General features: G+C 31.0%; 116 protein-coding genes (1 of these 116 running past the window's edge). 61 read left to right on the top strand and 55 right to left on the bottom strand.

Translation table 11 applies throughout. The annotated features are described in order from the left end of the window. The 8 genes from ACKTST_RS08560 to rsfS all read right to left on the bottom strand — a co-directional run. A protein-coding gene (locus ACKTST_RS08560) for a peptidase domain-containing ABC transporter (protein WP_408047346.1) crosses the window boundary here: on the bottom strand, window positions 1-500 show its beginning. The gene continues 1171 nt to the left of window position 1, outside the view; only the first 500 of its 1671 coding nucleotides appear in the window; it begins with the start codon at window positions 498-500; its stop codon lies beyond the left edge, outside the window. After that, window positions 490-1170 (bottom strand): TetR/AcrR family transcriptional regulator, encoded by a 681-nt coding sequence (locus tag ACKTST_RS08555; protein ID WP_408047345.1) that lies wholly within the window; start codon window positions 1168-1170, stop codon window positions 490-492. Before ACKTST_RS08555 ends, ACKTST_RS08560 begins: the two co-directional genes overlap by 11 nt. A 151-nt stretch (window positions 1171-1321) precedes the next feature. After that, window positions 1322-1951, bottom strand: coding sequence for a YceI family protein (locus ACKTST_RS08550; protein WP_408047344.1), 630 nt, complete (start codon window positions 1949-1951; stop codon window positions 1322-1324). A 5-nt stretch (window positions 1952-1956) separates the two neighbouring features. After that, window positions 1957-2214, bottom strand: coding sequence for an acyl-CoA-binding protein (locus ACKTST_RS08545; RefSeq protein ID WP_408047343.1), 258 nt, complete (start codon window positions 2212-2214; stop codon window positions 1957-1959). A 29-nt stretch (window positions 2215-2243) separates the two neighbouring features. Beyond that, entirely contained in the window at window positions 2244-3038 is a 795-nt protein-coding gene (locus ACKTST_RS08540; protein WP_408047342.1) for a phosphatidate cytidylyltransferase, read from the bottom strand. A 3-nt stretch (window positions 3039-3041) separates the two neighbouring features. Continuing rightward, entirely contained in the window at window positions 3042-3629 is a 588-nt protein-coding gene (locus ACKTST_RS08535; protein ID WP_408047341.1) for a hypothetical protein, read from the bottom strand. 12 nt (window positions 3630-3641) lie between these two features. Next, window positions 3642-5567, bottom strand: a complete 1926-nt coding sequence (ftsH, locus tag ACKTST_RS08530; RefSeq protein WP_408047340.1) for an ATP-dependent zinc metalloprotease FtsH — start codon at window positions 5565-5567, stop codon at window positions 3642-3644. A gap of 24 nt (window positions 5568-5591) precedes the next feature. Beyond that, window positions 5592-5960: a ribosome silencing factor gene (gene rsfS / locus ACKTST_RS08525; RefSeq protein ID WP_408047339.1), complete on the bottom strand. Its 369-nt coding sequence runs from the start codon at window positions 5958-5960 to the stop codon at window positions 5592-5594. 86 nt (window positions 5961-6046) lie between these two features. On the opposite strand from rsfS, the gene ACKTST_RS08520 reads away from it, so the two are divergent. Beyond that, window positions 6047-6784 (top strand): biotin--[acetyl-CoA-carboxylase] ligase, encoded by a 738-nt coding sequence (locus ACKTST_RS08520; RefSeq protein ID WP_408047338.1) that lies wholly within the window; start codon window positions 6047-6049, stop codon window positions 6782-6784. Here the strand turns inward: ACKTST_RS08520 and ACKTST_RS08515 are convergent. Together ACKTST_RS08515 and pyrE are read right to left on the bottom strand one after the other, a co-directional pair. Beyond that, window positions 6779-7168 carry an SRPBCC family protein gene (locus ACKTST_RS08515; RefSeq protein ID WP_408047337.1) on the bottom strand — a complete coding sequence of 130 codons (390 nt, stop codon included), beginning with the start codon at window positions 7166-7168 and terminating at the stop codon, window positions 6779-6781. The genes ACKTST_RS08520 and ACKTST_RS08515 overlap by 6 nt on opposite strands. Before the next feature lie 9 nt (window positions 7169-7177). Further along, the gene (gene pyrE, locus ACKTST_RS08510) at window positions 7178-7828 is read right to left on the bottom strand and encodes an orotate phosphoribosyltransferase (protein ID WP_408047336.1); all 651 of its coding nucleotides are present in this window, start codon (window positions 7826-7828) and stop codon (window positions 7178-7180) included. Between the two features lie 7 nt (window positions 7829-7835). On the opposite strand from pyrE, the gene ACKTST_RS08505 reads away from it, so the two are divergent. The 5 genes from ACKTST_RS08505 to ACKTST_RS08485 all read left to right on the top strand — a co-directional run bounded on the left by ACKTST_RS08505 (window position 7836) and on the right by ACKTST_RS08485 (window position 15516). After that, window positions 7836-8444 carry an NUDIX hydrolase gene (locus tag ACKTST_RS08505; protein WP_408047335.1) on the top strand — a complete coding sequence of 203 codons (609 nt, stop codon included), beginning with the start codon at window positions 7836-7838 and terminating at the stop codon, window positions 8442-8444. A 134-nt stretch (window positions 8445-8578) separates the two neighbouring features. Further along, window positions 8579-10483 (top strand): molecular chaperone DnaK, encoded by a 1905-nt coding sequence (gene dnaK, locus ACKTST_RS08500; protein ID WP_408047334.1) that lies wholly within the window; start codon window positions 8579-8581, stop codon window positions 10481-10483. Between the two features lie 84 nt (window positions 10484-10567). Next, window positions 10568-13453 carry a sensor histidine kinase gene (locus ACKTST_RS08495; RefSeq protein ID WP_408047333.1) on the top strand — a complete coding sequence of 962 codons (2886 nt, stop codon included), beginning with the start codon at window positions 10568-10570 and terminating at the stop codon, window positions 13451-13453. Between the two features lie 103 nt (window positions 13454-13556). After that, window positions 13557-14297 carry a LytR/AlgR family response regulator transcription factor gene (locus tag ACKTST_RS08490; protein ID WP_408047332.1) on the top strand — a complete coding sequence of 247 codons (741 nt, stop codon included), beginning with the start codon at window positions 13557-13559 and terminating at the stop codon, window positions 14295-14297. Between the two features lie 106 nt (window positions 14298-14403). Beyond that, window positions 14404-15516, top strand: coding sequence for an NHL repeat-containing protein (locus tag ACKTST_RS08485; protein ID WP_408047331.1), 1113 nt, complete (start codon window positions 14404-14406; stop codon window positions 15514-15516). 242 nt (window positions 15517-15758) lie between these two features. On the opposite strand, the gene ACKTST_RS08480 is transcribed toward ACKTST_RS08485, so the two are convergent. Beyond that, window positions 15759-16103, bottom strand: a complete 345-nt coding sequence (locus ACKTST_RS08480) for a hypothetical protein (RefSeq protein WP_408047330.1) — start codon at window positions 16101-16103, stop codon at window positions 15759-15761. An 85-nt stretch (window positions 16104-16188) separates the two neighbouring features. Here ACKTST_RS08480 and ACKTST_RS08475 point away from each other — a divergent pair, with 85 nt between their 5' ends. After that, window positions 16189-16719, top strand: coding sequence for a hypothetical protein (locus tag ACKTST_RS08475; protein ID WP_408047329.1), 531 nt, complete (start codon window positions 16189-16191; stop codon window positions 16717-16719). On the opposite strand, the gene ACKTST_RS08470 is transcribed toward ACKTST_RS08475, so the two are convergent. Next, complete coding sequence (locus ACKTST_RS08470) at window positions 16714-17148, bottom strand: DUF7738 domain-containing protein (protein WP_408047328.1); 435 nt, start codon at window positions 17146-17148, stop codon at window positions 16714-16716. The genes ACKTST_RS08475 and ACKTST_RS08470 overlap by 6 nt on opposite strands. Window positions 17149-17268: 120 nt before the next feature. On the opposite strand from ACKTST_RS08470, the gene ACKTST_RS08465 reads away from it, so the two are divergent. The 4 genes from ACKTST_RS08465 to ACKTST_RS08450 are packed head-to-tail and all read left to right on the top strand — an operon-like array spanning window position 17269 to window position 20158. Further along, window positions 17269-18582, top strand: coding sequence for an NAD(P)/FAD-dependent oxidoreductase (locus ACKTST_RS08465; RefSeq protein ID WP_408047327.1), 1314 nt, complete (start codon window positions 17269-17271; stop codon window positions 18580-18582). Then, window positions 18569-18877, top strand: a complete 309-nt coding sequence (locus tag ACKTST_RS08460; protein ID WP_408047326.1) for a hypothetical protein — start codon at window positions 18569-18571, stop codon at window positions 18875-18877. Before ACKTST_RS08465 ends, ACKTST_RS08460 begins: the two co-directional genes overlap by 14 nt. A gap of 4 nt (window positions 18878-18881) precedes the next feature. After that, window positions 18882-19238, top strand: coding sequence for a hypothetical protein (locus ACKTST_RS08455; protein ID WP_408047325.1), 357 nt, complete (start codon window positions 18882-18884; stop codon window positions 19236-19238). Beyond that, window positions 19235-20158 (top strand): AraC family transcriptional regulator, encoded by a 924-nt coding sequence (locus ACKTST_RS08450; protein WP_408047324.1) that lies wholly within the window; start codon window positions 19235-19237, stop codon window positions 20156-20158. Before ACKTST_RS08455 ends, ACKTST_RS08450 begins: the two co-directional genes overlap by 4 nt. 17 nt (window positions 20159-20175) lie before the next feature. On the opposite strand, the gene ACKTST_RS08445 is transcribed toward ACKTST_RS08450, so the two are convergent. From ACKTST_RS08445 to tpx, 7 genes are all read right to left on the bottom strand, one after another. Continuing rightward, window positions 20176-20859 (bottom strand): hypothetical protein, encoded by a 684-nt coding sequence (locus ACKTST_RS08445; RefSeq protein WP_408047323.1) that lies wholly within the window; start codon window positions 20857-20859, stop codon window positions 20176-20178. Window positions 20860-21057: 198 nt separating this feature from the next. Then, entirely contained in the window at window positions 21058-22200 is a 1143-nt protein-coding gene (gene ribB / locus ACKTST_RS08440) for a 3,4-dihydroxy-2-butanone-4-phosphate synthase (RefSeq protein ID WP_408047322.1), read from the bottom strand. Beyond that, the gene (locus ACKTST_RS08435; protein WP_408047321.1) at window positions 22178-23650 is read right to left on the bottom strand and encodes an LptF/LptG family permease; all 1473 of its coding nucleotides are present in this window, start codon (window positions 23648-23650) and stop codon (window positions 22178-22180) included. Before ACKTST_RS08435 ends, ribB begins: the two co-directional genes overlap by 23 nt. Window positions 23651-23741: 91 nt before the next feature. Further along, window positions 23742-24395 carry a LolA family protein gene (locus ACKTST_RS08430; protein ID WP_408047320.1) on the bottom strand — a complete coding sequence of 218 codons (654 nt, stop codon included), beginning with the start codon at window positions 24393-24395 and terminating at the stop codon, window positions 23742-23744. 39 nt (window positions 24396-24434) lie between these two features. Next, entirely contained in the window at window positions 24435-26879 is a 2445-nt protein-coding gene (locus ACKTST_RS08425) for an FtsK/SpoIIIE family DNA translocase (RefSeq protein ID WP_408047319.1), read from the bottom strand. Between the two features lie 27 nt (window positions 26880-26906). Further along, window positions 26907-27287, bottom strand: coding sequence for a diacylglycerol kinase family protein (locus tag ACKTST_RS08420; RefSeq protein ID WP_408047318.1), 381 nt, complete (start codon window positions 27285-27287; stop codon window positions 26907-26909). 3 nt (window positions 27288-27290) lie between these two features. Next, window positions 27291-27791: a thiol peroxidase gene (tpx, locus tag ACKTST_RS08415; RefSeq protein WP_408047317.1), complete on the bottom strand. Its 501-nt coding sequence runs from the start codon at window positions 27789-27791 to the stop codon at window positions 27291-27293. 93 nt (window positions 27792-27884) lie between these two features. Between tpx and ACKTST_RS08410 the strand changes: the two genes are divergently transcribed. Both ACKTST_RS08410 and ACKTST_RS08405 read left to right on the top strand, forming a co-directional pair. Beyond that, window positions 27885-29279 carry an MATE family efflux transporter gene (locus ACKTST_RS08410; RefSeq protein ID WP_408047316.1) on the top strand — a complete coding sequence of 465 codons (1395 nt, stop codon included), beginning with the start codon at window positions 27885-27887 and terminating at the stop codon, window positions 29277-29279. Then, window positions 29279-29503 (top strand): hypothetical protein, encoded by a 225-nt coding sequence (locus tag ACKTST_RS08405; RefSeq protein WP_408047315.1) that lies wholly within the window; start codon window positions 29279-29281, stop codon window positions 29501-29503. Before ACKTST_RS08410 ends, ACKTST_RS08405 begins: the two co-directional genes overlap by 1 nt. A gap of 144 nt (window positions 29504-29647) precedes the next feature. On the opposite strand, the gene ACKTST_RS08400 is transcribed toward ACKTST_RS08405, so the two are convergent. Together ACKTST_RS08400 and ACKTST_RS08395 are read right to left on the bottom strand one after the other, a co-directional pair. Next, the gene (locus ACKTST_RS08400) at window positions 29648-31477 is read right to left on the bottom strand and encodes a hypothetical protein (RefSeq protein WP_408047314.1); all 1830 of its coding nucleotides are present in this window, start codon (window positions 31475-31477) and stop codon (window positions 29648-29650) included. 160 nt (window positions 31478-31637) lie between these two features. Next, a complete protein-coding gene (locus ACKTST_RS08395) occupies window positions 31638-33845 on the bottom strand; it encodes an endonuclease MutS2 (protein WP_408047313.1) in 2208 nt (735 codons plus the stop codon). Window positions 33846-33882: 37 nt separating this feature from the next. Here ACKTST_RS08395 and ACKTST_RS08390 point away from each other — a divergent pair, with 37 nt between their 5' ends. Both ACKTST_RS08390 and ACKTST_RS08385 read left to right on the top strand, forming a co-directional pair. Further along, complete coding sequence (locus ACKTST_RS08390; RefSeq protein WP_408047312.1) at window positions 33883-34548, top strand: uracil-DNA glycosylase; 666 nt, start codon at window positions 33883-33885, stop codon at window positions 34546-34548. Between the two features lie 170 nt (window positions 34549-34718). Next, a complete protein-coding gene (locus ACKTST_RS08385) occupies window positions 34719-35771 on the top strand; it encodes a DUF2911 domain-containing protein (RefSeq protein WP_408047311.1) in 1053 nt (350 codons plus the stop codon). Between the two features lie 75 nt (window positions 35772-35846). Here the strand turns inward: ACKTST_RS08385 and secA are convergent, their stop codons facing one another. From secA to ACKTST_RS08365, 4 genes are all read right to left on the bottom strand, one after another. Continuing rightward, entirely contained in the window at window positions 35847-39197 is a 3351-nt protein-coding gene (gene secA / locus ACKTST_RS08380; protein ID WP_408047310.1) for a preprotein translocase subunit SecA, read from the bottom strand. A 127-nt stretch (window positions 39198-39324) separates the two neighbouring features. Next, window positions 39325-39546 (bottom strand): DUF2795 domain-containing protein, encoded by a 222-nt coding sequence (locus ACKTST_RS08375; protein ID WP_047789198.1) that lies wholly within the window; start codon window positions 39544-39546, stop codon window positions 39325-39327. Window positions 39547-39645: 99 nt separating this feature from the next. Further along, complete coding sequence (locus tag ACKTST_RS08370) at window positions 39646-40218, bottom strand: cob(I)yrinic acid a,c-diamide adenosyltransferase (protein WP_408047309.1); 573 nt, start codon at window positions 40216-40218, stop codon at window positions 39646-39648. An 11-nt stretch (window positions 40219-40229) separates the two neighbouring features. Continuing rightward, a complete protein-coding gene (locus tag ACKTST_RS08365; protein ID WP_408047308.1) occupies window positions 40230-40637 on the bottom strand; it encodes an acyl-CoA thioesterase in 408 nt (135 codons plus the stop codon). Window positions 40638-40808: 171 nt separating this feature from the next. On the opposite strand from ACKTST_RS08365, the gene dnaA reads away from it, so the two are divergent. The 3 genes from dnaA to ACKTST_RS08350 are packed head-to-tail and all read left to right on the top strand — an operon-like array spanning window position 40809 to window position 43431. After that, on the top strand, window positions 40809-42233 hold the full coding sequence (gene dnaA / locus ACKTST_RS08360) for a chromosomal replication initiator protein DnaA (RefSeq protein WP_408047307.1): 1425 nt from the start codon (window positions 40809-40811) through the stop codon (window positions 42231-42233). Between the two features lie 35 nt (window positions 42234-42268). Next, a complete protein-coding gene (locus tag ACKTST_RS08355) occupies window positions 42269-42727 on the top strand; it encodes a low molecular weight protein-tyrosine-phosphatase (RefSeq protein ID WP_408047306.1) in 459 nt (152 codons plus the stop codon). Then, on the top strand, window positions 42727-43431 hold the full coding sequence (locus ACKTST_RS08350) for an SAM-dependent methyltransferase (protein ID WP_408047305.1): 705 nt from the start codon (window positions 42727-42729) through the stop codon (window positions 43429-43431). Before ACKTST_RS08355 ends, ACKTST_RS08350 begins: the two co-directional genes overlap by 1 nt. 51 nt (window positions 43432-43482) lie before the next feature. Here the strand turns inward: ACKTST_RS08350 and ACKTST_RS08345 are convergent, their stop codons facing one another. The 4 genes from ACKTST_RS08345 to dapF all read right to left on the bottom strand — a co-directional run bounded on the left by ACKTST_RS08345 (window position 43483) and on the right by dapF (window position 46592). After that, a complete protein-coding gene (locus tag ACKTST_RS08345; RefSeq protein WP_408047647.1) occupies window positions 43483-44067 on the bottom strand; it encodes a peptidoglycan-binding protein LysM in 585 nt (194 codons plus the stop codon). Between the two features lie 203 nt (window positions 44068-44270). After that, on the bottom strand, window positions 44271-45299 hold the full coding sequence (mltG, locus tag ACKTST_RS08340; RefSeq protein ID WP_408047304.1) for an endolytic transglycosylase MltG: 1029 nt from the start codon (window positions 45297-45299) through the stop codon (window positions 44271-44273). Continuing rightward, window positions 45292-45816 carry a GNAT family N-acetyltransferase gene (locus tag ACKTST_RS08335; RefSeq protein WP_408047303.1) on the bottom strand — a complete coding sequence of 175 codons (525 nt, stop codon included), beginning with the start codon at window positions 45814-45816 and terminating at the stop codon, window positions 45292-45294. The genes mltG and ACKTST_RS08335 overlap by 8 nt, the downstream gene beginning before the upstream one ends. After that, window positions 45816-46592, bottom strand: a complete 777-nt coding sequence (dapF, locus tag ACKTST_RS08330; protein ID WP_408047302.1) for a diaminopimelate epimerase — start codon at window positions 46590-46592, stop codon at window positions 45816-45818. The genes ACKTST_RS08335 and dapF overlap by 1 nt, the downstream gene beginning before the upstream one ends. Before the next feature lie 135 nt (window positions 46593-46727). Between dapF and ACKTST_RS08325 the strand changes: the two genes are divergently transcribed. The 7 genes from ACKTST_RS08325 to ACKTST_RS08295 all read left to right on the top strand — a co-directional run bounded on the left by ACKTST_RS08325 (window position 46728) and on the right by ACKTST_RS08295 (window position 54106). Then, window positions 46728-48116 carry a trypsin-like peptidase domain-containing protein gene (locus ACKTST_RS08325; RefSeq protein ID WP_408047301.1) on the top strand — a complete coding sequence of 463 codons (1389 nt, stop codon included), beginning with the start codon at window positions 46728-46730 and terminating at the stop codon, window positions 48114-48116. 140 nt (window positions 48117-48256) lie between these two features. Continuing rightward, window positions 48257-49699: a glyceraldehyde-3-phosphate dehydrogenase gene (locus ACKTST_RS08320; protein WP_408047300.1), complete on the top strand. Its 1443-nt coding sequence runs from the start codon at window positions 48257-48259 to the stop codon at window positions 49697-49699. Between the two features lie 98 nt (window positions 49700-49797). Then, a complete protein-coding gene (locus ACKTST_RS08315) occupies window positions 49798-50187 on the top strand; it encodes a lipocalin-like domain-containing protein (RefSeq protein ID WP_408047299.1) in 390 nt (129 codons plus the stop codon). A 132-nt stretch (window positions 50188-50319) separates the two neighbouring features. Continuing rightward, a complete protein-coding gene (locus ACKTST_RS08310; protein WP_408047298.1) occupies window positions 50320-50901 on the top strand; it encodes a hypothetical protein in 582 nt (193 codons plus the stop codon). Window positions 50902-50904: 3 nt separating this feature from the next. After that, window positions 50905-51369, top strand: coding sequence for a hypothetical protein (locus ACKTST_RS08305; protein ID WP_408047297.1), 465 nt, complete (start codon window positions 50905-50907; stop codon window positions 51367-51369). A 12-nt stretch (window positions 51370-51381) separates the two neighbouring features. Continuing rightward, a complete protein-coding gene (gene ligA, locus ACKTST_RS08300) occupies window positions 51382-53379 on the top strand; it encodes an NAD-dependent DNA ligase LigA (protein ID WP_408047296.1) in 1998 nt (665 codons plus the stop codon). A 67-nt stretch (window positions 53380-53446) separates the two neighbouring features. Then, window positions 53447-54106 carry a lysoplasmalogenase gene (locus ACKTST_RS08295; protein ID WP_408047295.1) on the top strand — a complete coding sequence of 220 codons (660 nt, stop codon included), beginning with the start codon at window positions 53447-53449 and terminating at the stop codon, window positions 54104-54106. Window positions 54107-54172: 66 nt separating this feature from the next. Here the strand turns inward: ACKTST_RS08295 and ACKTST_RS08290 are convergent, their stop codons facing one another. After that, entirely contained in the window at window positions 54173-54562 is a 390-nt protein-coding gene (locus tag ACKTST_RS08290) for a DoxX family membrane protein (protein WP_408047294.1), read from the bottom strand. Window positions 54563-54636: 74 nt separating this feature from the next. On the opposite strand from ACKTST_RS08290, the gene ACKTST_RS08285 reads away from it, so the two are divergent. The 12 genes from ACKTST_RS08285 to ACKTST_RS08230 all read left to right on the top strand — a co-directional run bounded on the left by ACKTST_RS08285 (window position 54637) and on the right by ACKTST_RS08230 (window position 65529). Then, window positions 54637-55710 carry an esterase-like activity of phytase family protein gene (locus ACKTST_RS08285; protein WP_408047293.1) on the top strand — a complete coding sequence of 358 codons (1074 nt, stop codon included), beginning with the start codon at window positions 54637-54639 and terminating at the stop codon, window positions 55708-55710. 28 nt (window positions 55711-55738) lie between these two features. Further along, window positions 55739-56251 carry a DUF6913 domain-containing protein gene (locus ACKTST_RS08280; protein WP_408047292.1) on the top strand — a complete coding sequence of 171 codons (513 nt, stop codon included), beginning with the start codon at window positions 55739-55741 and terminating at the stop codon, window positions 56249-56251. Continuing rightward, entirely contained in the window at window positions 56251-57126 is an 876-nt protein-coding gene (dapA, locus tag ACKTST_RS08275) for a 4-hydroxy-tetrahydrodipicolinate synthase (protein WP_408047291.1), read from the top strand. Before ACKTST_RS08280 ends, dapA begins: the two co-directional genes overlap by 1 nt. Window positions 57127-57228: 102 nt before the next feature. Then, window positions 57229-57744, top strand: coding sequence for a ferritin (locus tag ACKTST_RS08270; protein ID WP_408047290.1), 516 nt, complete (start codon window positions 57229-57231; stop codon window positions 57742-57744). Window positions 57745-57875: 131 nt separating this feature from the next. Continuing rightward, window positions 57876-58688 carry an outer membrane protein assembly factor BamD gene (locus tag ACKTST_RS08265; RefSeq protein ID WP_408047289.1) on the top strand — a complete coding sequence of 271 codons (813 nt, stop codon included), beginning with the start codon at window positions 57876-57878 and terminating at the stop codon, window positions 58686-58688. Between the two features lie 3 nt (window positions 58689-58691). Then, window positions 58692-59012: a DNA-directed RNA polymerase subunit omega gene (locus ACKTST_RS08260; RefSeq protein ID WP_408047288.1), complete on the top strand. Its 321-nt coding sequence runs from the start codon at window positions 58692-58694 to the stop codon at window positions 59010-59012. A 1-nt stretch (window position 59013) separates the two neighbouring features. Further along, window positions 59014-60225 (top strand): bifunctional phosphopantothenoylcysteine decarboxylase/phosphopantothenate--cysteine ligase CoaBC, encoded by a 1212-nt coding sequence (coaBC, locus tag ACKTST_RS08255; protein WP_408047287.1) that lies wholly within the window; start codon window positions 59014-59016, stop codon window positions 60223-60225. Continuing rightward, window positions 60218-61108, top strand: a complete 891-nt coding sequence (gene porD, locus ACKTST_RS08250) for a type IX secretion system protein PorD (RefSeq protein ID WP_408047286.1) — start codon at window positions 60218-60220, stop codon at window positions 61106-61108. Before coaBC ends, porD begins: the two co-directional genes overlap by 8 nt. A 106-nt stretch (window positions 61109-61214) precedes the next feature. Then, window positions 61215-62867 carry a DNA repair protein RecN gene (recN, locus tag ACKTST_RS08245; RefSeq protein ID WP_408047285.1) on the top strand — a complete coding sequence of 551 codons (1653 nt, stop codon included), beginning with the start codon at window positions 61215-61217 and terminating at the stop codon, window positions 62865-62867. 50 nt (window positions 62868-62917) lie between these two features. Continuing rightward, the gene (locus tag ACKTST_RS08240) at window positions 62918-63730 is read left to right on the top strand and encodes an enoyl-ACP reductase FabI (RefSeq protein ID WP_408047284.1); all 813 of its coding nucleotides are present in this window, start codon (window positions 62918-62920) and stop codon (window positions 63728-63730) included. A 66-nt stretch (window positions 63731-63796) separates the two neighbouring features. Continuing rightward, window positions 63797-64576 (top strand): DUF3050 domain-containing protein, encoded by a 780-nt coding sequence (locus ACKTST_RS08235; protein ID WP_408047283.1) that lies wholly within the window; start codon window positions 63797-63799, stop codon window positions 64574-64576. Next, a complete protein-coding gene (locus ACKTST_RS08230; RefSeq protein WP_408047282.1) occupies window positions 64576-65529 on the top strand; it encodes a glycosyltransferase in 954 nt (317 codons plus the stop codon). Before ACKTST_RS08235 ends, ACKTST_RS08230 begins: the two co-directional genes overlap by 1 nt. A gap of 50 nt (window positions 65530-65579) precedes the next feature. Here ACKTST_RS08230 and ACKTST_RS08225 read toward each other — a convergent pair whose 3' ends face one another. The 3 genes from ACKTST_RS08225 to prfB all read right to left on the bottom strand — a co-directional run bounded on the left by ACKTST_RS08225 (window position 65580) and on the right by prfB (window position 69982). Next, entirely contained in the window at window positions 65580-68408 is a 2829-nt protein-coding gene (locus ACKTST_RS08225; protein ID WP_408047281.1) for a M16 family metallopeptidase, read from the bottom strand. Window positions 68409-68523: 115 nt separating this feature from the next. Beyond that, on the bottom strand, window positions 68524-68865 hold the full coding sequence (gene arsC, locus ACKTST_RS08220; RefSeq protein WP_408047280.1) for an arsenate reductase (glutaredoxin): 342 nt from the start codon (window positions 68863-68865) through the stop codon (window positions 68524-68526). Window positions 68866-68887: 22 nt separating this feature from the next. Continuing rightward, window positions 68888-69982 (bottom strand): peptide chain release factor 2, encoded by a 1095-nt coding sequence (gene prfB / locus ACKTST_RS08215; RefSeq protein WP_408047279.1) that lies wholly within the window; start codon window positions 69980-69982, stop codon window positions 68888-68890. 36 nt (window positions 69983-70018) lie between these two features. Here prfB and ACKTST_RS08210 point away from each other — a divergent pair, with 36 nt between their 5' ends. Beyond that, complete coding sequence (locus tag ACKTST_RS08210) at window positions 70019-71041, top strand: threonine aldolase family protein (protein WP_408047278.1); 1023 nt, start codon at window positions 70019-70021, stop codon at window positions 71039-71041. A 31-nt stretch (window positions 71042-71072) separates the two neighbouring features. Here ACKTST_RS08210 and ACKTST_RS08205 read toward each other — a convergent pair whose 3' ends face one another. Together ACKTST_RS08205 and ACKTST_RS08200 are read right to left on the bottom strand one after the other, a co-directional pair. Next, window positions 71073-71681: a hypothetical protein gene (locus ACKTST_RS08205; RefSeq protein WP_408047277.1), complete on the bottom strand. Its 609-nt coding sequence runs from the start codon at window positions 71679-71681 to the stop codon at window positions 71073-71075. Between the two features lie 7 nt (window positions 71682-71688). After that, entirely contained in the window at window positions 71689-72183 is a 495-nt protein-coding gene (locus ACKTST_RS08200) for an RNA polymerase sigma factor (RefSeq protein WP_408047276.1), read from the bottom strand. A gap of 164 nt (window positions 72184-72347) precedes the next feature. On the opposite strand from ACKTST_RS08200, the gene ACKTST_RS08195 reads away from it, so the two are divergent. The 7 genes from ACKTST_RS08195 to ACKTST_RS08165 are packed head-to-tail and all read left to right on the top strand — an operon-like array spanning window position 72348 to window position 76113. Further along, on the top strand, window positions 72348-72761 hold the full coding sequence (locus ACKTST_RS08195; RefSeq protein WP_408047275.1) for a DUF2141 domain-containing protein: 414 nt from the start codon (window positions 72348-72350) through the stop codon (window positions 72759-72761). An 8-nt stretch (window positions 72762-72769) separates the two neighbouring features. Next, entirely contained in the window at window positions 72770-74125 is a 1356-nt protein-coding gene (locus ACKTST_RS08190; RefSeq protein ID WP_408047274.1) for a 2TM domain-containing protein, read from the top strand. Window position 74126: 1 nt separating this feature from the next. Next, complete coding sequence (locus ACKTST_RS08185; protein ID WP_408047273.1) at window positions 74127-74414, top strand: 2TM domain-containing protein; 288 nt, start codon at window positions 74127-74129, stop codon at window positions 74412-74414. A gap of 3 nt (window positions 74415-74417) precedes the next feature. Then, window positions 74418-74702 carry a 2TM domain-containing protein gene (locus ACKTST_RS08180; protein WP_408047272.1) on the top strand — a complete coding sequence of 95 codons (285 nt, stop codon included), beginning with the start codon at window positions 74418-74420 and terminating at the stop codon, window positions 74700-74702. Window position 74703: 1 nt separating this feature from the next. After that, entirely contained in the window at window positions 74704-75024 is a 321-nt protein-coding gene (locus ACKTST_RS08175) for a 2TM domain-containing protein (protein ID WP_408047271.1), read from the top strand. Window positions 75025-75028: 4 nt separating this feature from the next. Continuing rightward, entirely contained in the window at window positions 75029-75340 is a 312-nt protein-coding gene (locus ACKTST_RS08170; protein WP_408047270.1) for a 2TM domain-containing protein, read from the top strand. Window positions 75341-75357: 17 nt separating this feature from the next. After that, a complete protein-coding gene (locus ACKTST_RS08165) occupies window positions 75358-76113 on the top strand; it encodes a LytR/AlgR family response regulator transcription factor (RefSeq protein ID WP_408047269.1) in 756 nt (251 codons plus the stop codon). Here ACKTST_RS08165 and ACKTST_RS08160 read toward each other — a convergent pair. Further along, window positions 76094-76618, bottom strand: coding sequence for a flavodoxin family protein (locus tag ACKTST_RS08160; RefSeq protein ID WP_408047268.1), 525 nt, complete (start codon window positions 76616-76618; stop codon window positions 76094-76096). The two genes, ACKTST_RS08165 and ACKTST_RS08160, sit on opposite strands and share 20 nt — an antisense overlap. Window positions 76619-76765: 147 nt before the next feature. On the opposite strand from ACKTST_RS08160, the gene ACKTST_RS08155 reads away from it, so the two are divergent. From ACKTST_RS08155 to ACKTST_RS08140, 4 genes are all read left to right on the top strand, one after another. Next, window positions 76766-77620, top strand: coding sequence for a PPK2 family polyphosphate kinase (locus ACKTST_RS08155; RefSeq protein ID WP_408047267.1), 855 nt, complete (start codon window positions 76766-76768; stop codon window positions 77618-77620). A gap of 62 nt (window positions 77621-77682) precedes the next feature. Beyond that, window positions 77683-78513 (top strand): exonuclease domain-containing protein, encoded by an 831-nt coding sequence (locus ACKTST_RS08150; RefSeq protein ID WP_408047266.1) that lies wholly within the window; start codon window positions 77683-77685, stop codon window positions 78511-78513. A gap of 169 nt (window positions 78514-78682) precedes the next feature. Next, window positions 78683-79168 (top strand): ABC transporter ATPase, encoded by a 486-nt coding sequence (locus ACKTST_RS08145; protein ID WP_408047265.1) that lies wholly within the window; start codon window positions 78683-78685, stop codon window positions 79166-79168. 65 nt (window positions 79169-79233) lie between these two features. Continuing rightward, window positions 79234-82158 (top strand): glycoside hydrolase family 3 N-terminal domain-containing protein, encoded by a 2925-nt coding sequence (locus tag ACKTST_RS08140; RefSeq protein ID WP_408047264.1) that lies wholly within the window; start codon window positions 79234-79236, stop codon window positions 82156-82158. Here ACKTST_RS08140 and ACKTST_RS08135 read toward each other — a convergent pair. The 7 genes from ACKTST_RS08135 to ACKTST_RS08105 form a co-directional block, all read right to left on the bottom strand. Then, a complete protein-coding gene (locus ACKTST_RS08135; RefSeq protein ID WP_408047263.1) occupies window positions 82139-83185 on the bottom strand; it encodes a lysophospholipid acyltransferase family protein in 1047 nt (348 codons plus the stop codon). The two genes, ACKTST_RS08140 and ACKTST_RS08135, sit on opposite strands and share 20 nt — an antisense overlap. A gap of 3 nt (window positions 83186-83188) precedes the next feature. Beyond that, window positions 83189-84100: a bile acid:sodium symporter family protein gene (locus ACKTST_RS08130; RefSeq protein WP_408047262.1), complete on the bottom strand. Its 912-nt coding sequence runs from the start codon at window positions 84098-84100 to the stop codon at window positions 83189-83191. Beyond that, complete coding sequence (locus tag ACKTST_RS08125) at window positions 84084-84725, bottom strand: DUF4159 domain-containing protein (RefSeq protein WP_408047261.1); 642 nt, start codon at window positions 84723-84725, stop codon at window positions 84084-84086. The genes ACKTST_RS08130 and ACKTST_RS08125 overlap by 17 nt, the downstream gene beginning before the upstream one ends. A gap of 533 nt (window positions 84726-85258) precedes the next feature. Beyond that, complete coding sequence (locus tag ACKTST_RS08120; protein WP_408047260.1) at window positions 85259-86335, bottom strand: helix-turn-helix domain-containing protein; 1077 nt, start codon at window positions 86333-86335, stop codon at window positions 85259-85261. 146 nt (window positions 86336-86481) lie between these two features. Then, entirely contained in the window at window positions 86482-87192 is a 711-nt protein-coding gene (locus ACKTST_RS08115; protein WP_408047259.1) for a 16S rRNA (uracil(1498)-N(3))-methyltransferase, read from the bottom strand. After that, complete coding sequence (locus ACKTST_RS08110; protein WP_408047258.1) at window positions 87192-88310, bottom strand: GTP cyclohydrolase; 1119 nt, start codon at window positions 88308-88310, stop codon at window positions 87192-87194. The genes ACKTST_RS08115 and ACKTST_RS08110 overlap by 1 nt, the downstream gene beginning before the upstream one ends. Before the next feature lie 17 nt (window positions 88311-88327). Continuing rightward, entirely contained in the window at window positions 88328-89668 is a 1341-nt protein-coding gene (locus ACKTST_RS08105; RefSeq protein WP_408047257.1) for a transporter, read from the bottom strand. 140 nt (window positions 89669-89808) lie between these two features. On the opposite strand from ACKTST_RS08105, the gene ACKTST_RS08100 reads away from it, so the two are divergent. After that, on the top strand, window positions 89809-90090 hold the full coding sequence (locus ACKTST_RS08100; protein WP_408047256.1) for a DUF4834 family protein: 282 nt from the start codon (window positions 89809-89811) through the stop codon (window positions 90088-90090). A gap of 2 nt (window positions 90091-90092) precedes the next feature. Further along, the gene (locus ACKTST_RS08095; protein WP_408047255.1) at window positions 90093-92492 is read left to right on the top strand and encodes a YfhO family protein; all 2400 of its coding nucleotides are present in this window, start codon (window positions 90093-90095) and stop codon (window positions 92490-92492) included. Here the strand turns inward: ACKTST_RS08095 and ACKTST_RS08090 are convergent. After that, window positions 92489-94027, bottom strand: coding sequence for a helix-turn-helix domain-containing protein (locus ACKTST_RS08090; protein ID WP_408047254.1), 1539 nt, complete (start codon window positions 94025-94027; stop codon window positions 92489-92491). The two genes, ACKTST_RS08095 and ACKTST_RS08090, sit on opposite strands and share 4 nt — an antisense overlap. Window positions 94028-94489: 462 nt before the next feature. Here ACKTST_RS08090 and ACKTST_RS08085 point away from each other — a divergent pair, with 462 nt between their 5' ends. The 5 genes from ACKTST_RS08085 to ACKTST_RS08065 are packed head-to-tail and all read left to right on the top strand — an operon-like array spanning window position 94490 to window position 100060. Then, complete coding sequence (locus ACKTST_RS08085; protein WP_408047253.1) at window positions 94490-95017, top strand: methyltransferase domain-containing protein; 528 nt, start codon at window positions 94490-94492, stop codon at window positions 95015-95017. Beyond that, window positions 95014-96189, top strand: coding sequence for a glycosyltransferase family 4 protein (locus tag ACKTST_RS08080; protein WP_408047252.1), 1176 nt, complete (start codon window positions 95014-95016; stop codon window positions 96187-96189). The genes ACKTST_RS08085 and ACKTST_RS08080 overlap by 4 nt, the downstream gene beginning before the upstream one ends. Before the next feature lies 1 nt (window position 96190). Continuing rightward, entirely contained in the window at window positions 96191-97471 is a 1281-nt protein-coding gene (locus tag ACKTST_RS08075) for a glycosyltransferase family 4 protein (RefSeq protein WP_408047251.1), read from the top strand. Continuing rightward, window positions 97468-98550: a non-hydrolyzing UDP-N-acetylglucosamine 2-epimerase gene (gene wecB / locus ACKTST_RS08070; protein WP_408047250.1), complete on the top strand. Its 1083-nt coding sequence runs from the start codon at window positions 97468-97470 to the stop codon at window positions 98548-98550. Before ACKTST_RS08075 ends, wecB begins: the two co-directional genes overlap by 4 nt. 4 nt (window positions 98551-98554) lie before the next feature. Beyond that, on the top strand, window positions 98555-100060 hold the full coding sequence (locus ACKTST_RS08065) for a lipopolysaccharide biosynthesis protein (RefSeq protein ID WP_408047249.1): 1506 nt from the start codon (window positions 98555-98557) through the stop codon (window positions 100058-100060). A gap of 124 nt (window positions 100061-100184) precedes the next feature. Here the strand turns inward: ACKTST_RS08065 and ACKTST_RS08060 are convergent, their stop codons facing one another. The 10 genes from ACKTST_RS08060 to ACKTST_RS08015 form a co-directional block, all read right to left on the bottom strand. Continuing rightward, the gene (locus ACKTST_RS08060) at window positions 100185-100763 is read right to left on the bottom strand and encodes a Crp/Fnr family transcriptional regulator (protein ID WP_408047248.1); all 579 of its coding nucleotides are present in this window, start codon (window positions 100761-100763) and stop codon (window positions 100185-100187) included. 174 nt (window positions 100764-100937) lie between these two features. Then, a complete protein-coding gene (locus tag ACKTST_RS08055) occupies window positions 100938-101510 on the bottom strand; it encodes a Crp/Fnr family transcriptional regulator (protein ID WP_408047247.1) in 573 nt (190 codons plus the stop codon). Window positions 101511-101532: 22 nt separating this feature from the next. Then, on the bottom strand, window positions 101533-102153 hold the full coding sequence (locus ACKTST_RS08050) for a WbqC family protein (RefSeq protein WP_408047246.1): 621 nt from the start codon (window positions 102151-102153) through the stop codon (window positions 101533-101535). Beyond that, window positions 102153-103736 (bottom strand): signal peptidase I, encoded by a 1584-nt coding sequence (lepB, locus tag ACKTST_RS08045; protein ID WP_408047245.1) that lies wholly within the window; start codon window positions 103734-103736, stop codon window positions 102153-102155. The genes ACKTST_RS08050 and lepB overlap by 1 nt, the downstream gene beginning before the upstream one ends. 81 nt (window positions 103737-103817) lie before the next feature. Next, window positions 103818-104519: a 4-hydroxy-tetrahydrodipicolinate reductase gene (gene dapB, locus ACKTST_RS08040; protein ID WP_408047244.1), complete on the bottom strand. Its 702-nt coding sequence runs from the start codon at window positions 104517-104519 to the stop codon at window positions 103818-103820. A gap of 1 nt (window position 104520) precedes the next feature. Next, a complete protein-coding gene (locus ACKTST_RS08035; protein WP_408047243.1) occupies window positions 104521-105057 on the bottom strand; it encodes a DUF5683 domain-containing protein in 537 nt (178 codons plus the stop codon). 42 nt (window positions 105058-105099) lie between these two features. Further along, window positions 105100-105987 (bottom strand): ParB/RepB/Spo0J family partition protein, encoded by an 888-nt coding sequence (locus ACKTST_RS08030; RefSeq protein WP_408047242.1) that lies wholly within the window; start codon window positions 105985-105987, stop codon window positions 105100-105102. 9 nt (window positions 105988-105996) lie between these two features. Further along, complete coding sequence (locus tag ACKTST_RS08025; RefSeq protein ID WP_408047241.1) at window positions 105997-106761, bottom strand: ParA family protein; 765 nt, start codon at window positions 106759-106761, stop codon at window positions 105997-105999. Between the two features lie 133 nt (window positions 106762-106894). After that, window positions 106895-108013 carry a DNA polymerase III subunit beta gene (gene dnaN, locus ACKTST_RS08020; RefSeq protein WP_408047240.1) on the bottom strand — a complete coding sequence of 373 codons (1119 nt, stop codon included), beginning with the start codon at window positions 108011-108013 and terminating at the stop codon, window positions 106895-106897. A gap of 85 nt (window positions 108014-108098) precedes the next feature. Next, complete coding sequence (locus ACKTST_RS08015) at window positions 108099-109043, bottom strand: lipid A deacylase LpxR family protein (RefSeq protein WP_408047239.1); 945 nt, start codon at window positions 109041-109043, stop codon at window positions 108099-108101. A 70-nt stretch (window positions 109044-109113) separates the two neighbouring features. Between ACKTST_RS08015 and ppk2 (ACKTST_RS08010) the strand changes: the two genes are divergently transcribed. Further along, a complete protein-coding gene (ppk2, locus tag ACKTST_RS08010) occupies window positions 109114-109986 on the top strand; it encodes a polyphosphate kinase 2 (protein ID WP_408047238.1) in 873 nt (290 codons plus the stop codon). Beyond that, entirely contained in the window at window positions 109974-110753 is a 780-nt protein-coding gene (ppk2, locus tag ACKTST_RS08005) for a polyphosphate kinase 2 (RefSeq protein ID WP_408047237.1), read from the top strand. The genes ppk2 (ACKTST_RS08010) and ppk2 (ACKTST_RS08005) overlap by 13 nt, the downstream gene beginning before the upstream one ends. Here the strand turns inward: ppk2 (ACKTST_RS08005) and ACKTST_RS08000 are convergent. Beyond that, complete coding sequence (locus ACKTST_RS08000) at window positions 110750-111385, bottom strand: low molecular weight phosphatase family protein (protein ID WP_408047236.1); 636 nt, start codon at window positions 111383-111385, stop codon at window positions 110750-110752. The two genes, ppk2 (ACKTST_RS08005) and ACKTST_RS08000, sit on opposite strands and share 4 nt — an antisense overlap. Window positions 111386-111468: 83 nt before the next feature. On the opposite strand from ACKTST_RS08000, the gene ACKTST_RS07995 reads away from it, so the two are divergent. From ACKTST_RS07995 to ACKTST_RS07985, 3 genes are all read left to right on the top strand, one after another. Next, window positions 111469-112017, top strand: coding sequence for a Smr/MutS family protein (locus tag ACKTST_RS07995; protein WP_408047235.1), 549 nt, complete (start codon window positions 111469-111471; stop codon window positions 112015-112017). A 15-nt stretch (window positions 112018-112032) separates the two neighbouring features. Next, on the top strand, window positions 112033-113166 hold the full coding sequence (locus tag ACKTST_RS07990) for a cysteine desulfurase family protein (RefSeq protein WP_408047234.1): 1134 nt from the start codon (window positions 112033-112035) through the stop codon (window positions 113164-113166). A gap of 376 nt (window positions 113167-113542) precedes the next feature. Next, on the top strand, window positions 113543-115343 hold a 1801-nt coding region (locus tag ACKTST_RS07985; protein ID WP_408047233.1), incomplete at its 3' end, for a hypothetical protein.

Genomic DNA, 115343 nt, shown 5'->3' with positions numbered 1-115343 from the left:
CCGAAGATGATAAAAAATGGATGATAAAACGATAGTAATAATAAAGCAAAGATAATTTGCAATAATGCCGAAGGTATATCAATTAAAATTTTTGATATTCCTTTTTGAATAGTTAGTGTATCGAAAAATCTATTAGCCAATTCTGGCGGATAGTAATTTCGTAATTCACTCATTTTGATTTTTGGAAAACGATAACTAAGTTCAAAAGAAGCTCTAGTGAAGATTCTTTGTAAAATAGTTTCAATAATTCTAAACTGCATTAGTTTTAAAATACCTGCAAAAGCTACACCACCTGTAACTAAAAGTATAAGTACAATCCAAGAAGCCGATACTTGTGCAGCTTGTAATAAGTTTATAATAGCTTGTACTCCTAGAGGAAGAGATAAAGCTACAATACCTTCAAAAATGGCATAATAAGCAATCTGTAATGTGTCTTTTTTTTCGAGAGTTATTAACCCTAAAAAACGTTGCCAAGGAGTTAGTTGATTGTTATCTGTCATTCGTTACTGTTTTTAAAGTTATATCAATAAAAAAAGAAGTAGGAGAGGTTTTGCTATCGCAATTGGTTAAAGATTTAAAATGCTGTTTGTTAAACTCTTGCTGTAGTGCTCCTTCAATAATTGTACTTGCCAGTGTTAATGAATGTTTATAAGAATTGTTATAATTAACTATTATTTCAGCTAAACGTTTTACAACATTTTTATACAATTTAAAAACCCCTTCTTTATTTTCTGTGTCTACTTCTTTGGTTAAATATGATTTAGAGTTTTCGTTGATAATAATCAGGTTTAGTAAAACTTCGTTGATATGAGAGAAATTACTGTCTTGCTCAGTTGTTTTTGTAACAACTTCAATAGCTTTAATTAATTTTTCTTTAGGATTACTAATACTATATGTTTCGATTACTAGTTGATATTGAATCCAACCCCAATACCATGAGGTTAAATAAATTAATAGTTTATGTTTACTTTCAAAATATCGATATATAGAGCTTTCGTTTGACCCGATTAGCTGACCAAGCTTTTTAAAAGTAAAGCTATCAAACCCAATTTCTTCGATAAGAATAATACTGTGTTCAATAATTCTTTTTCCTAAATCTGATGTTTCAGGATCCTTAATATATATTCCTGTAGGAATTTCAATCTTTAAATTTGATAGTAAATTTTTCATTTCTAAAAATTAATATTGCAAATATAATAGTATTACTATTAAACAAGAATGTAAATGTGTTAATTTAATCTTAACATTTTTAGTACACTGTATAAAAACAAAAATTCCAGAGCTATTAACTCTGGAATTTTAAATTATATAGAAAATGTGTTTATTTGAATACAGAAGTAATATTTAACGCTACTTCATCCCAAGTTTTAGAAACTCCGTCTGCGCCTTTGTGTAAATCTTTACAAGCTTCGTTTAATGAGTTTAATGCAGTTTCACCTTGCCAATCAGAGATTTTCATCGTAGCGTTTAAGGCAAATTCTTTTCCGTTTAAACTGTATGAAAAAGGAAGTTTTTTGGTAACTCCATTCATGGTTAAATTTGTGTAACCAATAGAGTCGTTTTCTAAAACTAATTTACCAGATAGTAATTCAGTTTTATCCATTACTCCGAAGAAAAACTTTTTAATTTTAAAATCTCTACTGGTGTCTTTTGTGAAAATACTACTCACAGGAATCGAAAATTCAGCATTATTAATAGCTTCTTTAACTGAATCTCCTTCACCACCAGAAGTAATGTTTACTTTTTGAAACTGACCTTTTACAGGAACTTTTTCTGTAGTTTTATAAGCTATCCATTCTATGGTATTGGTTGCGTCTTGTAAAACAAATGCCTTTTTAGCTTCTTTTACTTCTTCTGTAGTTGTTTCTGTTCCTTTTTTAGCTTCTGATTTACAAGAAATTGCTTGAGATATTGTAAAACAGATAACTAATGAATAGATAATTTTTTTCATGAGGATTATTTTATGATTGAGTTTACTAAGTTAATATATTCTTTTTTGGCTTCCTTTTCTTCCATACCTCTAAGCTGCATCCATGCATTGAACTTAAAAGCATTTCGTAAATCGCTATTATCGTTAAATGTAAATCGATCACCTTTTACAGCTTGTTTATAGTAAGCGTATAAGCGTAGCATAACATCTGGAGGTAATTTTTCCTCCATTTCAGATGCTTTTAGGTAAGCTTCTTTAAATCTTAAATCTAAATCATCTTCCATGGTGTGATCGTAATTATATGTTGTAGCCTTTATAAGATATAATGTATATACAAATATACGAAGGGAGCAAGGAAAAACAAGCTGTCTAAACGATCTAATAAACCGCCATGACCAGGCATAATTGTACCACTATCTTTTATGTTTGCTTGTCTTTTAAATTTTGACTCGACTAAGTCTCCTAAAGAACCAAATATGGCTACTATGATAGCTATGATTACCCAATCTAAAATTGAAAATATACCTGAATACAAACCAATAAAATACCCAGTAATCATTGAAAATACTAATCCGCCAATAAAACCTTCAACAGTTTTTTTAGGTGAAACTTTTTCAAACAATTTTCGCTTTCCGAAGTTTTTACCAACTAAAAAAGCAAAGCTATCATTCGTCCAAATAATTAGAATGATATAAATAATAATATGAGGTTGGTAACTATTATTGATGAAAGGTAAATTCATTAAAAAATAAAAAGGCAAGACTAAATAAATTACCTGTAAGAATACCTTTTGACTGAATTTTTCTGTTTTTATAGGTTTTGTACTTATTAAAAAATATAGTAAAATAACCAATCCAACTAGTGTACATCCTAATAGAAAATCGTTTTGATAGTTATTTTCTCTGTGTAAAGACATGTATACTGTATAAGCTAAGATTATATAGGGAATAAAATTTTTATACTTAAAAATTTTAGAAAGCTCCCAAATACAAAACGTAGCAAAAATAGCTAGTAATCCTATATAAGTTTCTGCTGAAAAAAGAATCGCAGAAATAAATAGTACAGCGTAAACAAGTGCAGAAAGTGTTCTTGTTAAAAGGTTAGACATATCTTAAAGGTCTTCAAAAAGCAGCAAATATAAATCTTTTGTGTTACTGTTACCATAACTTAAAAAATCATCATCTACATCAAACTTGTAATTTCTTACAGAACTGATATTGGTTGGTATATTACCGCTAAAATGTGTTTTAATTCCAGTTAATCCTTCTCCTGTGTTTTTTACCAATTGACTAGTAGTAGCATATACAATAAAATGTTTAGAATGTGCAGCTAGTTTTTGGCTTCCTAATTGATTTGATGAAAATAATATTTCACCTTTATCAGCAATTAAGTGTTCACAAGAAGTGAAAAAAGGGATTGAATCTGAAGGATAATTTTGATTTGTTACATCGACTTTATCTATGATTTTTAATAAATCATAATCGGTACAAGTAACTTTTTTCCAGTTATTCTCTGTTAGAATATTTTTAAGGTTGTTAGTTACTTCTTTGATTGATGTACAGTACAAAAACTTCCCTCCTTTATTAATAAAGTGGTGAACAAAAGAATCATCTAAAGATAAGTAAACCTCTTGTTGTTTGATTACCTTCTCTTTAGATGACTCTTGATATGATTTAAATAATTTCTTGAAAAAATTCATTCAAATAAAAAACTATTCTTCTGTTATTGTTTTAGTTTCTTCTTCTTTTCCAAATGGTCTTTCTCCGAAAATTTTTACTAAATCGTCTTTAAAGATAACTTCTTTTTCAAGTAATAATTCAGCTAACTCAGTTAATTTATCTCTATTACTATCTAAAATATCAATCGCTCTTTTGTATTGATTTTCTATGATTTCAGAAATTTCTTCATCAATTTTCTGAGCAGTAGCATCACTATATGGCTTTACAAAAGCATCATTTCCAGAAGAATCGTAATAAGTAATATTACCAACTTTATCGTTTAATCCGTAAACCGTAACCATAGCACGAGCTTGTTTGGTAACTTTTTCAAGATCACTTAATGCTCCTGTAGAAATCTTATCAAAAATTAATTTTTCAGCAGCTCTACCACCCATGGTAGCACACATTTCATCTAACATTTGCTCTGTTTGAACAATTTTTCTTTCTTCTGGAAGATACCAAGCAGCTCCTAACGATTGCCCACGAGGAACAATAGTTACTTTTACTAATGGAGCAGCGTGTTCTAACATCCAGCTAACCGTTGCGTGTCCCGCTTCATGAAAAGCGATTACTTTCTTTTCTTTTGGTGTGATTACCTTGTTTTTCTTTTCTAAACCTCCAACAATTCTATCAACAGCGTCTAAGAAATCTTGATGTTCAATAGCATCTTTACCTTTTCTTGCAGCGATTAAAGCAGCTTCGTTACAAAGATTTGCTATATCAGCACCCGAGAAACCTGGAGTTTGTTGTGCTAAGAATTCTAAATTAGCATTGTCAGCTAATTTTAAAGGTTTAATATGTACGTCAAAAATTTCTCTACGTTCGTGTAAATCTGGTAAGTCAACATAAATTTGACGATCAAAACGACCTGCACGCATTAAAGCTTTGTCCAATACATCAGCACGGTTAGTAGCAGCTAATACAATAACATTAGTATCGGTACCAAAACCATCCATTTCCGTTAGTAATTGGTTTAAGGTATTTTCACGCTCATCGTTTCCACCAGTCATACTGTTTTTTCCACGAGCGCGTCCAATAGCATCAATTTCATCAATAAAAATGATAGAAGGTGATTTTTGCTGTGCTTGTTTAAATAAGTCACGAACACGTGATGCACCCACACCTACAAACATTTCAACAAAATCTGAACCAGATAGTGAGAAGAACGGCACGCCAGCTTCACCAGCAACAGCTTTTGCTAATAAAGTTTTACCTGTACCTGGAGGACCTACTAATAAAGCTCCTTTAGGAATTTTACCTCCTAATTTGGTGTACTTTTCTGGGCTTTTTAAGAAGTCTACAATTTCTTGAACTTCTTCTTTAGCCCCTTCTAAACCAGCAACATTCTTAAAAGTGGTTTTAACTTTAGTGTTTTCATCAAAAAGTTTTGCTTTCGATTTACCGATGTTAAAAATTTGTCCACCAGCGCCTCCGCCACCACTTGCTCCTGACATCCTTCTCATAAAGAAAAGCCAAATAGCAATTAATAAAATGAACGGAAGAAAGCTGATGATAGTGTCAAACATGCTTGTTCTTTCAACGTTTATCTTATCAAAATCAAGGTTTTTTTCGCTTTTTTCTTTACTAATTTCGTTTTCGAAATTTTGTAAATCTCCGAAATTATAAGTGTAAAGAGGAGTTCCTTTTCTATAAAAAGGATTATCGGTTATTTTTTTGTGCTCTTCCTTTTTCTCAGCTTCAGGTTTTATAAATACCTGAGCAACATTGTTGTTTTCTACAACAATTTTTTGAATATCGTTAGCTTGTAAAATTTTTGTAAACTCATTTTTAGAGATATTACGCGCCCCTAAATTACCAGAATTAAAAAAGCTTAATCCTAGTAAAATAACTAGTATTGGTATGTATATCCAAAATGAATTAAACGTAAATTTTGGCGTATTTTTTTTGTTATCACTCATAAATTAGTGTGTAAAATTTAGCAATTATGCTGGATTAATTTCTGTGATTTTAGCATCGCCCCATAAACTTTCGATGTCATAAAACTCACGTACTTGTTTTTGAAAAATGTGTACAACAACGTTAACATAATCCATTAAAACCCATTCGGCATTACCTACCCCTTCAATATGCCAAGGTTTATCTTTAAGTTCTTTACTCACTATTTTTTGTACCGAACCAGAAATGGCGTTAACTTGTGTGTTAGAATTAGCAGAGCAAACTACAAAATAATCACAAACAGTATTTTCTATTTCTCTTAAATCTAGTAGTTGGATGTTCTCACCTTTTACATCATCAATCCCTTTAATAATCACAGCTAATAGGTCGTCTGTGCTTGCTTGTTTTTTAGTCATTAAAAAATATTAAGTTTTAGCAAAGTTATTATTTTTTTGTGAGTAATTTATGTAATATTGATACTTGTTTTACTCACTAAATTTACATGAAAATAATCAAACTTAATGCCATCGACTCTACCAATACTTTTTTGAAAGATATGCTGTCAAAAATGCCAGTAGAAGATTTTACTGTGGCGGTTGCTAACACGCAAACAGAAGGGAGAGGACAAATGGATTCTGAGTGGGTGGTTGAAAGTGGTAAAAACTTGACTTTTAGTGTGTTTTGTGAAATTTTTGATTTAGATATTTCTAATCATAAATACTTAAATTATTGCGTTTCGATTAGTGTTTTTAAAGCTTTACAAGAATTAAAACTACCTAATTTGTCTGTTAAATGGCCTAACGACATTCTGTCAGGGAATAAGAAGTTAGCAGGTATTTTAATAGAAAACTCTTTGAAAGGGAGTAAAATAAACTCTTCTGTAATTGGAATAGGTATTAATGTAAATCAAGATATTTTTCTTGAAAATTTACCAAATGCTTCTTCAATTAAAAGAATACTTAAGAAAGAGGTTGATTTAGATGTTTTGTTAGAGAGTGTTCTTATTAAGTTACAATTAAATTTAGTGGTTTTAAAAAGAAAAGAATATCATCTATTAGAAGAGGTGTATTTAAAAGTGTTGTATAAAAAAAATGTTCCGACTATGTTTAAAAACAATCAGAACATTTTATTTATGGGTAAAATTATTGGAGTTTCAAAAAATGGAAATCTCCAAATAGAATTAGAAAACGAAACGATTCAAGAATTTGGTTTGAAAGAAGTTTCGTTTGCGAATTTATAATTTTGCTAAATTCTCAGTTAAAGTACCAATAAACTTTGTTAAAGGTGCTTTTACCATCATTGCCATCATTGCGTTAAACTCACCATTAAACTTTAAAGTTACGTTACTTTCATTTTCTGAAACCTCAGTAATATCAGCAGCTAAGGTAAAAGGTAACTTACTACTTGCTGCACCTAAAGTTACATTAGTGTATTCTGTTTTTTCTTTCATTACTAACCTAATTTCTGGCATTCCTTTCAATCCAAAAATAAAGCTATCGCCATCTACTTCAAATTTTTGAGTGTTTTCTGGCATTAATTGCTCGAAGTTTTCTAGTTTAGTTAAAAACTCAAATAAGTCTTTAGATGATTTTTGTACAGTAACTGTATTTCCTTCTATATTCATTTTAATATTTTAATTTTCGTTTTGTTTCCATTTACTAGGTTCTATTCTCCAATCTTCTAAAGTTCGAAGTTCTTCACTAGTAATATATTTACTATCTAAAGCTTGCTCTAATAAGTATTCGTAATTACTTAAAGTAGTAAGCTCTACATGTTCGTTTTTAAAATTTTCGGTAGCAATGTCAAATCCATAAGAAAAAATAGCTACCATACCTTTAACATTAACATGTACTTCTTTTAAAGCTTTAACAGCGTTTAAACTACTTTTTCCTGTACTGATTAAATCTTCTATTACGACAACATTTTGACCACTTTCTATATGACCTTCAATTTGATTTTGTCTACCGTGTTTTTTAGGTTCAGGTCGAACATATACGAAAGGAACCCCTAATTCTTGAGCAACTAGTATGCCAATAGCAATAGCACCAGTAGCTACCCCAGCAATAACATCTGGTTTACCATGTTTTTCTTCAACCAGTTTAGCAATTTCTTGTTTAAGGAAGTTTCTAACAGGAGGATATGATAATGTAATTCTATTATCACAATAAATTGGTGATTTCCAGCCAGAAGCCCAAGTAAATGGTTCTTGAGGGCTTAATTTTATTGCTTTAACTTGCAAAAGAAGTTCGGCAGTTTTTTTTGCTGTATCTTTGTTAAAATCCATGTCGCAAATGTATAAAGTTTTTGTTAATGATAAACCAATAATCTTAACAACTTCAATTAAAAATGAAGAGGATTTTCCTGTTTATATCTACAAAAATACAACTATTGAAGAACTTATCTACAAGTTAAAAGTAGGTAAAATATCAGGTGTTTACTTGTATTCTACGAATCTTTCTGAAAATTGGGAAGAGTTTAGGCAAAAATTCAAAGTAATTGTAGCAGGTGGGGGATTGGTTTTAAACGATAAGAAAGAAGTCTTATTTATTTATAGAGGTAATAAATGGGATTTGCCTAAAGGAAGAATAGAAAAAGATGAACTAATTGAAGAAACTGCTGTAAGAGAAGTAGAAGAAGAATGTGGAATTGAGAATTTAAGTATAGAAAGAAAACTTACGCAAACATACCACCTTTTTATATTTGATAATGAATATCGTTTAAAAGAAACACATTGGTATTTGATGAACTCGAGTTATAAAGGTAAATTAACTCCGCAATTAGAAGAAGGAATTACTGATGTTGCTTTTAAAAATGAAGAATCAACTAAAGAAGCTTTACAAAACACCTATGCAAACATTCAATATGTCTATGATTGCTATCTTGAAACCTTAGATTTGTGACACTCTGTCATAAAAAACAATCAAACTCTTTACTTTTTCTGTCAAAATATAGGTTAAAACCTGTTGGCATACACTTTGACTATTTCTACTCGTAAAATTGAATTTAAAAATTTTAAAAAAGATAAATTAAGATTATGAGTAAAATTATAGGAATAGATTTAGGAACAACTAACTCATGTGTTTCTGTAATGGAAGGAAATGAGCCAGTAGTAATTCCTAATGCAGAAGGAAAAAGAACTACACCATCTATCGTTGCTTTCGTTGAAGGAGGAGAGCGTAAAGTTGGTGATCCAGCTAAGCGTCAAGCAGTAACAAACCCAACAAAAACTGTTTATTCTATTAAGCGTTTTATGGGGAATAAATATTCTGAGTCTGAAAAAGAAGCAGGAAGAGTACCTTACGAAGTAGTTAAAGGAGATAACGATACACCAAGAGTAAAAATTGATGATCGTTTATATACACCGCAAGAAATTTCTGCAATGGTGTTACAAAAAATGAAAAAAACTGCTGAAGATTATTTAGGACAAGGAGTTTCTGAAGCAGTAATTACTGTACCAGCATATTTTAACGATGCACAACGTCAAGCGACTAAAGAAGCTGGTGAAATTGCAGGATTAAAAGTTCGTCGTATTATCAACGAACCAACTGCGGCAGCGTTAGCTTACGGATTAGACAAAGCAAATGATGATAAGAAAATTGTTGTATTTGACTTTGGTGGAGGTACACACGACGTTTCTATCTTAGAATTAGGAGACGGAGTATTTGAAGTATTAGCTACAGATGGAGATACGCACTTAGGTGGAGATGATGTAGATGAGAAAATCATCAATTGGTTAGCTGAAGAATTTAATGCTGAAGAAAATATGGATTTACGTAAAGATCCTATGGCATTACAACGTTTAAAAGAAGCTGCTGAAAAAGCGAAGATTGAATTATCAAGTACAACTTCTACTGAAATTAACTTACCATATATCACTGCTACAGCTAGTGGACCAAAACACTTGGTAAGAACATTAAGTAGAGCGAAGTTTGAGCAATTAATCGATGATTTAGTAAAAAGAACGATTGAGCCATGTCAAACGGCGTTAAAAAATGCTGATTTATCAACTTCTGATATCGATGAGATCATCTTAGTAGGAGGTTCAACTCGTATCCCTGCAATTCAAGAAGCAGTAGAGAAGTTCTTCGGTAAAGCACCAAGTAAAGGTGTAAACCCAGACGAGGTTGTATCGTTAGGAGCAGCAATTCAAGGAGGAGTGTTAACAGGTGATGTAAAAGACGTATTATTATTAGACGTAACACCGTTATCATTAGGAATTGAAACAATGGGTAACGTATTTACAAAGTTAATCGATGCAAATACAACCATTCCAACTAAAAAATCGCAGGTATTCTCTACAGCGGTAGATAACCAACCATCGGTAGATATTCACGTATTACAAGGTGAAAGAGCGATGGCAGCAGATAACAAAACAATTGGTCGTTTCCAATTAACAGATATTCCACCAGCACCAAGAGGAGTTCCTCAAATTGAAGTAACTTTTGATATCGATGCAAACGGAATTATCAACGTATCTGCAGCTGATAAAGCAACAGGGAAAACTCAAAACATCCGTATCGAAGCTTCTTCTGGATTAACAGATGAAGAAATCGAAAAGATGAAAGCTGATGCTGAAGCAAATGCTGATGCCGATGCAAAAGCAAAAGAAACTGCAGAGAAAATTAACGGAGCAGATTCTATGATTTTCCAAACAGAAAAGCAATTAAAAGAGTTTGGTGATAAATTATCAGCAGATAAAAAAGAGCCAATCGAAGCTGCTTTAGAAGAACTAAAGAAAGCTCACGAGTCTAAAGATTTAGACGCTATAGATGCTGCAATGGAAAAAATAAATGAAGCTTGGAAAGTAGCTTCTGAAGAAATGTATGCAGCTCAACAACAAGCTGGTGCAAACGGAGCAGGAGCTGAGCAACAAGCGCAAGGAAATGCTTCTTCTGAAGGAGATAATGTAGAAGATGTTGACTTTGAGGAAGTGAAGTAATCTTCAAAATGAAATAGATAAAAAATCCCGATACTAATTTAGTATCGGGATTTTTATTTTAAAAATATGTAGCTTTGAAACTCAATGAAAAAGATAGCTTATATATTTTGTTTCTTCTGTTTTGCATTCGGATTCACATCCTACGCGCAGCATCCTCTTTATACTCATTTAACTGAAAAAGACGGTCTTCCAGATATTGAATTTTATGATATCGTTGAAGATAAAGAAGGCTTTATATGGTTGGCTGCTGATAAAGGATTGATTCGTTATGACGGAAAAGAATTCAAAAATTATTCACATCCTGAAAAAAGAGGTTTATCGGTTTTTGGGTTAGAATTGGATATTAATAATAGACTTTGGTGTAATAATATATCAGGGCAATTTTTTTATGTAGAAAATGATTCGTTACGATTATTTAAAGATTTAAAAAAAGAAGTTAAAGGGCAGTTAGCTTCTTTCTTGTTTTATAAAGAAAACCTTGTAGTATCTGCAGAAACGGGGGTGTATAGCTTTGACTTAAAAACAAATGATAGAGAAAAGTTATTTGAAAAAAGAGAACTTGGTTACCCATTATTAGTGAAGAATGACACACTATTTAATTTACATGATGATATAATAAAAGCCTCTAAAAAAGATACAGTAGGTATCTTAAAATATGATTTAAAGAAGTACAAGAAATATAGGTTTAACAGAAAAATGATAAGCTCATTCAACGAAAAGTTATTGGTTTATTCGTTCGATACTGATAATAAAAAGAAAAAACCGGTACTGTTGTATGAAATAGGAGGTAAACTAAAGGAAGTTCAGTTACCCAAAGAATTATTAGAAACTGATATAGTGCGCTTTTATGAAAATGAAGATGATTTGTGGATATGTACTCATAACGGAATTTACGTTTACGGATTAAACGGAACAACCTTATTATATAAAAATGTCTATTTTAAGAATAAGGTAATTAGTGGTTTTTTAAAAGATAGAAATAATAATTATTGGATTTCTACCCTTAGAAATGGAGTATACATCATACCAAATTTGCATATAGAGAATTATGAGATAGATGAAGATAAAATGAATATAAGTGCTATGAAAAGTATTGGTAAAGATTCATTAATTCTGGGCTCTACAAAAGGAGATGTTGGTATCGTTAATACTAGTTCAAAAAAAATAAATTTCTTTAAAACGAATTATAAAGACAAAGTATATTCAATATGTAATTATAAGGATAGAGTGTATTTAAGTTTAGGAAGACAATCATTAGTCTACAACAAACAAACTAAAAGAATACATAAAGAAGAATTTTGTAATAATGCTAAGGATTTATCGGTTTTAAATGATGACAATATACTTTATGCAGCACATAGTTCAGCATCAATTATTAATCTTAAAACTAAAGAGAAACATAGTTTAAGAAGAGCCAGATCATATACTACCCATTTCGATAAAGAAAATATGTATGTAGGGTATGTTGATGGGTTAATGAAGTATAATAAGAAGAGAGAAGAATCAAAAATTTTATTCAAAAATAAACCCATTTTCGCTATTGATATTGACGAAACAAATAACGGAATTATATGGGTAGCTACTTTTAAAGATGGTGTAGTTGGTATAAAAGACGGAGTAGCAATTACAAATTATACTACAAAAAACGGACTACTATCTAATCAAATAAATAAAATTAAAGGAGATGGTGAATCTTTATGGATAGCTACCGATAAAGGGCTTCAGGCGTTGAACGTAAATACTCAAAAATTTAAAAACCTTAGTAGAAAAGACGGACTTAGTTCTTTTAATATTTCTGAAATTGTACCGTTGGAAGACAATGTTTTTTTTAGCTCAAATAAAGGTCTTTTTAAAATAGATAAAAACAAAGCATTTAAAAGTAGTAATATTTTTGATTTTTACTTTACATCAATTTTAGTTGATGATAAAGAAGTTCAAGAAAACAAGAGTTATAGTTTAAATCCTCAAAACAAGAAGATACAGTTTAACTTTCATACAAACGGGTATTTGTCTGAAGATAATATCACCTACTATTATAAATTAGAAGAGGCTAATAAAAAAGAAAAATGGAGTATTGTTAGTAAAGGAGTTAATCAAGTTACTTTTAATAATTTGGCAGCTGGAAAATATGTATTTAAACTTAAAGGTGTTCAACATAACGGTAAAAAAGAAACGACTGTAAAAACTATTGAATTAACTGTAAAACCTCCCTTTTATAAAGAATGGTGGTTTATAATGTTGGCGATAGTATCACTCTTTTCTTTTTTATGGGTTTATTTTTCAAATAGAATAAAAAAGTTAAAGATAAAGCAAAGAGAAGCTGTTGAAAAAGAAAGAATGCAAAAACAGTTGGTTGCTTCAAAATTAGAAAGTTTACAGTCGCAAATGAATCCTCATTTTACATTCAATGCGTTAAATTCTATTCAAAATTTAATTTTAAAAGGAGATAAGTTTGAAGCTTATGACTATTTAACAAAATTCTCATTATTAATTAGAGAAAATTTAAATATGAGTAAGAAAAGTTTTGTAACATTTGATGAAGAATTAAAAATGTTAATTAAATATCTCGATTTAGAAAAGCTAAGATTTAGAGATCGTTTCGAGTATGAAGTGGTAATTGTAAATGACATTTCAGATATTAAAATCCCGACAATGATAATACAGCCTTATGTAGAAAATGCTGTTAAACACGGTTTATTGAATAAAGAAGTAGGAGAGAGAAAATTAAAACTAAGTTTTGAAAAAACTGATGTGCTTAGATGTACAGTCGAAGATAATGGTGTGGGAGTTGAAAAAGCGCAAAAAATAAAGGAATCTAAAAATAAAAGTAGAAAATCTTTTTCAACCAGTGCAATTCAAGACCGAATGAAATTTTTAAAAGATTATTATAAAACAGATATTGGGGTAACTTATGAAAAGGTTGAAGTAGGTACTAAAGTAATTATTAAAATACCCTACACTAAACTTTAGGAAGTTATTTATATTAGTTTGGAAGCTTATTGTAAAAAAGAACAAGTGTAAAACTTAGATTTCAAAACTATTAAAAAGCAATGTAATCGTTTATTGAGATATAATGAATAAAGTAAAAGCACTGATAGTAGATGATGAATTAAATGCACGTGAAAACTTACGTTTTTTACTCGAAGCATTTTGTAAAGAAGTTGAAGTTGTTTCAGAAGCAACTAATGTAGATGAAGCCATTATTGAAATAAACAAGCACCAACCAAATTTAGTTTTTTTAGATATTGAAATGCCAAAAAGAAACGGATTTCAATTATTAGATGAATTTTCGACTATTGATTTTCAAATCATTTTTATAACAGCTTACGATAAATATGCAATTCAAGCTTTTGAAGTAGCAGCAATAGATTATTTATTAAAACCAATTGAGATAAATCGATTAAAACAAGCGGTAATAAAAGCAACAAAAATTATTGGAGCTACTTTTAATTCTGAGCAATTAGAACTTTTAAAATCAAATAAAAAAGAAATAAAGAGAATTGCTATACCCTATAAAAATGATTATGCAATTATAAATGTAAATGATATTCTTTGTATTGAAGCAGATAGGATGTATTCAATAATTCACTCTGCTGATAATAAAAAATTTATAGTCGCTAAAAAATTAAGTTATTATGAAGAATTATTTTCTACAGAAGGAGATTTTATAAGAGTACATAGATCTTGGATAGCAAACGCTAACAAAGTAGAAATCTATTCAAAAAAAGAAAAAAAGATAACTATACATACCAATTTTACAATACCAGTTAGTAAAAGTTACAAAGAAAGCTTTGAAGCCCTTTTTTATTCATAATTTTCAAATAATTCATTCGGAAAGTTAAAAATATCACTAGGAAACTTATGGTAAATAAGTTTCTAAAGAAGGCTCATATTTGACGGTAAATAAAATTATATCAAATATGAAAAAATGTTTACTTATAGCTTTTGCAGCTATTCAATTAGTTTCTTGTAGTAAAGATGATGCTATTAAAGAACCTATCAAAGACGAAATTTTAAAAGGAAATGTAACAAGTATTGGTAATCAACCTTCAAATAAACCAGTAAGTAATAAAAATACACCAACAGTAATAGATGTCTTTTCTAGAGTTACTGATATTGCTATTGATCAAAATGGAGACTTATATGTAGCTGATGGTAACGATAAAAGAATAAAAAAAATAAGAACATCAAACGGAAGCAACCTTGTAACTAATTTTGCAGGGAGCGGAAGTTCAGGACATGCTGATGGAACAACAACTACTGCAGGGTTCACCTTCCCTAAAAGTTTAGTTTTTAGTAAAGATTATAAAACCTTATATGTTTCTACTTGGTATTATGTAAGAGCTATTAATATGGAAACGAATGAGGTAACTACAATAGCTGGTGGAGGTAATAGTGTTGATGGTATTGGTACGCAAGCGAGTTTTACAAGTAACCCATTTAGTCTTATTATTAATAATGCAGGAACAGCATTATATCTTACCGAAAATATTATTCAGATAGGGAGCGCTCATATAAAGAGGGTGCGTAGAATAGATTTAGCTACAAAAGAAGTAAAATCGATTGGTTTTAATAACTTAACAAGCACTTTTAATCCAGGGTATATGGTAGTAGACTCAAAAGATAAATATCTTTATATGGCGAATCGTACAATGGTTTTAAAAATTGAGTTAAGTACAGGTAAAGCAACAACAATTGCAGGAAACGATTCATCTGGTTTTGTTGATGGAGTTGGTACAGCAGCACGTTTTCAGGCAATTGGAGGTTTAGCGTTAAGTCCAAATGAAACTTACTTATATATAGCTAATGGAAGTGGAGAAGGGGTAAGATGTATTAGAGCTTTAAATCTTGACACAAAAGAGGTAACTACAGTAACAGGTTATGATGAGAATAATAATAATATAGGTTTATTTGCTGATGGGGATTCAAAAACAGCAAGATTCAATGATGTATATGGTATGGAGTATGACAAAACTACAAATACGTTATATGCTGCAGATCCGTTTAATAAAGCTGTTAGAGTGATTAAATAAGTTAAAATCAAACATAATTTTAAAAAACCGAATAGATTCGTCTATTCGGTTTTTGGTATTAATATTTCTAATACTATTTGTTGTTGCGTATTTTTGCACTATGAAATTTTACCAAAAAGAAATTCAATTACCTGAGTTTAAAAGAGGTTATCACTTAATAACTGATATCTTGTTAAGTGCTTTCCCTTTCTTGTGAAAACAAAATGCTACTTAAAAATAGCAACAATAATAATGTAGACTTTCTATTCATTACATTTTACTCTTTGATCTAGATTTACTTTAACTACGTTTGGGTTTTTGTTAGAAACTTTTATATTGTAACAATCTCCAATTTTAACTTCAAGAAAATAAATGTCAATAACTTTTTCATAATGTGTATTATCAAAAGTATAAACACAAGTAGCAAGATTTTGTTTACTAATAAAGCCTTTGTCTGCATTCATTTTTAATTTTATAATTTTAGCTTGGGTGATTGTAAAATCACGTTCCAATAAATCATTTCTGCCTTTAACTATAAAATAGAGTACAACAATTATAATTCCCAATATTGAAAAGAGGGCGATTGTTCCATTATCAATTTTTTTCATATTATGATAAATTAAATTTCCTGCAAGTATACAAGAGTCTTATGATGAAATGATGTTAAATAAAAAAAATAAAAATAGATTATAAATGAAACAATATAATAAATTCAATTTTTACAGAAGTACCTATTGTGAGTTTGAAATGCATAATATCAACTTTTTTGAAGATATGAAAGCGCATTTTCAAAGTAAATCAGGTAGTTACTATTATTATACTGAAGAGGGAGTTTTTCGCTATTCAAACCATTGGGGACGAGTTGCCAATTGCCGATGGAAAATTGATGGGATTGAAAACTATAAAAATCAGCAATATTATGTAGGATATGCGAGTTGGTCAAATTTTTATCCGTTAAATAGTACCGATAAAGTATTCTATTTAGAGGTTGATTATGTTGAAGGGAAAGCAAAAATCAAAAGAATTCAAAAAAATAATGAGTCTTCTAAATTTTTAATGACTTCTGAGTTTGCACATCAACGATTAAAACAAATTCAAACCTTATTTAAAGAGCATAAATGGGCGAATTATTATGAAGAAGATATCACTGTTTTAAGAAAACAATTAATAGATAAGTTGATAAGTTCTACCAAAAGTTTACAACAACTAAAATTAGAGTTATGAGTCTTTATAATCTCTATTTACTCCAAGACTAAAACCAAAACGAATTTCATTTTCACTACCTAATCTGTGAATAGCAATTTTACCTAGCGGAATTTTACCAAACTCATTGTTGGTTATTTCTTCATTGTTTAAAAACAATTTACCATTAAATTGCTTTTTGGTGTTGTACTCACTCTTGTCTTTTTTGTTTTGATAAATATTAATCGATAAGATATTATCACCATCAGTATATCCACAAAAAACACCGTGTGCATCCCAAATCATATAGTTATTACTTCGGGTAATTTCTCTACTAGGTTTTCCTAAAATAGTAATGAGCGTGTCATAATCTGTAGGAAAAGTAAGCGACTTTTTATTTATAGAAACCATATCGGTGTCGCACTCAATCACCAAATTCTTTACTTTTTTCTTTTTTAAAAAATTAAACATAATAAATGTGTTTTTCGTTAAAGTAACAATTTGTTAAGGAGTAACGTAAAACTAAAAAATAAATTTCAAGTTTCCCATTTCTGTTTTAATTAAATTTGTAATTCAAAAAAGTTACACTACATGAACATACCTCAAACGAGTTTTCCTAGAGTTATTATTATAGGAGGAGGATTTGCAGGATTAGCAGCTGCAAGAGCATTAGAAAATCAAGAATTACAGGTTGTTTTAATAGATAAACATAATTACCACACGTTTCAACCCTTATTATATCAAGTTGCTACAGGAGGTTTAGAACCCGATAGTATTGCCTTTCCGTTAAGAAAAAGATTTAACGATGTTGAAAATTTTTATTTCCGTTTAGCGAAGGTTACCAATATTAATACAGATAAAAATATAGTTGAAACTACGATTGGTAATTTAGAATACGATGAGCTAATTATTGCTACGGGTTCAACTACCAATTTCTTCGGAAACACAAACATTCAAAAATATGCGATGGAAATGAAATCCGTTCCGCAAGCATTGAATATTCGTAGTTTGGTTTTAGAAAATTTTGAAGAAGCACTGTTAGTCACCGATTTAGAAAAACGAAGAGCTTTAATGAACTTTGTTATTGTAGGTGGAGGACCAACAGGAGTAGAGCTTGCAGGTGCGTTAGCAGAAATGAAAAAAGGAATCCTTCCTAAAGATTACCCCGATTTAGACATCCGTTTAATGAAAATTAACCTGATTCAAAGTTCGGGGGAATTATTAAAAGGAATGAGTAATTCAGCTTCAAAAAAGTCCGAAGATTTTTTAATAAAACTAGGTGTTGATGTATGGAAAAACTTACGAGTGTTAGATTATGATGGAGAAACAGTAAAAACAGATGGTGAAGATCATTTTAAAGCACAAACTGTTATTTGGGCAGCTGGTGTGAAGGGAGAAACAGTTAGCGGATTGCAGCAAGAATGTTTGGTAGAAAGAGCTGATAGATTTAAAGTAGACGAGTACAGTAAGGTAATAGGCTACGATAATGTGTATGCAATTGGTGATGTAGCTTGTATGCAAACGAAAGACTATGAAAGAGGGCATCCTATGATGGCACAACCTGCCATTCAACAAGGTAGTTTAGTTGGGAAAAACATTTTAGCCAAGTTAAAAGGTAAAAAGCAAAAACCATTTAAGTATAATGATAAAGGTTCTATGGCAACCATTGGTAGAAACAAAGCAGTGGTAGATTTACCTAAATGGAAATTTCAAGGTGTTTTTGCTTGGTTTGTATGGATGTTTGTTCATCTATTTTCGCTTATCGGATTTAGAAATAAAGTAATTGTTTTTATGAATTGGGTATATAATTACATCCGTTTTGATAGAGAAACAAGGTTGATTATTCGTCCGTATAAAAATAAAAACAAGTACAGTTTTAAAGCACAAGAAGATGGCAATTACTAAGAATATTAAATGCCCAAATTGCGGAGTTTTTAATACCAATAGAGATTATTGCAAAAACTGTAATACCTTAATTTCTTTTGAAAAAAAGCAAGAACAAAAAGTAGCAGCTTTTAAACAAGAAGAAATTAAAAAGGCGCAACACAAAATTGAAAATCCAAATTTAGCTGAGCGATTAAAAAAGCACAAATTTTGGTTGTTTAGGATTTTTGGGTGGATTTTATATTCAGCATATTTATTAATTAGCGCAATAGGTGCTTTAGTAGCTTGGTTTGTAGCCATGGTAGCTGCAGGATAGTTGTATGAATAAAAAAATACTTCCATATTATTTTATAGCTTCTGTAGTTATTGGAAGTAGTATTTATGCGATGCAAAAGTTAGGAGTTCAACTTCCTAAGTTGATTAACAATTATGTAAATGATTTTTTAATTGTTCCTATAGTGCTCATACCATGTTTGTATGTTTTAAGGTGGAGTAGGGCTAACAAAAGTTATACAATTCCTTTGGGTGCAGTACTATATTTTTGCGCGTTGTATAGTGTACTTTTTGAATATTTATTACCCAAATTTCATGTAAGATACACTGTTGATTTTATTGATGTCGGTTTGTATTTTATAGGCGGATTAATTTTTTACTATCTTCAACAAAAAGAGGAATGAGTTTAAACGAAAAACTACCAAATAAAACGATTGTAAGAATAAGCAAAGCAATTTCTTTTATTGAAGAGAATTTGAGCGATAAACTTGTTTTAGAAGAAATCGCCAAAGAAGCCTATTTTTCTAGCTTTCACTTTCACAGGCTTTTTAAAATTGTAACAAAAGAAACGGTAAACGATTTTATTACCCGAAAAAGAATTGAAAAAGCAGCTTCGTTTTTAATTCATAAAAAAGAAAAATCTGTTACAGAAATTGCTGAAGCTATAGGTTTTACGAATTTATCGTCATTTTCTAGAGCTTTTAAAAAGTTTTACGGGTTAAGTCCTGCTGAATTTAGAAAAGAAACTCCCAGTAAATTTAGCAAGATTTGTAAAGAAGAAAGCAAGAATGGTCAAGTTGAAGTTCGATTTGAAGAATATATTTGTAACATACAAAATGCTTTAAATTGGATTAAAATGAACGCAAAAACTGAGGTAAAAATAGTTCCTGAAATAAAGGTTGCTTATATAAGTCACCAAGGGAGAATGGATGTAATTGGTGATGTTTATAACAGATTAATGCGTTGGGCAATACCTAAAGGATTGATGAATCAGCCAGATTTAAAAATGATTACTATTTATCATGATAGTCCTAAAATTACAGACCCGAATAACCTTAGAATGAGTGCTTGTATGACGTTGAGTTCTGAAGTAAATAGTGAGGACGAAGTAAATTTAAAAACCTTACCTGCAACCAAATGTATTGTTTCTAGGTTTGAGTTAGGATTTCATGAATTTCAACAAGCTTGGGAATCAAGCTTTGTATGGATGAGTGAACATGGATATAAAAAAGCAGATAAAGATCCGTTTGAAATATATCATAACAACCCAAATGAACACCCTGAAGGGAAAAGTATCGTAGATCTTTGTATTCCTGTGGAGTAGGGTGAGTAATGTAGGTTTTATTTGTTTCTTTTTTTTAGAATGATACTAATATCTGAATATAAATATACGATTCCTATTACACCCCCAAATATACTTTTTAAATAAACACCATTATTAATAGCATAAATTGACATAAAAATGATAAAAATTGAAAAAGGATATGAAAATAATCTAAACAAAATCATTTTTACACTCCATTCATTTTTTTTATGTTCAATTTTTTCAAAATTCTCTTTAGTTTCTATTCCTAGAGCTATTTTCAAATCATTTAACAAGTATCTTGTCTCGTTTAAATATATTTTTCTAAATATTGTATAAAAACCAAAAGTTAATAACCCAAATATTCCTAAAACTATTAGAGCGGTATAATCAAGATATTTAAAATCTTGAATCATTGGGATAATCAAAGCAAATAAAAAAAAAGAAATAATCAATCCACATAATATTATAGTCCACAATTTTCCGTTTAAGCTTAATTCAGTTTTGATGCTCTTTATTTCATTTTTTTCATTAAAGTTTATTTTAAATATTGGGTAAAAAGTTCCAACCCAATTATTTCGTATCCAAATAATGTATTCATTTAATTTTTTATCAGCAATTGTTTCTCCTCTATTGAATAGACTTGTTGAAATATGATTTAGCAAATTATTTTCTCTTTCAAGTGTAATTAATTCATCAATCTTTTCTTTGTGAGATTTCATAAAATCTTTTTCTTTATTGATACCAACTTAACTTATAATCAAAAATTGCTGTTAATTTTTTCTTTCAATAAAGAGGTGAGTTAATAACAATTTTATCCAAATATAGAAAAATAAAAAGGCGAATAGAAGTTTAAATTGTATCAAACAAAAAACCCTGAGTTATTAAACTCAGGACTTTTTGTTTTTATAGTGTTTTGATTAGTAGTTAACGTAATCAACAATTTCTAATCCGTAGCCAATCATACCAACACGCTTGGTTTGTTTGGTGTTAGAAACCAAACGTAATTTATGAATGTGTAAATCGTGTAAAATTTGAGCTCCGATACCAAAATCTTTATTGTCCATCACTACATTCGGTGCTTTCATTTCTCCTTTTGCTTGGTTTTCTTTTAACGCACGCAATCTATTCAATAAGTTTAAAGATTGCATTTGTTGGTTGATAAACAAAATAGCACCTCTACCTTCATCATTAATCACCTTAAACATCTGATCTAGTTTTTGATCAGCATTATTGGTCAACGTACCTAAAATATCGTTGTTTACTAAAGTAGAATTTACACGAGTTAAAATAGGTTCGTTTTTTGTCCAAGTTCCTTTAGTTAAAGCAATATGAACTTGGTTGTTTGTGGTTTGTTGATAGGCACGTAAGCGGAAATCTCCAAAACGAGTTTGAATATTAAAATCTTCTTTCTTTTCAATTAAAGAATCGTGCTCCATTCTGTAAGCAACTAAATCTTCAATAGAAACGATTTTTAAATCGAACTTTTTAGCGACTTTCATAAGTTGAGGTAAACGAGCCATAGTACCGTCTTCGTTCATAATTTCAACGATTACCCCAGCTGGTTCTAATCCAGCTAAACGAGCAAAGTCGATAGCAGCTTCGGTATGTCCTGTTCTACGTAAAACACCTCCGTTTTTTGCTTTTAAAGGAAAAATATGTCCTGGTCTTGCTAAATCAAAAGGTTTGGTATTAGGGTTGATAAGCGCTTCGATAGTTTTTGCTCTGTCGGAAGCAGAAATACCAGTAGTTACTCCGTTACCACGTAAATCTACCGAAATGGTAAAGGCAGTTTCCATGGGGTCGGTATTATTGCTAACCATCATTCCTAATTCTAATTCTTTACAGCGAGTTTCGGTAAGTGGTGTACAAATTAATCCGCGACCATGAGTTGCCATAAAATTGACCATATCTGGAGTGATTTTTTCAGCAGCTGCTACAAAATCACCTTCATTTTCACGGTCTTCATCATCAACAACGATAATTACTTTACCGTTTTTAATGTCTTCTATGGCTTCTTCAATTGTATTTAATTGAATGTTAGTTGGTGTTTGTGTTGTCATTGTTATGTTGTTTTCTCTTTTTAGAGAATAAGTTTTTTATAGAGTTTTTTACAGGTGCAAAAAAGCTATTAATATCGAAAAGACCTTTGTCTTGTGTTGCTCTTACGGTTAATGTAATAGCCAAAGGTAGCATTATAAAAACACTTAACCATGATCCTGTAATAGCAGTAAGAGAACTTTCTTCGGCTAAATTTCGCCCAAAAGTATTGGAGAAAAAATATAACACGTATATACCAATTGCAAGAATCATAGGTAATCCCATACCGCCTTTTCTAATGATTGATCCTAATGGAGCTCCAATAAAGAAAAGCAATAAACAAGAAAGAGAAAATGCTACACGATTGTAAAACTCAATATCGTATAAATTTAAAATTTTACGCTTGTCTTTCAAAGAGTTTTTATTTTGTACGTTGTTGTTTATGGTACGTTCTAATTTTGAAATAGCAGTAGAAACTATATTTCTTTTTTCGCTTAAATCGAAATTATCTAGTATGTTAGGTGATAGTTTTTTGTTAATTAACGAATCTGGGTATTGGTGTAGGTCTTCAATATCAATACTTAAAAAAAGGTTTTTAGCTCTACTTGAAATAAATGCATCATAGTTTTGTTTCATCGTAGGTAAAGTGTCTCTAAGCTGCGCTAAGCTTAACATGTTATATTGAGTCTTGTATTTTTCTTCTGTTAAATCTCCACTATCAAGAGATGAAATGTCAATATTAATAGTATATTCTTCAAAATCCACATAAGAAGCAGGCATTTTTTGACGCTCTTTAAAGGTAGAGCCATTTTTAAAATGATGCTCAAAATAATGTCCGTTTTTTAACACTAAGGTCATATATCTACTCCCTTCTTCAGACAAGATTTCACCTTCTTTAGCAGTGATAATTACATTGTTTCCTTTTTTTGAAGACAAATCGTATATCATTACTTCTTTTAAAAGGTTGTCATTTTCACCGTATTTTTCTTTAAATTTTATTTGAAAATTAGGTATTTCAGTGTTAAATCCACCCGCAACTAAAGCAATAGCTGGTTGTTTCTTTTTAATGTTAACCTTCATGTTTAGCTGTTTTAGCATCGCATAAGGGTATACATAATTTAAAAATAAAAAGTTAATACCACTTAAAAAGATTGCTAAGAAAACAATAGGTCTTACCATTCGTTGAAGTGAAACTCCTGCTGATTTTGCTGCAGCAAATTCGTAGTTTTCAGACAAACTACCTAAAGTCATAATAGAAGATAAAAGTACACCAATGGGTAAGGCTTGTGGAGCTACAATAAGGGTTGTATACCACAAGAATTTTAAGACAATTTCTACACTAATACCTTTCCCTGCAAGATTATCAAAAACTAGCCATAACGCTTGCATTACCAGTACAAATAAGATGATAAAGAAGGTTGCTAAAAAAGGAATTAAGAAGCTTTTTAATATATATCTGTCTAATGTTTTCACAGATGCAAAGGTAGTAGGTTAGTGGCATATAAACACAAAAGTTTTGTTAATGATTTTATAAGTGAATCACTAACAAAACTTTTGTGAGCTTTTAGTCGATATAGTAACCAAGTTTAGTGTACTTAGCTTTATCGAATGAAAAAGTTTTTTCTGAAATAGGTTGGTCGCTCTTAAACTTAGTAATGGTAAACGTTGTTTCTGCACCGTTAGAACCTATTTGAGTAAGTTTATAGATGTGTTTTGTTTTAGCATCAATACCTAATTGAACTTTAACAATGTCAGAATTACTATCAATAGGTGTTAAGTTGATGTATTGAACTTTACGTCCGTTGCTGTTCTTTAAATCTCCCATTGTATAATTGTAACCTTCTTTGTAAAAAGTTAATAATTTTGAAGGATAGATAAATCCGTCTTCTTCTTCAATATTACCATTTGTAATGCTAACTTCTTTCTCGTCTTGATTGATAACCACTAGTTTCTTTCCATCAAAAATAAAAGTGTTACCCAAGTAGTCTAAATTATATTTTTCTCCTGATAAAGTGATTTCTCCTCTAATCGGAGGGTCGTTGGTAATACCCGCTGCTTTATTAACTAAAGAAGAGTTAAAACCGATTACCATATTTTTATAAGCACCCATTTTTGAAGATACTTCATCTAATAATTTTTTTGCGTCTGAAGATTTTGATTGTCCTACAACACTAATGCTAATGAATAATCCAATAAATAATAATCCTATTTTTTTCATCGTCTTTCTATTTTCCGCTTTCGGAATAGTTTATAATTATTAATTCTTTTCGTTTTCTAATAACTGTTCTAAAGCTATTAAATCGGTAACTAAAACTTGTCTAGCTTTGCTACCTTCAAAAGGACCAACAATTCCTGCTGCTTCTAACTGATCAATCAATCTACCAGCTCTGTTGTATCCTAACTTTAATTTACGTTGCAATAACGATGCCGAACCTTGTTGCGCAGTTACAATAACTTCGGCAGCTTCTTTAAACAGTTTATCTCTGTCTTCAATGTCAATATCAAGATTTGTGCCACCTTCTTCACCAACGTATTCTGGTAATAAATACGCTTCAGGATACGCTCTTTGAGAACCAATAAAATCGGTAATTTTTTCTACTTCAGGTGTATCAACAAACGCACACTGAATACGTGTAATGTCGTTTCCTCCAGAATATAATAAATCTCCACGACCAATTAGTTGATCGGCTCCTGGAGCATCTAAAATGGTTCTAGAATCAATTTTTGAAGTCACTCTAAAAGCAATTCTCGAAGGGAAGTTTGCTTTAATAATACCCGTAATAACATTAACTGACGGACGTTGAGTTGCCACAATTAAATGAATACCAATAGCACGTGCTAACTGTGCTAATCTGGCAATTGGAGTTTCCACTTCTTTACCAGCCGTCATAATTAAATCGGCAAATTCATCAATTACTAATACGATATATGGTAAAAATCGGTGTCCGTTTTCAGGATTTAACTTACGAGCCTTGAATTTAACATTGTACTCTTTAATGTTACGAACCATGGCTTCTTTTAGCAAGTCGTAACGGTTATCCATTTCAATACATAACGAGTTTAATGTGTTTACTACCTTGGTAGTATCGGTAATAATAGCATCAGATTCGTCAGGTAGTTTTGCTAAATAATGACGTTCAATTTTATTGAATAATGTTAATTCTACTTTTTTAGGGTCGACCAATACAAATTTTACTTCCGCAGGATGTTTTTTATATAAAAGCGAAGTTAAAATAGCGTTTAATCCTACCGATTTACCTTGTCCGGTTGCTCCAGCCATTAATAAGTGAGGCATTTTAGCTAAATCGACAATAAAAGTTTCGTTTGATATTGTTTTTCCTAAAGCAATAGGAAGTTGCATTGGTGATTCTTGAAATTTCTTTGAAGCAATTACAGAATGCATTGAAACAATCGTAGCTTTTTTGTTTGGAACTTCAATACCGATGGTTCCTTTTCCTGGAATGGGAGCGATGATACGAATTCCTAGAGCTGAAAGCGATAAGGCAATATCATCTTCTAAATTTTTAATTTTAGAAATACGAACCCCTGCTTCAGGAACAATTTCGTATAAGGTAATTGTTGGTCCAACCGTAGCTTTGATTTGAGCAATACCAATTTTGTAGTTTTTTAAAGTTTCTACAATTTGATTTTTGTTAGCTTCTAATTCAGTTGGGTCAACCGAAATGCTTTCGTTGTATTCTTTTAATAAGTTAAAACTCGGGAATTTGAAATTTCCTAATTCTAATGTTGGGTCAAATTCACCAAAGTCTTTTACTAGTTGGTCTGATAAGTTTTCTGAAACACTTTTTTCTTCAGCAATCTTTTCTATGGCAACTTCAACTTCGTTTTTAGAATCTTCAGAAATAGTTAAAGTAGTATCTTTTGTTTTTTCAACTTCTAAAGTAATTTCTTCTTTTTCAGAAGGATTGTCTACTCTCGAATAGTTAGAAATTGTTGGTTGTAAATTTTCAACAGACAATTCAAAATTAGACTTGTCAGTTTTTGTGTCTTCTATTTCTGAAGTAGTGCTTTCATCAGTTATGAAATCTTTACTTTCTTGTATTGCTTCATCTGTATCTTCTAGAATAGAATTGTTTTTTTCTTTTTGAGCTTTTACCTTTTCGCTAATAGCTTCAGGTGTAATGCTAAAACGGATGATTAAATAGGCTATTAAAAAGAATAATAACAAAATAGCCAATCCTGTTTTTCCTAAAAAGGTTTGTAAATATTCGTTCAATTCAAAACCAACAACTCCCGATAATAAAGCATTTTTCTTTTCAACATAACCTAAAGAAGTAGAAATCCATAACATTATTAAAATACCCCAGTTCCAAGAAGTAACAATGCGTTTTAAGTTAGTTTGTAATAAAATTCGTGCTCCTGTTAAAAATAAAGTGATTGGAATAAGAAAAGCACCTAAACCAAAGCCTCTATAAACAAAAAAGTCACTCAGTTTTGCTCCAATTTTTCCTAATAAGTTTTTGGTTGGAATGGTTTTGTTTGAAAATTGAGATAATGTGCTATGATCTTCTTGCCAAGAAAAGAAAAAAGAAATAAAAGCCACCGTTAAAAACACAGAAAACAATAACAAGAAAAAACCAAGTATAGTTTGGTTTTGTTTGTTAGAAAAAAAAGAAGAAATCTTTTTAAAAATAGAAGTTTTAGGTTGTTTCTTTTGAACAGTTGTTTTCTTTTTTGCCATGTATTTTTGTTAGAAATAAATTGAACGCTACAATATAGCTATTATTTTAGGAAGGTAAATTATTGCTGCGATAATTAAAGATATTATTGCTGCGAATGCAGGTGCACCTGCAGCAATATCTTTTATAAAACCAATTTTTTTATGATAATCAGGATGTATAAAGTCGGCTACTTCTTCAATAACAGTATTTAAAGCTTCAGCTACTAATACCAATCCTATTACTAAGAATTGAATCATCCATTCTACTGAAGAAATATTAAAATAAAAGCCTAAAAAAGTAGCAATAAGCGCAAAACTAAGTTGTGCTTTTATGCTATCTTCAGTAGTTATTAATAACCACATACCTTTTAGCGCAAATTTAATACCTCGAAGGCGCCCTTTTATAAAACCATCACTTGGGTTTTTCATATACTAAGACAAGGCTTTTAAAGCTGCTTCGTAATTAGGTTCGTTTACTGTTTCACTTACTTGTTCAGTGTATATAACTTCACCATTTTCATCAACGATAACAATACAACGAGAGTGTAAACCTGTTAAAGGTCCTGTGGTGATTTCTAAACCGTAATCTTTACCAAACTTACCTGTAGCAAAATCAGATAACATTACGGCGTTTTCAATTCCTTCTGCACCACAAAAACGACCTTGAGCAAAAGGTAAATCTCTCGAAATACATAAAACTTTGGTGTTTTCTAAGTCAGCAGCTTTTTTATTGAATTCTCTTACTGATGTAGCGCAAGTACCTGTGTCTACACTTGGAAAGATGTTTAAAATCAATCGTTGACCAGAAAAATCGTTTAAACTTTTTACTGATAAGTCAGTTGCAGCTAATGAAAAATCAGAAGCTTTTGTTCCATTTTGAGGTAAATTACCAATGGTTTCTATAGTATTTCCTTGTAAAGTTATTGTAGCCATTTTGTATGTGTTTTTAAGAAAACCAAAGGTAATTAAATTAATTAAAAATAGAGAACCGAAACGGTTCAGCATTAAAAAACTTATCTTCGCAACTTGAAAATATTATTCAAATTGGATTTACAACAATATACTTCTGAATTTAAATACAATTGGAAACTTGCAGCCCCTGTAATGCTTGGGATGTTAGGACATACGTTTGTGAGTTTTATTGATAATATTATGGTTGGGCAACTCGGTACTGCTGAATTGGCAGCGGTTTCGTTAGGAAACAGTTTTATGTTCATAGCCATGTCGTTAGGAATTGGCTTTTCTACAGCAATCACACCGCTAATTGCTGAGGCAGATGCTTCAAATAATTTTACTCAGGCTAAAGCTACTTTTAAACACGGACTTTTTTTATGCACCATGATGGGAATTGTACTGTTTTTAGGTGTATATTTTTCTAAACCTTTAATGTATTTGATGAAGCAACCAACGGAGGTGGTAGAATTAGCAATTCCGTACTTAGATTTAGTCGCTTTTTCGTTAATACCTATGATTGTTTTTCAGGCACTCAAACAGTTTAGTGACGGAATGTCGATGACACGTTACCCAATGTATGCTACTTTACTGGCGAACGTGTTAAACGTAATATTGAATTACTTATTAATTTACGGAAAGTTTGGTTTTCCGCAGTTAGGAATTGTTGGAGCAGCATATGGTACGTTACTATCAAGATTTGTAATGGTAGTGTATTTATGGTGGTTGTTAAGTAAAAAAGAACGTTCAAAAAAATTGGTAACTAACATTAAGTTTTTTGTGTTAGACACGTTAATGCTTCGTAAAATCATCAATTTAGGCACTCCAAGTGCTATGCAAATGTTTTTTGAAGTAGCTATTTTTACAGCAGCTATTTGGTTAAGTGGTTTGTTAGGAAAAAATCCGCAAGCAGCAAATCAAATCGCGTTAAACTTATCATCTATGACCTTTATGGTAGCCACTGGGTTAAGTGTAGCTTCTATGATTAGAGTAGGAAACCAAAAAGGATTGCAAAACTACAAAGAGTTACGACGTATTGCTTTTTCAATCTTTTTCTTAGGAACTATTTTAGCGGTCGTTTTCGCAACCATATTTTTTGTGTTTCACAAGTCGTTGCCTAATTTGTATGTTGATTTAAGTGATGCGAAAAATTATGCAGATAATATGGAAGTAATGAAAATCGCAGCCAACTTATTAATCGCAGCTGCTATTTTTCAAATTAGCGATAGTATTCAAGTAATGGTATTAGGAGCTTTACGTGGTTTGCAAGATGTTAAAATACCAACTCTTATAACGTTTATATCGTATTGGGTTGTTGGTTTTCCTGTTAGTTTTTTCTTAGGAACTGATGAAAAATACGGGAGCTTTGGAATTTGGTTAGGTTTACTTGCAGGATTAACAACCGCTTCTATTTTACTATTTATACGATTTAATAAATTAACTTTGCAATTGATTAAAACCAAGCATTAATGAACTTACCTAAATTTTTATTAGCAGATAATAGCAACCATCCTGAAGATATTTTTGTGTTGCATACCGAATATCCACGTTTTTTAATCAATTTAAAAGATGATGAAATTGAGTGGTTTGAAGATCTTTCTGATGAAAACGAGCAAGATTTAGCGAATGAACTAGAAAGCCTTATTGAAGCGGCAGGTTTGTTTTATGATGCTGAAATGGAAGGGTTAGAGTAAATGTTTCGCTATCGGTTTTGTGTATGGCTCGTTGCGGAAAATCAGCTATGATTTTCCGTCATAACCGAAAGATAGCAAATTACAATGAATTCCGATTAGGAATTCAGCCGCAATGAGCTATACACGTTGTTAGCTGCTGGCATTTTATTCCTCATTATTTTTTAACCTCTCGCTCATAGTCTCAAATTTCATTTTAGCTGAATCATCTTTTTCCAACCATTTTATAAATTCATTAAGCCAAATGTATTTGGAAGCTACATTAGAATTAGATTGATAGTAATATATATTCTTAACTATTTCAGACTTAATTGGCTCTAAAACTTTATCATCATTATCCGCTAAACTTTTCATAAGACCAATTGTCATATCAGTCATGCTGGTGGCAAAAGTCGAAATCGCTTTTGTAAACTCATCGTCTTCATCATCAATTTCAGATTTTAGTTCATTCGCAACGGATTCAAATTGACTAATTGAAGATTGAATAAGTCCAAAAGGGTTTAAGAAAGCGCAATTTTCCCAATCAAATATTATAGTTTTATCCAATCCAAAATACCTTAACCTTTCGGTTTTATAGCTGAATAGTTTATTAATTATTGAGTCATCAATAATTACTCTAGGATAAATAGCTTTTTTACTTTCTAAGTAATATGCATTTACTAATCCTTTAGAGAATATTATGTTATCGTCTGCGTAGTAAGAACCTGTTGAAATCCCACCTCTCATAAATATTCCTTTTGACATCATAACATTTTGAAAACCTCTTATGTATGTTGCCAATAAGTTGAAATTTGACAAGAAATCATTTTCATTATCAAAGTATGGTATTGAGATACAGATATTATCCGAAAATGTTTGATATCTTAAATGTTTAACAACATCGTCATTTCCTGATGGATTTTTTTCTAATAGCTGAGTTTTAGCCAATTCAAATGATTCTTGAATATCTTGTAAAACAGTTGATGTTATATCAGAATCGTATCGATTAATTAATTCACTGAACCCTAGAATATCCATAAAGCATACCATTCTTGGTTCGGTTTCAACTATTTCATCAATGAAATAATCCTTTGGGTTTTTTGTTAATCTAATTCTAAAATTTCTATCAGTTTCGTTTTCTAAGAAAACTTCAAAATGCTCTGAAAAAGTGACTACAGCTTTTTTTAGATTTGTAACATCAAATTCTTTTGATTCAATAAGGTTGGCAGTTAAATTATTTATTTCAATAATTACATTGTTAACTAGTTCATAACAAGATTCCTCATCTTTTAATTTTAAAGATTCTTCTGTGGTTTCCTTTTCAACCAGTCTTAAGAAAAGTGTTTTAATACTATCATAATATTCATACCAAAAAGTATCTAAACGCTTTGAATTTTCATATTTATCACTATTATATTCATAAAGACTTCGTTTTAATTTTCTTTTAAAGGTAATTAGGAAAGAATTCTGATTCATTGGAAAAGTTGGCTCAGAAAATATTTTCTGTAATATTATTCTTGAATGAACAGCTTTACACCATTCTACAGAGGCGAATTCAATATGCTCGGTTAAACTACTAGGGTAGTTCTCAATATGTTTTTTCCTAATTGAATTTGGAATTATTTTATTACTGTAAATATTTAAAATTTGACCTAATGCTATTTCCCAATGAAGAAATTGTTCTTCATAAAATGATTGAAAATTAAAGTATATATAGTATTCTGGTGCATCTAGCTTGTGATTGAATAGAATTTTACTAACTACAGCATATTCTTTTTCTTTTGAAATATTAGATGTAAAATTCCACTTTTGCGATTGTTCTTTTACTTCTTCAATAAAATTGTCAGTTATTATAATTTTTTTAATCGAATCAGACCAGACTTCTAATTTTTTCGCATTCTCTATTATTGAATCATATAATTTGAATATTTGTTCCTGATTTTCTTCAGTATTAAAATATTCGTTAGTTATATTTAATTCAACTATTTCTTCAGGCATTATTTTCTCAGGATGGTTTTTCTGCTTGCAGCTAACGGTTAAGGTATCCGTCGTTTTAATCAACTGATATCGTTCTGATACTGAAAACAAGTTCAGCACGTGTAGCGAAGTTATCGTTTTAAAGTTTAAAAATCAAACTAAATTTTAAAGAGTTAATTAACTATTTTTTAGCACGTTCTACCAATTCTAGTTGCTCTATTTTAGCTTCAGTGGTAAACAATCCGTAATTGATAAAAGCTTTTTTCTTTTCTATTTTATCAATAGTACCTACTGCATTACCATCTACTAAACGAACTCTGTCATTAACCTTAAATACATAGGCTGCTTTTTCTTGGGCAATTTTTTCGGCTTCTTTTTTCTTTTCTTCTCGTACTTTTACCACCTTTTCAAGCACTTCTTTTTCTACCTTTTTAATTGCCTCTTGTTGTTTTTGTGCAGCAACTTTTTCTTCTTGTTTCTCAACTTTCGTTTTCTTTTTTGGTGGATTCTTTTTTAAATGCTTTGTTTTTTCGGTAGTTACCCACTTAAAAAAGTTGGCAGACAATTCTTTCTTGTTGTTCGTTTGAAAGTATTTATTCAGTAGTTCGTTTACTTTTCTTCCTAACGAAAGCATACGTTGATTGTTATCGTACAATTCTTGAAAACCTTCTAGTTTTTCGCGAATTCTTAATTCTTTTTCTTGAAGATTCTCAATATGCTCTTGCCCTTTCGATTTTTGCTTGTCTAAACTTTCCGAGGTTTTTTGTAAACGGTTTCGTTCTTTTTGAAGTTTAGAAATTGTTTTATCTAAACGTACTTTTTCGGTTTCAACACGTTTTTTAGCACGGTTAATTAAACTATACGGAATTCCGTTTTTTTGAGCTACTTCAAACGTAAAAGAACTACCTGCTTGCCCAATAAATAGTTTGTATAACGGCTCTAAAGTACGTTCGTCAAACTGCATATTTGCATTGGTAACATTATCTAACTCATCAGCCAACACTTTTAAGTTAGCGTAATGCGTAGTAATAATTCCGAAAGCTTTTTTCTCGTAGAATTCCTCTAAGAAAATTTCAGCCAAAGCACCTCCCAATTCAGGGTCAGATCCCGTTCCAAATTCATCAATTAAAAACAGGGTGTTATCGTTGCATTTTCTAAGGAAGTAACGCATGTTTTTTAATCGATAGCTATATGTGCTTAATTGATTTTCTATGGATTGATTATCGCCAATATCAGTTAAAATAGTATTGAATAGCGTTGTTTCACTGCGTTCATGCACAGGAATAAGTAGTCCGCTTTGTAACATTACTTGTAACAAACCAATGGTTTTTAGTGTAATACTTTTTCCACCTGCATTAGGACCAGAAATAACAATAATTTGTTGCTGTTCGTTTAGCTCTAGAGTTTGCGGAATGGTTTCTATACCTTTGGCTTTGTTTTTTTGCCACAAAATAGGATGAAAAGCATCTTTTAAAAATACCTTTTTCTCTTTGGTGATTTTAGGTAATAGTCCGTTAATACTTTTTGCATATTTAGCTTTGGCACCTACAACATCTAAGTGGGTTAAAAACTGAATGTACTCATTTAAAAGTGGTGTGAATGGACGTATTTCAGTCGCTAACATTCGTAAAATACGAACTACTTCTTGTTTTTCTTCATATAGCAAGTTTTGTAGTTCTCTGCTGTACGAAAGTGTAGCTTGAGGAGCTATATATACAATGTTTCCTGATTTTGACGAACCTAATAAACTTCCTTTAACTTTACGTCGGTGCATTGCTAAAACAGCCAATACACGTTGGTTGTCGATAACTGTTTCTTTAATGTCGTCTAAATAGCCACTTGCAATATTTTTACTCAAAGCACGAGAAAAACTTTCAGAAATTTTTCCTCTAACAGCGCCAATGTCTTTTCGTATTTGTTTTAAAGCAGCCGAAGCGTTATCGGCAACTTCACCGTAGGGAGTAATAATTTTTTTAATACTATCAACAATTATGGAGGTGAATTCTATTTCTTCACTTAAGGTAAATAATGTAGAATAGTAGGTTTCAAACTTTTTTAAAAACTTTTTTTGCTCATTTACTGTTTCTGAAACTGCGGCAACTTTTAAAAAACCTTCTGTTTCTAAAAAACTATTTTCAATAGCTAATCGTTTAATTTCTTCAGAAATATCTTCAAAATAATGATTCGGAATTCTGTTCTCATTTTCAAAAGAAGACAAATATTCGTTTACCATATTCAACTCAAAAAATAAATTTTTCTTGTTTGATATGGGTTGAATTTCCAACGTTTTCTCTTTTCCTAAATTAGAGATGCAATGTGCTGCAACCTGTTCTAAAACTGTAGTGAATTCTAAATCTTGAAGTGTTTTTTCTGATATGTTTTTTGTCAAAATAGTATATTTGAAACCAAAGCAAAAATAACAAACAATGCAAGTAAAAATTAACGATGGTTGGAAAAATATTTTACAAACAGAATTTGAGAAATCGTATTTTAAAAATCTAGTCGATTTTGTGAAAAATGAATACGCAACACATACTTGTTATCCAAAAGGGACTGATATTTTTGCTGCATTTGATTATTGTTCTTTTGATGATTTAAAAGTGGTGATTTTAGGTCAAGATCCGTATCATGGAGTAGGACAAGCAAATGGATTGTGTTTTTCGGTTCATGATGGTATTACTCATCCGCCTTCGTTAATTAATATTTTTAAAGAGATAGAAACCGATTTGGAAATCCCATACCCTATAAGTGGTGATTTATCACGATGGGCAAAACAAGGGGTGTTGTTGTTAAATGCAACGTTAACCGTTAGAGCAGGTGAGGCGGGGAGTCATCAAAAAAAAGGATGGGAGCAGTTTACCGATGCTGTAATTCAAAAAATATCTTCAGAAAAAAAAGATGTTGTGTTTTTACTATGGGGTGGTTTCGCAAAAAACAAAACAAAACTTATTGATAAAAATAAGCATCACGTGTTAACTTCAGGGCATCCATCACCATTAAGTGCAAACCGTGGTTATTGGTTTGGTAATCAGCATTTTTCAAAAACGAATTCTTTTCTAAAAAGTACAGATAATAAGACTATTCAATGGTAGTTGAATGACTGTTTAAAAAGTTAATTAAGTGTTAATTAACTGTGTGTTTACTGATTTTAACTTATTAATAACAAAAACTATTTTGTATAGTTTCTAATTTGTGATAGTTAATTTAAACTATCTAAAAAATGAAACTAAACCGTTACTTTAAAATTTTAATTTGCTGTTTAATGGTAGCAAATATCGAAGCGTATTCACAACTTAACTTACCTAGAGGAAGTCAACAAGCAACCGTTTCACAACGTATTGGAATTACCGATGTTTATGTAAAATATTCTCGTCCAAGTGTTAATAAGAGAGAAGTTTGGGGTAAGCTAGTACCATTTGGTATGAATAATTTAGGTTTTGGTACTGCAACAGAATCTCCTTGGAGAGCAGGAGCTAATGAAAACACGATTGTAAAATTTACAAACGATGTAATTGTTGAAGGTAAAGCTTTAAAGGCTGGTAAATATGGTTTACACATGATTATTCATGATAATGATAAAGCCACAGTAATTTTTTCAAAAAACAATACTGCTTGGGGTAGCTATTTTTACAAACCATCTGAAGATGCTCTTAGGGTTGATGTTGCTATGAAACCTACATCACATGTAGAGCAGTTAGCGTTTGATTTTACAGATGTAAAAGCAAATTCGGCAATACTTTCTTTAAAGTGGGAAAAGAAACAAATTCCTGTAAAAATAGAAGTTGATGTTACTAATGAAGTTTTAGCAAACATTAGAAAGCAATTAGAAGGGCAAGCAGGATTTAATCGTCAATCTTGGGAACAAGCTGCAAACTATTCTTTAAATAATGGAGGTGATTTACAAGAAGCTTTAGGATGGATTGATAATGCTATTTCTGGGCAGTTTTATAGCCAGAAAAACTTCAGAAATGTTTCTATTAAAGCACAAATCATGAATAAAATGGGAAAAAGTGATGCGTATGGAAAACTGATGGATGAAGCAGCATCGTTAGCTAGTACACCTCAATTAAATCAGTTAGGGTATGCAATGATCAGCGCTAAAGATTATACTCGAGCTATAAAGTATTTAAAAATGAATGTAGACAATAACCCTGAAAGTGCAAATGCTTATGATAGTTTAGGGGAAGCATATAAAGTAGCAGGAGATAAAAAGAATGCAATAAAGTATTTAAAGAAATCATTATCGATGAATCCACCTGCAAATGTTAAAGCTAATTCAGAAAAATTACTGAAAGAATTAGGAGTATCTATATAAAACAAAGATGTAATAAAAAAAGCTCGGTTTTTAACCGAGTTTTTTTATTTATATACATACTATTATAGAATAAGATTACTTGTTGTATAATACCCAAGTTCCTTCTTCTAATAACGGAATAGCTTGTTTAAATTTTACTTCTTTTTCTTCACCACTCATCACATTTTTGATAGTAACTTTTTCGTTACGACCAATTTTTGGTTGTTCGCGTACAATAGTTTCTACAGCTTGTTGCTCTTGTGTTTGTTGATTACGAGCATTGCTAATAGCTTGTTGTGTTGAGTTTTGAACCTCGTCTTTGCGTAAGTCTAATTGCTCACGTTGTTGTTCACGAGCTTCTGAAACTTGAGAAGCTTCTTGACTTGGTAATTTCCCTTTAAATAAGAATGATAATACTTCTTTATTAATCTTGTCAATCGTTTCTTGGAACAATTCAAAAGCTTCAAACTTATAAACTAATAAAGGATCTTTTTGCTCATACGTAGCGTTTTGAACTGTTTGTTTTAGTTCATCCATTTTACGTAAGTGATCCTTCCAGTTTTCATCAATAATTGCTAAAGTGATGTTTTTCTCAAAATCATTTACTAATGATTTTCCTTCACTTTCGTAAGCTTCTTTTAAATTAGTAACTACTTGTAAAGTTTTACTTCCATCGGTAAATGGAACAACGATACGTTCGTAACGATCACCTTCGTTTTCAAAAACATTTTTAATTACTGGGAAAGCATTTGCAGCATTTCTTTCAGTATCACTTTTATAGTTTTCGGTAACTAATTTGTATAGCGTATCAATTAATTCTTGTTCTGGTTTTTTATTGAATTCTTCTTCAGAAAAAGGAGAAGTCATTGATGAAAAACGAATTAATTCAAATTCAAAATTTTGGAAATCTTTTGTTTCTTTATTTTGTTTAACAACAGCATCGCATGTATCATAAATCATATTAGCGATGTCTATTTGTAAACGCTTTCCATCTAAGGCATGACGACGACGCTTGTATACAAACTCACGTTGTGCATTCATAATATCATCATACTCTAATAAACGCTTACGAATACCAAAGTTATTTTCTTCTACTTTTTTCTGAGCTCTTTCAATAGATTTTGAAATCATAGAGTGCTGAATAACTTCTCCCTCTTTTAATCCCATTCTATCCATCATCTTAGCGATTCTTTCAGAACCAAATAAACGCATTAAGTTATCGTCTAAAGCTACATAGAACTGAGAAGAACCTACATCTCCTTGACGTCCTGCACGACCACGTAACTGACGGTCTACACGACGAGAATCGTGACGCTCTGTACCAATAATAGCTAAACCACCTGCTGCTTTAACTTCGTCAGATAATTTAATATCGGTACCACGACCAGCCATGTTTGTTGCAATAGTAACAACACCAGGTTTACCTGCTTCAGCAACAACATCAGCTTCTCTTTTGTGTAATTTTGCATTTAAGATATTGTGAGGAATCTTACGAATTTGTAACATTCTACCCAATAATTCAGAGATTTCTACAGAAGTTGTACCTACTAATACAGGTCTTCCTTCTCCAACTAATTTTACGATATCTTCAATTACTGCATTGTACTTTTCACGAGTAGTTTTATAAACTAAATCTTGTTTGTCATCACGAGCAATTGGTTTGTTGGTTGGAATCTCAACTACATCTAATTTGTAAATTTCCCAGAATTCACCAGCTTCAGTAATCGCAGTACCTGTCATACCAGATAATTTACGGTACATTCTGAAGTAATTTTGTAAAGTAACCGTAGCAAAGGTTTGTGTTGCATCTTCAATCTTTACATTTTCTTTTGCTTCGATAGCTTGGTGCAATCCGTCAGAGTAACGACGACCGTCCATAATACGACCTGTTTGTTCATCTACGATCATTACCTTGTTATCCATAACTACATACTCAACATCTTTTTCAAAAACTGTATACGCTTTTAAAAGTTGGTTCATGGTATGAATACGCTCACTCTTTACGCTAAACTCGCGATATAACTCTTCTTTTTGATTTGCTTTTTCTTCTGGTGTAGCGTCGCTATTATCAATTTGACCAACTTTTACGCTAATGTCTGGTAAAACGAAGAATGTGTCATTTTTAGTGATGTTAGAAAGGTGCGCAATACCTTTATCGGTTAAATCAATTTGATTGTTTTTTTCTTCAATAGTAAACCATAATTCGGCATCAACTTCTGGCATCAACTTATTGTTGTCTTGCATGTAGAAGTTTTCGGTCTTTTGAAGAATTTGTTTAATTCCTTCTTGTGATAAGAACTTAATTAAGGCTTTATTTTTTGGTAAACCTCTGTATACTCTTAATAATAAGAATCCACCTTCTTTTGTGTCTCCTTCAGTAATTAACTTTTTAGCTTCTGCTAAAACACCAACTAAATATTTATTTTGAAGTGAAACTAAATCAGCAACCAAAGGTTTTAACTCGTTAAATTCATGATGATCTCCTTGTGGTACAGGACCAGAAATGATTAACGGAGTACGAGCATCATCAATTAATACAGAATCCACCTCATCAATAATAGCGTAGTTAGGAGCACGTTGTACTAAATCTTTTTTAGCATTAGCCATGTTATCACGTAAGTAATCAAAACCAAACTCGTTGTTGGTTCCGTAAGTGATATCGGCGTTGTATGCTTTTCTACGTGCTTCAGAATTTGGTTGGTGATAGTCGATACAGTCGGTGCTTAATCCGTGGAACTCAAAAATAGGAGCCATCCATGCGCGGTCACGTTTTGCTAAGTAGTCGTTAACGGTTACCACATGTACACCGTTACCAGATAAAGCATTAAGATAAACAGGTAATGTAGAAACTAATGTTTTTCCTTCACCCGTCATCATTTCAGCAATTTTACCTTGGTGCAAAACCGATCCACCAATTAGCTGAACATCGTAATGAACCATGTCCCAAGTAACTTCTTTTCCTGAAGCATCCCAAGAATTCGCCCAAAAAGCTTTATCATCTTCTAAAGTAATGTGCTCTCTTGTTGCAGATAATTCTCTATCGAAAGGAGTAGCGGTAACTTCTAGTTCTGTATTGTTTGCAAAACGTTTACCTGTTTCTTTTACAACTGCAAAAGCTTCAGGCATAATGTCTAATAAAACAGCTTCAGACGCTTCGTAAGCTTCGTCTTTTAATTTGTCGATTTCAGTATAAATTTCTTCCTGACGATCGATATGAGCATTCTTTGCTTCTTCTTCAAGTTCAGCTATTCTATCGGTAAAAGATTTTGTAGCGTCTTTTATTTTAGATTTAAATTCGATTGTTTTTGCACGTAACTCATCATTAGATAAGTTGCTTAATGAATTTTCAAAAGATCGTACTTTTTCTACGATCGGTTGTAAAGATTTAAGGTCTTTTTGTTGTTTGTCTCCAACAAATAGTTTTATAATCGAATTTAAAACGCTCATTTGTAAAATATTGTTTTATAGTTGATTAAGCTGTTTTAATCAACATGTTTTTTGTTTGTTATTAAGGTGCCTAAAAGTAAGCAAAAAAAAAGCCTCTGTAAAAGAGACTTTTTAAGGTTGTATTTTATTAGTATTCATCTTCGTTCCAAAGATAATCTTCTTCAGTTGGGTAATCTGGCCAAATTTCAATAATTGAATCGTATGCCTCACCTTCATCTTCGATATCTTGTAAATTTTCAACCACTTCTAACGGTGCTCCTGTACGAATAGCGTAATCTATCAATTCGTCTTTAGTTGCAGGCCAAGGTGCATCTGCTAAATACGATGCTAATTCAAGTGTCCAATACATTTCTTTATCTGTTTTATAAGATTTCTCGCAAAAATAATTTTTTTTTGTAAAAAGTCAAGTTTTTTTTAAAAAATGTGAATCAATAAAAAAAGAACTTAATTATAGCTTTTCAGGAATCCATTTAATTTCCTCAGCTTGTAAGTCTTGGGTCAACTTTCGTGCCAACACAAAAAGGTAGTCAGAAAGTCGGTTTAGGTACATTAAAACATTGCTGTTTATATTCTCTTCTTCGTTTAATGCGACAGTTAATCGTTCCGCTCTACGGCATACACAGCGTGCTATGTGACAAAATGACACGGTTTGATGACCTCCTGGTAAAACGAAATGTGTCATTTGAGGAAGATTTTCATTCATAGCATCTATCTCATTTTCTAAGAATTGAATAGAACCATCATTAATTTTGGGAATATTCAAGCGCTCTTTTCCACTTTTTAAAACTTCTTTTTCTGGCGGAGTAGCCAACATTGCGCCTAATGTGAACAATTCACTTTGAATTGTGGTTAATTTCTTTTTTAAAGAATCGTCAATTTCTTGATCTCTAATAAGTCCGATGTAAGAGTTAAGTTCGTCAACCGTTCCGTAACTTTCAATTCGTAAATGGTATTTCGGCACTCGAGTACCACCAAATAGAGCAGTAGTACCTTTGTCACCAGTTTTGGTGTATATTTTCATGTAGTTTTAGTTTAGATGTTTAAAAGAGCTAATTTATCCAATATATAATCAGGACAGCGCATAGGTTTTTTAGTTTCACTGTTTATAAATGCAAGGACAGAATTACCTGTGCAAATTAACTCGTTGTCTTGATTGGTTATTTTATAGTCAAATTCTATCTTAACAGTAGGTGTTTTTTTTAATACTGTAGTAATGGTTAATTCGTCATCATACAAGGCAGATTTTTTAAAATTACATGATAAAGAAATTACAGGTAGCATAATGCCTGTTTTTTCCATATATTTGTATGTAACGCCCATAGAACGTAGCCATTCGGTACGACCTATTTCGAAAAATTGTGCGTAGTTACCATGGTAAACTACTCCCATTTGATCTGTTTCAGCATACCGAACACGTATAGAAGTGTGATTTTTTTGCAAAGATTTTTAAATTTAAATTGCACTAAGGTTACGCAAAAAAAAAATAAAAATCAATAGCGATTTGATTTTTTTATACTAAAATTTATTCACACTTTTGTTCGCCCAGACTATGATGTTTGGTGTCCCCTAAATCTGAATAAAAATTAACAACTAAAATTGTTTTTTACCAATATGACTAAAACAGCCGATTCAGTTTGGATGGAATGCTTGTCTTTTATTAAAGACAATATTAAACCTCAAGCATACAAAACTTGGTTCGAGCCTATTAAGCCAATTAAATTGGCAGGGGAAGCTTTAACAATACAAGTACCTAGTAAATTTTTTTATGAATGGTTAGAGGAGCATTACATTAAATTGTTAAGAGTTGCTTTAGTACGTGAGTTAGGAAATGATGCAAAGTTAATTTACGATGTACGTATGGAAAATACGTATAGTAGTAACAGCCCACAAACGGTAAAAATACCTAGTTCAAACCGAAATCCTTTAAAACCTCAAAAGGTAACAGTTCCTTTAGAATCAAAACGCGAATTAAAAAATCCATTTATAATTCCAGGGTTGCAAAAGGTAAAGATTGAATCTCAGTTAAACCCAAATTACAATTTTGTGAATTTTGTTGAAGGAGACTCAAACCGTTTAGCACGCTCAGCAGGTATGGCTGTATCGAATAAACCTGGTGGTACTTCATTTAATCCGCTATTAATTTATGGAGGAGTAGGTTTAGGTAAAACACATTTAGCACATGCTATTGGTGTTGAGATAAAAGATAAATACCCTGATAAAACAGTTTTATATATTTCTTCGGAAAAATTTACACAACAATTCATTGATTCGGTAAAATCGAATACTAGAAATGATTTTATTCATTTTTATCAGATGATTGATGTGTTGATTATTGATGACGTTCAGTTCTTATCTGGTAAAGCAGGTACGCAAGATGTGTTCTTCCATATTTTTAACCATTTACATCAAAATGGTAAGCAGGTTGTTTTAACTTCGGATAAAGCACCAGTTGATATGCAAGATATAGAACAACGTTTGTTATCTCGTTTCAAATGGGGGTTGTCAGCAGAGTTGCAAGCACCAGATTACGAAACAAGAATTTCTATCTTACAAAATAAATTGTATAGAGATGGTGTTGAAATGCCAGAGGAGATTGTAGAGTATATTGCAAAAAATATCAAATCGAATGTTCGTGAGTTAGAAGGGGTAATAATTTCGATGATTGCTCAAGCTTCTTTCAATAGAAAAGAGTTTACGATAGAATTAGCAAAACAGATTGTTGACAAGTTTGTAAAGAATACTAAAAAAGAATTGTCGGTTGATTATATTCAAAAAGTAGTATCAAAATATTTTGATATGGATGTGGCAACCTTACAGTCAAAAACGCGTAAACGTCATATTGTGCAGGCACGTCAGTTAGCAATGTATTTTGCAAAGCGTATGACAAAATCATCATTAGCAAGTATTGGAAGTCAAATAGGAAAGAGAGATCATGCTACTGTGTTACATGCGTGTAAAACAGTAGATAATTTAACTGAAACTGATAAGCAATTTAAAAAGTACGTTGAAGATTTAACGAAGAAGTTAACACTTTAAAATATAACCTCACCAAGTGAGGTTTTTTTATGAGTATGAAAAATATAGTAATGGTTTGTTTGGGTAATATTTGTCGATCTCCGTTGGCAGAAGGTATTTTACAATCAAAATTAGCTTCGGATAAATTTTATGTAGATTCTGCCGGTACAGCTGGTTACCATGTAGGTGAGTTACCAGATAGACGTTCGATTGAAGTTGCAAAGAAATACGGAATTGATATCACAAATCAGCGTTCAAGAAAATTCATTAAAGAAGATTTTGATAAATTTGACGTGATTTTTGCTATGGATAAAAGTAATTATGATGACATTATAACGATGTCTGAAAATAATACTCAACGAGAAAAAGTGAAGATGATTTTGAACGAATTATATCCGAAAGAGAATATGAGTGTTCCAGATCCGTACTATGGAGGAGATCAAGGTTTTGAAAACGTATACCAAATGTTAGACGAAGCATGTAGTATTATTGCTTCAAAATTAGAAAACGAATAATGAAAGGTAAATTATACTTGATTCCTACTACACTAGGAGATACCGAACCTTTAGAGGTGATGCCGTTATCAGTAAAAAAAGTAGTTGAGCAATTAGATTATTTTATTGTTGAAAATGAAAAATCTGCTCGACGCTTCATTAAACGAATTACCCCAACAAAATCGCAACCGTCATTAGAGTTAATGTTATTAGATAAATATTCTGATGACTTAGAAACTAAGAATTACTTAGATATTTGCGAGAAAGGAATTTCTGTAGGATTGCTTTCTGAAGCTGGAGTTCCTGCGGTTGCTGATCCTGGAGCGAATATTGTAAAATTAGCACATCAAAAAGGTATTCAAGTAGTCCCGTTGGTGGGGCCTTCTTCTATTTTAATGGCAATAATGGCATCTGGAATGAACGGACAAAGTTTTGCGTTTAACGGATATTTACCAATTGATAAGTCAGATAGAAAAAAAGCAATAAAAGATTTAGAGAAGTTGTCGAAAGACAAAAATCAATCTCAAATATTTATTGAAACTCCTTATAGAAATGAGAAAATGTTAGATGATTTGCGTGCAACATTATCCCTAGATACCAGAGTTTGTGTAGCATGTGATATTACACTTCCTTCAGAATATATTAAAACTTACACGGTAAAAGAATGGAAAAATGTAAAGCCAGATTTACATAAGCGTCCAGCAATTTTTATCATTCACAAATAAAAAAAAGCATCGAATCCTCGATGCTTTTGTTGGTTTATATATCGTGTTTTTTTACACAATTGGCTTTTTGTTCGCTTTAATGTTTGATACATCATATCCTGCAAATTTCTTTAAATAAGATTGGATTGAAGTTCCAAAAGCATCATTAAATCTAATTGTTCCGTTTGATCGTAAGTATTTTTTTACATTTCCTGCACCACTTAAATGAGCTGCAGCCAAAATACCAGATTCAGTAATTTTAATACCGTTAATGGTTTTACCAACACTTCTTTTAATGTCTTTTCTTAAAATCCACTTATTTAGTTTACAGTAAGCTTCAAAAGTACGCTCTTGTAATTCAGGGTTTTTAAGAAAATAATCGGTGTTATAAACTCTGAATCTTTTAAGAGTTTCTTTTCCGAATTGATATTTACCTAAATAGCCTAGTTTATTTACAACTCGGTATCTACCTTGTGACTCTTTAAAACCAACAGCTTCTTTAAAACCAACAAAATTTTTCTTTAAAAAAGGAATGTTTACCTTCTCAACTTTGTGGATAGGTATTGGTGTGGTAGTAGTAGTTTTTTTCTTTTTTGTAGTCTCTGTAAAACTGGTTAATAATACAAATCCTATAATTGTTAATACTAAATGTCTGATAATTAATTACTTTCTGTTTAGCGAGGCAAAGATACGGTAATTTTGTATAAGAATCTAAAAACCAGTAAATTACAGATGTTTTCCTGTTGCGAATAAAGATGTTTTTCCTGTTTTTAATTAAGGATTTTTCATTTAAGCTATTATAATTTTGCTTATTTGATAATTTTTAACATGGTTTTGTAGAAAATAAATTTTTGTTAAAATTATCTCCTAATCCCTTGTTGATTAATCCATCTTTGGTATTTAGCAGCATTTCTATTGTGCTGCGCTAAAGAGTTCGCAAATTCATGAAAACCAATCTTATCTACACTAGCACACATATAGTAATAATTGTGTTTTTGATAGTTTAAAACTGCATCAATAGAAGAAATATCAGGCATAGAAATTAAACTAGGAGGAAGACCTATGTTTTTGTAAGTGTTGTACGGAGAATTGATTTGTAAATCTTTATTCAAAACTCTTTTTATTATAAAATCAGGTCCATTTACTTCTGTGATAGCATAAATTACAGTCGGATCAGCTTGTAAAGGCCAATTATCTTTTAAACGGTTAAGATATAATCCGGCAACAATGGGTCTTTCGGTTTTTTGTGCAGTTTCTTTTTGAACGATAGATGCTAAAGTGATAACTTCTTCTTTTGTAAGATTTAATTGTTTTGCTTTTTCAAGTCTTGAAGAAGTCCAAAAGCGATTGTATTCGCGTAACATTTTATCACGGAAATTTTCTGCGGAAGTATTCCAGTAAAACTCATAACTATTGGGAATGTACATTCCTAAAGCTTCTTTTTGTGTAAAGTTGTTTTTAGATAAAAAGTTACTGTCGGTCATTGCTTGTAAAAGAGAGGTAGAGTCTGCTTCGATTTGTTCTGCAATTCTTCCGGCTAATTTTTCTAAAGTATCTTGGTTGTTAAAAGATAAGGTTATTGGAGATTGATTTCCGCTTCGTAATAAATTTATTACATCGTTAATACTCATCCCTTCTTTTAATATGTATTTCCCACCTTTAGGTTTTGTGAATTTTTTCTTTTCAGCAACCCAAACAAAAAAATCAGGATTGTTAATAAAACTAGAAAGTTGGTTTTTTACATCATCAAAAGAAGCATTTGAACCAATATATACAGCGCCATTTTTAGTTACGGCTTTCCCGAATATTTTTTGATAGTAGTTAAATCCAATAATTCCACCAATTATTAAAATGGTAGTAACAATTCCTAATATGATTTTTTTATTCATTGATTAATTGAAATAAAATTTCGTTTTTATAAGTTCCTTTATCGTAAATCCAATCTTTTTTTATTCCAACCTTTTTAAAGTTGTGTTTAGAAAAAAGAAGTAAACTGTTTGAGTTATCATCGGTAATATTTGCATATAGTTGATGTAACTGTAAGTGTGTAAAACAATATTGTATTAATAGTTGTAATGCTTCAGAAGCAAATCCGTTTTGTTGAAAGTCAGGATGGATTAAAATACCAATTCCTGCTCTTTTATGTTGCGGATTAAAGTCAAACAAGTCAATCATTCCTACAGATTTCTTTGTGGTTTTTTCCTCAATAAGTAAGCGTAATTGTTTTGCTTCATAAATGTCTAAGTGCGCATTTTCTAAATACTGTTTTAATATGAATTTAGAAAATGGGGTTTGTGTATGGCTTACTTCCCAAAAAAGTTCGTTGTTTTCAATTTGAAATAAAAATTCCAAATCTTCAGGTTCTAAAGCTCTTAAATTTATATGTGTACCAGTTAACGTTTGCACTAAATTTTTATTTTTCCTTTAAAAACAAAAGTAGCAGGTCCTTTTAAAAACACCTTGGTATAGTAGCCATTTTTTTCTTCGAAAGAAACTTCAAGCTCGCCACCTTCAACAGGTAATTTTATTGTTGAATGGTTTGTTTTTTTTGTAGCGTGCATTGCAATAGCCACTGCGGTTACTCCTGTTCCGCAAGCTAAGGTTTCATCTTCAACTCCACGTTCATAAGTGCGGACTTTAAAGGTGTTGTTGTTTATTTGTTCTACGAAATTAACATTGCTTCCTTCGGTACCATAAACTTCGTTTCTTATTTTTTTTCCGTTAGAAAAAACATCATAACTATTTATGTTGTTTACTAATTGAACATGATGAGGAGAACCAGTGTTCGTAAAAATATAGTCTTCAAAAATTTTCACATGATCTACATCAATCATTTGTAAAGAAACAATATTGTCTTTTATTGATGCGTGATGTAGTCCATCAATAGCCATAAAAGTAGTATTGTCTTCAAATAAGCCTAATTGATGTGCAAATGAAACAATACAACGACCACCGTTACCGCACATGGTACTTTCGTTTCCATCAGCATTGTAATACACCATTTTAAAATCGGTGTTAGCATCGTTCTCCAATAAAATAAGTCCGTCAGCACCAACACCAAAATGTCGGTCGCATAATTTTGCAATTACGTCAGTATTACTTTTTGGAAAGGTTTTTGTGCGATTATCGACTATAATAAAGTCGTTTCCTGTTCCTTGATATTTGTAAAAATCTAAGTCCATATTCAGAGCAAAGATACATATTTTATCAAGGAAAGTAGATTGTTAAATAGGGGTTAAAATCCGTTAAATAGAAGTTAAACACATTTATCAGAAATGTTAAAATACTATATTTGAATTATAAAATTTTGTAAGCATATGAAGAAAATATTTGGAACTTTAGGAATTGCCTTTTTAGGAGGCGTGATAGCACTTGCAGGATATAAAACACTAATAGAAAAACCTCAAGTGATAGTTGAAGAATCGGTTGAACCAACATTACGAACCGTTCAAACAAGTTATACACCAACGGTTATCAATTCATCATCAACTCCGACCGATTTTACCGAAGCAGCAGATAAAACTGTACATGCGGTAGTGCACGTTAAAAACACATCGATTCGAACTCAACAAAATCCGTTAGCAGAATTGTTTTATGGTAGTGGAAGCGGTACTCGTGAATTTAAGCAAGTAGGAACGGGTAGTGGTGTAATTATTTCTCCTGATGGATATATCGTAACGAACAACCATGTAATAGAGAATGCATCAGATATTGAAATAACGCTAAACAATCAGAAAAAACTAAAAGCAACTTTAGTCGGAGCAGATAAAAACAATGATATAGCTTTGTTAAAAGTTGATGCTGATTTTGAGTTGCCTAATTTACCTTTTGGTAATTCAGATAATATTAAAGTAGGCGAATGGGTGTTAGCAGTAGGGAATCCATATAATTTAACATCAACAGTAACCGCAGGTATTGTAAGTGCAAAAGGACGTGATTTAGATGGAAATAATAATATTGAAGCTTTTATACAAACAGATGCAGCTGTTAACCCAGGAAATAGTGGCGGAGCACTGGTAAATACTCGTGGAGAATTGATTGGAATTAACACAGCAATTTCTTCAAAAACAGGATCGTTTATTGGGTATTCGTTTGCAGTTCCTTCAAACATAACAAAAAAAATAGTTGATGATTTGTTGGAATTTGGTATGGTGCAAGAAGCTATTTTAGGGATTAACATAGATTCTTCAGTAAAAGATATTGAAGGAGTAAAAATCGGAAATATCACAGAAGATGGAGGCGCTAAAAAAGCAGGTTTAAAAGTAGGTGATGTAATTATTAAAGTAAATAATGTTAAAATAGCTAAGTTCTCAGATTTAAAAGGACAGTTAACTGCAAAAAGACCTGGTGAATACGTAAATGTAACAGTTGATAGAGATGGTGAAGAATTTACGAAAGTAGTTAAGTTAACAAAGCTTATTAAATTACCAATTAGTAAAGTTTTAAACACTGAGTTTGAAAATATTTCAAAAGAAGATAAAAAGAAGTTTAATATTGATGGAGGCGCTAAAATTAGACAAACTCAAAACTTAGCATTTAAGCAGTTTGAAGTTGGTAAAGGATATATTTTAACTAAAATTAATGGCAAAAAAGTTCTATCTGCAGAAGAAGCAGTGTCTATGCTAGATAATTCTTATAATAGCAGAAACAGACTTTTATTAGAAATGATAAGTCCAACAGGGCAAATAGAAAGATTTAGATATTAAAAGAGTTAAGATTTCAATAAATTATAAAGTCTCGTTAAATTCATTTTTAACGAGATTTTTTCTTGAAAAAAACAGAGATAAAATCAACTAGAAATACCTATTTTTGCACAAATTTTAAAATCATTAGTTAACACACAACTATGTCAACAATAACAAATTACGAAAAAGAAGTAGTAAATCAAGCGCAAGTTAGAAGAGCTACTGTTGAGTTTATTAACATCGTTAACGATTTATGGTACGATAAATCTATCGAGTTAGTATTATTTAGAAATCCATTAGTAGATAAAAGAGCTAGTGAGGTTTTAAACTTAATCAACTACGCTAAAGAGTTTGTAGCTAAACCTATTACAATTGAAGATGCTTTAGAAATTGCAAAAGCTATTCAATCAATCGATTTACCACCATCAAAATTAGATATCGGTAAATTAGCTTATGAATTTCACTTACAAGATGATGCTTCATCAGATAAAGTTGCCTTTGTAAAAGAGCAATTAAAAGATGCTACTCAAGCAGAAAACATTCAACCTAAAGATGTAGTATTATATGGTTTCGGACGTATTGGACGTTTATTGGCTCGTGAGTTAAGTAGCAAAATGGGTAAAGGTTCTCAATTACGTTTAAGAGCTGTGGTTACTCGTGGTAAAATCGATCAAACAGTTTTAGAAAAAAGAGCTTCTTTATTAAGTGTAGATTCTGTTCATGGAGATTTCTTAGGAACTGTTCAGGTTGATGCTGATAACGATGCGTTAATCATCAACGGAACTACAGTATATATGATTTCTGCAAATCAACCAGAAGATATCGATTATACTAAATACGGAATTAACGATGCGTTAATTATAGATAATACAGGTGCTTTTAGAGATGAAGAAGCATTAAGTCGTCATTTAACAGCAAAAGGAGCTAGTAAAGTATTATTAACAGCTCCAGGAGGTGGAGTTCCTAATATCGTTCACGGTGTAAACCACGAAGAAAACAATCCAGATAATATTGATATTTTCTCAGCAGCTTCTTGTACTACAAACGCAATTACTCCAGTATTAAAAGTGTTAGAAGATAACTTCGGAATTAAAAAAGGACACTTAGAAACGATTCATGCCTATACAAACGACCAAAACTTGGTTGACAATATGCATAAAAAATATCGTAGAGGTAGAGCAGCAGCGTTAAACATGGTAATTACTGAAACAGGAGCAGGAAAAGCAGTTGCAAAAGCGTTGCCAGCATTAGCAGGTAAATTAACGTCAAGTGCTATTCGTGTACCAGTACCAAACGGTTCGTTAGCAATCTTAAACTTACAATTAAATTCTTCAGCTACAGTAGAATCTGTAAATGCGATTATGAAAAAATACGCTTTAGAAGGAGATTTAGTAGAGCAAATTCAATACTCTTTAAGTAATGAATTAGTATCTTCTGATATTGTAGGTACTACTGCACCTTCTATTTTTGATAGTAAAGCAACGATTGCTGATGGAGATACAATTGTAATTTATGTGTGGTATGATAACGAGTACGGATATTCACACCAAGTAATGCGTTTAGCGAAGCATATCGCTAAAGTTCGTCGTTATACATATTATTAACATAGTATAATAAATACAGTAAAAAAGGCCGAAACATTTTTTTGTTTCGGTTTTTTTTATATTTTTGAAGCAACAGTAATCCCCTAAACCCCCAAATTATGAAGAAAGTATTTATACTTTTCGTCAAGTTATTCTCGTTTTTCTCTTTGCTACTGGTATCTACAGTAGGTTTTTCACAAGAATCTTTAGAAGTAAATCAATTAACATTAGGTAAATGGAATGTTGAATCTATGGAAATTGGAACTGAGAAAGTTCAATTTGCAGGTGATAAAAACTATATGGAGTTTAATGAAGATGGAAAATACCAAGTTGTGTTAAATGAAGAGCAAAAAAATGGTACTTGGAAGTTGAATGATGAGAGTAATGAATTAGAATTGGATGAAGAGTCATTCAAAAAAAATCTTAAAATTAAAAGATTAAACGAAAGAGAGATGTTAGTTTCTGCATTAGAAGGAGATGTAGTTTATACAATGGTATTAAAAAAATAAAAGACATATTGTCAAATTATAAAAAAACCGAAGTGAAAGCTTCGGTTTTTTTTTATGTTAAAAACTATGTTTTACAACTAAGCTAACACTAAAACCTTTTGTGTAAATTAGCAATTAATAAATTTCTATATTATGAAAACATTGCTAACATCAACTTTTATATTTTTAGTTTCTATCATGACTTACTCTCAAAACAAATTGCCGTATTATGAAATTCCTGAAGCTCCAAAAGAGTTTACTGAAGGAACAGTAACTAGTAGATTAATTGACGGACTTGGTTTTCGTTATTATTGGGCTACCGAAGGTTTAAAAGAAGAAGATTTAAAGTTTAAACCTAGTAAAGATGCTAGAGATGTGTTTGATACGGTTGATCATATTTTTATTTTATCAATTATGACATTAAGCGCGGTTGAAGGAACAGAAATGGATTTTCCTGAAGAAGGTTCGTTAACATTTGAAGAAATAAGAAAACAAACGTTAGAAAATTTTAAAAAGACGAGTGATATTTTAAAGTCATCAAAAGACTTATCAAAGTTTGTAATGAAGATTAATAGAGGAAATGGTAAAATAGAAGAATACCCTTTTTGGAATCAATTAAACGGACCAATTGCTGATGCTATTTGGCATTGTGGACAATTAGTGTCTTTCCGTCGTTCAGCTGGTAATCCACTGCCAAAAGGACCAAGTTTTTTAACAGGTAAAGTAAATAGATAAAAAATGAAGAAGTTAGTTTTACTTATTTTAATTTCAATAGTTGCTTGTAAGAAAGCGGAAAAGAAGACAGATGAAGATTCTAAAACAATTAATGAGCAAGTCGTAAAGAAATCTACTTTTTATACTACGGGTGATTGCGTGTTGTTTTTAAAACCATCAGAAGAATATTTTAAGTCTCATTTAAAAGATGAAGAAGGAATTGCTGAGGTTGATGGAGATTTTAATTATTATGCAAACGAGTTTTATAAAGAGCAAAAAGACAACTATAAAATTTATTTTGTTGAACAACGATTGTTAGCTGTAATTAATACTCAAAATGATACTCTTTTTATTGATAGAGATAAAGAAAAGCTTAACTATGGAGTCGTAATTCAACAAAATGACTCTATTCAAATTTTAAAAGGTGTAAATACCGATATCGATGTTAAAATGGCTTTAGGGATTTTTAATCCTAATGAGATTAAATAAGCTAATTTTATAATGACAATTCAACAAAAAATACAACAATTACGAGAAGAACTACATCAACACAATCATAAGTATTATGTGTTAGATGCCCCAATAATTTCCGACTTTGAGTTTGATATAAAGCTTAAAGAATTACAACAGTTAGAAGATGAAAACCCTGAGTTTTTCGACCCAAATTCTCCTACCCAACGAGTAGGAGGAGAGGTAACAAAAAACTTTGAAACAGTTGTACATAAAAACCGAATGTACTCTTTAGACAATTCCTATTCTAAAGAAGATTTGTTAGACTGGGAAAAGCGTATTCAAAAAATTATTGGTACTACCAATATTGAATATACTTGTGAGCTAAAGTACGACGGAGCATCAATTAATCTTACTTATGAAAATGGAGCATTTGTGAGAGCGGTTACAAGAGGTGATGGTTTTCAAGGTGATGATGTAACAACAAACATTAAAACAATTTTATCAATTCCACTTGTGCTAAATGGTGATTTCGTAACCGATTTTGAAATGCGAGGAGAAATCATTTTACCTTTAGATGGATTTGAAAAAATGAACGAAGAGCGTATTGCAAACGGAGAAGAACCTTATCGAAATCCTAGGAATACAGCAAGTGGAAGTTTGAAGTTGCAAGATAGTGCCGAGGTAGCTAAGCGTCCGTTAGATTGTTTGCTGTACCAAGTAGTAACCGATGAACGTAAATATGCTTCTCATTTTGAAAGTTTACAAGCGGCAAGAAATATTGGTTTTAAAGTACCGGAAACAATAGCTTTGGCAAGTTCTATTGATGAGGTTTTGGCTTTTGTAAATGCATGGGATACAAAGCGTCATGAGTTGCCTTATGAGACTGACGGAGTGGTAATTAAAGTTAATTCTTTTCAGCAGCAAGATGAATTAGGATATACAGCTAAAGCACCTCGTTGGGCGATTGCCTACAAGTTTAAAGCAGAACAAGTAGCTACGGTGTTGAATGAAATCACGTATCAAGTAGGAAGAACAGGGGCAATTACGCCTGTGGCGAATTTAGAACCTGTGCATTTAGCAGGAACTGTAGTTAAAAGAGCTTCGTTGCACAATGCAGATCAAATTGAAAAGTTAGATGTTCGAGTAGGAGATACTGTTTATGTAGAAAAAGGAGGAGAGATCATTCCCAAAATTATGGGGGTAGACCTTAGTATGCGTCCAACTGATTCAAAACCTACCGAGTACGCAACTCATTGTCCTGAATGTGCTACCGAATTAATTCGTACAGAGGGTGATGCAAAACATTATTGTCCAAATGAATTTGGATGCGCTCCCCAAATCACGGGAAAAATTCAACATTTTATTAGTAGAAAAGCCATGGATATTGATGGTTTAGGTGGAGAAACAGTTGAATTGTTATACAAAGAAGGATTAATTCAGAATTATGCTGATTTATACGAGTTAAAAATTGAACAGATTATCCCGTTAGAAAGAATGGCGGAAAAATCAGCTCAAAATATGATTGAAGGCATAGAAAAATCAAAAGAAATTCCGTTTGAAAAAGTATTGTTTGCTTTAGGAATTCGATTTGTAGGTGAAACAGTAGCAAAAAAATTAGCGAAACACTTTAAATCGATAGATAATTTAATGACTGCCGATTTTGAAACTTTAGTTTCAGTAGATGAAATTGGAGATAGAATAGCACAAAGTATTTTAGATTTTTCAAACGATTTAGGAAATATTCAATTAATAAATCGACTTAAATCTTATGGAATGCAATTAGAAGTTTCCGCAGAAAGTTTAGAAGGACAAACCGATAAATTGGCAGGAAAAGTATTTGTGGTTTCAGGAGTTTTTCATCAAATGAGCAGAAACGAGTTAAAGAAAGCAATAGAAGATAACGGAGGAAAAGTATCGAGTTCTATTTCTAAAAAAACAAGCTATGTAGTAGCGGGTGATAATATGGGACCTAGCAAATTAGAAAAAGCTGAAAGTTTAGGGGTGCCAATTATCTCTGAGCAAGATTTTATTGAGATGATTAATTAATAATTGAGAATCAGAAAAATTACGTCATTGCGAGTATAACGAAGTAATCTTTTAATTTAATAACAAAATGACCAAACAAACTAAAATAACCATCGCAACACTTGTGTTTTTAATCGTTGCTATTGCAGACGTATATGCAGTAATTACGCAAAACAAAACAGTTGAAATGATTTTTAAACCTTTATTAATGACAACTTTGGCGGTTGTGTATTTAGTATCGGTAAAAAAGCCAAACTTTTGGTTGCTGTCAGCATTGTTTTTTTCTTTCTGGGGAGATGTTTTTCTGTTAGATAAAGCAAATTTTTTTGTGTTTGGTTTAGCGTCATTTTTAGTAGCTCATATTGTTTATATAAAAATATCTTCAGGATATGTAAAGAAGAACTCGGTTTCTAAAATTATAGTAGCTGCAATTCCATTTATAGTGCTATTTGCTGGCTTGTTAAGTTTAATAATTGATAATTTAGGAGAAATGTTACTTCCAGTTTTAGTATACGGAGTAGCGATTTCTACCTTTGGTACATTAGCGTTGTTAAATTATCAACAAGAAAAATCAACTGCCAATACTTGGTTGTTATTAGGTGCTGTTTTGTTTATAGCTTCTGATAGTTTAATTGCATTGAACAATTTTCATACCCCTAAACGTTTATTTGATATTTCAATAATAAGTTTATATGTGGTTTCTCAATACTTAATAGTGCGAGCGGTTATTGCTAAAGAGGTAAATTGATAAAAAAAAAGCAGTGATTATGTTTTATTATAATCACTGCTTTTTGTTAACAAATCAGATTAAAAACTAAAATTTTTCACCAATTATAGGAATGCTTTTTTTGTTTATAAAAAGCAATATTCCACCAGATATTAAGGTAATTATAGCTAGTGTAAAAAGTGTACCTCCATCATTATTATGTTCAATTCCAATTTTAGAAAGGTGGCTAAATACTGCACCACTCATCAATCCAACTGTTAAGAATGCTCCTAACCAAGTTTTACTTGGAATAAACAATAATATTGAAGCAATAAGTTCTAAGATTCCTGTTCCAATTCTCATGTAAGCTTCATTTTCTCCTGCTAATTTTGTAAATAAATCGATGCTTTCTTGGGCTCCAGAAAACTTAAAATATAAAGTTTGAAGCAAAATAAATGCTGCAACTAATTTTAAGACGGTTGGTAAATATTTTTTCATTATTTATTGGTTTGTTTTTTTAGACGAAGTGTTTTTTATTCCTTACGTAAACTAAAAACAATATTTTTGTATGTATGAAAAAAATAGCATTTGTTTTATTGTTTTTAGGTATTGTATCTTGTAAAAAACAATCGGTAACGCTTAGGTTTTTAAATGAGTACACAGTAAAAGATTCTTTATTGATAGAAAATACTGTGATTGGCGGAATTTCTGGAATTGATTACTACAATAACCAATATTATATGGTGGTTGATGATGCTGCAAATCCTAGGGTTTTAGTAGGAGATATTTCAGTAGAAAAAGATTCAATTCAAAATATAACAATCAAAAATCTTATTAAATTAGATACTAGTAGTCAATTTGCTAAACAGAACTTATTAGATTTAGAATCAATTTTTGTTGATAAAGGTTTGATTAATCTAACAAGTGAAGGTTCTATTCAGTTAGAAAAAGACCCAAGCATTTTTAAAGTTGATCTAGAAGGAAATTTTGTTGAAGAAACATCAATTCCAGATTATTTTAAAGCAACTTCTAAAGCGAAACCAAAGCATAATGGAGTTTTTGAAGGTTCTAGTAAAAGTTTTGATAATAAGGGTTTTTGGGTTGCAATGGAAGCTCCTTTAGAAGCAGACGGAGAAGAACCAACTTTTCATAAAACACAATCACCTGTAAGGATTACATATTTCGATAACGCATCAAATAAAGCAACAAAACAGTTTGCATATCAATTAGAAAAAATTGATAAACAGGCAAAAGGAGATGTGAATTTGAATGGCGTTACCGCAATTTTAGAGTACAAGAAAAATCACTTTTTTGTAATAGAAAGAATATATCAAAGTGGTTATGGAAGTTATGGTAATGTGGTTCGAATTTTTAACGCTAAAATAGATAGAAATTCTACCAATACATTAGAAGTTCAATCTTTAAAAGAGCAGGAATATATCCCTTTAAAAAAGGAATTGTTGTTAGATTTTAGTATAATTCAAGATCAATTAACTGATAAGATTATTGATAACATTGAAGGGATAACTTTCGGTCCAATATTATCTAATGGAAACAAATCGCTGTTACTTGTTTCCGATGATAATTTTCAAGTATATGGCAGGCAATTGAATCAGTTTTTATTACTAGAAATTCAAGAGAATTAAATAAATTAGCTATCTCTAATTTTTATCAATGATTAGTAAGTTAAAAAGTAAATCCATTCAAAAAGAATACAATAAGCTAATAAGTGCACAAGGAGAAAAAATGCACCTAAAATCTCAGGTTAAAAAAGTAGCAATATTGTTAGATAATGAAGCGTTGATAAACGTAGTGTTGGCAAATTTATCCAATAATTTTCCGTTTCAAAAAGAAGATATAACGGTTTTAGTGCATAGAGAATATGCTAAAAAAGACGAACCTTCTCCGCAGTTTTTTACTGAAAAAGATTTGGGATTTAAAGCGAGTTTAAAATCTGACAATTTAAAAGATTTCGTTAAAATTAATTTTGACTTACTTATAAATTATACAAAGACACCAAACATACTAACGAATATGGTAACTTTGTTGTCGCAAGCAGATTTTAAAGCAGGTTTTGCTGAAATTGATGATAGATTATACGACATAGTTGTACATGATGCCAGTTTTAACGAAGCAGTTTTAAATCAAGAATTAAAAAAATACCTAACGATTTTAAATAAAATATAATGCAAAAGTTTGTTGGAATGGGAGTCGCTTTAGTAACTCCTTTTAACGAAGATTTAAGTGTAGATTTTGATGCGCTTAGAAAGTTAGTAAACTATAATATTGAAAACGGTACCAACTATTTAGTAATAAATGGAACAACTGGTGAAAGTGCTACCATAACCAAAGAAGAAAAATTAGAAATTATAAAAGTTGTTGTAGAGGAAAACAAAGGAAGATTGCCATTAGTATTGGGTGTTGGAGGAAATAATACGCAAACTGTTATTGATGAGCTACAATCGTTAGATTTATCTGATATCGATGCAATATTATCGGTAGCTCCTTATTATAGCAAGCCAACCCAAGAAGGATTTTATCAGCATTATAAAGCAATTTCGTTAGCAAGTCCTAAACCAATTATTTTGTACAATGTTCCTGGTAGAACTGCAAAAAATATGGAGCCAGCAACAACCTTGAGATTGGCTAGAGATTTTGAAAATATTATAGCGGTTAAAGAAGCAGGAAACAATCAACAACAGTATTATGAGTTGTTAAAAGATAAACCAGCCGATTTTTTAGTGATTTCAGGTGATGATGATTTAGCATTAGGGGTTACCCTAGCTGGAGGATCTGGAGTTATTTCGGTAATCGGACAAGCTTTACCAAAAGAATTTTCAAAAATGATTCAGTTAGGATTAGAAGGAAAAGTAAAAGAAGCTTACGATATTCATTATAAGTTGATGGATGTAATTAGTTTGATTTTTGCTGAAAACAATCCAGCAGGAATTAAAGCAGTATTACTAAAATTAGGAATTTGTTTAGATGAAGTTCGTTTACCATTGGTAAAAGCATCAGAAGAATTACAAACTCAAATTTCCGATTTTATTGACAATATGTAATTTGTCTAAACAAAAATTAACAATACAAAAGGCTACAATTTCGTTATTGTAGTCTTTTTTATCATCTTTGTATAAAGAGTAAACCATATTAAAACTTAAAATATGTTATCAAAAGTAATAGAAAAAGCGTTAAATGATCAGATTAGAGTAGAAGCTGAATCATCACAAATATATTTAGCCATGGCTTGTTGGGCAGAAGTTCAAGGTTTTGAAGGTGTAGCACAGTTTATGTATGCACATTCTGACGAAGAACGTATGCACATGTTAAAATTAGTGAAGTTCGTAAACGAACGAGGAGGGCATGCTCGTGTATCAGATTTAAAAGAGCCACCAGCAAAATTTGGATCTTTTAAAGATATGTTTCAAACGTTGTTTGATCATGAAGTAATGGTGTCGAAATCTATTAACGATTTAGTACACATAACGTTAGAAGAAAGAGATTATGCTACACATAACTTTTTACAATGGTATGTATCTGAACAGATTGAAGAAGAGGCTTTAGCTCGTAACATTTTAGATAAAATCAACTTAATTGGAGACGATAAAGGAGGATTGTATTTATTTGATAACGATGTAAAGCAAATTGTAGCACAAACATCAGGTGCTCCTCAGCAATAAGATTAACAAACATTTAGGAAATCCTTGGAAAAATTATAACAGGTTTTGTCCTTTCTTGTCATCCCATATTTAGGGTGAAAAAATCGTTTTAATAATCCATAATTAATCACTAATTTTGCCAGATGCAAAAAATGAAAAATCTAGCGTATATTGTTATCATGCTTTTAGTACTAACTTCGTGTGGAGAGTACCAAAAAGTTTTGAATAAAGGAACTGAAGAAGACCAATATAAAATGGCTGTAAAAATGTACGAAGCTCAAAAGTACAGTAAAGCCTTGCGTTTATTTGAAAAAATTACACCTTCATACAGAGGTAAACCTCAAATGGAACGTATTCAATTTATGGTGGCGCAGTCTAACTTTAATGAGAAAAACTACGGTTTGGCTGGATATTATTTTAACAGATTTACAGGTAATTATCCTAAAAGTTCTAAAAGAGAAGAAGCAGCCTTTTTGTCAGCTTTAAGTTATTATAAAGCAGCTCCAAGTTTTAGTTTAGATCCTACAGATACAAACAAAGCGTTAGAGGCATTTCAAAAGTTTATAGATACATATCCAGATTCTGATAAGCAAGAAGAAGCGAATAAATACCACGCTGAATTACGCGCTAAATTAGAAAAGAAGTCTTTTGAAATAGCAAAAACATATTATAGAACTGCAGATTATGATCCTAGAAATTACAAAGCAGCCATTGTAGCTTTTGATAATTTATTGGAAGATTATTTAGGTACAAAATATAAAGAAGAAGCATTGTACTACCGCTTAAAAGCGGCGCATGATTTTGCTATGAAAAGTACCCAACGTAGAAAAGCAGAAAGAATTCAAGAAGCTGTTAAAGCATACGATAAGTTGAAAAGAAACTTTCCTGAATCTAAATTCATGAAAGAATCAGATGAAATGTTAGCAGCATTAAATAAAGAACAAGAACAATTAGTTAAAGGTTAAAAAATGGATTATAAAGAAACGAAAGCGGCGTTAAGTACTATTACTTATAACAAAGAAGCTATCGAAGCTCCAACAAGTAATATTTACGAAGCTATTTCAATCATAGCTAAAAGAGCTACACAAATTAATTCTGACTTAAAGAAAGAATTAGTAGATAAGTTAGATGAGTTTGCTACTTATAATGATAGTTTAGAAGAAGTTTTTGAAAACAAAGAGCAAATCGAAGTTTCTAAATTTTACGAGCGTTTACCTAAGCCACATGCTATTGCAGTTGAAGAGTGGTTAAACGATAAGGTATATTATAGAAATCCTGAGACAAAATAAGATGTCTGTACTAAGCGGTAAAAAAGTTTTACTTGGTGTTACCGCCGGTATAGCGGCATACAAAACAGCGAACTTAGTTCGTTTATTTATAAAATCGGGCGCAGAAGTCAAAGTTATTATGACTCCTGCGTCTAAAGATTTTATAACACCTCTTACACTTTCCACATTATCAAAAAATCCTGTTCATTCTACTTTTTACGATAAAGAAGATGAAAATGAATTGTGGAATAATCATGTAGATTTAGGTTTATGGGCAGATATTATGTTGATTGCTCCAGCAACAGCCAATACCTTGTCTAAAATGACAAATGGCACTTGCGATAATCTACTACTAGCAACTTATTTATCAGCAAAATGTCCCGTGTATTTTGCGCCAGCGATGGATTTAGACATGTATCAGCATCCGTCAACAAAAACCAGTTTAGATAAGTTACAAAGCTTTGGTAATATTTTAATTCCTGCTACTTCAGGTGAATTAGCAAGCGGATTGGTCGGTGAAGGTCGTATGGCTGAACCTGAAGATATTGTTAATTTTATTGAAAAAGATATCGTATCTAAGTTGCCACTTCGTGGGAAGAAAGTGTTAATTACAGCAGGCCCAACTTATGAAGCGATAGATCCTGTTCGTTTTATTGGAAATCATTCTTCAGGTAAAATGGGGTTTGAAATTGCAAAAACTGCAGCTAATTTAGGTGCTGAGGTTTTTTTAATTGCAGGACCATCACATCAACAAGTAAATCATTCTTTTATACATCGAATTGATGTGAAGTCAGCACAAGATATGTACGAAGCTTGTCATAAATACTATGCTGATGTAGATGTAGCTGTATTATCTGCAGCAGTTGCCGATTATAGACCAAAAAATGTGGCAACTCAAAAAATAAAAAAGAAAGAAGCAGCGTTAAGTATTGAGTTAGAACCAACAAAAGATATTCTCAAATCTTTAGGTGAAGTTAAGAAGAATCAATTGTTAGTTGGGTTCGCTTTAGAAACGAACGATGAGGTACAAAACGCAAAAAGTAAGCTTACACGCAAAAATTTAGATTTTATTGTATTAAATTCGTTACGTGATAAAGGTGCTGGTTTTGCAACCGACACTAATAAAATTACAATTATTGATGCTAATTTTAATGAGAAATCGTTTGATTTAAAGTCAAAAAAAGAAGTATCAAAAGATATCGTTAACGAAATAATACAAAAATTAAATGCGTAAGTTTTTCTTTATAGTTTTTCTTTTTTCATTTGTTTTTTCTTCTCAATCTCAAGAGTTGAATGCTACTGTAATTATCAATTCAGATAAAGTTCAAAGTAGTAACAAACAAGTATACCAAACGTTACAAAAAGCATTGACTGAGTTTATCAATGATACACAATGGACGAATAGAAACTTTAAGCAACAAGAACGTATCAATTGCGCGTTTAACATCATTATAAACGAGCAAAACGGAAGTAATTTTGCGGGTACTTTGCAAGTGCAATCTACCCGACCAGTATATAATTCAACCTACGCAACGCCAGTTTTAAATATCAACGATACAAACTTTAATTTTCGTTATAATGAGTTTGATCCGTTAATTTACAATCCTACAGTTTACGAGTCAAACCTAATTTCATTAATAACGTTTTATGTATATACGATTTTAGGTGTGGATGCTGATACGTTTGCTTTAAAAGGTGGTGAGACTTATTTAAAGCAAGCTGAAAATATTATGTTATTGGCACAATCTAGTGGTGAATCTGGTTGGCAAAATGAAATAGGAAAGCAAAATCGTTTTGCGTTGATTGATAGTTTGTTGTCTTCTAAATTTAGTGCGCTTAGAAGTGTATATTATGCATACCATCGTAACGGATTTGATAATTTAGCTGATAACAAAAGAATTGCTAAAGAAGCAATAGAAAAAAGCGTAATAGATTTAGATAAACTGCATAATATTACAGTAGGAAACTACATGATTCGTGTTTTTCTTGATGCTAAAGGGGATGAAATAGTGAGTGTGTTTTCAGACGGTACTCCTACAAGAAATCAAGCACAAATGCTTACCGTTTTAGATAGAGTTGCTCCGACTTATAAAGGGAAATGGAAAAAAATTAAGTAGTTTTTTATTTTCCATAATCAAAACTAAACTAATTAAAAACCGACATTTTTTGGTTGATATATTTCAATCAAAATCCTTACTTTTATTCTTTTTAAAAGCATAAAATTTGTTAACACATTTAGCAATACAAAACTACGCGTTAATCAATCAGTTATCGATTGATTTTACCAACGGATTGTCAATAATTACTGGTGAAACCGGAGCAGGGAAATCTATTTTACTTGGCGCTTTAGGTTTGGTGATGGGAAATCGCGCTGATTTATCGTCATTAAAAGATACTGATAAAAAATGTGTTATTGAAGCTCAATTTGCTGTTAAAAATTACAAATTACAAGAGGTTTTTGAGTCGTTAGATATCGATTACGAAGATGAAACTATTATACGAAGAGAAATTCTTCCTTCAGGTAAATCAAGGGCTTTTGTAAACGACAGTCCTGTTAATTTATCAACTTTAACTACTCTAAAAAATGAGTTGTTAGATATTCATTCTCAGCATCAAACGATGGAATTGTCTGACGCTAATTTTCAGTTTCATATTATAGATGTTTTAGCAAAAAACGATGCTAAAATAGCTTCTTACAAGCGTGGATTAAAAAAGTACAATAGTTTACAAAAAGAACTAAAAGAATTGCTTCAAAATCAAGATGAAGCAAAACAACAGTACGAATATAATCTCCATTTATTTACTGAGCTAGAAGAAGCGAATTTAGAAGCAGGAGAACAAGAAAGTTTAGAAGAAAAGTTAGAGAAACTCAATAATATTGAAGAGATAAAACTAAACTTATTAGAGGCGCTTCAAAAAAGTGTTGATGAAGAAGTTGGTGTTCAAAATTTACTATATTCTTTAGAAAATAACTTACAGAAAATTAGTTCGTATTCAAAAGAATATGAGGAACTGTGCCAACGAATTTCAAGTGTAAAAATTGAAATTGATGATATTGTTACTGAGTTAGAGAATGAGAATGATTCGGTTGAATACAATCCGAATGAAGTAGAAGAGTTAAATGACAGATTGCAGTTAATTTATAATCTTCAAAAAAAGCACTTGGTAACCACAATTGAAGAATTACAAGAAGTGCATAATAATCTTGCTGATAAAGTAGCACAAGTTGAAGGAGCTGATGAGAATATCCATAAAAAAGAGCAGGAAATTAAAGAGGTAGAGGTTAAATTAAACGATTTAGCGCAAACTATTTCAGAAGCGAGAACAAAAGTGCTTCCAAAACTAACGAAAGAATTAGAAGAGTTACTTTCTGAATTAGGAATGCCTCATGCTCGTTTTTCAATAGAAGTTTCATTAACTGATACATTCTTTTTTAACGGAAAAGATGAACTGTCATTTTTATTCTCTGCGAACAAAGGAGGTAATTTTGGAGAGTTAAAAAAAGTAGCTTCTGGTGGTGAATTGTCTCGTATTATGCTTTCAATCAAAAAAGTGTTATCAGAGAATAGCCAACTACCAACTATTATTTTTGATGAGATTGACACTGGTGTTTCTGGAGAAGTTTCTAATAAAATAGCCGCCATAATGCAGCAAATGTCGCAGCATATGCAAGTAATTACGATTACACATTTACCACAAATAGCCGCTAAAGGAACTCAACATTACAAGGTTTTTAAACAAGAAATGAACGGAGTAACGGAGTCTAGTTTAAAACAATTGAGTTCAGAGGAAAGAGTAGTAGAAATTGCAGAAATGTTGAGTGGTAAAGAGGTTTCGGAAAGTGCATTAACACATGCGAAAGAATTATTAAATTAAGAGTATATTTGCTTTCTAAACAAACAACGATAGACTAAAATATTTTAACTATGTATAATTTATTAAAAGGAAAAAAAGGAATTATTTTTGGAGCATTAGATGAAAATTCTATTGCTTGGAAAGTTGCTGAACGTGCTCACGAAGAAGGAGCAGAGTTTGTATTAACGAATGCACCTATCGCTATGCGTATGGGAGCTATTAAAGATTTAGCAGCAAAAACTGGGTCAGAAATTATTCCTGCTGACGCTACTTCTATGGATGATTTAAACAACTTAGTTGAAAAATCTATGGAAATTTTAGGAGGTAAAATCGATTTCGTTTTACACTCAATTGGTATGTCAGTAAATGTTCGTAAAGGAAAACATTATACAGATCAGAATTACGATTTTACAACAAAAGGATGGGATGTTTCTGCAGTATCTTTCCACAAAGTGATGAATGTTTTATACAACAAGCAAGCAATGAACGAGTGGGGAAGTATTGTAGCGTTAACGTATATGGCTGCTCAACGTGTATTTCCAGACTATAATGACATGGCTGATAACAAGGCATATTTAGAAAGTATTGCTCGTAGTTTCGGATATTTCTTCGGAAGAGACCACAAAGTACGTGTAAACACAATTTCTCAATCACCAACTCCAACCACAGCAGGTCAAGGAGTAAAAGGATTTGACGGATTTATTTCGTATGCTGAAAAAATGTCTCCATTAGGTAATGCAACAGCGTTAGAATGTGCAGATTATACAATTTCGTTATTCTCTGATTTAACAAAGAAAGTAACTTTACAAAACTTATTCCACGATGGAGGATTCTCTAATATGGGAGTAAGCGATGCTGTAATGGAAAGATTTACTGAAGAGTAATTACAAACTATAAAGACAAACAAAATGCAAATCGTTAGATTTGCATTTTTTATTGATAGCTACAAAATGAAGAATATTTCACAGATAGAAAAGGAGTTAGCGCCACTAAGACAACAGTTAAAAGAACATGAGTTATACGACTCATTGCAGCACATAGATGATGTAAAATTGTTTATGGAATCTCACGTGTTTGCGGTATGGGATTTTATGTCGTTACTTAAAGCTTTGCAAAGAGAGCTTACTTGCGTAACCTTACCTTGGTTACCTGCTGTAAACACTAAAACGGCGCGTTTTATCAATGAAATAGTTTTAGGCGAAGAAACCGATGTGAATGAATTAGGAGAGCCTAAAAGTCATTTTGAAATGTATATTGATGCCATGCGTCAAGCAGGAGCAAGTATTGATCAAATATCAAATTTTATTTCTAATATTATTGATGGAAAACCTGTTGAAGAAAGTCTTAATGATTGTTCAATAATTGAGGAAGTAAAAGATTTTGTAAACTTTTCTTTTGAAGTTATTAAAACAGGTCAAGCACATATAATAGCGTCTAGTTTTACTTTTGGAAGAGAAGATGTAATTCCTGATATGTTTTTAGAAATCGTTAAAAACACGGAAGAAAAAGAAGGAAGTTCATATAGTAAATTAACTTATTATTTAAACAGACATATTGAATTGGATGGTGATGAACACGGACCATTATCATTACAAATGATTGAAGAGTTATGTGGAGATGATTTACAAAAATGGGATGATGTGTTGTACTATGCAAAAGAATCACTAGAGAAAAGAATTCAGCTTTGGGATGGAATTGCTAAACAAATAAATGAAACAGTTTTAGCGTAATGAATTTGAAATTTTCAATAATAGTACCTGTTTACAATCGACCACAAGAAATTGATGAGTTATTAGAAAGCTTGACAAGACAAGACTTTCAAGACGATTTTGAGGTGTTAATTATTGAAGATGGTTCTGAAAATTCATCAGAAGAAGTTGTGAAAAAATATACTTCTCAACTTAACCTCCATTATTTTTATAAAGAAAATAGTGGAGCAGGAGCGAGTCGTAATTACGGAATGCAAAGAGCTTCAGGAAGCTATTTTATTATTTTAGATTCTGATGTAATTGTCCCGCCACAATACCTTTCCGAAGTAAAAAAAGCTTTAGAAGAAAAGTATACCGATTCTTTTGGTGGTCCTGATGCTGCACATCCTAATTTTACGTCTTTACAAAAAGCGATTAACTATTCGATGACTTCAGTATTAACTACAGGTGGAATTAGAGGAAAGAAAAAATCCGTTGAGAAATTTCAACCAAGAAGTTTTAACCTGGGGTTATCAAAGGCTGCTTTTGAAAAAACAAAGGGTTTTTCTAAAATGAAAGCAGGTGAAGATATCGACTTAACTTTCCGTTTATGGGAAAACGGTTTTGAAACGCAATTAATAACTAACGCCTTTGTGTATCATAAACGTAGAAGCACTGTTAAGCAATTTTTTAAGCAAACTTTTGCTTTTGGTACTGCAAGACCTATTTTAAACAAAAAATACCCTGAAACAGCTAAATTAACGTATTGGTTTCCCAGTTTGTTTATTATCGGAATTGATATTTCCATCATCTCAGTTTTCTTTGGATATTGGCAATTATTAGCTTTTTATGCGGTTTACTTTTTCTGTATTTTTTTAGATTCCTTAGTTCAGAATAAGAATGTAAAAGTGGCTTTGTTAAGTATTATTACAACTATTACGCAGTTTTATGGTTACGGACTCGGATTTTTAGAGTCTAAGTTTCTTAAAAAATAAAAGCTCCCAATTTCTTGAGAGCTTTTGTATGTTTAACTGTTAACTAAGAATTATTTTTCTGGATTTAAAATCCCTAGAATATATCCGTTTGTTAAATATTTTTTAGCAACATTTTGAACATCTTTCTTAGTTAAAGCATTAACTCTATCTTCAAAAGATATCGCATCAGATGTGTCATCGTTTTGATAATCTACATTTTTAATAACACTTAACCAAAAACGATTCTTTTTAAGATCTTCTTTATGATCTAAAATCATTGCTTTTTTGGTTTTCATTAAGTCTTCTTCAGTAGGTCCGTTTTTAACAATAGCTTCAACTTCTTGAACTGAAATAGTCTTTAATTTTTCAACGTTTTCTGGTGCACAAGGAAAACTAATTGTTAAATTGTAACTTGCATATGGCATTTTGTTAATACTACCACGAGCCCCAGCAGAATAAACTCCACCTTCTTGTTCACGTAACTTTTCTGTTAATTTAATTTTTACAGCTTCTGCTAAAACTTCAAAAGCTAAAGCTTCGTTTTTATTATAATCAGCTTCACCTCTATAGGTAATTCTTACATTACTTTTTGGGTCTTTACCTTTTACAACTGTTTTAGTGTGTGATCCTGATAATGGTCTGAAATCTGAAACTTTATATTTTTCGTTAGAATTTTTCCCTGGTAAACCCGCAATATACCTCATAGCATACTCAGCAAGTTTCTTTTCGTCAACATTTCCTACAAAGTAGAAGTTAAAATCTCCAGCGTCAGCAAAACGCTCTTGGTATTTTTGATAAGCTAAATTATAATCTGCAGCATCGTATTTTTCAGGAGAAGGAAATCCTGTATGACGAGGATCTTTTCCGTATATAAACTCGCTCATTTCTTTTTGGAAGAAGAAATTTGGGCTTGCTAATAAATTACCTAAGAAACTTTTATTCTTGTTAATATAAGAGTTAAAAGCTTTCTCATCTTTATTTAAAGAAGTGAAGTACAAGTGTACCATTTGGAATAGTTCTTCTATATCTTTAGGAGTTGCAGAACCTCTAAACCCTTCACTTAAACCACTAATAAACGGAGAAACACGAACTATTTTACCAGACATCATTTTTGATAAATCAGTTTTAGTAAATCCGTTAATTCCTGCTTCTGAAAGTCCACCATTAGCAAAAGCAGTAGCTTTTACTTCATCATCAGAGTATAAAGAAGTTCCACCAAAACTAAACGCTTCAAATAAGATTTCATCATTTTTAAAATCTGTCTTCTTAAAAGTAATTTTAGCTCCGTTACTTAATACCATAGTTTTGGTACCTAAATCTTTATTTTCAGTTACGCTAGTAATGGTACCTGGTACAGGTTGCTTTGTAATTAATGAAGCTGCTACAGCTTTATCTTCATAAGGCTTTAACTCTTTAGTTTTAACATTGTTTAAAGCATCTAGTACTTGTTGTTCGGTAACTACTTTTTTAGGTCCAGTAATAACTACTACACGGTTATCGTCGTGTAAATAGTTTTTAATAAGTTTATTTACTTCTTCTAATGTTACAGTTGGTAATAACATTTGATGTGCTTTGTGTTCCCACTCTATACCAGGAATTGGTTCTTGCTCTAAGAAGTTGTTTACATACTGACCAATAATTCTGTTAGATTCTCTTTTATCTTTATCCTTAAAAGCTTTATCCATTCGAGCACTAACATTCATTTTTGCTCTGTCTAATTCTCCTTGTTGGAAACCGTATCTTTTTACACGCTCACTTTCATCTAATAAAGCTTCAAAACCTTTTAACTGACCATCAGCACTTACACCTGCTCTTGATTGGTATGCTTCTTTACCACGAGCCCATGTTCCTCCGTGGTAACTAAATCCGTAAACAAAAGGAGGATTTTCGCTGTTGCGTAATTCGTCAAAACGATTGTTAATCATTTGAGCGAATAACGATTTAACGATAGAGTTTCTATAATCAGCTACAGTAACTTCTGGTTTAGCTTCGTCGTAATCTTTGTACATTAATTGAACACTAGCAAAAGGAGCTTCTTTATCTGCTTCTATAGCAATAAATGTTTCTTTATGATTTTTTAAAGGAGCTACTTCTCTTTTACGAGGGTTTTTTACTGCAGGAATTTTACCGAAGTGAGATTTAATTTTTTCTTCCAAAACCTCTACGCTTACATCACCAACAGCAACAACAGCCATTAAATCTGGACGGTACCAATCTTTATGAAAACGACGAATACTTTCGTGTTTAAAGTTTTCTAAGTTCTCTTTTGTACCTATAGGAAGTCTTTCTGCATATTTAGATCCGTACATTACTTTTGGTAAATACTTTTCTAACATACGGCTATCTGCTCCTCTACGAGAACGATATTCTTCTAAAACAACTCCACGTTCTTCATCAATATCTTTTCCCTCCAATAATGCACCATGCGCCCAATCTTCAAGAATTTGAATTCCTTTTTCTAATTTTTCTTGGTCATCGCTTGGTATTGGTAAGATATATACAGTTTCATCAAAACCTGTATATGCATTTAAATGGGCACCAAACTTTACACCGATAGACTGTAAATAATCTACCAATTCGTTCTTTTTAAAGTTTTTAGTACCATTAAAATTCATGTGCTCCATAAAATGAGCTAATCCTAATTGGTCATCATCTTCTAAAATTGAACCTGCATTTACAACTAATCGTAATTCTACTTTGTTGGCTGGTTTCGGATTTTGTTTGATGTAATAAGTCATCCCGTTTGATAGTTTACCTATCTTAACTGAAGGATCAGTTGGGATGTTCATAGCAGCAACTTTTTCTTTTTTAACAAGTCTTTGTTGTGAATCTTTTAAAGCTTGACTATACCCCGTAGATATAAAGAAGGCAAGGGATAGCCCCAATAAAGTTTTTTTCATAGTGAATGATTTTTAATTTAGGGCTAATATACACTGATTATTACATAAACTAAAAGATTAGTTGTTAATTAGTGTTAAATATAAAAGCTCCCAATTCCTTGAGAGCTTTTGTAAGTTAGATAATTTCTTTTATGGTTTCTGGTGGTCTGCCAATTACCGCTTTGTTACCATTAATAACTATGGGACGTTCAATCAATTTAGGGTTGTCCACCATAGCTTTTATAACTTCTGAATCTGATAACTCTTTTCCTTTAAAATTATCTTTCCAGATTTGTTCATTTTTACGAACTAATTGAATAGGAGAGATGTTTAAAAGGTTGATGATTTCTATTAATTCTTCTTCAGAAGGAGTATTTTCTAAGTATTTAACTATTTCAAACTCTTTTCCAGAATTTTCTAAAATTTCTAAGCCGCAGCGAGATTTACTACAGCGATTGTTATGATATATTTTGATCATTCTTTTATGTTTAAGGTGTTGTTTATTCTTCTTTTTGTCCCATCATCATTAAATAGGCTTTTAAAAACGGATTGATATTTCCATCCATAATTGCATCAACATTTCCAGTTTCATGGGCGGTACGAACATCTTTCACTAACTTATACGGATGCATTACATAATTACGAATTTGGCTTCCCCATTCGTTTTTCATTTTATTCGCTTCAATTTCCTCACGAGCAGCCAAACGTTTTTGTAATTCAATCTCATATAATTGCGATTTTAACATTTGCATTGCCGTAGCTCTGTTATCGTGTTGCGAACGAGAATTTGAACACTGAATTTGAATTCCGGTAGGTTTGTGAACTAATTGAACTTTAGTTTCTACCTTGTTTACATTTTGTCCACCAGCACCACTTGAGCGCGCAGTTGTTATTTCAATATCCGTTGGATTTACCTCTATTTCTATAGAATCATCAGCAACAGGATACACATATACCGAAGCGAAAGAAGTATGACGTTTCGCATTACTGTCAAAAGGAGAAATACGAACCAAACGATGTACGCCATTTTCACCTTTCAACCATCCAAAGGCATAATCTCCTTCAAATTCTAATGTAACAGTTTTAATTCCTGCAACATCGCCTTCTTGGTAGTTTAAGGTTTTTATTTTATAGCCTTTTTTTTCTGCCCACATGGTATACATACGAGTCAACATTTCCGTCCAATCACAACTTTCGGTTCCTCCAGCACCCGCTGTAATTTGTATCGTAGCACTTAAGTTGTCTCCTTCTTCAGAAAGCATGTTTTTAAACTCAATATCTTCTAAAAAAGTAGCTGTTTTTTCAAATTGTTCTGAAACTTCACCTTCCTCAATATCACCTTCTTTATAAAAATCATATAAAACAGCTAAATCGTCATATAGGGTAACAATTTCATTATAATCGTTCACCCACTTTTTCTTCATACGTAATGACTTCATTAAGATTTCAGCTTCTTTCGGATTGTTCCAAAAGTCTGGGTTTGCAGTTTTTTCTTCTTCATTCGTAATTTCAATTAACTTCTTGTCAATTTCTAAATAACCTCTTAACTTGCCAATGCGTTCAGAGATATTTTTTAGCTGTTCGTGTGTAATCATAAATGCAAAAATACATTTTATAAATCGTAGTTAGAAATGGAAATAAACTTAATAAGTGATACAGTAACCAAGCCTACGAAAGGTATGCTAGAGGCGATGATGAAAGCCAACGTAGGTGATGATGTTTTTAAAGCGGATCCAACGGTAAATTTATTGCAAGAAAAGGTTGCGGATATGTTTGGAATGGAAGACGCGTTATTTTTTCCTTCGGGAACGATGGCAAATCAAACAGCGATTAAAATTCATACCCAACCAGGAGATAGAATGTTTTGTGATAAGTGGGCACATGTGTATAATTATGAAGGAGGAGGAGCAGCTTTTAATGCTGGAGTAACTTCTTGTTTGATTGATGGTGATAGAGGAATGTTTACTGCTAAACAATTAGAAAGTTTAGTTGGTGGAAGAAATGATATTCATACACCTTTTAGTAGATTGGTTTGTGTTGAAAATACGACGAATAAAGGAGGAGGAGCTTGTTGGAATTTTGAAGAATTACAAAAAAATCAAAAAGTAGCGAAAATTAATAATTTAGCGTATCATTTAGACGGAGCACGTTTGTTTAATGCTTTAGTGGCTAAAAATGAAACACCTAAACAATATGGAGAGTTATTTGATACTATTTCTATCTGTTTATCAAAAGGATTAGGAGCACCAGTAGGTTCTGTGTTGGTAGGAACTAAAGAACATATTGAAAAAGCCTTAAGAGTTCGTAAGTTATTCGGTGGAGGAATGCGACAAGCAGGTTTTTTAGCAGCAGCAGGAATTTATGCCTTAGATAATCAGGTTGAACGTTTATCCGAAGATCATCAAAAAGCAAAAGAGATAGGTGAGATGCTTGAAAGTTGTTCGTATGTAAAAAAGGTAGAGCCTATAGAAACGAATATTGTTATTTTTTATGTAGATGATGCTATAAATCCTGATGATTTTATGAAGAAAATGGCAGACAGAGGAATTCTCTTAATTTCTATGGGAGAGGGTAAAATTAGAATTGTAACCCATTTAGATTATACTGATGTAATGCATCAGCAGTTACTAAAGGAAATAAAGAATTTTAAATAACAAAAAAGAGAGGTTTATAAACCTCTCTTTTTTAGTTTAACTCGTCTAGTTTGGCAAGTTCTTTATAGTTTTTGTTTAATTTTCTTAGTAGTATTCCGTATAATAATTGATAGAATAACCATAACATTACTAAAGCAATTAAAGCTATTACTGTTGTAGTAATAATAAAAATAATAATATGGGCAGAATCAAACTCAGGATGTGTTTTAATTGTTGCAATTGAAACAACTAAAAATATTATAAATACATATGCTAGGTTAAAAATAACATAATACTTAACAGTTTTTCTAGTATTAATTATTTTACTCATTAATGTTTTGGTAGATTCAACTACAGAAATACTTTTATAATTTAAATAAAACTTTACTAAGAAAAATAATAATATTGGATATGTGACAAATTGAGAATAAATAATAAAATTGTATAATCCCAATTTACTATATTCTTCATATGCTTTATCCATATCAAAAATAAAATAGAAAGAATTTAGGAAAACAAATTCCAATAAACCAATTATAAAAATCCATTTTACAATAGATGAAGAGCGCGAATGCGCCATTTTATAAATATCAACTTTAGAAACTTTATTGGTTTCTTCTGGTTGATTTTCCCATGCCTTTTTATATTTATCTAAATCCATTTAATAATTATGGGTTTAATATTTTTTTTAACTTATCCTTTGCTCTATTCATTTTTACTCTTGCATTTACTTCACTAATACCTAAAGTTTCAGAAATGTCTTTGTACGGTTTGTCTTCTAAGTATAAAAAAATAAGAGCTTTATCAATATCATTTAATTTACGAATCGCATTATACAATGCCTTTAACTGTAACTCTTCAGTGTCGTCATAATCTTCAGCTTTAATTTTAAAAGAATACTCAGTAATATCTTGGGTTTGTATTGTTCGGGTTGATTTTCTATATAATGAAATCGCTGTGTTTAATGCTACACGATACATCCAAGTACTAAATTTGGCATCTCCTCTAAATTTGCTGTAGTTTTTCCATAACTGAATTGTGATTTCTTGAAACAAATCGTTATGTGCATCTTGATTGGTTGTGTAAATTCTACACACCTTATGTACAATATTTTGATTGGTTTCAAATTCGGTTAAAAATTTATTTTCTAATTCCTTTTCCACTAAGCTTGGTTACCCTTGTTTTTAAATGTTGATGTATAATAAGTAGGTCAAAAATATAAAATGTTACAGTTCGTCAGTAAAAAAATACAGTTGAGTACTCTTAAATTTTAAAAATGACAAACCTGAAAGATATTTGAACTGTAATTAACCATAAAATAAACATCATGAAATTAGTATCACACATTTTAGTTTTGGTTTTATTGTTTGTAGTTAAAACAATAAAAGCTCAAGAATTTTCTATTACTGCAACGGTGGTAAATGTAACTTCTAATGAAGGAAAAGTAAGTTATGCTTTGTATGATAAAGTAAATTATATGAAGAAGCCTATTCAAGCAAAAAGTTCAAAGGTAGTAGATAGGAAGAGTACGGTAGTTTTTGAAAATGTTCCTGCAGGAGAATATTCAGTAATTTGTTTTCACGATAAAAATGATAATGATAAAATGGATTTTGAACCTAGCGGAATGCCTTTAGAAGATTATGGAGCATCTAATAATATAATGCGAATGGGACCACCGATGTACGAAGATTCTAAGTTTCAAGTAACCGATAAAGATGTATCTTTAGAAATCAAATTTTAAGAATAAAAATGAAGTCACCACTATCTAATTCTATCAAGAACTTTAAAAATGATGTTTGGGTTTGTTTTAAGTTAACCATCATTTTCGGAATCTTTTTTGTAATTGTAAATAAGGCTTTTACATTAGAAAGAGCAGGATTAGTGTTTTTGTTTTCGGCAATGTATTCTTTTACATTAGGATTAGGTAATGGGTTGTTAAACGATTATTTAAGTTCAAAGTGGGATTGGGTTACACAAACCAATCAACGAGTTTGGGCAGGAGTAGTTTCAACAGTAGTATATACAATAGTTGCAGTTCTGTTAATTCATTACATACAGTACATTCTAATTTTAGGAAATGATATGAGTGTGTTTTTTCAACGAAACTTACTTTTTGCACACTTGTTTGCTATTATACTTTCCTTAGGGATCGCTACTTTTTTTCACGCCAAAGGGTTTATGATAAACTGGAAAGCATCTGTAAAAAAAGAAACTGCGCAGCATGAAATTGTCGCAAAAACAGAAACAGCGAAGTTTGAAACCTTAAAAAGTCAGATAGATCCTCATTTTTTATTCAATAGTTTAAATGTATTGACGTCTTTAATTGGTGAAAATCCTGTTCAAGCTGAAAAGTTTACTACAAAATTATCTAAAGTATATAGGTATGTGTTAGAACAACGAAATAAAGAGTTGGTACCAATTCAAGAAGAATTACAATTTGCAAAAACTTATATGGAATTATTACAGATGCGTTTTGAAGATGCTGTTAAGTTTTCAATTCCGAATGAAATTAGTAATCCTGATTTAAAGATAGTACCACTTTCGTTACAATTATTACTAGAAAATGCAGTGAAGCACAATGTAGTTTCTTCAACAAAACCTTTAGAAATACAAATTTTTGAAGAAAACGGATTTTTACAAGTCCAAAATAACATCAATCCTAAAGAAGCTATTGGTAAAAGCACCAAAGTAGGATTAAGAAATATTGCCGATCGTTACGGTTTAATTACTGATAAAAATGTAGAAATACTCAATAATAAAAAAACATTTACGGTGAGTTTACCCTTGTTAACTCACGCAAAAGATATGACTATGAGCGCAAATAATTTAGAAAATAGCAACTATGTAAAAGCAGTAGAACGAGTTGAAAAACTAAAAGAGTTTTATCAGAATTTAGTATCGTACTGTATTGTAATTCCATTTTTAATTTTTATCAATTTAAAAACATATTCAAGGTTTCAATGGTTTTGGTTTCCAATGATTGGTTGGGGAATAGGGTTGATTTTCCATTTCTTAGAAATAAACAATTACAATATTTTTCTTGGAAAAAACTGGGAAGAACGCAAGATTAAAGAATTAATGGACGAAGACAAAAAAAACTACTAAAATGGAAAAAGATTTTACACAAGAACAAAAATATATTCAAGCAAAAAAGAGAGTAGAAAAAATAAAAGGATTTTATGTTCATTTGATTGTTACCATTTTAATAATACCAGTTTTAGTGTTTATCAATTTAAAATTTGTTCCACACTATCATTGGTTTTGGTTTCCAATTATAGGAATGTCTTTAGGTGTGTTTTTTCACTGGTTTGGCGTATTCGGTTTTCATAAACTAGGTTTCGGGAAAGATTGGGAGCAACGTAAAATTCAAGAATATTTAAACGAGAAAAAGTAAAAAATGGAAAATTATACTCAAGAAAAGAAATATTTAGAAGCAAAGAAAAGAGTAAAACAAGTTAAAGGATTTTATGCTCATTTAATAATTAATGTAATTTCAATTCTAATTATTGTTTCGATAAATTTAATGTTTTCGCCATGGTTTCATTGGTTTTGGTTTGCAGTAATAGGTATTGTAATCGTAACTTTTATCCATTGGATGTTAGTTTTCGGGCAAGAGAAGTTTGGTTTCGGGAAAGAATGGGAGCAACGTAAAATTCAAGAATATTTAAACGAGAAAAAGTAAAATGAAAGAAGATTATACAGAAGAACATAAATACATTCTTGCAAAAAAGAAAGTAGAAAAAATAAAAGGGTTTTATTGGCATTTAGTAGCTTATATAGGTGTGAATATTTTTATTTCAACTGTTATTGTTTTAGGGTTGATGAGTGATGATAAACTTAGCTTTTCGAAAGCAATATCTAATTTCGGAGTGTATGCAACTTGGTTGTTTTGGGGAATAGGATTGTTTTTTCATTGGTTAGGAACTTTTGGAACGAATATCTTTTTTAGTAAAGATTGGGAACAACGTAAAATTCAACAGTATATAGACGAAACAAAAAAATAACAACATGGAAATAGTAGAAAATAAAGAAGAAAAGTTATATCGAGCTCAGAAAAGAGTTCAAGAAATTAAACAGTTTTATAAACATCTAATCGTATATATCCTTGTTAATTTATTTGTTATTGGAAGGAGAATTTACAAAGATATTGCCTACAGAGATGAATCTTTTACTGATGCTTTTTTAGATATTGATAATTATAATTTGTTTTTTTGGTGGGGAATAGCGTTGTTTTTTCATGGAATTAACGTTTTTGGAAGATCAAAGTTGTTTTCTAAAGCCTGGGAAGAACGAAAAATAAAAGAATACATGAACAAATAATTGCTGAAAACCAAACTATGAATGTTATAATTATTGAAGACGAAAAACCTGCAGCAAGACGTTTAAGCAGAATGTTAGCTGAATTAGATATAGAAGTGCAACAAATGCTGCATTCGGTAGAAGAATCAATCAACTGGTTTCAAAACAATCCACATCCTGATTTAATTTTCTTAGACATTCAATTATCAGATGGATTGTCATTTGAAATTTTTGAAGAAGTTACAGTTAAGTCTGCAATTATTTTTACCACAGCTTACGACGAGTATGCATTAAAAGCATTTAAGCTAAATTCTATTGATTATTTGTTAAAACCTATTGATGAAGATGAATTAAAAGTTGCAGTAGATAAGTTTAAAGAAAATCAGCCGAAACAATCGAATTTACAAGTTAATATTGAAGACATTCGAAAGCTATTAATCAACCCTATTGATAGAAAATATAAAAAACGTTTGACGATAAAAGTTGGTCAGCATTTAAAAATCATTCCAATTGATGAAATAGAGTGCTTTTATTCGGAAAATAAAGCGACTTATATTCATACGCATTCAAATAGAAATTATTTGTTAGATAATTCGTTAGAAAATTGGCAAGAAGAATTAGATCCAGAGCAATTTTTTAGAGTTAACCGAACATTTATAGTGCACGTAAACGCAATTAACGATATAGTTTCTTACACAAACTCTCGCTTACAACTAAAATTAAACTCATTTAACGAACAAGAAATTATTGTAAGCAGAGAACGTGTAAAAGATTTTAAGAATTGGATTGATTAAGCTTCTTTTTAAAAGCTTCAATTTTTAGTTTTGCTTCTGGGTGAATGTCTTTTCCGTCTTCAGTAAACCAAGTATGAAGACTACCAAGGTAATTCATGCCTAAATAGTTGGCACTTTCAATGAAAGGCATTTCAAAACCATTTTTTAAATCGTTTTCCCCAGAATTACTAATCATTGCCATGTTTTTTCCACGCAGCATTCTACCTAACTCTTTTTTGTAGTGTAATAAATCAGAAAGTCTATCAAAAAATATTTTCAAAGTAGCACTCATAGTGTACCAATACACAGGAGTTGCAAAAATAATAGTGTCGTAATTTTTAATAACATCTTCTATTAAAGGAAGAAAATCATCATCAGCATTGCTGAAATCATACTCAAAAACACCAATATTTTTAGTTTTTAAATCAATTACATCAAAAGAATTATTTTCGTTAAAATAATTGATAATTGTATTGGTATTTCCGTTGCTTTTAGAGCTAGCTTGTATAATAACAGTATTTTTCATTTTACTTTATGTTTAGATATGATGTAAAACTCTAAAAACAATTCAAAGAATAGTAACAAAGTCAATTTTTAAAATTGATAACACTCAAGGAAAAAACAATAGTAAAAGGCTATATTTTTGTACATTTATGCCTAAATAGGCAAATTAATGGATGTAACTACATATAAGTTTTCTAAAGAAAATACCTTAAAAGACTTTGTAACCAAAGAAGTAGAAGAAGACGCTAAGAAGAAATTAAAAAAAGCTAGAAAAAAAATTAGTGAATTACAAGACACGATGTACGCTGAAGGTAAATACAGTGTTTTATTGTGTTTGCAAGGAATGGATACAGCTGGAAAAGATAGTTTAATTCGTGAAGTTTTTAAAGATGTAAATGCTCGTGGAGTAGTAGTTCATAGTTTTAAGGTACCTACTGAGTTAGAACTGAAGCACGATTTTTTGTGGCGCCATTATATTGCTCTACCAGCCAAAGGTAAAATAGGTGTTTTTAATCGAACACATTACGAAAATGTGTTAGTAACAAGAGTGCATCCAGAGTATGTTTTTGCTGAAAATATTCCAACAGTTAAAAGTTTAGAGGATTTAGATGACGCTTTTTATCACGATAGAATGGAACGCATCAACCAGTTTGAAAAACATATTTCAGCAAACGGAACAATTATTCTTAAATTCTTTTTAAATGTTTCAAAAGAAGAGCAAAAAAACAGATTGTTACGTCGTTTAAACATTCCAGAGAAAAACTGGAAATTTTCTGCAGGAGATTTAAAAGAACGTAAATTGTGGAATAATTATCAAGAATGTTACGAAGATATGCTGCAAAGAACATCAACTGATTATGCTCCTTGGTACGTAGTTCCAGCAGATGATAAACCAACAGCACGTTATATAGTAGCCAAAACTTTGCAAGAAGAGCTAGAAAAATATAACTTTAAAGAACCAACATTATCTCAAAAAGTTTTAGACCAAATCGACGAGTTTAAAAATCAACTAAATCAAGAATAAATAACCACTTAGAACTAAAAATAAATAAGGTTTCTGTATTTTGAAGCCAAACCCTTACTAAAATGACACTTAAATTAACAAAACCAATTGTATTTTTCGATTTAGAAACCACAGGAATAAACATAGCAAAAGACAGAGTTGTAGAAATATCAATATTAAAAGTATTTCCTAACGGAAATAAAGAAAGTAAAACGTGGTTGGTAAACCCTGAAGTTGAAATTCCAAAAGAAGCTTCAGACATTCATGGAATAACCAATGAAAAAGTTGTGACTGAACCAACGTTTAAAGAATTGGCATCACAAATTAATGAAATGATTGCCGATGCAGATTTAGCAGGATTCAATTCCAATCGATTTGATATTCCTTTATTGGCAGAAGAATTACTAAGAGCAGGAATCGATTTTGACATGAACAATCGTAAAGCTGTTGATGTTCAAACTATTTTTCATAAAAAAGAACAAAGAACGTTAAGTGCAGGGTATAAATTTTACTGCGGAAAAGACTTAGAAGGAGCACATTCAGCAGAAGCAGATACCAATGCAACTTATGAAATTCTATTAGCACAGGTTGATAAATATGACGATTTAGAAAACACAGTTGAAGCGTTAAGTGAGTTTTCTACCCATGGTAAGAGAGCTGATTTTGCAGGTTTTGTTCTTTATAATGATGATGATCAAGAAATTTTTTCTTTTGGAAAGTACAAAGGAAGAACAGTAGAAGAGGTGTTAAAAGAAAATCCAGGATACAATGCTTGGATACAAAATGCCGATTTTCCGTTGTATACAAAAAAAGTGTTACGAGAAATTAAAGAAAGAATGTCTAAGTCTAAAACTGATTCAATGACAGATGAAGAAAAGTTACAAGCCTTACAGCAAAAATTTAATTTAAGGTAACATTCTAAATAAATTAACAAGTACTTAAGAACTCTTATAATTTTCAATTTTTACATTCGTTAAAAATTAAGTTATGAGAGTTTTTTGTTTAAAAGATTTTTATAAAGGAAATTCCATACAACCAGCAATTTCCGTAACTTTGAGTAACTAAGAAATATAAAGCATAAAAATGTTTACAGAATATAAAAACTTACCCCAAAACTCAAGAGTTTGGGTATATCAGTCAGATAGAGAATTTACCCAAGAAGAAATAGAGTATATCAGTGCAAAAGCACTCCTTTTTATTGATAATTGGACACGTCATGGAGATGATTTAAAAGGATCGTTTACTATTAAATACAACCAATTTTTAGTATTAGCGGTTGATGAAAACTTTAACAATGTCTCGGGTTGTTCTATCGATGCTTCGGTTCGTTTTGTTCAGGAATTAGAAAAAGAATTGCAGTTAGATTTGATGGATAAAATGAACGTTTCTTTTAAAGATGGGGAAAACATCAATATTGTAAAGCTTTCAGATTTTCAAAAATTTGCAAAAGCACAAAAAATTACTGCTGAAACTGTAGTTTTTAACAACATGGTAAACACCAAAGAAGATTTTGAAACAAAGTGGGAAGTACCGGCAAATAAGAGTTGGCATTCTCGATTTTTGGTATAACTATTGATTCAGTTTTGTTAAACAATTTATTTAATTCCCCAAAAGTTTTAAAAGAAGAAAGGTATATGAAGAGAAAGGCACTTACTTTAATAGCATTTATTTTTATACAAATACTACAAGCGCAACAAATAGATCCTTTATTATCTAAGGATTCCACGGCTCAAGCTGTTTGGGTGGATAGTATCATAAAAAATATGTCTGTAGATGAAAAGATAGGACAGCTGTTTATGGTACAAGCGTATTCAAATAAAGATAAAGCTCATGAAGAATTTATTTCTAACCTGATAACAAAATATCATGTAGGAAATATCATTTTTATGCAAGGTACACCAGATAAACAGGTAGAATTAAATAATAAGTATCAAGAGATAGCAAAAGTACCTTTATTAGTAGGTTTTGATGGTGAATGGGGATTAGATATGCGATTGAAAAATACGTATCGTTTTCCTTGGAATATGACTTTAGGAGCTATTCAAGACGAAAAATTACTCGAAGAAGTTGGTAAGCGAATAGGAGAACATTGCAAACGAGTAGGAATTAATGTCAATTTTGCCCCAGTTGTTGATGTAAACACAAATCCTGATAACCCAATTATAGGAAATCGTTCTTTTGGAGAGAGCAAAGAAAACGTTGCTCAAAAAGCTATTGCTTTTACAAAAGGAATGCAAGGAGTTGGTGTGTTAGCCAATGCAAAGCATTTCCCTGGGCATGGAGATACTGAAACAGATTCTCATCATACCTTACCAACGATTAATTTTAGTGAAAATCGCTTAGATTCTATTGAGTTATACCCTTTCAAAAAAGTATTTAATGCAGGAGTAGGAAGTGTAATGACAGCACATTTAAGTATTCCTAGTTTAGAGTCAAATACTAAGTTACCATCCTCATTATCAAAAAATGTAGTTACGAATCTATTACAAGAAAAGTTAGGTTTTAAAGGATTAGTTATTACAGATGGGTTAAACATGAAAGGTGCTGCAAACTATTCTACTTCCGCAGAAATAGATTTAGCTGCTATTTTAGCAGGAAACGATTTGTTATTGATTCCTCAAGATGTTCCAGGTTCAGTAAAATTGATGAAAAAAGCATTAGAAGACGGAACATTGACAGAAGACCGGTTAAACCATTCAGTAAAAAAGATTTTAAAAGCGAAATACCTAGTTGGTTTAAACGAATATAAATCTATAGCAACTGAGCATATTTCTGAAGATTTAAATTCTCCGTATGATGAGGTTTTACATCGTAGATTAATTAAAAGCTCAATAACTGTTTTGAAAAATCAAGAGGATATTTTACCAATCAAAAATTTACAAGATAAAAAAATAGCTTATGTTTCATTAGGAAATGACGAGGGAAGTGATTTTTATCAAATGTTAAAAAACTATACAAAGGTTGATAAGATTTCTGAAGAGCATTTAAGTGTTTTATTACAAAGATTACAGAAGTATAATTTAGTCATTATTGGTGGACATAAATCGAACAGTAACCCATGGAAGAGTTACAAGTTTTCTAATAAAGATTTAGTTTGGTTACAAGAAATAGCAAGAAGCCACAAGGTTATTTTAGATGTTTTTGCGAGTCCGTACAGCTTGTTGCAAGTTTCTTCTTTTACTAATATTGAAGGAGTAGTGTTATCGTATCAAAACAGTAAATTGTCGCAAGAATTATCAGCGCAAGCGCTTTTTGGAGCTTTTGATTTAAAAGGAAAGTTACCAGTATCTATAAAATCTGATTTCAATCTAGGTGACGGATTGGAAGTGAAAGGATTAAATGTGTTACAATATACTATTCCTGAAGAAGCGGGAATGTCATCAGAAAAATTATCAATTATAGATAAACGAATTGATACTATTCTGAGTGAAAAAATGGCTCCTGGAGGACAGATTTTAGTAGCAAAGAATGGAATGGTAGTTTACAACAAAAGTTTTGGACATCATACATCATTAAAACAAAGAGCTGTAAAAAACTCTGATGTATATGATTTAGCATCGTTGACTAAAATTTTAGCTTCATTACCAATGATTATGAAAGCTGAAGAAGAAAGGAAAATTAGTTTGTTTTCTAGTTTAGGAGATGTTTTACCGCGTTATAAAAACTCAAACAAAGATACTTTGTTGTTAAAAGAAGTTTTATCTCATTACGGACGTTTACGTTCGTGGATTCCTTTTTATTTGAATACCAAAGATGAGGTAACAGGAGAGAATTCAGTAAAATATTATCGAAAAAAGCGTTCTTCAAAATTCAATATTAAGGTAGCTAAGAATTTATACTTAGCTAAAGAGTATAGGGATACGATTTATAAGCATATTGTTGATTCTGAGCAAAGAGAAAGAGTGGGTTACAAGTACAGTGATTTGGGTTATTATATTTTTAAAGAAATCATCGAAAAAAAATACAATAAACCACTAAACAAATTAGCAGATGAACATTTTTACAAACCTTTAGGTGCAGATAGAATGAGCTATTTACCATTGGCTAGATTTAAGAAAAATGAAATTGTACCTACTGAAAAGGATGACTATTTTAGAAATCAGTTATTGCAAGGGTATGTGCATGATATGGGTGCAGCAATGTTAGGTGGTGTAGGTGGACATGCAGGATTGTTTGCAAATGCTAATGATGTAGCTAAAATTATGCAACTATTTTTACAGGAAGGTAGCTATGGAGGTAAACAATATTTACAACCCGAAACTGTAGAAAAGTTTAATAAACGTTATTATGAAGATAAAAAAGTACGTAGAGGTTTAGGTTTTGATAAACCTCAATTAGATCCAGATGTTAAGGCTACTTGTGGTTGTGTGTCAGATGTTAGTTTTGGGCATAGTGGATTTACAGGAACATACACATGGGCAGATCCAGCTACTGGTGTTGTTTACGTGTTTTTATCTAATAGGGTTTATCCTACGATGAAAAACAGTGGATTGGTAAAAAGTAATATGCGTACTAAAATTCAACAAGATATTCAAAATGCTATTCTGATGGCGGAGTAGCAGCTGTTTTTGTATATAACAACACTAGTAATAAAGAAAAAGCGAAATACAACAAAGCTGTTGTATTATCGAAAACATAGCTAACAATCCAGCTTTGAATAGAATAAAATAACGGAAATAAAACAGCGTTTACTCCGAAGCGAAAAGTGTCTATAAATTCAGTTTCATTTACTTTTTTGCTCATTATTTTCCACAATATAAAAGGAATAAAACTATTCAGAACAACAAGACAATATATAGGGAAAGCGTAGTTGTTACTACGTTTTTTTTCTTTAAGGAAATTGTTGTTGTCAATTAAGGAATTTACTTTTTCTACCTGTGTAAAATCAATTTGAGCATTGTTTAGTTCAGATAGTTTACTGTGGTAAGACTCATCGTTTTTTATATGAACACTAAGCTGTTCTAATTGATTCGAGACTAACTCTTTTAAAATTTTTACAGAATTATTTACTTCTTTTTTTTCGTAAAAATCATTTGCCAAAATAGGTTTTCCAAAATTGATGGCTACTTTAGAAGGGTAATTTGATACATTTTGATAAGTAATTCCAATAGGAACTATATGAATTTTAGTAGCAGGATTATTGTCTAAAGTTCTAAAAATTATTCGAGTAAAACCTTTGCTAAGAGGTCTTATAGTTCGGTCTTTACAATGACTTCCTTCAGGAAAAATTAATAAAGCTTTATTGTTTTTTAACAACTCTTCGCATTTATTAAAAATCTCTTCGTTTTTCGATAACTGCTGAATTCCGTCACGAATTCTATATACAGGCATCATTCCAAGCAAATCAAAAAACTTAGCAATCATTGGATTGTTAAATACAGCAGCACGCACCAAAAAATGTGTTTTCCTTTTGATGTTTGTTGCTATAAATAAAGGGTCAATTAGTCCGTTTGGGTGATTAGAAGTAAATAAAACTGCGTCATTTTTTGGGATATTTTCTGTTCCAGAGACTCTTGTTTTCTTGGAATAAAAGAATAATCCGGTTTTTACATAAACTTTAAAAAAGTAGTATAATACAATTCTCATTTCTTATTTTTTTCGCCCCCAATAAGTAGCTAAGACCATTCCTGAAAAAATATCCCAAACTCCCCAAAAAGCAGCTAATAAAGCCATTCCTCCTAAACCATCAAAAAAACTAAAAATTAATAGTAACCCTAAACCTCCATTTTGAATTCCAGTTTCTATTGAAATTGTTTTACAATCTTTTTTATTCAGTTTAAAAGACTTTGCTGTTAGGTAGCCTATTAAAAAAGCATAAATGTTGTGAAATATAACTAGAAAAAGTACTAAATGTATGTAGTTTTTAAATACATCAGCATTGTCGTAAAGAGCTATTACAATTAAGAGTAGAAAGAAGAATATTGAAAAAGGGCGTAATATTTTGTTGATTTTTTTTGCCATTTCATGATGGTAATGATTAACCAACATTCCTAATACAATCGGTATTCCTAAAATTAGTAGAACCAGTTTGAATAATTCGAACGGGTTTAATGAAACGCTTTTCAAAATCTCGTTTGTAGGTTCGTACAAACTTCCCCATAAATGTAAGTTTAGCGGAGTCATAACTAAACTAATTATTGTTGCAAAAGCTGTTAAACTAACAGATAAAGCGGCATTTCCGTTTGCCATTTTACTAAAAAAGTTAGAAACATTTCCTCCAGGACAAGCAGCAATCATTATCATTCCTAAAGCAAAGCTAGGGTAGGGGTTGATAATGTTTATAAGAATAAATGTTAAAAATGGGAGTAGAATAAACTGTGATAAAAGACCTACAAATAATATTTTAGGATTTTTTATAAGTCTTTTAAAATCCTCAATTTTTATATCCAATGCGATACCAAACATTATAATTGCTAAAGCTATGTTTAGTATCCATAAAGCATCGGTATCAAAATTTATTTTGATTTCGTCTATTTGAATGTTATTAATGTTTAAAAGCATATTCAATAATATTAGAACCCATTTTTAAAGCTTTTTCTCGTATTTCTTTTGGGTTGTTGTGAACTTCTGGGTCCTCCCAACCATCACTTAAATCACTTTCATAATCATAAAAGAGAACTAATCTACCTTCGTGAAATATTCCTAAGCCTTGAGGAGGTTTTTTGTCGTGTTCATGAATTTTGGGTAATCCGTTAGGAAAAGAAAACGATTGATGATAAATAGGATGTTCTTTTGGTATTTCTTGCAATTCTAACTTTGGAAATACTTTCTTTAACTCTCTTCTGATATAACTGTCTAAACCGTAATTATCGGATATATGTAAAAATCCTCCTGAGATTAAATAATTCCTTAGTGTAGTTACTTCTTCATCAGAGAAAAAAACATTACCATGACCTGTAATAAAGGTAATTGGATAATTGTATATAGTTTCATCGTCTAATTTTACGGTTTGAATATCGCTATTAATAGAGGTTTTGGTGTTTTGATTTGTATACTTAATTAGGTTTGGTAAAGCCGTCGGATTTGCATACCAATCACCTCCGCCTTTATATTGTATAATTGCTATTTGTTGAGAAAATAAGTTTGAAATAGTAAGGCTAAAAACAAGTAGTATAATTTTTCTCATAAATATTATTGAATTCAATAGCAATATAGTAAATATCAACAATAAAAAAACACCAACACAAAGTGTTGATGTTTTTATTCCCCTTAATATTAAATAGTTGCTTATTTATTGAAAAATCCCCTAATTTTTTCAAAAAGCAATAATATTTTAACCAAAATTATATAATATGATTATTTCTTGAGTTCGAATACATCCAAACAGGGATTTTATACTGTGCTTTTTATAAAAAGTATTTAAATTAATGTTTTTTTTGAATGATAATAAAAGATAGGATAAGTTGTAAAAAACAAAAAACACCAAAAGAAACTTGGTGTTTTTAGCTTTATAAGCTCTCTCTTTTTCGTATTAAAAGCAGTAGCTTCCAATAATTTTTTTGAAATCTTAAATTATAAATTGAAAACCCCTTCACTTATCTTCAATTACTAATTTTTTAATTTCACATGGTAAAAATACGGTTTAAGTAAAAAAACAGAGTTCGGAAACGTCCAATTCAGGTATTGTTGAACTCCCTTTTTATAAAAAGAAAGAAAAATTTAGCTTTTTAGCATAGCTAAAGATAAATTTTTATACTCTACAGGTGTATGCCCAGTATGCTTTTTAAAAACGGTATAAAAAGTAGATTTAGAGTTAAAACCAGATTCAAGACCTACGGAAGTAATTGTGTATTCTGAATAATCAGGATCTAGTAGTAAATTTTTTGCAGATTCAATTCTCATTTCATTTAAATAGTCAGTAAAAGATTTCTTAGCAATGTTATTTATAACTGAAGAAAGTGTACTTGAACCTAATTGAGTATCATTTGAAAGATCTTGAAGCGTGTATTTACTAAGTAAGTATTTTTTTTTCGACTTAATAAAATTATCTATATCGTTAAATTGTTCTGATTGTCTTTCTAATTGATTACTTTCTAAAGAAGTTTTTTTGGTATTTAAATCAACTGTATCAAGATTAAACTCACCGTTTAAATCAATTAATAAAGAAGCTCTAATTTTTTTACGTTCTTTTACTATTCTTAATTGTCGTAACCCCTGATATCCTAACCAATAAATTAAAACAGTTGTAAGTATTCTTAAAGGATAATATGAAAATAAAAATCCTGTAAAGTTTAGATTTATTTTCACAACTAAAGCTACAATCCAAAAAAGATACCCGATAGAAGAAAGAATAAAGAAGGTGTTTAACCACTTTAAGTTATCAAAAGATAATGTTTTTTGAAATAGATTTTCTTTTTTGTTTAGAATGTACATAGAGTATATAAAAATACTCAAAGAAGTAATCATACTAAAGAACTCTTCCAAAGAAGCATATACTTCATAAATATAGTCTAGGTTTTCTTTAGAATCTGTTCCGCTAGAACTAAGTACAAAACTCACTTGAGCTGCTACTAAAAGAAGAAAACCAGGAATGGCAAATTTTAAGATATTAAAAAATTTATCTGTTAAGTTTAAGTAATGTATTAGAAACATATATAAAAAAGGCATTGATAAAAAATGCCAAGAGAATTGCATGTATTCTAATTCAAATCTGTTTTGTAATAAACCTCTTTCTAGAGCCCAAGATTGTAAATTATTTATTGAAATGGATAATATTAATAAGTTAAGATATATCATGCTTTTTTCTCTTCCGTTTTTCGATAGGAAAAGGATTATACTAAAAGCAAAACCATGTAAGGCACTAACTATTAAAAAGAGATTGAATAATTCAACTACAGTCAAAATATATGATTTATTGGGTAGCTAAATATACAAAAAATGTATTATTGATGTATGAATGCAATACTTTGAACTACGCTTAATCCAGCTGTTTCAGTACGTAATCTGTTTTCCCCTAGAGAAATAGGGGTGAATTTTTTATTTAAAGATTGTTGAATTTCTTGAGAAGAAAAATCACCTTCAGGTCCAATTAAAATTGTGTAGGAAGCATTTGGTGTAGCTATATTTTTTAAAAGTTTCTTTTCCATGTTTTCTTCACAATGAGCAATAAAAGTCTCGTTATTATGATTTTGAGTTATAAAATCAGAAAATTTTATTGGTTCGTTTAATTTAGGTAAGGTGAATTGCAGCGATTGTTTCATGGCAGATTGCACAATTCTCGACAAACGATCAATTTTTACAATTTTTCTTTCAGAATTATCGCAAATGATAGGCGTAATTTCATCAATACCAATTTCTGTAGCTTTTTCTAAAAACCATTCGAAACGATCGTTATTTTTGGTAGGAGCTATAGCAACATGTAAATAATAATCTCTCGTGCGTTTTTTTTCTTCAAACTTAATAATGTTAGCAACACATTTTTTATCGCTTCCGATGCTAATTTCAGCATAAAAAAGAAAACCTTCACCGTTAGTAATATGTAGTATATCACCTTCTCTTTTTCGTAAAACACGCACAATATGTCGGCTTTCGTCTTTATCGAAAGTGATTTGTTTTGAGGTAACTTTTAAATCAGGATTATAAAATAATTGCATTATAAATCAAGTTTATAGGTTCTTCTTCGTTTGTGAATTTTTGGGTTAAAATCTTTCCAAATTTGATGAATCGCATGATTGTCTTCCAATTCAGGTGTTCTAATACAATTTTCGATTCCTCGAGCTTTAAAAACTCTATGAAATTCTTCAAAAATAACGGCTGTAACCCCTTTGTTTTGATATTCTGGATGAACACCTATGAGGTAAAAAGTAACGTCTTTTGAGTTTTTTCTGGCTTTTAACAAGTGAAAAATTCCGAATGGAAGTAACTTACCATTAGCTTTTTGCAATGCTTCAGAAAAAGAAGGCATTACGATTGCAAAAGCAACTAGCTTATGGTTTTTATCAACAACAAATTTTATATATTCTGGATTGATAAAACTTATATATTTCTTCTTAAAATAAGCTATTTGCGCATTTGAAATAGGTACATAGGTTGATAGTTTAGAGTATGTTTTACTAAATAGTTCGAACATCTCATCAACATAAGGCATTATTTTATCGGTAGAAGTAAAGTTTAAAGCTGTAAGTTCGTATCTTCTTTTTATTATTGAACTTGCCTTTTGATATCTTTCTATTTGAATATTTTTAAAAGGAAATTTATTCTCGATGTATTCTTTTTCCTTTTTAAAACCTAATTGTTCTAAATGTTTTGAATAATACGGATGATTATACCAAGTAATCATGGTTCCTATATGGTCAAAACCATCGATAAGAACTCCGGTTTTATCTAGATTGTTGAATCCAACAGGGCCTTCTAGATATTCTAAGTTATTTTCTCGACCAATTTTAGCAACTTTGTTTAATAAAGCTTTGGTGACTTCAATATCATCTACTACATCGAACCAACCAAAACGCATTTTTTTAATGTTTTGTTTTTCGGTTTCATAGGTGTTGATAATAGCAACAATTCGTCCAACAATTTCATTGTTTTTAATAGCGACAAAAAAGTGAGCTTTTGCGTGTTCAAAAACTGGATTCTTATCTTTATCAAAGCTTTCAATTTCGTCTTTAATAATTGGCGGAACCCAGTATTTATTGTTTTTATAAAGAGAAAAAGGAAATTTAACAAACTGTTTCATTTCCTTTTTGGTAATTATTTCTTTAATATGAATCATACAGCAAATGTAAGATTTTAATTATCATCTTTTTCTTGATCTTCTTTCTCTTTCTGTTCTTCTTTTTTAATGTCTTCTTCCAATTTTTTTATTTCTTTTTCAAGCTTTAAACGTTCTTTCTCTTTGCGTTTGGCTTCTTTTTCCTCTTCTTTTTTAATGTCTTTTTCAAGTTTTAAACGCTCTTTTTCTTTACGTTTAGCTTCTTTTTCGGCATTCTTTTGTGCTTTTTTAGCTGCTTTCTTCTCTTCTTTAGTTGCCTTCTTTTTAAGCTTTTTGTCTTCTTTAGCAATTACATCAACTAACGATTCTTGACGTTCTCTTCTCGGTTTTTCTTGAGAAAGTTCTTCACTGTCAGGAGAAATATCTAAATCAACTTTTTGCTCACGTTTTTTAGAGAATAACTTTTTAACTTTACTAAACATACGTCCAAAGAAACCTCTATCTTCATCGTATTTAACTTGTTTTTCGTTTTCAATTTTATTTCCAAACTCGTCTATCTCAACAAATTTGTCTTGGTGTCTGTTAATTCTGTATGATACTCCCAATGAGGTATAAATACCAATTTCATCTTGTTGTAAATTTCCTCTAACTGAAGCGTTAAATTGCAAGTTTTCATTGAATAAATATGCTGCACCTGCACCAATATTGGTTTTTTTCTCATACTTTTCGAAAATACCTTGCATTTCAGCAAAACCGGACCAATAATCATTAAAGTTATAAGTACCTGTTACGATATAAGAAAACTGAGAAAAATCTGTCCCGATAAAATCATAATGAAGATTGGTAACTACATTTAATTTATCGGAAAATTCATTTTGTAATAAAAGACCTACTTTAGGACTAAAACCGCCTCTTTCGTGAAAATCTGTTAAAAAGCTTCCAATATTAATTCCTGCGGAAATTCCTACGTGAGGAATCCATCGTTTCCAATCAAAAGAATGTCTAGCTTTCCAACTTCTTATTTCTTTACTCTTGTCGTCATATTTTGGAGCGTATATTAAATATTTTGCACCTAAACTAAATTGACTTAATCCTGTTTTGTTGTATGAGGATTCAAAAATATTTTTAAAAGCTATTTTATCTCTTTGTAAAGAAGTGTTTAAGTTTAATTCTAGTTTTTCAGCAATCAAACTTGTTCTAAAAAACAAGTTTAACCCTAAAGCTTCAGGATTGCTAAAAGTAGGTGTAGCGTTTATTTTACGATAAAAAATACTTGATTCAAACTGATAAACACCAGTGCCTACACTATACGGGCTCTCAGAAAAACCTGGTCTATTCGAATTAATAACTGGAGTGTATTGAGCATTTACAGTTATAATTGAGCAAAAAACAAAAAATGTAAGGAGTTTCTTAATCATATAATGAATCCAGATTTTTCAGGTTTTACAAACATACATAAAAATACAAATACCAATGTAATATAAGTTTTGTAAAGTCTTAACGCTTCCTTTTGCATCAAATTGTTATTTTTGGTTGATTTTTTTATTTTTTAGAGAAGATGACATATATAAATGAAGCTGGACCAGTGAATTTTTTTAAAACTATATTAATAATTCTGATAATTTATTACGCTTTAAAATTCTTAGCAAAATTATTTGCACCTTACTTAATTAAAAAAGCAGTAGATAAAGTTCAAAAGAAAGCAGCGCAACAGTATCAAAATCAACAACAAAAATCTGATGTTGAAGTAGGAAAAACTGTTATTGATAAAAAGCCAAATACTACGAAACAAAGTAATAATTCGGTTGGCGAGTACGTTGACTATGAAGAAATAGACTAACTATGAATTTAAAGAAATTTTTGCCATTTGTAATTGCAATTATTGTTTTTGCAATTGCATCGGTGTTGTATTTTAACCCTGTTTTAACTGGAAAACAGATGAAGCAGAGTGACATTACTCAGTTTATAGGGATGTCGAAAAGTGTAAATGAATACAGAGCAGAAAAAGGAGAAGAACCGTATTGGTTAGATAATGCTTTTAGTGGTATGCCAGCATATCAAGTTAGTGCTTATTATCCGAATGATTTTGTACGATATATTGATAAAGCTATTCGCTTTTTACCAAGACCAGCAGATTATCTTTTTTTATATTTCTTAAGCTTCTTTTTGTTGCTAACAGCATTAAAAGTTGATTGGAAATTAGCCGTTTTAGGAAGTTTGTCCTTCGGGTTTTCTACTTATTTGATAATTATTTTCGGAGCAGGACATAACGCTAAGGCACATGCAATAGGATATATGCCTATGGTAATTGCTGGTGTTATTTATGTGTTTAGAAAACAATATTTACTCGGATTTGTTCTTACTGCCTTGGCAATGGCGTTAGAGATCTACTCGAATCACCCGCAAATGACGTATTATTTAGGGTTTTGTTTGTTGATTTTAGGAATTGTTGAGTTTATCGAAGCTTTTAAAACCAAAACAATATCAGTGTTTTTAAAACAAGCATCGATTTTAGTTGCTGCTATGTTAATTGGAGTTGGGGCTAATTCAGCAAGATTAATGGCAATGAAGCAGTATGGAGATTATAGTACTCGTGGTAAATCGGAGTTGACTATAAATCCTGATGGTACACCAAAAGAAAAATCAACAGGTTTAGATAAAGAATATATTACGGAGTATAGTTACGGAATTGCTGAAACATTTAATTTAATGATTCCTCGTTTTACAGGTGGAGGAACAGTTGAAACATTAGGAGAAGATTCTAATTTTTATCAAGTTTTAGAACAAAATGCAGGTAAAAGTGTAGCTAAAGAGTATGCTAGTTCGGCATTAACCTATTGGGGGAAACAACCTATTGTTGAAGCGCCCGCTTATATTGGAGCCATTATTTTCTTTTTATTTTTCTTAGGGGTTTTCTTAGTAAAAGGTAGATTAAAATATTGGTTAGTGGCTGTAACTGTATTTTCGATAGTGTTGAGCTGGGGAAAGAATTTTCCTGCGATAACAAATTTCTTTATCGATTATATTCCGTTGTATAATAAGTTTAGAGCGGTTTCATCTATTCAAGTTATTGCGGAATTGTGTGTTCCATTGTTAGGAGTTTTAGCGTTAAAAGAATTTTTCTCATCTGAAACTTTATCCGAAGAAAAAGAAAATGCAGTTAAAAAATCATTTTATATCGTTGGAGGAATTTCTTTACTTTTCATGTTGTTTGGTTCTAGTTTATTTGCTTTTGAAGGATTGCGAGATGCGAATTACGAACAACTTCCAGAGTTAATCGACGCATTAATATCTGATAGAAAATCAATGCTTTTTAACGATAGTTTGCGTTCTCTTGTTTTGGTTTTATTAACCGCTGGAGCTTTATGGCTATATCTTAAAGGAAAGTTACAACAAGTTGCAGTTTTGTTTGTTGTTGGTGGATTGATAGTGTTTGATTTAGTTTCGATAGATTTAAATTACGTAAACAAAGAAGATTTTACCACGGCAAGAAAGGTTCAAAAACCATTTTTACCTACCAAAGCAGACGAAGAAATCTTAAAAGATAAAAGTTATTATCGAGTAGCTAATTTTGCTGGTAGTCCTTTGCAAGATGGTAGAACATCCTATTTTCATAACTCGATAGGAGGTTATCATGCTGCGAAAATGAAGCGTTATCAAGAATTGTTTGATTATCAAATTGCTAAAAATAATTTTGAAGTTCTTAACATGCTAAATGCAAAATATATTATTGTAGGTGAAGAACAATTTCAAGAAAACCCTGAAGCTAATGGTAATGCTTGGTTTGTGAATTCGTTGCAAAAAGTAACTTCAGCAAATGAAGAAATAAAAGCGTTAGATAGTTTAAAAACGAAATCTGAAGCAGTTATAGATGTTTCTGATTTTAAGTATGATGGAGTGGATGTTTTTGAAAAAGATTCTACAGCTACAATTAAGTTAGTTAAGAATGATTTAATTGAACTTACTTATGAAACGAACTCAAGTTCAAAGCAATTTGCTGTGTTTTCAGAGATTTATTACAAAGACGGTTGGAATGCTTATGTTGATGGAGAAAATGTTCCTCATTACAGAGTAAATTATGTACTGAGAGGATTAGAAGTATCAGAAGGACAACATACCATAGTTTTTAAATATGAACCAACAGTAATAAAAACAGGGGGATTATTATCGTTGCTATGCTACGGTTTATTGATATTGGTGCCTATTGGTTGGTTTGTGATTTCAAAAAAGAGGAAAGATTAATCTTCTAAATTTTTAAGGAAAATAGAAGGAGTTACTCCTGTTTGTTTTTTAAAAGCTCTTGTAAAAGCAGATGCGTTGGTATACCCAATTTCTTCTGCAATAGCTTGTATTGAGTATTTTCTAAAAAGTTTGTCGGTTTTTAACTTTTCAACAACATAATCTATTTTTAAACGAGTAGAATATTGTTTAAAAGATTCTTCGTTATGTTTGTTAAAAACAAAAGAAACGTAAGTGGTATTGGTGTTTAATTTTTCAGCAATATAATTGATTGAAAAATCAGGTTTTAAAAAGTCTAGGTTTGTACTAGTATTTTTAAACTCATTAAGGATTTTACTTTCTAATTCTTCATCTATATTATACTCTTTCCTTTCAGTTTCATTAGGCTTGTTTTCATTAATTTGTAAGAGTAGGTCTTTTTTCTTTTTTCTTTCTCCTTTAAAAAGGTAGATAGTTATAGTAATAAGAGTTAAAAGTAAAAAAGTAAAAGAAAAAACAAGGTTGCGTTGTTTTTTTGTCTCTCTATTTTTAATAGTTTCATTTAATTCTTGTGCTTTGTTAAAGCTGTTATTGTAAAATAAATTAAATGTTTTTTCTTTGTTTTTTCTAGCTATATCGTGCTGTTTTAAAGTAAGTTTAGAATATTTAAAAGCACTATCTAATTTGTTTAGCTTGTTGTATTGTTCAGATAAAATATCATAAATGGTTATCAGTTTACTAGTTTCACATTTTTTATGATCTTTTAACAACTTGTTAGAATAATATATTGCTGAATCTGGCTTGTTTAAATTGTGAAAACAAATAGCTTTTTGAAAATATTCTCGATGGAAATAGTGAAAACCATTACTAATGTTTTTATAATTATTGATTATATTAATCGCTTTTTGATACTCTTTTTTAGCCATTAAAACTTCAGTTTTTCTGAAGTTATATATAATCTCAGAATCTTTATGCAAAGGTTTAAAGCTTTTTGCTGCTTCATAGGCTTTGTCATAATAGTAGTTAGCTGAATCTAAAAAACTTTTATTCTCCTTTTTATTATTTAATGATAAATAGGTGTTGCCTAGACAGTTATATGAATTAGCTTTCCATTGGATAAAAAAATCATCGTCTTGAACATCTTTTAAAATAGGTTTTTTAGCATCACGTAAAGACTTAAGCAAGATGCTTTTAGCACTATCTTGCATGTTAAGTTTATTTTGTATTACGGCTTTACTTAAGTTTAAACCTAAAATATTTCTAAAGTTTATATTGTCTTTTAATGGGTGGTTAAGTATTAGCTTTTCATTTTTTATAAGTAGATCGTATGCTTCTTCATGTTTTTCTTGATTTTTTTTAATCCAAAAGAGTCTGTTTAGTGCTGCTATTTTTCTATTGATAAGACAAATTTCATTTTCTTTTTTTAAAGCAGAATCAACTTTAATGATTACTTTATTAATTAAGTTTTCAGCTTCATTATATTTTTTCAGTCTATGTAATCCATAAGCTCTACCTGTATATGCTTCAAGTTTTTTACAAAAGGTTGCAGATTTTTCCAATTTATCGCAGTAAAAAAAAAGACTATCACTATTAATATTTTTATAATAGTTGATTTTTTCAAGATGTATAGAATCTAGCTTTTTTGTTTGGGATGATACTTTTGTAAAAAAAAATAAAGCTAGAAATATGAAAATTAATAATTTATCCATTTAATGTAAAAGTCACTAAAAATTACTTTTTGTGAAAAGCACAAAAGTTGAACTCAAATATACTATTTTTTAATTGTGCTTTTTATAAAAAATGCATACTATCATTTTACCTAGATGGTAAATGGTAGTATGTTTGCAATAAATAAAGCACATTTTATAGTGCGAATTGCTATGGAAAATTAAAAAAATAAGCGAAGAATTGTTCTTCGCTTATTTACTTTTTAAAAAGTATGCCTCATACTTAATGTAATTTTACATCTATTGGTTTCAAATGATAAAATAGTAATACATTTGTTATTAAAATTAAGATTCATGTATGCTAAATTACCAAAGAAAAGGTACGATAATACTTTAAAATTTTTACAAAAGCACATTCCAGCCCCAGCAATTATTTTAGATTTAGGTGTTCGTAACCCTTTTTCCGAAATAATGGAAAAAAATGGATATACGGTTTATAATACTAATGGAGAAGATTTAGACGTGTTACCTCAAATAGTAAAAAAATATGAAGTTGATGTTGTAACAGCTTTTGAAATTTTTGAACATTTGGTAGCTCCGTTTAATGTGTTAAGAGAAATTGAAACAACAAAGATAATAACAACAATACCGCTCAAATTATGGTTTGCAAATGCTTACAGAAGTAAATCAGATATGTGGGATAGGCATTATCATGAATTTGAAGATTGGCAATATGACTGGTTGTTAGAAAAATCAGGATGGAATACTATTGATTCGGAAAAATGGACAAGTCCAGTAAATAAAATTGGAATTAGACCTTTATTAAGAAAATTTACACCTAGGTATTATGCAGTTTATGCAGAAAAAAAGAATTTGGGATGAGAATAGGGATGATTTTAGATAAAACATTTCCTCCAGATCCTAGGGTGCATAATGAAGCAATTGAATTAATAAAATCTGGTCACGAAGTTTTTTTATTTTGTTTAACCTATACAAATCAACCTTATGAGGATGTAATAAGTGAAATTAAAATAAAAAGATATAAATCAAATATTTTTGAATATAAATTATCTGCTTTAGCCTATTCATTTCCTTTTTATTCTTTTAAAATGAAAAAAAAGATTTTTCATTTTTTAGAAGAATATAATATTGAAGCTATTCATATACATGATATGGTAGTTGCTCAAGCTGTATTAAAAGCTAATAAAAAGAAAAAACTACCTGTTATATTAGATTTACACGAGAATAGACCACAAATAATGAAATACTATCCTCATTTACAAAAGTTTCCACAAAGCGTATTGATTTCTTCAGAAAAATGGAAGAAAAAAGAGGAGAGTTTTGTTAAAACAGTAAACAAAGTAATTGTTGTGACACAAGAAGCAAAAGAGGAATTATGTAAGAGAACTAATTTGAATTCAGATAAAGTTGTTGTAGTACCTAACACGGTTAGAAAATCTTTTTTTAAGGAAGAGTTTATAACTAAAATTGAAGATAACAACAATAAGGCTTTTAATTTGCTTTACATGGGTGATACAGGTAATAGAAGAGGGCTTTCTACTGTAATTAAAAGTTTACCTGTGTTAAAAAATCAAATACAAAATATTAAGTTAGTAATTGTAGGTAGTGTTACCACTGAATTAAAAAAGTTATCTGAAGAATTAAAAGTTAAAGAGTTGATAAGTTTTGAAGGCTGGCAAGACGAAACTTTATTTCCTAAATATATAAAACAAAGTGATGTGTGTTTGTCTCCTTTACACAGAAACATACATCATGATACTACATACGCGAATAAGTTATTTCAATACATGAGTTTAGGTAAGTCGCTGTTAGTCAGTGACGCTATTGCTCAAAAAAACTTAATAGAAAAAGTTAGAGCAGGTTTGGTACATGAAGCAGAAAATGTAGAAGATTTTACAGCAAAAGTATTAGAGCTATACCAGGACAAGTCGTTACGAGATGAATTTGGGGAAAACGGAAAGAATTTTGTTAGAAATGAGTTTACTTGGGATAAAACCTCGAAAGAATTAATAAACCTCTACAATAATTTATAATTTGAAGGTTTTAATTATAACATATTATTGGGTGCCAGCAGGTGGTTCAGGAGTACAACGCTGGTTGAAATTTGTAAAATATTTACGTGATTTTAACATTGAGCCGGTAGTTTTTACAGTAGATGCCCCAAACTATCCAATAATTGATACTTCTCTAAAGAAAGACATTCCAAAAGGAATAGAAGTGGTTAAAAACTTTATATGGGAACCTAATGATTTGCTTTCGGTAATAAAAAAGAAAGAAACTAAAACAAGTGCAGGTTTTTTAGATGCTAATCCTAGTTTTTTTGGAAGAGTAATGCACTATATACGTGCGAATTATTTTATTCCTGATGCTCGTAAGTTTTGGATAAAACCTTCGGTAAATAAACTGAAAAAACATCTAAAAGAAAATTCTATTGATGCAATTATAACAACAGGTCCTCCACATAGTTTACATTTAATAGGTTTACAATTAAAAAAAGAATTAAGAATAAAATGGATTGCTGATTTTCGTGATCCTTGGACAGATATTGATTATTTTCATCAGCTACCACTTACCAAAAAAGCAAAATCAAAGCATCATCAATTAGAGCAAGAAGTTTTGCAATGTGCTGATGCAACTTTGGTGGTAGGGAAAACAATGAAGAAAAATTACGAGAAATTTTCAAACAATATTCACGTTGTAACAAATGGTTTTGATTCAGAAGTTGATAAAAAGTTGAATGTTAAACTTGATGAAAAATTTTCGATTACTCACATTGGTTTGATGAATGCTGACCGAAATCCAAAAATATTATGGGAAGCATTATCAGAATTAAGTAATGAAAATACTGACTTTGCTGCCGATTTAGAAATAAAATTAATTGGAAAAATAGCAAATGAAGTAGAAGAGGAGCTGAGTAAATTTAAATTTCAGAATATTATTAAAATATCGTATGTACCTCATAGTGAAGTTCAAGAATATCAAAAAACCTCTCAAGTATTGTTGTTAGCGGTAAATAATGTGCCTAGCGCAAAGGGAATTATCACAGGTAAAATTTTTGAATATTTACAAGCAAAACGTCCTATCTTAGCAATTGGTCCTAAAGATGGTGATTTGGCTGAAATACTAGCTAAAACTAATGCAGGAGTAATAGTTGATTTTGATGACAAGAAGCAATTGAAAAAGGAAATCATGCGGTTGTATGCAGATTATAAGAAAGGTAATTTGAGAGTCGATTCAAACAATATAGAACAATATCATCGAAAAAAACTAACAGAACAACTATCTATCATACTTAAACAAGTCGTTAATTCTTGAAAAAAATAGTAACAATATTAGGTGCGCGTCCACAGTTTGTAAAAGGAGCTGTATTGAGTAGAATACTTCAAAAACATAATGAAATTGAAGAAATAATTGTACATACAGGTCAGCATTTTGATGCCAATATGAGTGCTGTTTTTTTTGAAGAAATGCAAATTCCGAAACCAAAATATAATCTAAATATCAACGGGTTGAACCACGGTGCAATGACAGGGCAGATGCTGGAAAAGATTGAAGAAATTTTGTTACTGGAAAAACCAGAAGCTGTTGTTGTTTATGGCGATACAAACTCTACTTTAGCAGGAGCCTTAGCAGCTAAAAAACTGGGTGTAAAAGTGGTGCATATTGAAGCAGGTTTACGTTCGTTTAATATGCAAATGCCCGAGGAAGTCAATCGAGTTTTAACCGACAGAATTTCAAACTTATTAAGCTGTCCAACAGAAATAGCGGTATCAAATTTAAAAAATGAAGGTTTTGATGGTTTTGATATCCAGATAGAAAAACATGGTGATATTATGAAAGATGCTGTAGAGTTTTACAGCAAAGTTTCAGAAGAAAAATCATCCATAGTACATGATTTAGGTTTAGTTAAGAATGAATTTGTACTAGCAACAATTCACAGACAAGAGAATACTGATGATAAAGAAAAACTAAGCAATATTTTTTCAGCGTTAGAAACAATTCATACAACTAAAAAGGTTGTACTTACTTTACACCCAAGGACAAAAAAAATGCTAGAAAAGTATCAACTAAAACCTAATATCACGTTTATTGATCCTGTTGGATATTTTTCTATGTTAGAGTTGTTGAAAAATTGTTGTATGGTTGTAACCGATAGTGGTGGATTACAAAAAGAAGCTTTTTTTAATAAAAAGTTTTGTGTAATTGCTCGTGAAGAAACCGAATGGAAAGAGTTGGTTACTAATGGTTATGCTACTATTGCAAGAACAAGTACCGAGAATTTAGTTTTAAGTTTTAACCAATTTCTAACTAAAAATAAAAGTTTTACAGAAAACTTATACGGTACTAACGTAGGAGAAAAGATATATCAATCTATTAAAAATTTAATTCAATAGTACATTGGGAATCGTATTTAAACAATCATTCAAAAACACACTAATAATCTATCTAGGGTTTTTAATAGGAGGGATTAACACCGTTGTATTATACACACGATTTTTAGGTGATGAATATTATGGTTTGGCTACTTATGTGTTTTCGGCTTCTAACTTAATTATGCCAATCACAGCATTTGGGATCCATTTTACTATTATTAAGTTTTTTTCAGCATATACTTCCAAAGAAGAGCAAGATAAGTTTTTAAGCTCAGTCATTTTTCTTCCGTTATTAATTGCAATACCAATCGGGTATTTTTGGGATTTTTTCCATAATTGGATTATGGATTTTGTGGCTAAAAGTAATTCAAAAGAAAATTTAATTGTAGAAAATTACACAATTCACATTTATATAATAGCAGTTGCTTGTGCTTATTTTGAGGTTTTTTATTCTTGGGCTAAAGTGCAAATGCAATCGGTTTTTGGAAATGTACTAAAAGAGTTATACAATAGAGTAGCAGTGATGATAATGTTGTTTGCTGTTTATTTTAGTTTTATCACAAAACAAGAGTTTTTGGTGTATATGTCTGCAGCATATGTGTTAAGAACTCTTTTAATGATGTTGTATGCTTTTCGCTTGTACATGCCTAAATTTTCTTTATCATTACCAGATAACTTTAAGGAAGTTTTACGCTATACTTTTTATATCATTTTAGCAGGAAGTGCAGGAGCTGTTATTTTAGATATTGATAAAGTAATGATTCCTGGAAAAGACGGATTTGAAACAGCAGCATACTATACGGTAGCAGTATTTATTGGGTCTTTTATTGAGGCTCCAAGTAGAGCTATGGGGCAAATATTACAACCGTTAACCTCTAAAGCAATTAATGAAAATAACTCTGTAGAAACAGAGAGTTTGTATAAAAAGAGTTCCATTAATTTATTATTGGTTGGTGGATTGTTTTTTGTGCTAGTAAACTGTAATGTAGAAGAGTTGTTTAAGTTGATGCCTAACAAGAATTATGCTGAAGGTGGAGCTTTGGTTGTTTTACTAATTTCATCAGCTAAATTGTTTTTAATGTTGTTAGGGAGTAACGGAGCTATAATTAATAATTCTAAGTTTTATCGTATTACCTTACCTGTAGGTTTAGGGATGGCTTTGTCAGTCTATTTTTTGAATACTTATTTTTATAACGATTTAGGAATGGGAACTGAAGGGTTGGCTTTAGCTACTTTAATAACGGTAGTTACGTTTAATGCTTTTAAGCTGTGGTTTGTTAAGAATAAATTTAATATGACCCCATTTACCAATAAAACATTATTGATGATTGTAGTTATTCTAATTATGTTTTTTGGATTCAATTTTTGGGATTTTTCTGTACCTGAATTTTATATCTTAAAGTTCCCTATTCACCCAATAGTTAATATAATTTTAAAGAGCATTATTATTATAGCAGTTTATAGTGTTGTAGTAGTGAAATTATCTGTTTCAGAACAGATTAACGGTCTTGTAAAAAAGTATAGAAAATAAAAAAGACTTACACACACAAGGGTAAGTCTTTTATTAAGGGGGAAATGAAACAATTATAAGGGGTTTGTTTCTGTTACAAATATAGAACAGATATTTAGTTAGAAAGTTAACATATGTTAACAAATTACTCCGAAAGTAATTTTTTTTTAATTCTACTTAATTGAACAGGTGTTATGTTTAAGTATGAAGCAATATATTTTTGAGTAATTAAGTTGTTAATGTTCGGTATTCTTTCCTTTAATGCCAAATATCTTTCGGTAGAAGATAAAGAAGATATATTTAAAAGTAAATCTTCGGCTTTTAAAAAAGCTCCTTCTAAGACTTTTAAATAAAACAGACTAAATTCATGTTGTTTCTTTGTTAAATCTAATAAGTCGAAAAAATTGCCTTTATAACCTGTAACATTAGTTAAAGCTTGGTAGTTTGCATCTGATGGGGCGTTAAGCATCATGCTTGCTGTTGCTCCAGATACATCACCTGAAGTAAAAAAGGCTCGAGTGTTTTCAATTCCATTTTCATTAACTAAAAAAGAGCGTATAATTCCAGTTTTTATGATGAAAAAATCTGTAGGATATTCTCCTTGTTTTGTGAAGATTTCATTTGGCTCAAGCTCAGTATAGGTTACCAAATTTTCGAAAATAGAAATTAACTGGTCAGATAAGTCTATATATTGATGAATAAATCTTTTAATATCATCATTCATAATTAACAAGTTGTTTGTGATGGGTAAGTTACTAAGTTAATAAAAAAAATTTAAAGTATAAATATGAGAAAACAGACCTACTTTAAGGGGATTAGGTCTGGTATAAGGGGTGTTGTAACTTGTTAATTACACTACAAATATATATAGGTTTGTTTTTCAGAACATTAACATATGTTAATAAATGTAATTCTTTCTAATTCTACTTAACTGAACAGGAGTAATATTTAAGTAAGAAGCAATATGATATTGATTGATTAGATTGTCTATTCCAGGATGTTTTTCCTGTAGACTTTTATACCTTTGAGTAGCATCTAAGGTTTGTAATTCTAGTATTTTAGATACTTCTCTTACATAAATATGTTGTAAAACTTTATAGTGAAAAATAGAAACATCGTGGTGTTTTAAAGATAAATTATAAAAATCTTGATAACTGCATTCTATTACCTCACAATCAGATAAGCATTCATAAATTAGAGTAGAAGGGGCTTTTTTTATTAAAGCACCTAAATCACCAGAAGTGCTTATAGGTGTGTAAATTGTTTTGGTATGTTCTTTTCCTTTTTCGTCTATACTATATGCTCTAATTACACCTTGTTTTAGAATGTAAAAATTTTTAGGAGTCTGATCTAACTTAACTATTTGATGATTCTTAGAGTATTTTTTAACCTTAAGAAGTCCGTAAATTTCTTCTAAAGAATCATCTGTTATAGGATGAAAATTTGCTGAAAAGTTTTTGAAAAATTCCATAGAAGAAGAGTTAAAGTTCTGTTTAACTCAAATTTACGTTAATTTTCTCTAAAAAACTAATAGTGTTTGGTCCTTCCATAAATAGAAGGTCTAAAATTGATAGATTAGGAATAAAACCGTGTTTATCATCAAACATTTGAATGTATGAATCCATTTCAATTTCAACTCCTTTTTTGGCGATAGCTAAATCTCTATAATCAGTTTGATTTGGCACTAAATCATATTTGTCTGTTTTAACAAAATTCTGATTCATTTGCAGTGCATCGGTAACAAATAAATGAGTATCAATATTTAAATCTTGTAAAAAAGTATACTTTTTGTTGAAAATGGTTAATAAATCCTCTTCAAAAAATTCAAAAAAAGGAGATGATCTATAGGCAGATTGTAACGATTTATAATGTTGTTGTTGCCAAGGAAAATCGTTTTCAACCAAGGTGTCTTTTGTTTTTTTTCTACCTTCTTTTGTTTTGTGTTTTACAGGGATATTCAATCCTAATTTACCGTTAGCACCATAAATATAACAGCGGTTACGATAGGTTTGCTTTTGGAAATTATCTTCTACTTCAAAAGCAATTTCTTCCGATTGATAAATAGCTGCATATTGAGAAATAGGAGCAAAGTAAGTAGGAATAAAAAGTGACATTATGCTTTCTTCTTTTTACTTTTTCTAAAACTATACACAATGTATCCAGCAATTGATAGCATTACTAACCATAAATAAGATACAGGTTCACCACTACCCCCCACAGTAGTAAACATTCTATCCCAACGAATAGAACCTAATTTTGCCATAAAATTTGGTGCATTTGCATCCCAACTTAACCAAATCATTACGGGTTTACCAACCACATGGTCAAAAGGTACATAACCCCAATTTCTGGCATCTAAAGAACGTTGACGGTTGTCACCCATCATCCAGAAATAATCTTGCTTAAAAGTGTAGGTTTTCGCTTTTTCTCCGTTTATGTAAATGTCATCACCAAAAATAGTTAAATCGTTGTTTTCATATCTTCGGATGATTTGCTCGTAAAAAGGAATAGAAGCAGAGTTTAACTCAACTGTAGCTCCTTTTTTAGGAATGTATATTGGCCCGAAATTGTCGTTTGACCATGCATACCTTGGGTCGTGTGGAAAAACCGACTTGTCATAAAATCCTTTAGGAGTTAAGTATTTTTCAACGCTTTTTACAATAGGATTTTTAGCAATTAAAGCAGCTTCTTCATCGGTAAGATTTAAAGCATATTTTCCATCATTAGTCATTTGACCTTCTCTGATATTATATCTAGCAATAGCTCCTTGACTAAACTTTTCGCCATCTGTATCTACAATAAAATACCATTGTGGTTTTGCTCTATCCGGTAATACTGTTTTTTCACGGTTGATAAATACATAACCGTCACGAACTTCTAAACTATCACCTGGTATACCAACACAACGCTTAACATAGTTTGTACGTTTGTCTATCGGTTTGTATGTGAAATTCCCTGAATTGTCGCCCCACATAGTAGCTAAAGAGTCTGATGGCCAACTGAAAACTACAATATCGTTACGCTTAATTTTCTGAAAACCAGGTAAACGCATATAGGGTAATGATAATTTATTTAATAATCCGTTTTTGTTTTTGTCATCTGATAAAAATGATTTTGTTCCTACTAGTGGAATAGTATCATGTGCCATTGGTGCTGCAACTGTTGTCATAGGTATACGCGCGCCGTAATGAAACTTACTTACAAATAAGTAATCACCAACCAATAAGGTTTTTTCTAATGAAGAAGTTGGTATGGTGTAAGGTTGCATGAAATAGGTGTGAACTAAAGTAGCTGCAATAATTGCAAAAGCGATAGAACTTACCCATTCACCTGCTGCTGATCTAGGTTGCAAACTTCTGTTTTCTATATATTTTGCATCAGTTGCATAGTTGATGTAATAGATGTAGAATCCTAAAGTTAAAATAGCTAAAAATGTATCTGGTTTTTTGTTAAATCCGAAGCTGCGGCAAGTTTCAACCCAAATAATCGGAAACATTAATAAGTTTACTATTGGAATAAATAGTAAAATAACCCACCATTTAGGGCGGTTTATAATTTGCATTAGTACGATTGCGTTATATACAGGTATAGCTGCTTCCCAAGCTTTTCTACCTGCTTTCACATATAACTTCCAAGTACCTAAAAAATGAACAACTTGAATTATTAAAAAGAATAAAAACCATTCAGTAAAAGTCATAATCTATATTTTTTGCGTCTCCTTTTTCGGATATAAAATTCTAAATTTATTAGTGTTTTTAAAATTAAGTTAGTTACGTTATTAACCTAAGTTTAACACATCTCTCATGGTGTAAACACCAGTTTTGTTGTGCAGCCATTCTGCAGCAATAACCGCGCCCAATGCAAAACCTTGGCGGTTATGAGCGGTATGTTTAATGTCAATTGTATCAATATCAGAACTGTAAGTTACTGTGTGAGTTCCAGGAACGTCTGGAGTTCTAATTGCTGTAATTGGAATGTTTTCTTCGGAAGTTATTTTTTCTAACTCCCAATTTTTTTTGTTTGAATTTTCAATGATACCTTCTGCTAAAGTAATGGCAGTTCCGCTTGGTGCATCTAACTTTTTGGTATGATGAATTTCTTCAAGAGATATATTGTATTGCTCAAGAGTATTCATCATTTTAGCAAGTTGTTTGTTTAATTCAAAGAAAACATTTACGCCTAAACTAAAATTTGAAGCATAGATAAATGCTCCTTTTTTGTCGTTGCATAAATCTACAATTTCATTATATTTTTCTAACCAACCAGTTGTGCCAGAAATAACAGGAACTTTATGGTTGATGCAATTGCTAATATTGTTGTATGCTGATGAAGGAACGCTAAAATCTATAGCTACATTTGCAGTTGTAATATCGTATGTTTCTTTTCCTGAGGTTTTTATAACGATTTCATGCCCTCTTTGTAAAGCGATTTTTTCAATCTCTTTACCCATTCTTCCATAACCGAGTAAGGCTATTTTCATCTTAAAAGGAATATTTTAATGTTAACCCCACTTTTGGAGCTTCAATAAATAAAGGATCTGGGGTGATTACCGGATTTAGTGACAAACTATCATCAGTGTCAAACTGTAATAGGTGCGCATTAACGCTAGCTTCTACAATTTGTAACACGTATAATAAAACACCTGTAAGTAGTGATAAATCTCTGTTTTTACGTAATGTTTTTTGAGCGGATTCTAACCCGTTAGTAGAGATAAAAGGATTACCATCTTTACCATCAAACTCGTCTGTTAAACCCTGACCTCTACGCTTAAAAGCTGTTCGGTAACGGTCGTACTCGTTACTGTTATCAATATAAAAGTAAGCGCTTGTACCCATAGCAGCCCAAACAATAGGTGCTTTCCAATATTTTTTATTGTAAATCTGACCCCCACCTGGAAAAATAGCTGAATAAAACGCTGCTTTTGATGGTGAAAGCGGATTGTATTTGTCGCTTGTTAACTGAAGTTGTTTTGCTCTTACAGCAATGGAATCTTTTTGAGCAAAGGTATTTTGAAACAAAAAAAGACTAAAAAAAGCGAATATGATTACTCGTATGTTCAATTACTTTAATAAGTTTTTAATACGGTTAAAATCTTCTTCTGAATGAAAAGGAATTGATATTTTTCCTTTTCCACGATTATTTACAGTAACATCAATTTTATGACCAAAGTAATCGCTAATATCTTTCACGCTATCAGAAATATAAGTTGGTAAAACTTTCTTTTTAGCAGCTTTTGCAACTGTACCAGCTTTTAAGTTTTTAACCAATTCTTCTGTTTGACGTACCGATAATTTATCGCGAACAATTTTTTCGTAAATGTTTAACTGATCTGTAGTGCTATCAACATTAATTAGCGCACGTCCATGCCCCATAGAAATAAATCCATCACGCATTCCTGTTTGAATAATAGGGTCTAGTTTTAATAAACGCAAATAATTGGTAACTGTCGAACGTTTTTTACCAACACGAGTACTTAATTCTTCTTGTGTAAGTTGAATTTCATCAATTAAACGTTGGTACGAAAGCGCAACTTCAATCGGATCTAAGTTTTTACGTTGAATATTTTCTACCAACGCCATTTCTAACATTTCCTGATCGTTCGCTAAGCGAATATAAGCAGGAACTGTTTTGTTTCCAATTAATTTAGAGGCTCTAAAACGACGTTCACCAGAAACTAACTGGAATTTATCACTCGATAATTTACGAACTGTAATTGGTTGAATTACGCCTAATTCTCTAATTGAGCTAGCTAATTCACGTAAAGCTTCTTCATCAAAATAAGTTCTAGGTTGGTATGGATTAACTTCAATCGAAGTAATATCAATTTCAATAATATTTCCTACTAATTTATCAGCATTTTTGTCTGATGCTGAATTTACTTCAGCAGTTTCTTTTAATAATGCAGATAAACCTCTACCTAAAGCTTGTTTTTTGGTTGCTTTTGCCATTTATGGTGATTATGCGTTTTTAGTTATGATTTCGTTCGCCAAATTTAAGTAATTTACAGCACCTTTACTGGTTGCATCGTATGAAATTATACTTTCACCGTAACTTGGTGCTTCACTTAAACGGATATTTCGGTGTACTATTGTTTCAAAAACCATAGAGCTAAAGTGTTTACGAACTTCATCAACTACTTGATTAGATAAGCGTAAACGAGAATCGAACATGGTTAATAGTAATCCTTCAATTTCTAATTCTGGATTATGAATTTTTTGAACACTTTTAATAGTGTTTAACAGTTTTCCTAAACCTTCTAAAGCAAAATATTCACATTGAATTGGAATTACCACAGAATCTGCGGCTACAAGAGAGTTTAAGGTTATTAAACCTAAAGAAGGAGCACAATCAATTAAAATATAATCATACTCATCTTTGATGTCTACTAACGCTTTTTTAAGCATGTATTCACGTTCTTGCTTGTCTACTAATTCAATTTCAATAGCAACTAAATCTATATGGGCGGGAATTAAATCAACATTTGGAGAATCGGTTTTTAAAATTGTGTCTTTTGCTGAAGCTGTATGTTCTAAAACTTGATATGTTCCAATTTCTACACTTTCAACATCTAAACCTAAACCAGAAGTAGCATTTGCTTGGGGGTCAGCGTCAATTAATAACACTTTTTTTTCTAAAACACCTAAAGCCGCAGCTAAGTTTACCGATGTAGTAGTTTTACCTACGCCACCTTTTTGATTTGCAATTGCAATAATTCTACCCATTATAATTTATAAAGTTTGAAAGAGGTAAATTTACAATTATTTATGGTTTTTGAAAGTGAAAGATGTTAACAACAAATAAAAAAAGCCACAGGATTGATTCTGTGGCTTTTGTGGTTTTATTTGAGGTGTATTTTTATCCGTTTAACATAACTGGCATTACTAGCATCGTAATTTGTTCACCTTCTTCAGTTCCGTCAATCGGAGTTAAAATTCCTGCTCTATTTGGTAAACTCATTTCAATTAAAACATCGTTAGAGTTTAAGTTGTTTAACATTTCACTTAAAAAACGAGAGTTAAAACCAATTTGCATGTCATCGCCTTGATAATCACAGTGTAAACGTTCGTCTGCTTTGTTTGAGTAGTCTAAATCTTCAGCTGAAATGTTTAACTCAGTTCCAGCCATTTTTAAACGAATTTGATGTGTTGTTTTACTAGAGAAAATAGACACACGACGAACAGAGTTTAAGAAAGAAGCTCTGTCTACTGTTAATTTATTTGGATTTTCTTTTGGGATAACTGCTTCGTAGTTAGGGTATTTCCCGTCAATTAATCGACAAATTAAAACCACATTATCAAAAGTGAATTTAGCATTTGTGTCGTTGTACTCAATAGTTACATTGTTTTCTGCTCCTCCTAAAACTCCTTTTAATAAGTTTAAAGGTTTTTTAGGCATGATAAATTCTGCTGATTTCTCTGCAGTGATATCGGTACGAGTATATTTTACTAATTTGTGTGCATCAGTAGCAACAAAAGTTAATTCTTTAGAGTTGAATTGAAAAAATACTCCACTCATTACTGGTCGTAAATCATCGTTCCCAGCAGCAAAAATAGTTTTAGAAATAGCGGTAGCTAAAATATCAGAAGGAATTTCTGTGCTACTTGGTGAAGGTAATTCCATTGCTTTTGGGAACTCATCTCCACTAAAATAAGCCATGTCGTATTTACCTTGTTCCGAAATAATTTCAATAGTGCTATCGCCTTCAACTTTAAAAGTTAACGGTTGCTCTGGAAAGGTTTTTAACGTATCTAGTAATAAACGAGCGTTAATAGCAATTGCTCCAGTATCAGTACTTTCTACTTCGATAACTGAAGACATGGTTGTTTCTAAATCAGAAGCTGATATTTTTAATTCGTTTTCAGATAGTTCAAATAAAAAGTTATCTAAAATTGGTAATGTGTTATTGCTGTTTATAACTCCTCCTAAAACTTGTAGCTGTTTTAATAACTGTGAGCTAGATACGATAAATTTCATTGAATATTTTTTCTATTTATTAGACTTACAAATATATTTTAATTTGATGATTTTAAAAATTATTTTTTTAAAGCTGATTTTACTACTAATTAAACTGATAATTTAATTGAATTGTACCGTAGAAATTTCCCTTAGGCACCCTGATACTTTTCAATTTTTTAGTGTGATAATTTACTGCGTATCCAAAATTAAATCTATTAGCAGTAAAACGAATTCCGAATTCAGTAGTAAATACAAAAGGTTCTAATTCAAAAGTAACAGGATTGTTGTCTGTTAAAAAACTACCTTGAATAGTAGCGTCATATATCGCATAGCGAAGCATTGGATTTATATATAGGAAAACTTCAGGTTTGTTGTTGAAGCTACTGTTTTCGTTGTTTAAATTTCCGCTAAAAGCAATTGAGTTGATAATTTCTTCTAAAGGTTTAAATCCGACACGACCATAGAAACCTGTTGATATGTTGCTGTAAACAGTTCCAACTTGAGCTTTATTTACCCAGTTAAGGTCAAAGACGTCGTCTTTATTAATTTTTTTTATGAATTCTGTATTTAAGTTTAAACCAAAAGCATTTTTTATTTGATACTCCCAACCAATGGCTTTTTTATATCCATATATATCATGAATAAAATCTTGCAGCTCTTTACTCATTGCTGAAGAGCCAATTGTTCCTATTTGACCTGAAAGCTTTAGGATAGAATTGTTTTTGTAGAAATTATGGATACCAAAACTTCCGTATAAATAACCAGCGAAAGGACGGTCGTGTTCTTCAACTGTTTCTACAACAGCTTTAAAAGGAGTGTACATATGATGTCCAGCTTGAATTTCATAGATGCGTTTTTCTACACTTTTAAGCTGTTTATTGCTTACGTATCTATACGTTAAAAACATTCCATTTGTATAGTAGCGATCTTGGTGAGTAGAAATGTATAAATCGTTGTCGTTTAAAAAACTAATTTCTTTAGAGTATTTTCTTTGAGAGAAAGTATGAAGTGAAAATAGTACAAATAAAAGTATGATATTTTTTTTCATAGCTGTAAATATCGTATTATTTTAGCACAACTCAGGTTTAAATCCTGATTAAGATTAATTATCCAGATTTATGAAGGAAAAACCAGTGTTGACTATTGAAGATTTTGAAAGTGTTTCGTCTAATGATGAATTGTTAGCGATTGTAAAAAAGAAAGGAATTTCTATAGCTAAAGTTCAGGTGAAGTTAGATTATGAAGAAGAATTAAAAAAACTTCAAATAGAGTTGGTAAAACTTCAACATTGGATTGCGGTAAACAAAAAACGTGTAGCAGTTATTTTTGAAGGAAGAGATGCTGCTGGTAAAGGAGGAAGTATCCGTCGTTTTATGGAGCATTTAAATCCGCGTTCTACTCGTTTAGTTGCATTGAATAAACCTACAGATGTAGAAAAAGGGCAATGGTATTTTCAGCGTTATATTAAAGAGTTGCCTAACCCAGGTGAAATAGTGTTTTTTGATAGAAGCTGGTATAATCGTGCAGTTGTAGAGCCTGTTATGGGGTTTTGTACAGAAGATCAGTATAAAAAATTTTTAGCGCAAGTTCCTGAGTTTGAACATATGTTGTATGAAGATGGAGTAGTGGTAATAAAGTTTTGGTTGTCAATTTCAAAAGATGAACAGTTAAGAAGGTTTAACTCAAGAAACGATAATCCTTTAAAACGCTGGAAGTTTAGTCCTGTAGATAAAAGAGGGCAGGAGCTTTGGGATAATTATACCTATTATAAAGATGAAATGTTTAGCAAAACACACACAACTTATAGCCCTTGGATTTTGGTAAAAACAAATAATAAAAAAGAAGCTAGAGTGGAGTGTATGCGTCATGTTTTGTCACAATTTAATTATGACGGAAAAGAAGGAGCGCAAACAGTTTTAACACCAGATTCAAATATAGTGATGCGTTACCATCGCTCAGTAGAAAAAATAATTAATGTATGGAAAGATTAACGCAGGGAGATGTGAATAAGCTTAGTAGCGCAAGAGGTTTAAAAGCTTTGTTGTCTAAGCCGTTTAATATAGAAAAAGCGATTCGTTATACAGACTATGAGCGTAAACTAAAGAAGTTGCAAGTAGAAATGATTCGTTTACAAGCGTGGGCAATAAAAGAAAACGAAAGAATTATTGTGCTTTTTGAAGGAAGAGATGCAGCCGGAAAAGGTGGTGCAATTCGAAGAATTACTGAGCGTATCAATCCACGTCATATGAGAATCGTGGCGTTACCTAAGCCAAATGAAGATCAAAAAACGCAATGGTATTTTCAAAGATATGTAGAGCAGCTTCCTAAAGCGGGTGAGATTGTGTTTTTTGATAGAAGTTGGTATAACCGTGCTGTGGTAGAGCCTGTAAATGGATTTTGTACGCAAGAAGAATATGAGGTGTTTATGAATCAGGTAAATGATTTTGAGCGAATGATTTTAGAGTCTGGAATTCGTTTAGTTAAAATTTACATGTCTATTACTAAAAAAGAGCAAGCAAAGCGATTTAATGATATTAAAGAAAATCCGTTAAAACAGTGGAAAATGACCGCTGTTGATGCTAAAGCACAAGAACTTTGGGATGATTATACCGAGTATAAAAAAGCGATGTTTTCTAAAACAAATACTGAAATTTCTCCATGGAAAGTTATACGTGCAAACAGAAAAACGGCGGCTCGTATAAGTGTGATTAATCACGTTTTAAAAAGTATTCCTTACGATAAAAGTATCGAGGTTTAAATAAGTCTTTGTTTTATTTCATTAAAAATAAAATACAGTTCACCTGCAATTTGTTTGCTGGTTTTTAAGTAGGTTTCTTCAGTTAAATCTGTGTTGTCGGAAGCCTTTGGGTCTGTATAAGGCAAATGAAAACGTTCGATAGCGTCAGGAATAAACGGGCAGTTTTGGTCGGCGCTATCGCAAGTAGTAACTGCTATAAATGGATAGCTATTTTGTGGGTGATCAAACACTTTAGAAAATCCAAGAATCGATTTTTTAGTTCCTTCAAAAGAAATTAAATATCGAGGATTTTGGTGTGAAAAATCTACTACACTAAAGGTAAATCCTGTTTTTTGTAAACATTTTACAGTATTTCTGTGAAAAGAAGTGGTTTCTGTTCCTCCAGAATACGTGAACATGTTTTTTAGGTTAAAATATTCAATAGCAAAAAAACTCCAAATTTGCGCAAATTGACTTCTGCGTGAATTGTGAGTGCAAATAAAGTTTAGGTTTATTTTTTCTCTTTCAAGGTATTCATCGAAGATAATATCAGAAATCGATACCAATAATTTTTTACGATCATCAGTAATTATTAGTTCTTTATAAGCTTCTTCAAAAAAAACTTTTGTGTTGATATTTTTAGTGTTTATCATTTATTTGCAGTTCTTTTGCATTGTAATATTATTTGCAAAAATACAAGCTAAAACTCTTTTAGTTAATTAAATAAAGGTTAAGTATGTGTTTAGAAATCGGTAATAAAGTAGCGGTTATAGATGCGAATGTTAGAGGATTCGTAACAAAAATTAATAAAGACGAAGTTTTTGTTAAGGATGATAGCGGGATGGAATATCGATTTTTTAAAGAAGAGTTGGTTAAAATAGAGCAAGACCAAAACGAGTTGAGTAAGTTTTCTGATATTAATAACTCTATGCTAAAAGAGAAAACTCAAGGAACTCAGAAAAGAAAAAAAACAATCTTTACTAAAGATAGAAATGAAGTAGTTATGGAGGTTGATTTACATGCTGAGAAGTTGGTGAAATCAACAAGAGGGATGGATAATTACGATATTCTTTCGCTTCAAATTAGTGTTGCTAAACAAAAAATTGAATACTGTATATCTAAAAAGATATCAAAATTAGTGTTAATTCATGGTGTTGGCGATGGAGTGTTAAAAACTGAACTTTACTATTTATTAAATAATTATTCGGTAAACTATTATGATGCTTCGTATCAAAAATACGGTCAAGGAGCTACTGAAGTGTATGTTTTTCAGAATCCGAATTAATTGTACTTTTGCTGCATGAATTCTGTTTATTTAGATAATGCTGCAACAACACCTATGTTGCCTGAAGTTATTGATGTTATGCAACAATCAATGCAAACTATTTATGGTAATCCTTCTTCAACTCATCAATACGGTAGAAAAGCGAAAACTGCTGTAGAAACTGCAAGAAAGAATATAGCAAAACAGTTTAATGTGTCTTCTAGTGAAATTATTTTTACAGCAGGTGGTACAGAGGCAGATAATTTAATTCTTCAAAATGCTGTTCAAACTCTTGGGGTTAAAAGAATAGTTACTTCAAAATTAGAGCATCATGCAGTTTTAAATACAATTCAGTTTTTAGAAAAAAAACATAAAATTGTTGTTGAATATGTTAGGGTAAATGAATTTGGAGTTGTTGTATTGGATAGTTTACAGGAAATTCTAGCAAAATCAACTGAGAAAACCTTGGTAAGCTTAATGTATGTTAATAATGAGATTGGTAATTTATTACCGATTGATAAAGTGTCGGACTTATGTAAAAGTTACGATGCTTATTTTCACTCAGATACTGTGCAAGCTATTGGTCATTATAAAATTGATTTACAAAAAATTCAGGTTGATTTTATAGCTGCGAGCGCTCATAAATTTCACGGTCCGAAAGGAGTTGGATTTGCGTATGTAAAAAAAGGTATATCAGTTAAGCCGATGTTGTTTGGTGGGGAGCAAGAGAAAGGTGTAAGGTCGAGTACAGAAAATGTTCATGCTATAATAGGTATGGAAAAAGCATTGACAATTGCTTGTGAAAGCATGGAATATGATGAAGAGTATATAGGTGCGTTAAAAAAATATTTTGTAGGTAAAATACATGAAGAAATTCCAGAGGTTGAAATTAATGGTGAATCGATAGATAAGACAAGTTATACTATTGTGAATCTTAGATTTCCGGTTAAAGATAAAATGTTACTCTTTAATTTAGATATTTCTGGTGTTGCTGTTTCTGGGGGGAGCGCTTGTCAAAGCGGAAGCAATAAAGGGTCGCATGTGTTAAGTGCTTTTTTAAATGATGAAGAGTCAGAGAAAACATCAGTAAGATTTTCTTTTAGTAAATTGAATACAAGAGACGAGATTGATTATGCAGTTGAAAAATTAAAAAATGCGTTAAAAATTTAAAAAAATCTATTTTTAATAGATTTAAGAGTTTTTTTATTTTTTTTAAAGGTTTTGTTCGTTTTTTTTAAAAAAACTCTTAAAAGAAGCTTAAATAAGGTTGCTTGTATTTGAGATATTTATACAATTTTAAATTATATAAAATTTATTTATTGTTTTGTTTTTTTGTGACCGTCCAAAATAAAAAAGCATCTAAATATATAAATAGATAAACTAATATTTTATATTTGTGTTTTAATTAGTAGCCCCCCGAAACTAGTGTTAAGCCATTTTATGCCAAATGGTTAATGTTTAGTTTCGAGGGGTTTTTTCATGTCCTATAGTGTAATTAAATAGTTGTTTAGGTTTAAGTCAATTAGTGTAAACTAAAAATAATTTTATGAAGAATTATTACAATTCAGTTTTTAAGATTAAGACACAAGTTGTTTTTTTATTGTTTCTTGTTATAACGTCGTTTACTAACGTTTCTTACTCTCAGTGTCCAAATGGTTCGCAAACGGTAGATTTTACTAGTTTAAATTCGGTTTCTGGTTTTACAACTACTAGTTGTTCCGATTCACAAGCAACAGTTACTTCAATTTTTTCTGATCCTTCTAGTGTTGGGGCTGTTTCAGGTAATCAATTGAGTATGACAAGTGCAACAATTGGTGATGCCATAACGTATGTTATAACTTTTTCTGAACCTACACCTTTAGTTGATTTTAAGGTGGGGGATATTGATGCAGGGACATTTCAAGATATTATAACTTTTACAGCTGAAAAAGATGGTATAGATATACCTTTAACTTTAACTAATGCTGGTGCAGGAACTCCAAATTATACTATCAGCGGTCAAACTGCATCAGGAGATACAAATAACGCAGATGATACATCTGATGATAGTGCTGTTTTAGTTAATTCTGGAGGAGAGAAAATTACAACATTAACTTTAGTTTTTACTGCTGGTATTGCTGGTGATTTTCAAAAAATATTAATAAGAGATTTTAATGTTTGTTGTCCTGTAGAAATTCCTTCTACAGATTTAACAATAACCAAACAATCTACACCGAATACTAATGTAGATGTTGGAGACACAATTACGTATACAATTCAGGTAACTAACAATTCTACTACAGAAACGGTAGAAAATATATCACTTCAAGATGTGTTACCTTCTGGAGTTTCTTATGTTAGTAATACAATATCAAGAACATATAATAAAGATAATATTACTACCTTATCTGGTAGTTTTACTCAAGACTTAGGAACATTTTCTTTCAGTAATCAAAACCCAGGCACTCAAGAGTTTATTTTAACTTCTGGAAGTATTCCTAGTTCTGCAACTTTGACTTCTTATTCTTTTGAAGTTCAGGGTAATACGCCGCAAAGAGGGAATACTCCAGATAAATTTGATGATGACTGGAGAAGTGATGTGTCTTTGGATGGTATATACCCAGGAGATATTGTTATTGTAGATGATGGTACTGTTGATGTTGATGATGATGAGTTTGGAGGAGATAATTCGGGAACCTGGAATACTGTTACAAGGTCTATTAGTGCTTCAGGAAGCCCTTTTGGTATTTATGCGTTTGATTGGTATGATATTGATCCTCAAGGATCAAATACTAATAATGTTACTAAAGCAGAGTTTACGATTAATTATACTTATGAGTCAGTAACTAGAAGTTCTGTTACAGATGCATTAGGTACCGTGACGAATTTAGTAGAATCGACAGAGAATATAGATTTAGAACCAGGAGAGACTATAACAGTCTCTTTTGATGTTACTGTAGATAGTGGTACAGAATGTTTGACTTTAACAAACTCGGCTACAGCTAATGCAAATAATATTTCGGCTAGTATTTCAGATACTTCACAAAACACGGTTAATCCGCCAACAGCTGTTTTAACAAGTAGTGATGCAGACAATACAATTTGTGCTGGAGATAGTATAACTTTTACAGGATCTGGTGGAGATCAATATGAGTTTTTTGTAAATGGAGTGAGTGTTCAAGCATTATCTACTGATAATACTTATGATACTACAACGCTTACAAACGGACAAGTTGTAACAGTTCGAGCAGTTAAAAATACACCTTCTGGTTGTGATGATCTTAGTGATGGTATAACTGTAACGATAAGTCCAGCACCAACTGCAGAAGCAGGAGCAGCAGGAAGTATTTGTGCGGGCGATGACTTTA

Origin of the sequence: Tenacibaculum crassostreae, assembly GCF_964512405.1 — a bacterium.
Taxonomy (GTDB): domain Bacteria; phylum Bacteroidota; class Bacteroidia; order Flavobacteriales; family Flavobacteriaceae; genus Polaribacter; species Polaribacter crassostreae.
The sequence above is the reverse complement of the archived record's forward strand: the minus strand, read 5'-3'. Positions and strand labels throughout refer to the sequence as shown.

Coding starts and splice junctions, on each gene's coding strand:
- ACKTST_RS08555 (WP_408047345.1), bottom strand. CDS start 1,170: ATGAAAAATTTACTATCAAATTTAAAGATTGAAATTCCTACAGGAATA.
- ACKTST_RS08550 (WP_408047344.1), bottom strand. CDS start 1,951: ATGAAAAAAATTATCTATTCATTAGTTATCTGTTTTACAATATCTCAA.
- ACKTST_RS08545 (WP_408047343.1), bottom strand. CDS start 2,214: ATGGAAGATGATTTAGATTTAAGATTTAAAGAAGCTTACCTAAAAGCA.
- ACKTST_RS08540 (WP_408047342.1), bottom strand. CDS start 3,038: ATGTCTAACCTTTTAACAAGAACACTTTCTGCACTTGTTTACGCTGTA.
- ACKTST_RS08535 (WP_408047341.1), bottom strand. CDS start 3,629: ATGAATTTTTTCAAGAAATTATTTAAATCATATCAAGAGTCATCTAAA.
- ftsH (WP_408047340.1), bottom strand. CDS start 5,567: ATGAGTGATAACAAAAAAAATACGCCAAAATTTACGTTTAATTCATTT.
- rsfS (WP_408047339.1), bottom strand. CDS start 5,960: ATGACTAAAAAACAAGCAAGCACAGACGACCTATTAGCTGTGATTATT.
- ACKTST_RS08520 (WP_408047338.1), top strand. CDS start 6,047: ATGAAAATAATCAAACTTAATGCCATCGACTCTACCAATACTTTTTTG.
- ACKTST_RS08515 (WP_408047337.1), bottom strand. CDS start 7,168: ATGAATATAGAAGGAAATACAGTTACTGTACAAAAATCATCTAAAGAC.
- pyrE (WP_408047336.1), bottom strand. CDS start 7,828: ATGGATTTTAACAAAGATACAGCAAAAAAAACTGCCGAACTTCTTTTG.
- ACKTST_RS08505 (WP_408047335.1), top strand. CDS start 7,836: ATGTATAAAGTTTTTGTTAATGATAAACCAATAATCTTAACAACTTCA.
- dnaK (WP_408047334.1), top strand. CDS start 8,579: ATGAGTAAAATTATAGGAATAGATTTAGGAACAACTAACTCATGTGTT.
- ACKTST_RS08495 (WP_408047333.1), top strand. CDS start 10,568: ATGAAAAAGATAGCTTATATATTTTGTTTCTTCTGTTTTGCATTCGGA.
- ACKTST_RS08490 (WP_408047332.1), top strand. CDS start 13,557: ATGAATAAAGTAAAAGCACTGATAGTAGATGATGAATTAAATGCACGT.
- ACKTST_RS08485 (WP_408047331.1), top strand. CDS start 14,404: ATGAAAAAATGTTTACTTATAGCTTTTGCAGCTATTCAATTAGTTTCT.
- ACKTST_RS08480 (WP_408047330.1), bottom strand. CDS start 16,103: ATGAAAAAAATTGATAATGGAACAATCGCCCTCTTTTCAATATTGGGA.
- ACKTST_RS08475 (WP_408047329.1), top strand. CDS start 16,189: ATGAAACAATATAATAAATTCAATTTTTACAGAAGTACCTATTGTGAG.
- ACKTST_RS08470 (WP_408047328.1), bottom strand. CDS start 17,148: ATGTTTAATTTTTTAAAAAAGAAAAAAGTAAAGAATTTGGTGATTGAG.
- ACKTST_RS08465 (WP_408047327.1), top strand. CDS start 17,269: ATGAACATACCTCAAACGAGTTTTCCTAGAGTTATTATTATAGGAGGA.
- ACKTST_RS08460 (WP_408047326.1), top strand. CDS start 18,569: ATGGCAATTACTAAGAATATTAAATGCCCAAATTGCGGAGTTTTTAAT.
- ACKTST_RS08455 (WP_408047325.1), top strand. CDS start 18,882: ATGAATAAAAAAATACTTCCATATTATTTTATAGCTTCTGTAGTTATT.
- ACKTST_RS08450 (WP_408047324.1), top strand. CDS start 19,235: ATGAGTTTAAACGAAAAACTACCAAATAAAACGATTGTAAGAATAAGC.
- ACKTST_RS08445 (WP_408047323.1), bottom strand. CDS start 20,859: ATGAAATCTCACAAAGAAAAGATTGATGAATTAATTACACTTGAAAGA.
- ribB (WP_408047322.1), bottom strand. CDS start 22,200: ATGACAACACAAACACCAACTAACATTCAATTAAATACAATTGAAGAA.
- ACKTST_RS08430 (WP_408047320.1), bottom strand. CDS start 24,395: ATGAAAAAAATAGGATTATTATTTATTGGATTATTCATTAGCATTAGT.
- ACKTST_RS08425 (WP_408047319.1), bottom strand. CDS start 26,879: ATGGCAAAAAAGAAAACAACTGTTCAAAAGAAACAACCTAAAACTTCT.
- ACKTST_RS08420 (WP_408047318.1), bottom strand. CDS start 27,287: ATGAAAAACCCAAGTGATGGTTTTATAAAAGGGCGCCTTCGAGGTATT.
- tpx (WP_408047317.1), bottom strand. CDS start 27,791: ATGGCTACAATAACTTTACAAGGAAATACTATAGAAACCATTGGTAAT.
- ACKTST_RS08405 (WP_408047315.1), top strand. CDS start 29,279: ATGAACTTACCTAAATTTTTATTAGCAGATAATAGCAACCATCCTGAA.
- ACKTST_RS08400 (WP_408047314.1), bottom strand. CDS start 31,477: ATGCCTGAAGAAATAGTTGAATTAAATATAACTAACGAATATTTTAAT.
- ACKTST_RS08390 (WP_408047312.1), top strand. CDS start 33,883: ATGCAAGTAAAAATTAACGATGGTTGGAAAAATATTTTACAAACAGAA.
- ACKTST_RS08385 (WP_408047311.1), top strand. CDS start 34,719: ATGGTAGCAAATATCGAAGCGTATTCACAACTTAACTTACCTAGAGGA.
- secA (WP_408047310.1), bottom strand. CDS start 39,197: ATGAGCGTTTTAAATTCGATTATAAAACTATTTGTTGGAGACAAACAA.
- ACKTST_RS08375 (WP_047789198.1), bottom strand. CDS start 39,546: ATGTATTGGACACTTGAATTAGCATCGTATTTAGCAGATGCACCTTGG.
- ACKTST_RS08370 (WP_408047309.1), bottom strand. CDS start 40,218: ATGAAAATATACACCAAAACTGGTGACAAAGGTACTACTGCTCTATTT.
- dnaA (WP_408047307.1), top strand. CDS start 40,809: ATGACTAAAACAGCCGATTCAGTTTGGATGGAATGCTTGTCTTTTATT.
- ACKTST_RS08355 (WP_408047306.1), top strand. CDS start 42,269: ATGAAAAATATAGTAATGGTTTGTTTGGGTAATATTTGTCGATCTCCG.
- ACKTST_RS08350 (WP_408047305.1), top strand. CDS start 42,727: ATGAAAGGTAAATTATACTTGATTCCTACTACACTAGGAGATACCGAA.
- mltG (WP_408047304.1), bottom strand. CDS start 45,299: ATGAATAAAAAAATCATATTAGGAATTGTTACTACCATTTTAATAATT.
- dapF (WP_408047302.1), bottom strand. CDS start 46,592: ATGGACTTAGATTTTTACAAATATCAAGGAACAGGAAACGACTTTATT.
- ACKTST_RS08325 (WP_408047301.1), top strand. CDS start 46,728: ATGAAGAAAATATTTGGAACTTTAGGAATTGCCTTTTTAGGAGGCGTG.
- ACKTST_RS08320 (WP_408047300.1), top strand. CDS start 48,257: ATGTCAACAATAACAAATTACGAAAAAGAAGTAGTAAATCAAGCGCAA.
- ACKTST_RS08315 (WP_408047299.1), top strand. CDS start 49,798: ATGAAGAAAGTATTTATACTTTTCGTCAAGTTATTCTCGTTTTTCTCT.
- ACKTST_RS08310 (WP_408047298.1), top strand. CDS start 50,320: ATGAAAACATTGCTAACATCAACTTTTATATTTTTAGTTTCTATCATG.
- ACKTST_RS08305 (WP_408047297.1), top strand. CDS start 50,905: ATGAAGAAGTTAGTTTTACTTATTTTAATTTCAATAGTTGCTTGTAAG.
- ligA (WP_408047296.1), top strand. CDS start 51,382: ATGACAATTCAACAAAAAATACAACAATTACGAGAAGAACTACATCAA.
- ACKTST_RS08295 (WP_408047295.1), top strand. CDS start 53,447: ATGACCAAACAAACTAAAATAACCATCGCAACACTTGTGTTTTTAATC.
- ACKTST_RS08290 (WP_408047294.1), bottom strand. CDS start 54,562: ATGAAAAAATATTTACCAACCGTCTTAAAATTAGTTGCAGCATTTATT.
- ACKTST_RS08285 (WP_408047293.1), top strand. CDS start 54,637: ATGAAAAAAATAGCATTTGTTTTATTGTTTTTAGGTATTGTATCTTGT.
- ACKTST_RS08280 (WP_408047292.1), top strand. CDS start 55,739: ATGATTAGTAAGTTAAAAAGTAAATCCATTCAAAAAGAATACAATAAG.
- dapA (WP_408047291.1), top strand. CDS start 56,251: ATGCAAAAGTTTGTTGGAATGGGAGTCGCTTTAGTAACTCCTTTTAAC.
- ACKTST_RS08270 (WP_408047290.1), top strand. CDS start 57,229: ATGTTATCAAAAGTAATAGAAAAAGCGTTAAATGATCAGATTAGAGTA.
- ACKTST_RS08265 (WP_408047289.1), top strand. CDS start 57,876: ATGAAAAATCTAGCGTATATTGTTATCATGCTTTTAGTACTAACTTCG.
- ACKTST_RS08260 (WP_408047288.1), top strand. CDS start 58,692: ATGGATTATAAAGAAACGAAAGCGGCGTTAAGTACTATTACTTATAAC.
- coaBC (WP_408047287.1), top strand. CDS start 59,014: ATGTCTGTACTAAGCGGTAAAAAAGTTTTACTTGGTGTTACCGCCGGT.
- porD (WP_408047286.1), top strand. CDS start 60,218: ATGCGTAAGTTTTTCTTTATAGTTTTTCTTTTTTCATTTGTTTTTTCT.
- ACKTST_RS08240 (WP_408047284.1), top strand. CDS start 62,918: ATGTATAATTTATTAAAAGGAAAAAAAGGAATTATTTTTGGAGCATTA.
- ACKTST_RS08235 (WP_408047283.1), top strand. CDS start 63,797: ATGAAGAATATTTCACAGATAGAAAAGGAGTTAGCGCCACTAAGACAA.
- ACKTST_RS08230 (WP_408047282.1), top strand. CDS start 64,576: ATGAATTTGAAATTTTCAATAATAGTACCTGTTTACAATCGACCACAA.
- ACKTST_RS08225 (WP_408047281.1), bottom strand. CDS start 68,408: ATGAAAAAAACTTTATTGGGGCTATCCCTTGCCTTCTTTATATCTACG.
- arsC (WP_408047280.1), bottom strand. CDS start 68,865: ATGATCAAAATATATCATAACAATCGCTGTAGTAAATCTCGCTGCGGC.
- prfB (WP_408047279.1), bottom strand. CDS start 69,982: ATGATTACACACGAACAGCTAAAAAATATCTCTGAACGCATTGGCAAG.
- ACKTST_RS08210 (WP_408047278.1), top strand. CDS start 70,019: ATGGAAATAAACTTAATAAGTGATACAGTAACCAAGCCTACGAAAGGT.
- ACKTST_RS08205 (WP_408047277.1), bottom strand. CDS start 71,681: ATGGATTTAGATAAATATAAAAAGGCATGGGAAAATCAACCAGAAGAA.
- ACKTST_RS08195 (WP_408047275.1), top strand. CDS start 72,348: ATGAAATTAGTATCACACATTTTAGTTTTGGTTTTATTGTTTGTAGTT.
- ACKTST_RS08190 (WP_408047274.1), top strand. CDS start 72,770: ATGAAGTCACCACTATCTAATTCTATCAAGAACTTTAAAAATGATGTT.
- ACKTST_RS08185 (WP_408047273.1), top strand. CDS start 74,127: ATGGAAAAAGATTTTACACAAGAACAAAAATATATTCAAGCAAAAAAG.
- ACKTST_RS08180 (WP_408047272.1), top strand. CDS start 74,418: ATGGAAAATTATACTCAAGAAAAGAAATATTTAGAAGCAAAGAAAAGA.
- ACKTST_RS08175 (WP_408047271.1), top strand. CDS start 74,704: ATGAAAGAAGATTATACAGAAGAACATAAATACATTCTTGCAAAAAAG.
- ACKTST_RS08170 (WP_408047270.1), top strand. CDS start 75,029: ATGGAAATAGTAGAAAATAAAGAAGAAAAGTTATATCGAGCTCAGAAA.
- ACKTST_RS08165 (WP_408047269.1), top strand. CDS start 75,358: ATGAATGTTATAATTATTGAAGACGAAAAACCTGCAGCAAGACGTTTA.
- ACKTST_RS08160 (WP_408047268.1), bottom strand. CDS start 76,618: ATGAAAAATACTGTTATTATACAAGCTAGCTCTAAAAGCAACGGAAAT.
- ACKTST_RS08155 (WP_408047267.1), top strand. CDS start 76,766: ATGGATGTAACTACATATAAGTTTTCTAAAGAAAATACCTTAAAAGAC.
- ACKTST_RS08150 (WP_408047266.1), top strand. CDS start 77,683: ATGACACTTAAATTAACAAAACCAATTGTATTTTTCGATTTAGAAACC.
- ACKTST_RS08145 (WP_408047265.1), top strand. CDS start 78,683: ATGTTTACAGAATATAAAAACTTACCCCAAAACTCAAGAGTTTGGGTA.
- ACKTST_RS08140 (WP_408047264.1), top strand. CDS start 79,234: ATGAAGAGAAAGGCACTTACTTTAATAGCATTTATTTTTATACAAATA.
- ACKTST_RS08135 (WP_408047263.1), bottom strand. CDS start 83,185: ATGAGAATTGTATTATACTACTTTTTTAAAGTTTATGTAAAAACCGGA.
- ACKTST_RS08130 (WP_408047262.1), bottom strand. CDS start 84,100: ATGCTTTTAAACATTAATAACATTCAAATAGACGAAATCAAAATAAAT.
- ACKTST_RS08125 (WP_408047261.1), bottom strand. CDS start 84,725: ATGAGAAAAATTATACTACTTGTTTTTAGCCTTACTATTTCAAACTTA.
- ACKTST_RS08120 (WP_408047260.1), bottom strand. CDS start 86,335: ATGATATATCTTAACTTATTAATATTATCCATTTCAATAAATAATTTA.
- ACKTST_RS08115 (WP_408047259.1), bottom strand. CDS start 87,192: ATGCAATTATTTTATAATCCTGATTTAAAAGTTACCTCAAAACAAATC.
- ACKTST_RS08110 (WP_408047258.1), bottom strand. CDS start 88,310: ATGATTCATATTAAAGAAATAATTACCAAAAAGGAAATGAAACAGTTT.
- ACKTST_RS08105 (WP_408047257.1), bottom strand. CDS start 89,668: ATGATTAAGAAACTCCTTACATTTTTTGTTTTTTGCTCAATTATAACT.
- ACKTST_RS08100 (WP_408047256.1), top strand. CDS start 89,809: ATGACATATATAAATGAAGCTGGACCAGTGAATTTTTTTAAAACTATA.
- ACKTST_RS08095 (WP_408047255.1), top strand. CDS start 90,093: ATGAATTTAAAGAAATTTTTGCCATTTGTAATTGCAATTATTGTTTTT.
- ACKTST_RS08085 (WP_408047253.1), top strand. CDS start 94,490: ATGTATGCTAAATTACCAAAGAAAAGGTACGATAATACTTTAAAATTT.
- ACKTST_RS08080 (WP_408047252.1), top strand. CDS start 95,014: ATGAGAATAGGGATGATTTTAGATAAAACATTTCCTCCAGATCCTAGG.
- ACKTST_RS08060 (WP_408047248.1), bottom strand. CDS start 100,763: ATGAATGATGATATTAAAAGATTTATTCATCAATATATAGACTTATCT.
- ACKTST_RS08055 (WP_408047247.1), bottom strand. CDS start 101,510: ATGGAATTTTTCAAAAACTTTTCAGCAAATTTTCATCCTATAACAGAT.
- ACKTST_RS08050 (WP_408047246.1), bottom strand. CDS start 102,153: ATGTCACTTTTTATTCCTACTTACTTTGCTCCTATTTCTCAATATGCA.
- lepB (WP_408047245.1), bottom strand. CDS start 103,736: ATGACTTTTACTGAATGGTTTTTATTCTTTTTAATAATTCAAGTTGTT.
- dapB (WP_408047244.1), bottom strand. CDS start 104,519: ATGAAAATAGCCTTACTCGGTTATGGAAGAATGGGTAAAGAGATTGAA.
- ACKTST_RS08030 (WP_408047242.1), bottom strand. CDS start 105,987: ATGGCAAAAGCAACCAAAAAACAAGCTTTAGGTAGAGGTTTATCTGCA.
- ACKTST_RS08025 (WP_408047241.1), bottom strand. CDS start 106,761: ATGGGTAGAATTATTGCAATTGCAAATCAAAAAGGTGGCGTAGGTAAA.
- dnaN (WP_408047240.1), bottom strand. CDS start 108,013: ATGAAATTTATCGTATCTAGCTCACAGTTATTAAAACAGCTACAAGTT.
- ACKTST_RS08015 (WP_408047239.1), bottom strand. CDS start 109,043: ATGAAAAAAAATATCATACTTTTATTTGTACTATTTTCACTTCATACT.
- ppk2 (WP_408047238.1), top strand. CDS start 109,114: ATGAAGGAAAAACCAGTGTTGACTATTGAAGATTTTGAAAGTGTTTCG.
- ppk2 (WP_408047237.1), top strand. CDS start 109,974: ATGGAAAGATTAACGCAGGGAGATGTGAATAAGCTTAGTAGCGCAAGA.
- ACKTST_RS08000 (WP_408047236.1), bottom strand. CDS start 111,385: ATGATAAACACTAAAAATATCAACACAAAAGTTTTTTTTGAAGAAGCT.
- ACKTST_RS07995 (WP_408047235.1), top strand. CDS start 111,469: ATGTGTTTAGAAATCGGTAATAAAGTAGCGGTTATAGATGCGAATGTT.
- ACKTST_RS07990 (WP_408047234.1), top strand. CDS start 112,033: ATGAATTCTGTTTATTTAGATAATGCTGCAACAACACCTATGTTGCCT.